The sequence below is a fragment of the Bacillus mojavensis genome (assembly GCF_012648005.1).
GTDB lineage: Bacteria > Bacillota > Bacilli > Bacillales > Bacillaceae > Bacillus > Bacillus mojavensis.
Map to the genome: position 1 here is coordinate 3,064,366 of NZ_CP051464.1, position 115,343 is coordinate 3,179,708.

117 protein-coding genes, 3 pseudogenes and 1 riboswitch (2 of these 121 only partly in view) are annotated in these 115,343 nt (G+C 46.1%); of the genes and pseudogenes, 36 read left to right on the forward strand and 84 right to left on the reverse strand.

Going from position 1 to position 115,343, the window contains the following annotated elements; all coding sequences use genetic code 11:
- The 3 genes from HC660_RS16075 to HC660_RS16085 all read left to right on the forward strand — a co-directional run.
- Positions 1-320 carry the 3' portion of a sporulation transcriptional activator AdeR gene (locus tag HC660_RS16075; protein WP_168749498.1) on the forward strand. It extends 904 nt beyond the left edge of the window, so only the last 320 of its 1,224 coding nucleotides appear in the window; its start codon lies beyond the left edge, outside the window; its stop codon occupies positions 318-320.
- 101 nt (positions 321-421) lie between these two features.
- Positions 422-1,558 carry an alanine dehydrogenase gene (ald, locus tag HC660_RS16080; RefSeq protein WP_168748649.1) on the forward strand — a complete coding sequence of 379 codons (1,137 nt, stop codon included), beginning with the start codon at positions 422-424 and terminating at the stop codon, positions 1,556-1,558.
- A 113-nt stretch (positions 1,559-1,671) separates the two neighbouring features.
- The gene (locus HC660_RS16085; RefSeq protein ID WP_010331713.1) at positions 1,672-2,349 is read left to right on the forward strand and encodes a YukJ family protein; all 678 of its coding nucleotides are present in this window, start codon (positions 1,672-1,674) and stop codon (positions 2,347-2,349) included.
- A gap of 51 nt (positions 2,350-2,400) precedes the next feature.
- Here the strand turns inward: HC660_RS16085 and HC660_RS16090 are convergent, their stop codons facing one another.
- The 8 genes from HC660_RS16090 to HC660_RS16125 all read right to left on the reverse strand — a co-directional run bounded on the left by HC660_RS16090 (position 2,401) and on the right by HC660_RS16125 (position 16,264).
- Positions 2,401-2,610 (reverse strand): MbtH family protein, encoded by a 210-nt coding sequence (locus HC660_RS16090; protein WP_044158967.1) that lies wholly within the window; start codon positions 2,608-2,610, stop codon positions 2,401-2,403.
- 13 nt (positions 2,611-2,623) lie between these two features.
- Positions 2,624-9,763: a non-ribosomal peptide synthetase gene (locus HC660_RS16095; RefSeq protein WP_168748650.1), complete on the reverse strand. Its 7,140-nt coding sequence runs from the start codon at positions 9,761-9,763 to the stop codon at positions 2,624-2,626.
- An 18-nt stretch (positions 9,764-9,781) separates the two neighbouring features.
- Positions 9,782-10,717, reverse strand: coding sequence for an isochorismatase (locus tag HC660_RS16100; RefSeq protein ID WP_168748651.1), 936 nt, complete (start codon positions 10,715-10,717; stop codon positions 9,782-9,784).
- Between the two features lie 25 nt (positions 10,718-10,742).
- Positions 10,743-12,362 (reverse strand): (2,3-dihydroxybenzoyl)adenylate synthase, encoded by a 1,620-nt coding sequence (locus HC660_RS16105; RefSeq protein ID WP_168748652.1) that lies wholly within the window; start codon positions 12,360-12,362, stop codon positions 10,743-10,745.
- A gap of 28 nt (positions 12,363-12,390) precedes the next feature.
- Positions 12,391-13,587: an isochorismate synthase DhbC gene (dhbC, locus tag HC660_RS16110; protein ID WP_168748653.1), complete on the reverse strand. Its 1,197-nt coding sequence runs from the start codon at positions 13,585-13,587 to the stop codon at positions 12,391-12,393.
- A gap of 25 nt (positions 13,588-13,612) precedes the next feature.
- Positions 13,613-14,398 carry a 2,3-dihydro-2,3-dihydroxybenzoate dehydrogenase gene (locus tag HC660_RS16115; protein ID WP_168748654.1) on the reverse strand — a complete coding sequence of 262 codons (786 nt, stop codon included), beginning with the start codon at positions 14,396-14,398 and terminating at the stop codon, positions 13,613-13,615.
- Between the two features lie 187 nt (positions 14,399-14,585).
- The gene (gene besA, locus HC660_RS16120; protein ID WP_168748655.1) at positions 14,586-15,455 is read right to left on the reverse strand and encodes a ferri-bacillibactin esterase BesA; all 870 of its coding nucleotides are present in this window, start codon (positions 15,453-15,455) and stop codon (positions 14,586-14,588) included.
- A gap of 212 nt (positions 15,456-15,667) precedes the next feature.
- Positions 15,668-16,264, reverse strand: a complete 597-nt coding sequence (locus HC660_RS16125; RefSeq protein ID WP_168748656.1) for a sulfite oxidase-like oxidoreductase — start codon at positions 16,262-16,264, stop codon at positions 15,668-15,670.
- 100 nt (positions 16,265-16,364) lie between these two features.
- Between HC660_RS16125 and HC660_RS16130 the strand changes: the two genes are divergently transcribed.
- Positions 16,365-16,967: a biotin transporter BioY gene (locus tag HC660_RS16130; protein WP_168748657.1), complete on the forward strand. Its 603-nt coding sequence runs from the start codon at positions 16,365-16,367 to the stop codon at positions 16,965-16,967.
- Between the two features lie 71 nt (positions 16,968-17,038).
- Here HC660_RS16130 and HC660_RS16135 read toward each other — a convergent pair whose 3' ends face one another.
- Together HC660_RS16135 and HC660_RS16140 are read right to left on the reverse strand one after the other, a co-directional pair.
- Positions 17,039-18,367 carry a Na+/H+ antiporter family protein gene (locus HC660_RS16135; protein WP_010331723.1) on the reverse strand — a complete coding sequence of 443 codons (1,329 nt, stop codon included), beginning with the start codon at positions 18,365-18,367 and terminating at the stop codon, positions 17,039-17,041.
- Between the two features lie 144 nt (positions 18,368-18,511).
- Positions 18,512-20,014 (reverse strand): leucyl aminopeptidase, encoded by a 1,503-nt coding sequence (locus tag HC660_RS16140; protein WP_168748658.1) that lies wholly within the window; start codon positions 20,012-20,014, stop codon positions 18,512-18,514.
- Between the two features lie 155 nt (positions 20,015-20,169).
- Here HC660_RS16140 and HC660_RS16145 point away from each other — a divergent pair, with 155 nt between their 5' ends.
- The gene (locus HC660_RS16145; protein WP_044158979.1) at positions 20,170-20,646 is read left to right on the forward strand and encodes a divergent PAP2 family protein; all 477 of its coding nucleotides are present in this window, start codon (positions 20,170-20,172) and stop codon (positions 20,644-20,646) included.
- A 33-nt stretch (positions 20,647-20,679) separates the two neighbouring features.
- Here HC660_RS16145 and HC660_RS16150 read toward each other — a convergent pair whose 3' ends face one another.
- The 4 genes from HC660_RS16150 to HC660_RS16165 form a co-directional block, all read right to left on the reverse strand.
- On the reverse strand, positions 20,680-21,339 hold the full coding sequence (locus tag HC660_RS16150) for a stationary phase survival protein SpsC (RefSeq protein WP_081720740.1): 660 nt from the start codon (positions 21,337-21,339) through the stop codon (positions 20,680-20,682).
- Between the two features lie 103 nt (positions 21,340-21,442).
- Positions 21,443-21,763, reverse strand: a complete 321-nt coding sequence (locus HC660_RS16155; RefSeq protein ID WP_010331727.1) for a YuiB family protein — start codon at positions 21,761-21,763, stop codon at positions 21,443-21,445.
- Positions 21,764-21,813: 50 nt separating this feature from the next.
- Entirely contained in the window at positions 21,814-21,957 is a 144-nt protein-coding gene (locus HC660_RS16160; RefSeq protein ID WP_024122716.1) for a YuiA family protein, read from the reverse strand.
- Positions 21,958-22,131: 174 nt separating this feature from the next.
- Positions 22,132-23,352, reverse strand: a complete 1,221-nt coding sequence (locus tag HC660_RS16165) for an NAD(P)/FAD-dependent oxidoreductase (RefSeq protein WP_029441137.1) — start codon at positions 23,350-23,352, stop codon at positions 22,132-22,134.
- Between the two features lie 330 nt (positions 23,353-23,682).
- Here HC660_RS16165 and yumC point away from each other — a divergent pair, with 330 nt between their 5' ends.
- Complete coding sequence (gene yumC / locus HC660_RS16170; RefSeq protein WP_010331730.1) at positions 23,683-24,681, forward strand: ferredoxin--NADP reductase 2; 999 nt, start codon at positions 23,683-23,685, stop codon at positions 24,679-24,681.
- Between the two features lie 40 nt (positions 24,682-24,721).
- Here yumC and HC660_RS16175 read toward each other — a convergent pair whose 3' ends face one another.
- Positions 24,722-24,862: a hypothetical protein gene (locus tag HC660_RS16175; protein ID WP_010331731.1), complete on the reverse strand. Its 141-nt coding sequence runs from the start codon at positions 24,860-24,862 to the stop codon at positions 24,722-24,724.
- A 277-nt stretch (positions 24,863-25,139) separates the two neighbouring features.
- Between HC660_RS16175 and guaC the strand changes: the two genes are divergently transcribed.
- On the forward strand, positions 25,140-26,120 hold the full coding sequence (gene guaC / locus HC660_RS16180; protein ID WP_168748659.1) for a GMP reductase: 981 nt from the start codon (positions 25,140-25,142) through the stop codon (positions 26,118-26,120).
- Between the two features lie 48 nt (positions 26,121-26,168).
- Here the strand turns inward: guaC and HC660_RS16185 are convergent, their stop codons facing one another.
- From HC660_RS16185 to HC660_RS16200, 4 genes are all read right to left on the reverse strand, one after another.
- Positions 26,169-26,531 (reverse strand): HesB/IscA family protein, encoded by a 363-nt coding sequence (locus HC660_RS16185; RefSeq protein WP_010331733.1) that lies wholly within the window; start codon positions 26,529-26,531, stop codon positions 26,169-26,171.
- A 78-nt stretch (positions 26,532-26,609) separates the two neighbouring features.
- Complete coding sequence (gene dapF, locus HC660_RS16190; protein ID WP_168748660.1) at positions 26,610-27,464, reverse strand: diaminopimelate epimerase; 855 nt, start codon at positions 27,462-27,464, stop codon at positions 26,610-26,612.
- A gap of 122 nt (positions 27,465-27,586) precedes the next feature.
- A complete protein-coding gene (locus HC660_RS16195) occupies positions 27,587-28,801 on the reverse strand; it encodes a NupC/NupG family nucleoside CNT transporter (RefSeq protein WP_010331735.1) in 1,215 nt (404 codons plus the stop codon).
- Positions 28,802-28,937: 136 nt separating this feature from the next.
- Entirely contained in the window at positions 28,938-29,174 is a 237-nt protein-coding gene (locus HC660_RS16200) for a YuzB family protein (RefSeq protein WP_010331736.1), read from the reverse strand.
- A gap of 263 nt (positions 29,175-29,437) precedes the next feature.
- On the opposite strand from HC660_RS16200, the gene HC660_RS16205 reads away from it, so the two are divergent.
- A complete protein-coding gene (locus HC660_RS16205; RefSeq protein WP_010331737.1) occupies positions 29,438-30,505 on the forward strand; it encodes an NAD(P)/FAD-dependent oxidoreductase in 1,068 nt (355 codons plus the stop codon).
- A gap of 20 nt (positions 30,506-30,525) precedes the next feature.
- On the opposite strand, the gene HC660_RS16210 is transcribed toward HC660_RS16205, so the two are convergent.
- Positions 30,526-30,852, reverse strand: a complete 327-nt coding sequence (locus HC660_RS16210; RefSeq protein WP_010331738.1) for a YuzD family protein — start codon at positions 30,850-30,852, stop codon at positions 30,526-30,528.
- Positions 30,853-30,953: 101 nt separating this feature from the next.
- Between HC660_RS16210 and HC660_RS16215 the strand changes: the two genes are divergently transcribed.
- The gene (locus HC660_RS16215; protein WP_173400510.1) at positions 30,954-31,289 is read left to right on the forward strand and encodes a NifU family protein; all 336 of its coding nucleotides are present in this window, start codon (positions 30,954-30,956) and stop codon (positions 31,287-31,289) included.
- 39 nt (positions 31,290-31,328) lie between these two features.
- Here the strand turns inward: HC660_RS16215 and HC660_RS16220 are convergent, their stop codons facing one another.
- The 5 genes from HC660_RS16220 to cotNH all read right to left on the reverse strand — a co-directional run bounded on the left by HC660_RS16220 (position 31,329) and on the right by cotNH (position 37,918).
- Positions 31,329-33,305 (reverse strand): S9 family peptidase, encoded by a 1,977-nt coding sequence (locus HC660_RS16220; RefSeq protein ID WP_168748661.1) that lies wholly within the window; start codon positions 33,303-33,305, stop codon positions 31,329-31,331.
- A gap of 110 nt (positions 33,306-33,415) precedes the next feature.
- Positions 33,416-34,345, reverse strand: a complete 930-nt coding sequence (thrB, locus tag HC660_RS16225) for a homoserine kinase (protein ID WP_168748662.1) — start codon at positions 34,343-34,345, stop codon at positions 33,416-33,418.
- Positions 34,342-35,400 carry a threonine synthase gene (gene thrC, locus HC660_RS16230; protein WP_106019930.1) on the reverse strand — a complete coding sequence of 353 codons (1,059 nt, stop codon included), beginning with the start codon at positions 35,398-35,400 and terminating at the stop codon, positions 34,342-34,344. The genes thrB and thrC overlap by 4 nt, the downstream gene beginning before the upstream one ends.
- Before the next feature lie 5 nt (positions 35,401-35,405).
- A complete protein-coding gene (locus tag HC660_RS16235; RefSeq protein WP_168748663.1) occupies positions 35,406-36,701 on the reverse strand; it encodes a homoserine dehydrogenase in 1,296 nt (431 codons plus the stop codon).
- 203 nt (positions 36,702-36,904) lie between these two features.
- Positions 36,905-37,918 (reverse strand): spore coat-associated protein CotNH, encoded by a 1,014-nt coding sequence (gene cotNH, locus HC660_RS16240; protein ID WP_168749500.1) that lies wholly within the window; start codon positions 37,916-37,918, stop codon positions 36,905-36,907.
- Between the two features lie 153 nt (positions 37,919-38,071).
- Here cotNH and HC660_RS16245 point away from each other — a divergent pair, with 153 nt between their 5' ends.
- Positions 38,072-38,572, forward strand: a complete 501-nt coding sequence (locus HC660_RS16245) for a phosphatidylglycerophosphatase A family protein (RefSeq protein WP_024122730.1) — start codon at positions 38,072-38,074, stop codon at positions 38,570-38,572.
- Positions 38,573-38,599: 27 nt separating this feature from the next.
- Here the strand turns inward: HC660_RS16245 and nucF are convergent, their stop codons facing one another.
- From nucF to HC660_RS16260, 3 genes are read right to left on the reverse strand one after another with little or no spacing between them, the layout of a single operon-like run.
- Complete coding sequence (nucF, locus tag HC660_RS16250) at positions 38,600-39,370, reverse strand: TIGR01457 family HAD-type hydrolase (protein ID WP_168748664.1); 771 nt, start codon at positions 39,368-39,370, stop codon at positions 38,600-38,602.
- A 28-nt stretch (positions 39,371-39,398) separates the two neighbouring features.
- Entirely contained in the window at positions 39,399-39,833 is a 435-nt protein-coding gene (locus tag HC660_RS16255; protein WP_010331745.1) for a DUF86 domain-containing protein, read from the reverse strand.
- A 24-nt stretch (positions 39,834-39,857) separates the two neighbouring features.
- Positions 39,858-40,133: a YutD family protein gene (locus HC660_RS16260; RefSeq protein WP_003228682.1), complete on the reverse strand. Its 276-nt coding sequence runs from the start codon at positions 40,131-40,133 to the stop codon at positions 39,858-39,860.
- 112 nt (positions 40,134-40,245) lie between these two features.
- Here HC660_RS16260 and HC660_RS16265 point away from each other — a divergent pair, with 112 nt between their 5' ends.
- On the forward strand, positions 40,246-40,875 hold the full coding sequence (locus HC660_RS16265; protein WP_168748665.1) for a YhcN/YlaJ family sporulation lipoprotein: 630 nt from the start codon (positions 40,246-40,248) through the stop codon (positions 40,873-40,875).
- Positions 40,876-40,890: 15 nt separating this feature from the next.
- On the opposite strand, the gene lipA is transcribed toward HC660_RS16265, so the two are convergent.
- Positions 40,891-41,787 carry a lipoyl synthase gene (gene lipA / locus HC660_RS16270; RefSeq protein WP_010331747.1) on the reverse strand — a complete coding sequence of 299 codons (897 nt, stop codon included), beginning with the start codon at positions 41,785-41,787 and terminating at the stop codon, positions 40,891-40,893.
- Between the two features lie 237 nt (positions 41,788-42,024).
- Here lipA and lytH point away from each other — a divergent pair, with 237 nt between their 5' ends.
- Positions 42,025-43,005: an L-Ala--D-Glu endopeptidase gene (lytH, locus tag HC660_RS16275; protein WP_168748666.1), complete on the forward strand. Its 981-nt coding sequence runs from the start codon at positions 42,025-42,027 to the stop codon at positions 43,003-43,005.
- A gap of 27 nt (positions 43,006-43,032) precedes the next feature.
- Here lytH and yunB read toward each other — a convergent pair whose 3' ends face one another.
- The 7 genes from yunB to HC660_RS16310 form a co-directional block, all read right to left on the reverse strand.
- The gene (gene yunB, locus HC660_RS16280; RefSeq protein WP_010331749.1) at positions 43,033-43,800 is read right to left on the reverse strand and encodes a sporulation protein YunB; all 768 of its coding nucleotides are present in this window, start codon (positions 43,798-43,800) and stop codon (positions 43,033-43,035) included.
- A gap of 71 nt (positions 43,801-43,871) precedes the next feature.
- Positions 43,872-44,177, reverse strand: coding sequence for a YunC family protein (locus HC660_RS16285; protein WP_010331750.1), 306 nt, complete (start codon positions 44,175-44,177; stop codon positions 43,872-43,874).
- Positions 44,178-44,242: 65 nt separating this feature from the next.
- Positions 44,243-45,634: a bifunctional metallophosphatase/5'-nucleotidase gene (locus HC660_RS16290; RefSeq protein WP_168748667.1), complete on the reverse strand. Its 1,392-nt coding sequence runs from the start codon at positions 45,632-45,634 to the stop codon at positions 44,243-44,245.
- A 19-nt stretch (positions 45,635-45,653) separates the two neighbouring features.
- Positions 45,654-46,475, reverse strand: coding sequence for a sulfite exporter TauE/SafE family protein (locus HC660_RS16295; RefSeq protein WP_168748668.1), 822 nt, complete (start codon positions 46,473-46,475; stop codon positions 45,654-45,656).
- Positions 46,476-46,492: 17 nt separating this feature from the next.
- On the reverse strand, positions 46,493-47,341 hold the full coding sequence (locus tag HC660_RS16300) for a DUF72 domain-containing protein (protein ID WP_010331753.1): 849 nt from the start codon (positions 47,339-47,341) through the stop codon (positions 46,493-46,495).
- Positions 47,342-47,378: 37 nt separating this feature from the next.
- A complete protein-coding gene (locus HC660_RS16305) occupies positions 47,379-47,726 on the reverse strand; it encodes a YunG family protein (RefSeq protein ID WP_010331754.1) in 348 nt (115 codons plus the stop codon).
- Between the two features lie 98 nt (positions 47,727-47,824).
- A complete protein-coding gene (locus HC660_RS16310; RefSeq protein ID WP_168748669.1) occupies positions 47,825-49,168 on the reverse strand; it encodes an allantoinase in 1,344 nt (447 codons plus the stop codon).
- A gap of 179 nt (positions 49,169-49,347) precedes the next feature.
- Between HC660_RS16310 and pucR the strand changes: the two genes are divergently transcribed.
- The 5 genes from pucR to uraH all read left to right on the forward strand — a co-directional run bounded on the left by pucR (position 49,348) and on the right by uraH (position 55,590).
- Complete coding sequence (pucR, locus tag HC660_RS16315; RefSeq protein ID WP_168748670.1) at positions 49,348-50,943, forward strand: purine catabolism transcriptional regulator PucR; 1,596 nt, start codon at positions 49,348-49,350, stop codon at positions 50,941-50,943.
- A 200-nt stretch (positions 50,944-51,143) separates the two neighbouring features.
- On the forward strand, positions 51,144-52,439 hold the full coding sequence (locus HC660_RS16320) for a nucleobase:cation symporter-2 family protein (protein ID WP_425321669.1): 1,296 nt from the start codon (positions 51,144-51,146) through the stop codon (positions 52,437-52,439).
- A 6-nt stretch (positions 52,440-52,445) separates the two neighbouring features.
- On the forward strand, positions 52,446-53,738 hold the full coding sequence (locus tag HC660_RS16325) for a nucleobase:cation symporter-2 family protein (protein WP_168748672.1): 1,293 nt from the start codon (positions 52,446-52,448) through the stop codon (positions 53,736-53,738).
- Positions 53,739-53,752: 14 nt separating this feature from the next.
- A complete protein-coding gene (gene pucL, locus HC660_RS16330; protein WP_168748673.1) occupies positions 53,753-55,237 on the forward strand; it encodes a factor-independent urate hydroxylase in 1,485 nt (494 codons plus the stop codon).
- Positions 55,237-55,590, forward strand: coding sequence for a hydroxyisourate hydrolase (uraH, locus tag HC660_RS16335; protein ID WP_168748674.1), 354 nt, complete (start codon positions 55,237-55,239; stop codon positions 55,588-55,590). The genes pucL and uraH overlap by 1 nt, the downstream gene beginning before the upstream one ends.
- Before the next feature lie 49 nt (positions 55,591-55,639).
- Here the strand turns inward: uraH and HC660_RS16340 are convergent.
- Positions 55,640-55,756: pseudogene (locus HC660_RS16340) on the reverse strand (phage terminase small subunit-related protein); the annotation flags it as partial.
- A 165-nt stretch (positions 55,757-55,921) separates the two neighbouring features.
- Between HC660_RS16340 and HC660_RS16345 the strand changes: the two are divergent.
- A complete protein-coding gene (locus HC660_RS16345; protein ID WP_072175780.1) occupies positions 55,922-55,999 on the forward strand; it encodes a YjcZ family sporulation protein in 78 nt (25 codons plus the stop codon).
- A gap of 94 nt (positions 56,000-56,093) precedes the next feature.
- Here HC660_RS16345 and HC660_RS21295 read toward each other — a convergent pair.
- The 8 genes and pseudogenes from HC660_RS21295 to allC form a co-directional block, all read right to left on the reverse strand.
- A pseudogene (locus HC660_RS21295) lies at positions 56,094-56,329 on the reverse strand (hypothetical protein).
- A 755-nt stretch (positions 56,330-57,084) separates the two neighbouring features.
- Positions 57,085-57,645, reverse strand: coding sequence for a xanthine dehydrogenase subunit E (gene pucE / locus HC660_RS16350; RefSeq protein ID WP_168748675.1), 561 nt, complete (start codon positions 57,643-57,645; stop codon positions 57,085-57,087).
- Positions 57,636-59,873, reverse strand: a complete 2,238-nt coding sequence (pucD, locus tag HC660_RS16355; protein ID WP_168748676.1) for a xanthine dehydrogenase subunit D — start codon at positions 59,871-59,873, stop codon at positions 57,636-57,638. The genes pucE and pucD overlap by 10 nt, the downstream gene beginning before the upstream one ends.
- Complete coding sequence (gene pucC / locus HC660_RS16360; RefSeq protein WP_168748677.1) at positions 59,874-60,707, reverse strand: xanthine dehydrogenase subunit C; 834 nt, start codon at positions 60,705-60,707, stop codon at positions 59,874-59,876. It lies immediately after the preceding gene.
- Positions 60,646-61,311: a xanthine dehydrogenase accessory protein PucB gene (gene pucB / locus HC660_RS16365; RefSeq protein WP_168748678.1), complete on the reverse strand. Its 666-nt coding sequence runs from the start codon at positions 61,309-61,311 to the stop codon at positions 60,646-60,648. The genes pucC and pucB overlap by 62 nt, the downstream gene beginning before the upstream one ends.
- Positions 61,308-62,294: an XdhC family protein gene (locus HC660_RS16370; RefSeq protein WP_425321670.1), complete on the reverse strand. Its 987-nt coding sequence runs from the start codon at positions 62,292-62,294 to the stop codon at positions 61,308-61,310. Before HC660_RS16370 ends, pucB begins: the two co-directional genes overlap by 4 nt.
- A gap of 231 nt (positions 62,295-62,525) precedes the next feature.
- On the reverse strand, positions 62,526-63,776 hold the full coding sequence (locus HC660_RS16375) for a pyridoxal-phosphate-dependent aminotransferase family protein (protein ID WP_168748680.1): 1,251 nt from the start codon (positions 63,774-63,776) through the stop codon (positions 62,526-62,528).
- A gap of 16 nt (positions 63,777-63,792) precedes the next feature.
- Complete coding sequence (allC, locus tag HC660_RS16380; RefSeq protein WP_168748681.1) at positions 63,793-65,031, reverse strand: allantoate deiminase; 1,239 nt, start codon at positions 65,029-65,031, stop codon at positions 63,793-63,795.
- Between the two features lie 452 nt (positions 65,032-65,483).
- On the opposite strand from allC, the gene HC660_RS16385 reads away from it, so the two are divergent.
- Positions 65,484-66,350, forward strand: coding sequence for an endonuclease I family protein (locus tag HC660_RS16385; protein WP_168748682.1), 867 nt, complete (start codon positions 65,484-65,486; stop codon positions 66,348-66,350).
- A gap of 33 nt (positions 66,351-66,383) precedes the next feature.
- Here the strand turns inward: HC660_RS16385 and HC660_RS16390 are convergent, their stop codons facing one another.
- Positions 66,384-67,487 (reverse strand): ABC transporter ATP-binding protein, encoded by a 1,104-nt coding sequence (locus tag HC660_RS16390; protein ID WP_168748683.1) that lies wholly within the window; start codon positions 67,485-67,487, stop codon positions 66,384-66,386.
- A 182-nt stretch (positions 67,488-67,669) separates the two neighbouring features.
- On the opposite strand from HC660_RS16390, the gene frlR reads away from it, so the two are divergent.
- On the forward strand, positions 67,670-68,398 hold the full coding sequence (gene frlR / locus HC660_RS16395; RefSeq protein WP_168748684.1) for a transcriptional regulator FrlR: 729 nt from the start codon (positions 67,670-67,672) through the stop codon (positions 68,396-68,398).
- 24 nt (positions 68,399-68,422) lie between these two features.
- On the opposite strand, the gene HC660_RS16400 is transcribed toward frlR, so the two are convergent.
- From HC660_RS16400 to HC660_RS16430, 7 genes are all read right to left on the reverse strand, one after another.
- A complete protein-coding gene (locus HC660_RS16400) occupies positions 68,423-69,277 on the reverse strand; it encodes a fructoselysine 6-kinase (RefSeq protein WP_168748685.1) in 855 nt (284 codons plus the stop codon).
- A 13-nt stretch (positions 69,278-69,290) separates the two neighbouring features.
- Positions 69,291-70,193 carry a carbohydrate ABC transporter permease gene (locus HC660_RS16405; RefSeq protein WP_168748686.1) on the reverse strand — a complete coding sequence of 301 codons (903 nt, stop codon included), beginning with the start codon at positions 70,191-70,193 and terminating at the stop codon, positions 69,291-69,293.
- A 3-nt stretch (positions 70,194-70,196) separates the two neighbouring features.
- Positions 70,197-71,075: a carbohydrate ABC transporter permease gene (locus HC660_RS16410; RefSeq protein WP_168748687.1), complete on the reverse strand. Its 879-nt coding sequence runs from the start codon at positions 71,073-71,075 to the stop codon at positions 70,197-70,199.
- 57 nt (positions 71,076-71,132) lie between these two features.
- Positions 71,133-72,401 (reverse strand): ABC transporter substrate-binding protein, encoded by a 1,269-nt coding sequence (locus tag HC660_RS16415; protein WP_168748688.1) that lies wholly within the window; start codon positions 72,399-72,401, stop codon positions 71,133-71,135.
- 80 nt (positions 72,402-72,481) lie between these two features.
- On the reverse strand, positions 72,482-73,468 hold the full coding sequence (frlB, locus tag HC660_RS16420; protein ID WP_168748689.1) for a fructosamine deglycase FrlB: 987 nt from the start codon (positions 73,466-73,468) through the stop codon (positions 72,482-72,484).
- Between the two features lie 214 nt (positions 73,469-73,682).
- Positions 73,683-74,057 (reverse strand): nucleotide excision repair endonuclease, encoded by a 375-nt coding sequence (locus tag HC660_RS16425; protein ID WP_041521064.1) that lies wholly within the window; start codon positions 74,055-74,057, stop codon positions 73,683-73,685.
- Between the two features lie 102 nt (positions 74,058-74,159).
- Entirely contained in the window at positions 74,160-75,278 is a 1,119-nt protein-coding gene (locus HC660_RS16430; RefSeq protein WP_168748690.1) for an NAD(P)/FAD-dependent oxidoreductase, read from the reverse strand.
- Between the two features lie 158 nt (positions 75,279-75,436).
- Between HC660_RS16430 and HC660_RS16435 the strand changes: the two genes are divergently transcribed.
- Both HC660_RS16435 and HC660_RS16440 read left to right on the forward strand, forming a co-directional pair.
- Positions 75,437-75,586, forward strand: coding sequence for a spore protein (locus HC660_RS16435; protein ID WP_168748691.1), 150 nt, complete (start codon positions 75,437-75,439; stop codon positions 75,584-75,586).
- Complete coding sequence (locus tag HC660_RS16440) at positions 75,586-75,861, forward strand: hypothetical protein (RefSeq protein ID WP_168748692.1); 276 nt, start codon at positions 75,586-75,588, stop codon at positions 75,859-75,861. The genes HC660_RS16435 and HC660_RS16440 overlap by 1 nt, the downstream gene beginning before the upstream one ends.
- 97 nt (positions 75,862-75,958) lie before the next feature.
- On the opposite strand, the gene sufB is transcribed toward HC660_RS16440, so the two are convergent.
- The 19 genes from sufB to HC660_RS16535 form a co-directional block, all read right to left on the reverse strand.
- On the reverse strand, positions 75,959-77,356 hold the full coding sequence (gene sufB, locus HC660_RS16445; protein WP_003228608.1) for a Fe-S cluster assembly protein SufB: 1,398 nt from the start codon (positions 77,354-77,356) through the stop codon (positions 75,959-75,961).
- Positions 77,357-77,376: 20 nt separating this feature from the next.
- Positions 77,377-77,820 carry a Fe-S cluster assembly sulfur transfer protein SufU gene (gene sufU, locus HC660_RS16450; protein WP_003222809.1) on the reverse strand — a complete coding sequence of 148 codons (444 nt, stop codon included), beginning with the start codon at positions 77,818-77,820 and terminating at the stop codon, positions 77,377-77,379.
- Complete coding sequence (sufS, locus tag HC660_RS16455; protein WP_168748693.1) at positions 77,810-79,030, reverse strand: cysteine desulfurase SufS; 1,221 nt, start codon at positions 79,028-79,030, stop codon at positions 77,810-77,812. The genes sufU and sufS overlap by 11 nt, the downstream gene beginning before the upstream one ends.
- Entirely contained in the window at positions 79,030-80,343 is a 1,314-nt protein-coding gene (sufD, locus tag HC660_RS16460) for a Fe-S cluster assembly protein SufD (RefSeq protein WP_010331787.1), read from the reverse strand. Before sufD ends, sufS begins: the two co-directional genes overlap by 1 nt.
- 17 nt (positions 80,344-80,360) lie before the next feature.
- Positions 80,361-81,146, reverse strand: coding sequence for a Fe-S cluster assembly ATPase SufC (gene sufC / locus HC660_RS16465; protein WP_168748694.1), 786 nt, complete (start codon positions 81,144-81,146; stop codon positions 80,361-80,363).
- 177 nt (positions 81,147-81,323) lie between these two features.
- Positions 81,324-81,476, reverse strand: a complete 153-nt coding sequence (locus HC660_RS16470; protein WP_010331789.1) for a YuzK family famiily protein — start codon at positions 81,474-81,476, stop codon at positions 81,324-81,326.
- A 192-nt stretch (positions 81,477-81,668) separates the two neighbouring features.
- Positions 81,669-82,046: a carboxymuconolactone decarboxylase family protein gene (locus tag HC660_RS16475; protein ID WP_003222796.1), complete on the reverse strand. Its 378-nt coding sequence runs from the start codon at positions 82,044-82,046 to the stop codon at positions 81,669-81,671.
- An 84-nt stretch (positions 82,047-82,130) separates the two neighbouring features.
- Complete coding sequence (gene metQ / locus HC660_RS16480) at positions 82,131-82,952, reverse strand: methionine ABC transporter substrate-binding lipoprotein MetQ (protein ID WP_010331791.1); 822 nt, start codon at positions 82,950-82,952, stop codon at positions 82,131-82,133.
- Between the two features lie 13 nt (positions 82,953-82,965).
- Positions 82,966-83,634 carry a methionine ABC transporter permease MetP gene (gene metP, locus HC660_RS16485; protein ID WP_010331792.1) on the reverse strand — a complete coding sequence of 223 codons (669 nt, stop codon included), beginning with the start codon at positions 83,632-83,634 and terminating at the stop codon, positions 82,966-82,968.
- Positions 83,627-84,652, reverse strand: coding sequence for a methionine ABC transporter ATP-binding protein MetN (gene metN, locus HC660_RS16490; protein ID WP_168748695.1), 1,026 nt, complete (start codon positions 84,650-84,652; stop codon positions 83,627-83,629). Before metN ends, metP begins: the two co-directional genes overlap by 8 nt.
- A gap of 105 nt (positions 84,653-84,757) precedes the next feature.
- Positions 84,758-84,864: riboswitch (SAM riboswitch) on the reverse strand.
- A gap of 114 nt (positions 84,865-84,978) precedes the next feature.
- Positions 84,979-85,323 (reverse strand): SCP2 sterol-binding domain-containing protein, encoded by a 345-nt coding sequence (locus HC660_RS16495; protein ID WP_010331795.1) that lies wholly within the window; start codon positions 85,321-85,323, stop codon positions 84,979-84,981.
- A 108-nt stretch (positions 85,324-85,431) separates the two neighbouring features.
- The gene (locus HC660_RS16500; protein WP_168748696.1) at positions 85,432-85,752 is read right to left on the reverse strand and encodes a thioredoxin family protein; all 321 of its coding nucleotides are present in this window, start codon (positions 85,750-85,752) and stop codon (positions 85,432-85,434) included.
- 11 nt (positions 85,753-85,763) lie between these two features.
- Positions 85,764-86,117 carry a toprim domain-containing protein gene (locus HC660_RS16505; protein ID WP_010331797.1) on the reverse strand — a complete coding sequence of 118 codons (354 nt, stop codon included), beginning with the start codon at positions 86,115-86,117 and terminating at the stop codon, positions 85,764-85,766.
- Between the two features lie 77 nt (positions 86,118-86,194).
- Positions 86,195-86,431: a YusG family protein gene (locus HC660_RS16510; RefSeq protein ID WP_010331799.1), complete on the reverse strand. Its 237-nt coding sequence runs from the start codon at positions 86,429-86,431 to the stop codon at positions 86,195-86,197.
- 55 nt (positions 86,432-86,486) lie between these two features.
- Positions 86,487-86,870, reverse strand: coding sequence for a glycine cleavage system protein GcvH (gcvH, locus tag HC660_RS16515; protein WP_010331800.1), 384 nt, complete (start codon positions 86,868-86,870; stop codon positions 86,487-86,489).
- Positions 86,871-86,936: 66 nt separating this feature from the next.
- Positions 86,937-87,293, reverse strand: a complete 357-nt coding sequence (locus HC660_RS16520) for an arsenate reductase family protein (RefSeq protein WP_101864083.1) — start codon at positions 87,291-87,293, stop codon at positions 86,937-86,939.
- A gap of 111 nt (positions 87,294-87,404) precedes the next feature.
- A complete protein-coding gene (fadE, locus tag HC660_RS16525) occupies positions 87,405-89,189 on the reverse strand; it encodes an acyl-CoA dehydrogenase FadE (protein ID WP_168748697.1) in 1,785 nt (594 codons plus the stop codon).
- Positions 89,190-89,203: 14 nt separating this feature from the next.
- Positions 89,204-90,379, reverse strand: coding sequence for an acetyl-CoA C-acetyltransferase (locus HC660_RS16530; RefSeq protein WP_168748698.1), 1,176 nt, complete (start codon positions 90,377-90,379; stop codon positions 89,204-89,206).
- Between the two features lie 10 nt (positions 90,380-90,389).
- The gene (locus tag HC660_RS16535; RefSeq protein WP_168748699.1) at positions 90,390-92,759 is read right to left on the reverse strand and encodes a 3-hydroxyacyl-CoA dehydrogenase/enoyl-CoA hydratase family protein; all 2,370 of its coding nucleotides are present in this window, start codon (positions 92,757-92,759) and stop codon (positions 90,390-90,392) included.
- 175 nt (positions 92,760-92,934) lie between these two features.
- On the opposite strand from HC660_RS16535, the gene HC660_RS16540 reads away from it, so the two are divergent.
- The gene (locus tag HC660_RS16540) at positions 92,935-93,078 is read left to right on the forward strand and encodes a YuzL family protein (protein ID WP_010331806.1); all 144 of its coding nucleotides are present in this window, start codon (positions 92,935-92,937) and stop codon (positions 93,076-93,078) included.
- A 28-nt stretch (positions 93,079-93,106) separates the two neighbouring features.
- On the opposite strand, the gene HC660_RS16545 is transcribed toward HC660_RS16540, so the two are convergent.
- The gene (locus tag HC660_RS16545) at positions 93,107-94,015 is read right to left on the reverse strand and encodes a proline dehydrogenase family protein (RefSeq protein WP_168748700.1); all 909 of its coding nucleotides are present in this window, start codon (positions 94,013-94,015) and stop codon (positions 93,107-93,109) included.
- Between the two features lie 98 nt (positions 94,016-94,113).
- On the opposite strand from HC660_RS16545, the gene HC660_RS16550 reads away from it, so the two are divergent.
- From HC660_RS16550 to mdtP, 4 genes are all read left to right on the forward strand, one after another.
- Entirely contained in the window at positions 94,114-94,359 is a 246-nt protein-coding gene (locus tag HC660_RS16550) for a hypothetical protein (protein WP_010331808.1), read from the forward strand.
- Between the two features lie 12 nt (positions 94,360-94,371).
- Positions 94,372-94,704, forward strand: a complete 333-nt coding sequence (locus tag HC660_RS16555) for a spore coat protein (RefSeq protein ID WP_010331809.1) — start codon at positions 94,372-94,374, stop codon at positions 94,702-94,704.
- A 171-nt stretch (positions 94,705-94,875) separates the two neighbouring features.
- A complete protein-coding gene (locus HC660_RS16560) occupies positions 94,876-95,322 on the forward strand; it encodes a MarR family transcriptional regulator (protein WP_010331810.1) in 447 nt (148 codons plus the stop codon).
- 16 nt (positions 95,323-95,338) lie between these two features.
- Positions 95,339-96,961, forward strand: a complete 1,623-nt coding sequence (gene mdtP / locus HC660_RS16565; RefSeq protein ID WP_211090766.1) for a multidrug efflux MFS transporter MdtP — start codon at positions 95,339-95,341, stop codon at positions 96,959-96,961.
- Positions 96,962-96,995: 34 nt separating this feature from the next.
- Here the strand turns inward: mdtP and HC660_RS16570 are convergent, their stop codons facing one another.
- Together HC660_RS16570 and HC660_RS16575 are read right to left on the reverse strand one after the other, a co-directional pair.
- Positions 96,996-97,379, reverse strand: coding sequence for a tautomerase family protein (locus HC660_RS16570; RefSeq protein WP_168748701.1), 384 nt, complete (start codon positions 97,377-97,379; stop codon positions 96,996-96,998).
- 20 nt (positions 97,380-97,399) lie between these two features.
- On the reverse strand, positions 97,400-98,140 hold the full coding sequence (locus HC660_RS16575; RefSeq protein WP_168748702.1) for an SDR family NAD(P)-dependent oxidoreductase: 741 nt from the start codon (positions 98,138-98,140) through the stop codon (positions 97,400-97,402).
- A gap of 142 nt (positions 98,141-98,282) precedes the next feature.
- Between HC660_RS16575 and HC660_RS16580 the strand changes: the two genes are divergently transcribed.
- Positions 98,283-99,149 (forward strand): LysR family transcriptional regulator, encoded by an 867-nt coding sequence (locus HC660_RS16580; RefSeq protein WP_168748703.1) that lies wholly within the window; start codon positions 98,283-98,285, stop codon positions 99,147-99,149.
- Between the two features lie 45 nt (positions 99,150-99,194).
- Here HC660_RS16580 and HC660_RS16585 read toward each other — a convergent pair.
- The 4 genes and pseudogenes from HC660_RS16585 to HC660_RS16600 all read right to left on the reverse strand — a co-directional run bounded on the left by HC660_RS16585 (position 99,195) and on the right by HC660_RS16600 (position 102,885).
- Positions 99,195-99,483, reverse strand: a pseudogene (locus tag HC660_RS16585) (YusU family protein).
- A 27-nt stretch (positions 99,484-99,510) separates the two neighbouring features.
- On the reverse strand, positions 99,511-100,338 hold the full coding sequence (locus HC660_RS16590; protein WP_081638363.1) for an ABC transporter ATP-binding protein: 828 nt from the start codon (positions 100,336-100,338) through the stop codon (positions 99,511-99,513).
- A 215-nt stretch (positions 100,339-100,553) separates the two neighbouring features.
- Positions 100,554-100,991 (reverse strand): YusW family protein, encoded by a 438-nt coding sequence (locus tag HC660_RS16595; protein WP_010331818.1) that lies wholly within the window; start codon positions 100,989-100,991, stop codon positions 100,554-100,556.
- A 109-nt stretch (positions 100,992-101,100) separates the two neighbouring features.
- Positions 101,101-102,885 (reverse strand): M3 family oligoendopeptidase, encoded by a 1,785-nt coding sequence (locus HC660_RS16600; RefSeq protein ID WP_168748705.1) that lies wholly within the window; start codon positions 102,883-102,885, stop codon positions 101,101-101,103.
- 135 nt (positions 102,886-103,020) lie between these two features.
- Here HC660_RS16600 and HC660_RS16605 point away from each other — a divergent pair, with 135 nt between their 5' ends.
- Both HC660_RS16605 and mrgA read left to right on the forward strand, forming a co-directional pair.
- A complete protein-coding gene (locus tag HC660_RS16605) occupies positions 103,021-103,875 on the forward strand; it encodes an oxidoreductase (RefSeq protein WP_168748706.1) in 855 nt (284 codons plus the stop codon).
- A 77-nt stretch (positions 103,876-103,952) separates the two neighbouring features.
- Entirely contained in the window at positions 103,953-104,414 is a 462-nt protein-coding gene (gene mrgA, locus HC660_RS16610; protein ID WP_168748707.1) for a metalloregulation DNA-binding stress protein MgrA, read from the forward strand.
- A gap of 40 nt (positions 104,415-104,454) precedes the next feature.
- Here mrgA and HC660_RS16615 read toward each other — a convergent pair whose 3' ends face one another.
- Positions 104,455-105,831, reverse strand: coding sequence for a serine protease Do-like protein HtrB (locus tag HC660_RS16615; RefSeq protein WP_168748708.1), 1,377 nt, complete (start codon positions 105,829-105,831; stop codon positions 104,455-104,457).
- Between the two features lie 276 nt (positions 105,832-106,107).
- On the opposite strand from HC660_RS16615, the gene cssR reads away from it, so the two are divergent.
- Positions 106,108-106,785, forward strand: coding sequence for a two-component system response regulator CssR (gene cssR, locus HC660_RS16620; RefSeq protein ID WP_168748709.1), 678 nt, complete (start codon positions 106,108-106,110; stop codon positions 106,783-106,785).
- Positions 106,782-108,137, forward strand: coding sequence for a two-component system sensor histidine kinase CssS (cssS, locus tag HC660_RS16625; RefSeq protein WP_010331824.1), 1,356 nt, complete (start codon positions 106,782-106,784; stop codon positions 108,135-108,137). Before cssR ends, cssS begins: the two co-directional genes overlap by 4 nt.
- A 27-nt stretch (positions 108,138-108,164) precedes the next feature.
- On the opposite strand, the gene spxO is transcribed toward cssS, so the two are convergent.
- Positions 108,165-108,329 (reverse strand): anti-adapter protein SpxO, encoded by a 165-nt coding sequence (gene spxO / locus HC660_RS16630; protein ID WP_003221681.1) that lies wholly within the window; start codon positions 108,327-108,329, stop codon positions 108,165-108,167.
- A 168-nt stretch (positions 108,330-108,497) separates the two neighbouring features.
- Between spxO and HC660_RS16635 the strand changes: the two genes are divergently transcribed.
- Entirely contained in the window at positions 108,498-109,373 is an 876-nt protein-coding gene (locus HC660_RS16635) for a TetR/AcrR family transcriptional regulator (protein ID WP_168748710.1), read from the forward strand.
- A gap of 37 nt (positions 109,374-109,410) precedes the next feature.
- Here the strand turns inward: HC660_RS16635 and fumC are convergent, their stop codons facing one another.
- Together fumC and HC660_RS16645 are read right to left on the reverse strand one after the other, a co-directional pair.
- The gene (gene fumC / locus HC660_RS16640; protein ID WP_168748711.1) at positions 109,411-110,799 is read right to left on the reverse strand and encodes a class II fumarate hydratase; all 1,389 of its coding nucleotides are present in this window, start codon (positions 110,797-110,799) and stop codon (positions 109,411-109,413) included.
- Between the two features lie 66 nt (positions 110,800-110,865).
- Positions 110,866-111,051 carry a YvzF family protein gene (locus HC660_RS16645; RefSeq protein WP_010331829.1) on the reverse strand — a complete coding sequence of 62 codons (186 nt, stop codon included), beginning with the start codon at positions 111,049-111,051 and terminating at the stop codon, positions 110,866-110,868.
- 117 nt (positions 111,052-111,168) lie between these two features.
- Here HC660_RS16645 and gerAA point away from each other — a divergent pair, with 117 nt between their 5' ends.
- Genes gerAA through gerAC form a run of 3 tightly spaced genes read left to right on the forward strand, consistent with a single transcriptional unit; the run spans position 111,169 to position 114,801 of the window.
- Positions 111,169-112,617 (forward strand): spore germination receptor protein GerAA, encoded by a 1,449-nt coding sequence (gerAA, locus tag HC660_RS16650; protein WP_168748712.1) that lies wholly within the window; start codon positions 111,169-111,171, stop codon positions 112,615-112,617.
- On the forward strand, positions 112,586-113,683 hold the full coding sequence (gene gerAB / locus HC660_RS16655; protein ID WP_168748713.1) for a spore germination receptor protein GerAB: 1,098 nt from the start codon (positions 112,586-112,588) through the stop codon (positions 113,681-113,683). The genes gerAA and gerAB overlap by 32 nt, the downstream gene beginning before the upstream one ends.
- Complete coding sequence (gene gerAC, locus HC660_RS16660; RefSeq protein WP_168748714.1) at positions 113,680-114,801, forward strand: spore germination receptor protein GerAC; 1,122 nt, start codon at positions 113,680-113,682, stop codon at positions 114,799-114,801. Before gerAB ends, gerAC begins: the two co-directional genes overlap by 4 nt.
- A gap of 6 nt (positions 114,802-114,807) precedes the next feature.
- Here gerAC and liaR read toward each other — a convergent pair whose 3' ends face one another.
- Positions 114,808-115,343 carry the 3' portion of a two-component system response regulator LiaR gene (gene liaR / locus HC660_RS16665; RefSeq protein ID WP_168748715.1) on the reverse strand. 100 nt of this gene lie beyond the right edge of the window, so only the last 536 of its 636 coding nucleotides appear in the window; its start codon lies off the right edge, out of view; its stop codon occupies positions 114,808-114,810.

A 115,343-nucleotide genomic window follows, 5' to 3' on the forward strand; every position in this document is an offset into this window, starting at 1 on the left:
TCAGTTTTTCAGAATTAGGCATTTATCAATACTTGGACGTGTTAGATGAGAAACGGAAGCAAACGGGATATTTCAACTACTCCCTTTCAAAACTCGAGCAGTACGACCGGGATCACCAGTCCAATATGGTCGAAACGCTCGAACGTTTTATTGAAGCCGACAGCAATGTGAATACCGCCTCTAAGATCTTGAATATTCACGTTAATACATTGAATTACCGGCTGAAGCGAATCAGCCAGATCGCTGAGATCGATTTAAAAAATGTGAATCAAAAGTTTACTATATATTTGGATATCAAACTTCGAAACATGGGTTTGTGAAATTTCACAAACCCATGTTTTTTTATTTTCTGTTTCAAACAAAGAATTTTCCAAAAAATCAAGCTACACTAAACATATCACATATACGGGAGGAAATAGATATGATCATTGGGGTTCCTAAAGAGATAAAAAACAATGAAAACCGTGTCGCTTTGACGCCTGGGGGCGTTTCTCAGCTCGTTTCAAACGGTCACCGCGTGCTGGTTGAATCAGGCGCAGGCCTTGGAAGCGGCTTTGAAAATGAAGCCTATGAGTCAGCAGGAGCGGAAATCATTGCTGATCCGAAACAGGTCTGGGACGCTGAAATGGTCATGAAGGTCAAAGAACCGCTTCCGGAAGAATATGCAAACTTCCGAAAAGGGCTTGTACTGTTTACTTACCTCCACTTAGCGGCTGAACCGGAGCTTGCACAGGCACTGAAGGATAAAGGCGTCACAGCGATCGCGTATGAAACGGTAAGTGAGGGACGGGCATTGCCTCTGCTTACACCGATGTCCGAGGTTGCAGGCAGAATGGCAGCGCAGATCGGAGCCCAGTTCCTAGAGAAACCTAAAGGCGGAAAAGGAATCCTCCTTGCCGGAGTGCCTGGCGTTGCCCGAGGAAAAGTAACCATTATCGGTGGGGGCGTAGTCGGAACCAATGCGGCAAAAATGGCTGTCGGCCTAGGTGCAGATGTGACGATCATCGACTTAAACGCGGATCGCCTGCGTCAGCTTGATGATATATTCGGCCATCAAATTAAAACGTTAATTTCTAACCCTGTCAATATCGCCGATTCGGTAGCCGAAGCGGACCTTCTCATTTGCGCCGTATTAATCCCTGGTGCTAAAGCGCCGACGCTTGTCACAGAGGAAATGGTGAAACAAATGAAGCCTGGTTCAGTGATTGTGGATGTTGCAATTGACCAAGGCGGCATCGTCGAAACTGTCGACCACATTACGACACACGATCAGCCGACATATGAAAAACACGGCGTCGTTCACTATGCTGTTGCGAACATGCCGGGCGCTGTGCCTCGCACTTCAACAATTGCGTTAACGAACGTTACGGTTCCATATGCACTGCAAATCGCAAACAAAGGGGCAGCAAAAGCACTTGAAGACAATGCGGCACTAAGAGCGGGATTAAACACAGCAAACGGCCACGTGACCTATGAGGCTGTTGCCAAAGATTTAGGATACGAATATGTCCCTGCCGAGAAAGCCTTACAGGATGAATCATCTGTGGCCGGCGCTTAATTCATATTGAGCTTGCAGAAAAATTTCTGCAGGCTTTTTTTATCTTTTAAAAAGGAAAAAGGAAATGATGTCTCGAATTAAAACGAAGAACTTGATCATAAAGGAGGATTCATATGGCTGTTCAGCAATATGGCGTGTTAAAAGGCGTTGTCTTAGATATGAAGCGGGAAACAGATGATGACAGTCCTCATTTCCAAGTCAAGATGCTCGGTGAAGAGAATACGTATTACAGGTGCGCCATCAATGTCATGTCCAGTTCCGAGGAATCTGAAGTATTGTATTTGGCAGACGATCAGTTTGATTCGAGCTCCATTACCATCCTTCCGAACATGCCGTATGGATATACGAAGATCAATGACGAAAACCGTGAAGTAGCACTGGATTATGTGCGGGGCAATCTTTTTGATTCACGGGAAATGAAGCCTTTGCCTCATGAAATCACGGGGCCTGATAATGATTTAAATGACTTTATTGAAACGTATATGAAGAAAGCGAAAGAAGAGAAAGCGCCGGTTTATATATTCGGGTCAAAATTTGGACCTGAACAGGCGGCAGATAAAATATTCGGCTTTACCCCGACAAACGGTATGCACAACATCCACATGAATCAAGGCAATGCGCTGGATACCCGCTGGAAAAAAGACAACGGCTCTTGGCATGACGGAGGCATTCTGATTCAATTTGCCGATCAGTGGGCCGCTGTGTTTTTAGCGTTTTTATCCCAGTCATGGTGTACGGATGAAAACGGGAACCCTGTCAGAGATTGCGATCATACCCAAACATCTGCGTAAGATAGAAAAAGAGACTGCCTGCTGCAGTCTCTTTTTTTACCGTCAATGCATTTAGACATTTTCGACAGGCTTTAGGCTGTTCGGCCTCATATCGCTCCAATGCGATTGGATGTAGTCCAGACAAGCCTCACGCCCTTTTTGTTCATGAACGACTGTCCAGCCGCTCGGCACATCGATAAAGCCGGGCCACAAGGAATATTGGCCCTCTTCATTGATGAGAACAAGGTATATGCCATCCGCATTTTCAAAAGGATTTGCCATTGCTTTTCCTCCTTCATTGATTCATTTCTTCCAATTTAGCTGCCAGAACCCGGCCAATGACTGCGAGCGGTTCCGGCTGACAGAGATCTTTATGGCGGCAGTCAATGTCGATTTGTTCAATTTGTCCATCAATATAAGGCTTCCACGAATCAGGTTCAATCGGGTCAAACCATTCAGGAATGATAGTTGATCTGAAAAACAGAACATTTCCGCGGAAGGTTTTCGGTGCATATGAACCTAAAATGCCAACAGAATTAACGTACGTATTCTTTAGGTTTAAAATGACCGATTCATCCAGACTGGCTAGTGCGCTGCCATCTCTCCGCAGAATTTCAATAGCTGTTTTAAAATCAAGCGGTTTGTCCCCTAAGCTGTCTGGGTCGTACCCGCCTAACGCGAGAAGGGCAATAAGCGCTTCTTCATCATCCGGTGCCTCTTTTATAGGAAGGAAGTGGTTTGGATAGGCGTCCAGCATAACCAATAGAGAAACGTCTTCCCCTTGCTTTTGCAGCTGTGTTGCCATTGCTTGAACGACATTTCCGCCTAAGGACCAGCCAAGCAAATGGTACGGCCCTTTCGGCTGGATCGTCCGAATCTGTTCTATATAGTCGGCAGCCATGTCATCGAGCGTTTTCGGAAGCGCCTCCTGCTGTCCAATTCCCCGCGCTTGCAGTCCATAGATGGGGTAATCCGTTCCTAATGATGTCATCAATCCTGCATAACACCAGCTAAGTCCCCCCGCCGGATGTACGCAAAACAACGGAAGCCGGTCTCCGCTTGTTCGGAGCGGCAGCAAAACATCAAGAGCGCTTTGGCTTGAACCCATCTCCAGTCTTTCGGCAAGCCCTGCCACAGTCGGCGCTTCAAATAGATTGCCAATGCTGAGTTCAACCCCGAGTGCTTCACGTATGCGGCTCATCAGCTGAACTGCGAGCAGGGAATGTCCGCCCAAATCGAAGAAACGGTCATCAATACCGACACGCGGCAAATGAAGCACTTCCATAAACAAGTCACAAAGGATTTCTTCCTGCGGGGTTCTCGGCCCGCGACCTGTCACCGCAGCAGCAAAATCTGGAGCAGGCAGCGCTTTACGGTCAAGCTTTCCATTCGGCGTCAGCGGCAATTCTTTCATCGTCACAAAGGCTGAAGGCACCATGTAATCCGGCAGTCTCTCGGCAGCATACCTCCGCAGTTCCGCCGTATCAAACGTTTCTTCCGAGGAAGGTATGACATAAGCTGCCAAACGTTTATCTCCCGGCTGATCCTCACGAACGATCACTGCCGCATCTTCCAGCTGTGGATGCTGAACAAGCGCGGCTTCAATTTCTCCCAATTCAATTCGGAAGCCCCGAATTTTCACTTGATGATCGGCACGGCCGACATAATCGAGAGAACCGTCAGCACGCCTGCGGGCTACATCTCCCGTGCGGTACATCCGTGTGCCCGGTGGTCCGAATGGGTCAGCGATGAAGCGTTCCGCCGTTAAACCGGGCCGTCCTAAATAGCCTCGGGCCAATCCGGCTCCTGACACATACAGTTCTCCAGCCACACCCGGCGGAACGGGCTGTAAACGCTCATCCAGCACATACACGCCTAGATCGGGAATTCCGCAGCCGATCAGGCTGTTTGCTCTTATAGCTGCAATATTCCGGTCTAATTCGATATAGCTGACATGCACTGTTGTTTCGGTAATACCATACATATTGATCAGTTTTGGCGCCTGTTCAGGATGGCGATGGTACCAATCCTCTAATCGGCTGAGTTCAAGCGCTTCTCCGCCAAAAACAACATATCTAAGGCTGAGCGCCTGTCCGAGATCAGGCTGCTCCCTTTCCGCCTGCATAAACTGATAGAACGCTGATGGTGTCTGGTTCAAAATGGTCACACCCTCTTTTACCAGCAGACGCAGAAACGCTTCCGGAGATCTGCTGATATCATGAGGCACGATAACAAGCCGCCCGCCGTGCAGCAAAGGTCCCCAAATCTCCCAAACAGAAAAGTCAAACGCGTAGGAATGGAACATTGTCCACACATCGTCTGAACCGAAACGGAACCAGTGATCGGTCGCTCCAAACAACCTCGTCACATTTTGGTGAGGAATCATGACGCCTTTTGGAACGCCTGTTGAACCGGATGTATAAATAACATAAGCCGTGTTGAAAGGTGACAGCGGGCGAATCCTGTCCGTATGATCAGGATTCAAAGGACTATATGTTTTTAGTTTCTCGCATAATTCCGGATCATCCAGCACAATTTTCGGCACATTTTCTGCAGGCGGGATTTGATTTTCCACCTGTGAGCTCGTGATGATAATCGCAGGCCGGGCATCGTTCAGCATAAAAGCGATTCGGTCGGCCGGATAGTCCGGATCAAGCGGCAGGTATGCAGCTCCCGCTTTCAGTACCGCTAACAGTCCAATAGTCATATCCAAAGAGCGAGGCAATGCTAATGCCACAAATTGCTCCGTTCCGACGCCTTTGCTAATCAGCAGCCGGGCAAGCCGGTTCGCCCTTTCATTCAGCTCCGTATAGCTCATCGCCTTATCTTTATACACGACAGCAATGGAATCAGGGCTCAACGCAGCTTGTTTCTCAAACAGCTCCGGGAGACACGCTTGCGGAATCTTTTCAGAAACACTTTGCCAATCCGTCGCCGTGATGCTGCGCTCCTCTGGTGCTAGAATATCCAGGCTTCCGATTTTCTGGTCAGGAGCAGCCTCGGCAGCCTCAAGCAGCCGCAGAAGGCGATCAGCGAGAGCTTGAACAGTTTCACGTTTAAAAAGATCGGTGCTGTACTCAAGCAATCCTTCCAGTCCATTTGGTGTCCCGTCATCAAGACGGCTTTCACTGATTTCTAACGTTACATCAAATTTGGCAGATCCTACGCTATGAATGTGCAGGCTGCTTTCTGTACCAGGCAGGTTCAGTTCTGCGTCAGGCGTATTCTGGAACGCGAGCATGACTTGGAATAATGGGTGCGTCGCCCGGGAGCGAACAGGATTGAGCACCTCTACAAGTCTCTCAAACGGCAGATCCTGATTTTCATAGGCTGCCAGATTCACTTCCCGCACTCTGTCCAGAAGCTCACGGAAACTCGGATCACCAGTCGTGTCTGTTCTGAGCACCAATGTATTGATAAACAGTCCCACAAGATCACCAAGCGCATCGTCATTCCGCCCCGCGATCGGGCTTCCAATCGGAATATCCGTTCCAGCTCCGAGCCTCGTCAGCAAGGCGGCAAGCCCTGATTGAAGCACCATAAACAGACTTACTCTATTGGCACGCGCCAGTTCCAGCAAGCGGCTGTGAAGCTCTGAGTCTATACGGAAATGGATTGTATCTCCCTGATGACTCGGCTCAGCCGGACGTGAATAATCAGTTGGCAGTTCGAGCTGATCGGGCAGGTCTTCCAGTCTCTCTTTCCAGAAAGCTAGCTGACCGGCAATCAAACTGTCTGGATCATGCTCGCTTCCGAGCAGACTTTGCTGCCAGAGCGCATAATCCGCATACTGCACAGCAAGCGGTGTCCATTCGGGGGCTCTCCCGTGACAACGGGCGGTATAAGCAGCAGCCAGATCACGAGTCAGAGGGGTCAATGACCATCCGTCTCCGACAATATGGTGCACGAGCAGCAGCAGCACGTACTCATCGGGACCGATAACAAAGAGCTCGGCACGGAAAGCAGGCTCAGCTGCAAGGTCAAAGCTGTAGCGAGCAGCAGCGGCAAGCCTCTTAGAAAGCTCCTCCTTCTTTATTTCTGTAACATATAAATCAGGACGGGCTTGATCGGCGTCTAAAATATGCTGATAAGATGTCCCCTGTGATTCAGGGAAAATGGTCCGAAGGCTTTCATGGCGGCTGATGAGGTCATACAGTGCCGCTTGCAGCGCTCCTTGGTTCAGTTCACCTGAAAGACGGACGGCAACCGGGATATTATAAGTAGGACTTGGCCCTTCCAGACAATGGAGGAACCATAGCCGGCGCTGTGCAAAAGAAAGCGGAATGTTCTCGGGACGTTCAGCTCTTTGCAAAGCGGGACGGACACTCTGCGCCTGGTCAAGATGTGCAGCAAGTCCGGCAACTGTCGGTTCGTCAAAGAGCTTGGCGATGCCCAGCTCAGCTCCCATCGTCTCACGAATTCGGCTCATCAAACGGGCGGCAAGGAGAGAATGGCCGCCCAGCTCGAAGAAACTGTCATCAATACCTACGCGTGCAAGACCCAGAACCTCTGCAAACAGATCACACAGTATCTCTTCTTGAGGCGTTCGAGGTCCCCGGTCAGTGACAGATGCGCTAAAATCGGGTGCCGGCAATGCTTTCCGGTCTAGCTTGCCATTAGGTGTTAATGGCAGTTCATCGATCTCCACAAATGCCGCAGGCACCATATAATCAGGCAGACTGGCACCAACATAACGGCGAAGCTCAGCAATATCTAGAGCTGAAGAAACAACCAGATATGCCACTAATCGTCTATCTCCCGGCTGATCCTCTCGAACGACAACCGCAGCCTGTTCAATTTGCGGATGTTTAGCAAGCACGGCATCAATTTCTCCAAGCTCAATGCGGAAACCGCGAATCTTGATTTGATGATCGGCCCGCCCAATGTAATCCAGAGACCCATCTGCACGCCAGCGGGCCTGATCTCCGGTCCGGTACATCCGTGTGCCCGGCGGTCCGTACGGATCAGCAACAAAGCGCTCCGCCGTTAAATCAGGGCGTCCTAAATATCCGCGGGCCAAGCCGGTTCCGGCAATATAGAGCTCCCCAACAATGCCTGGCGGAACGGGCTGCAAACTATTATCGAGCACATATACCTGCGTATTCCAAATCGGCTTTCCGATCGGAGGCACACCCTGCACACCTTTTTCGAGAGAAGCTGCCGCAGACCAAATGGTTGTTTCAGTAGGGCCGTATAAATTAGTTACTGGACAATCAAGTGCCTGCAGGGCCTGCAAAAGTCCGCTCGGCAGGGCCTCTCCCCCGACAAGCACCCTGAGCTCCCGAAGTTTCTCAGGTTCGTTTGTGACCAACGCATGCCACAGGGTCGGCGTGGCCTGCATAATCGTTATATCAAAATATTCAATCATTTTAGCTAATGCCTGCGGCTCGCGGATTGTTTCTTTTTGAGCAACAACAATACTCGCTCCGCTGATAAGCGGGAGGAACAATTCCAAAGCAGAAATATCAAAAGCGACGGTCGTCACAGCCAGCAGCCTGTCTTGTTCATTGAGAGAAAATGTCTCCTGCATAGACAGCAGAAAATTACTTAAACTTTTCAGCGTGACAACAACACCCTTTGGCCTTCCTGTTGATCCTGATGTATAGATGATATACGCCGGATAAACAAGAGATACATGTACATTTGGATTGTCGGCAGAATAACGCTTCACAATTTCTTTTGTCACAGGCTGATCCAGCACAAGCTGCGGTGCCGTTATATCATCAGGCAAAGTGGCTGCAATTTCCTCAGTCGTTATCATGCATGATGGCTTCGCATCCTTCAGCATGTATGAAATTCTGTCGGCTGGAAACTCCGGATCAAGCGGAAGATAAGCAGCGCCAGTCTTTAGTACGGCAAGCATTGCAGCTACCATCTCGGAAGACCGCGGCAGAGCCAAGGCGACAAACTGCTCCGGGCCAAGACCTTTTTCTATCAAAAGATGCGCAAGGCGGTTTGCTTGTTCATTCAGCTCTTGATAGCTTAATTGAATGTGATCGCAAATCAGGGCGATACGTTCAGGCGAACGTTTTGCCTGCTCCTCAAACATATCCGGAAGGCTGAGCAGCTGCTCGGGTTTTGCTGTCTCATTCCATTCGCTTATGACCCGTGCTTTTTCTGCCGGCAAAAGAAATTCCATTTGCCCAATCAGCATGTCCTCACCGGCTGATGCCGTTTGTAAAAGCTGTAAGATCCGCTGCTGATGCACCTTTATTTCTGACTCGCTGTACACTTCAGGATTGGCATCCACATCAATTCGCAGCCCGCTTCCGTCTGTTCTGTCATAGACATTTATCGACAAATCATCAACAGGACCGGCTGAAAGATTGTGCGTGGTCCCACGGGCTCCGGCAAAGTCGAGACCGTAATCAAAAGGCATCACATTAATTTGTGGGCCAAATAATCTATGATTTTCTCCTATTAGTTTCAGATCCCGCCGCAGTTCCTCATGGCGGTATTTATGATGCTGCCGGATACTGCGGATTTCCCGGGAAATCTGCAGCACAAGCTCAGAAAAGCTCATCGAAGGACTCACAGACAGCCTCAGCGGGAGAAGATTCATCACCATAGCCGGAACATTCAAGGATGCCGATCCCATCCGTCCCATCATGGGCAGTCCGAGCACAACATCCTCAGAGCCGGTCATGCGGTGTACATAAGCAGCTGATACCGCAATCACGACTTCATGCCAGCTTCCGGCATAATAGCGCGCCGCTTCTTTCAATGCGTTTACATCAGATGGCGGCAAATAAGCAGTCTGGCGCAGAAAGCTTTTTGAGGTTCTCGGCGCCCGTTCTGCCAAACTGACAACTTCAGGCCTGTCCGCAAAACGATTCAGCCAGAATTGACGATCCTCTTCATATGTATCAGACGAGCGGTACTCTGCGTCCTCCGCCAAAATATCCTGCAAAGAGCCGAAGGAACGATCATCGGCGGACCGCCCTCCTGCAAGTGCCGTATAGGCCTGTGCAACCCGCTGGGCGATCAGAGAAAATCCAAAGCCGTCGATCGCAATATGGTGAATGCGCTGATACCAAAAGAAACGCTGAGGCCCGGCTTTAAACAAAGCTTCGCGGAACAACGGGTCATGCTGTAAATCGACCGGCTTTGCCAAGTCAGCTTTCATCCAGTTTAAAGCGGTCTTTTCCGGATTAGGTTCAGAGCTGACGTCAATGACTTGGAGCTGTACATCCGGTGATGGATTCATCATCTGCCAAGGCCCGTCCATATCTTCACCAAAGCGGACATGAAGTGATTCCGCTTCTTTTATGACGTGCCGTAAAGCTTCTTCAAAAAGAGAAATATCGATTGGGCCGTTGATTTCTATATATTCGGCTGTATTGTAGATTGGATTGTCCGGATCAAGCTGCTGAGCAAACCAAATACCGCTTTGCGCTCCGGTTAAAGAATATTGAAGATCTTTTGTATCAGGCATCCGTCTTTTTACCTCCTTTTATAAATAGTCCGCGTTTGGCAACACTCTCTCAATGCGGATTGAAAGCAATTTCTGCCATTCTTCTATCGTCGGCCGTTCAGCCAGTTCGACGAATGTCACCTCGGCTCCTTCACGGCGCCATTGTTCCACTAATGTCATGATCCTTACAGAATCAAGTCCCCTATTCAGTAAGTCCTCATTATCTGCAATGTCATCAGGAGATTCTTGGAGAAGCTCAGCAATTTGTGTGCGGATACTCTCGCAGGTAAATATATGTTTTTCAGCTTTTTCTGATGGCTTTTGAGCCGCAGAAGGCGTATGTTTCAGCTGATCAAGCAAGCTGTCGGTCATCAGCGTAAACGCACAGCGCCCAGCCGCATAATCAAGCGCCATTTTATGCTTGTCCCGAGAAAAGTCAGCAACTGCATCAGCAACAAAAAATGCTTCTATATCCTCCATAAACGCTTCACATGCTGTAACGAGACAGCCAATATGAGCATAAATCCCGGAGATGATCAGCTGATCACGCCCCTGTTCACGCATGATCTCAAGCAGATTCGTTCTCTTAAATGCGCTGTATCTCCATTTTGTCAATACGAGATCATTGTCTACCGGTGCAAGCTCGGCCACAATTTTTTCCTCATAAGGGCCGCTGCTTAATCCAGGTCCCCAAAAATCAGTCAGCAATGCCCGGTCCTCCGGGTTTTGACTGCCGGGCTGCGCTGTGTAGACAACAGGTATCCCGAGCTGAACACATTGATCCTTCAGTTTGCGTATATTTGCTGAAAGCTCTATTACCGGAGACGCTCCAGCTGTAAACGCGTCGACAAAATAGTTCTGCATATCGTGTATTAAGAAGACTGCCCGATTTGGATCAGGCACCCATGATACTTTGTTTGTTGGCATATCAGACGCTGTCGGCATTTGATACGGCTGAATGGCAGGAATAGCCATTTGAACACTCCCTTTCAAATCGTTTCTATTTTTTTGAACCTGCAAGAAGTTTTTCGGCGATCGCTTCGCGAAGCGCCTTTTTGCTTACCTTTCCTACCCCTGTCTGCGGGAAGGACTCAACAAATTCGATCCGGTCTGGAATTTTATACGCTGCAAGCCCGCGTTCTCTTAGAAAAGCTTTGAGCTCTGCGGCTTTCGGCGCTTGATCCCGGGGAATAATGAACACACAAGATCTTTCACCAAGAAATTGGTCTGGCATTGAGACCATTGCCGCATCATGCACAGCCGGATGTGCCAGAAGATGATTTTCAACCTCTTCAGCCGCCACTTTTTCCCCGCCGCGGTTGATTTGATCCTTTGCCCGTCCTTCCACGACAACATAACCGTCGGATGTCAGTCTCACTAGATCGCCAGTGCGGTAAAACCCGTCCTCGGTAAACGAAGCCGCATTGTGCTCATCAGCCTTATAGTATCCCCGGATCGTATACGGTCCCCGTGTCAGCAGGTGCCCCGTTTCACCAGGTTTCACGTCATGGTCCTGATCATCCCACACACGTATTTCATCGTAAGAAGACATCGGCTTACCTTGGGTATTGACAATAACTTCCTCGGGGTCATCAAGCCTTGTATAATTAACGAGCCCTTCTGCCATTCCGAAGACCTGCTGCAAGGTGCAGCCGAATACAGATTTCACTTTGCGCGCGGCTTCAGCGCTGAATTTCGCGCCGCCTACCTGCAGCACTTGAAGGCTTGATAAATCGTCATCTCGTGAGGCAGCAGCGTCCATCCATACCATTGCAAGCGGCGGGACAAGAGCTGTGATTGTCACCTGTTCCCGTTCAATCAAAGGGAACGAGTCGTCCGGACTCGGAGAAGGAGATAAAACCACTTTTCCTCCAGCGTATAATACGCCTAGCACCCCGGGTGAGCTCAGCGGGTAATTGTGCGCCATCGGCAATGCGGCCAAGTACACAGTGCTGTGATCAAGCCAGCAAACCTCCGCGCTCATCCGCAGGCTGTATATGTAGTCATCGTGGGTTCGCGGTATCAGTTTCGATAAGCCGGTGCTTCCGCCAGAAAGCTGTAGGAACGCCACATCCGAAGATTTTACTTCAGGCAGCTCGCCAGGTTCTGTATGCAGTGCCTCAAGCGGCTGGAATTCCTCCGCCTCACCTGCGACAATGACGTGTTTCAAGGACGGCAGCTTGCTTCGAACCTGTCTGGCAAGTGTACGGTAGTCAAATCCCGAATGGGAATCGGGGATAATATAAGCCTCCGCTTCAGCAAACTCGCAAAAATATGTAATCTCACTGCTTCGATGAGAAGGCAGTGCAAAGACCGGGAGCGCTCCCAGCCGAAAAAGTGCAAAGATGACTTCAAAAAACTCCGCGATATTCGGCAGCTGCACGACTACACGATCCATTGGTTTAATACCGAGCTTTTGCAATCCGGCTGCCAGACGGTCAGCCCTTGTGTCAAGCTCTTGATAGCTCCAATGGGTGTCCCCGCATGTAATCGCGATTCGATCGCCATGTTTGGCAGCCCGGTCTCTTAACATGTCTCCAAAAGTCTCACCGGCCCAGCAACCGTTCTCCCGGTACTTTTCCGCAAACTCCTTAGGCCACGGCGTAAATCCATTCAGCATGCTGTTTCCCTCCTGCAATTATTTCTGATCATATGTGATTGACACCCATTGCGCGAAGCATCGTCCGAAACTTTGCGGATGTCTCCTGAAGCTCGTCCTCTGCTTTTGATCCGGCTACAACACCGGCCCCTGCAAAAAGACGAAGTGAGCGTTCTTCAGCCTCTGCACACCGAATCGTAACGATCCATTCGCCATCGCCTGCATCGTCACACCAGCCTACCATGCCGGTGAAGAAACCGCGGTCAAAAGGTTCAATTTCACGGATGGCTTCTCTTGCAAGGTCAGTCGGTGTTCCGCAGACTGCCGGCGTAGGATGAAGCGCGGCGGCTAGTTCCAGCGAGGTTACAGTCGGATCAGAAAGCTCTCCTTTAATGACACTGGACAAATGCCACATCGTCTCCGTTTGGATCAGCGAAGGCTTTTCCGGAACGTCCAGCGACCGGCAAAAAGGCCGCAGCCCGGCGGCAACCGCATCAGCCACAACAGCATGCTCATGAAGATCCTTTGCGGAAGAAAGCAATTCATCGGCCCGGCGCTGGTCCTCAACAGGATCATCACTGCGAGGTCTAGATCCCGCTAACGGATTGGATACCACCTGAGTTCCCATTCTTGAAACGAGAAGCTCGGGACTTGCTCCGAGTAATGTCCGATGGGAAGATGAGTCATCTGGGCCTGATACCTCGGCTGCAAAAGTATAACCATGTGTATTATGCCGCGCCAGATGGTGAAGCAGTTCACCCGTTTGTATCGCTTCAGGTGATGTCAGATGCAGCGATCTGGACAGGACGATTTTGCTGAGTGTGCCGTCAGCAATGCTTGCCAATCCTTGTTCTACACCTTTTTTATAGTCCTCCGGTGCAGGAACAGGCTGTATGTGATATGTATGTACCGGCTGCTGTTCAATCTTGGCATCACCGAATTGAAGCGGTCCCGACCACCGTACCTCCTCCGGAACGACGAGCCGGGGCGGTTTTAAATAATCAAATGGAACAGCTCCCACAACAACCGGACGGCTTTGCCCCAATTGCTTTGCTTTGTTTAGCGCCTCAGCAATGCGGCCGGGTAAGGTTTCTAATTGGTTTTGTCCGTCTGCATCCGGCACGGCTTCACTTATTCCTTTTCCAAGCAGCACACGATGAGGGGAAGCCAAGAAAAAAGCGCCCGGCTGATACTCATGAAGCAAATGCTCCGCCTTCGTTTCAGATATAACGTTTTGTTCCAACATCTTCATAAACCTCCTTTGAGTTAACTTATACGCCTAAGGTCGCGCCGCCATCTACACATAAATTATGCATCGTAATATGGCCTGCCTGCTCAGAAACCAAAAAGAGCACGGCATCCGCAATATCCGAAGGCTGGGCCAGTTTTTTGAGCGGAATTCCCGTTTTAAATGTATCAAGCGATCCTTTGATGACTTGCTCTGCTCCATTTTCATCAGCCCATAAAGACCACTGCATGTCTGTTTCCGTTGATCCGGGAGAAACAATATTGCAGCGGATGTTATATTCTGCAAGCTCAAGGCCAAGGCACTTTGTAAACATCACAGCCGCAGCCTTTGATGAGGCGTATGCCGCCATAGATGTCCTTGGCACACCGGCTGCATTTGATCCTACTGTTACAATCGAACCGGATCTGCGGTTCATCATATATTTGCTGACTGAGCGCGACGCGTTAAAAACACCAGTCGAATTCACTGAGAAAGTGGCCTCCCATTCCTCATCACTGAGAGAATGAATCAGTCCTGGCCGAAGCACACCCGCTACGTTCACCAATATGTCAATCGGGCCCATGTCATGTTCGATTCGAGCCGTGATATCGTCAATCGCCGCACTGTCTCTCACATCCGCCGGAAAGGCTTCGGCACGGCATCCCTCCGCTTTGAGGCTGTTCACGACTTTTTCAAGCTTTTCTGGATTGTAATCAACCGCAGCAATGTGTGCCCCTTGACCGGCAAGCGTCCGCGCTACAGCTTCACCTATTCCTTGGGCGGCCCCTGTAATCAATGCGATCTTGCCTTCTATACCTCTTACCTTCATTTCATCATTTCCTTTCTTCGCTTTTAACGCCAAAAAGGGCATGTTGCGAAAAAGACTGCTTCACCTTACTATTAACCGCAATCTATTGATAATGATTATCATTATCAATTATAAAAATAATCATATCCAAATGTCATCCGACAGTCAAATATAATTTTTGTGACAAATATGGGAGCTGAGGCAATTCTCAGCTCATTGAAATGTGCGGGCCGTCAGGGTGAAGCGCGAAACGCAAAGCCCTGCTGACCAAAACAGGAAGAACCGAAATATGTCCTTCTCCTGAAAACTCGCAAAATTCTGTCCGTACGCCTTTTTCAGCCAAAGCGGACAGCCGCTCGTAAAGCTCCTTTGCGTTATCGTTCATTCGGCATTTATGATGCTTTTCCAATTCTCCTGCCGCTAGCAGAATATTGACAGGCTGCTCGTTTTTCTTTAAACAGGAAGCGAAACGCTCAGCTTCCTTTTCAATAAATGGTTTGTTCCAATGAATGGACGGACTGCCTGCGATATACGTTTGGAATGCATCCGGTTTCGTTAAGAGCACCTGCAAAACAAAGAGCCCGCCAAGAGAGTGGCCAAAGATTGTTTGTCTGTTTCTGTCAATCTCATAATCTTGTTCAATCTCTGGTTTGAGGTCCTCTTCAATAAATCTTAAAAAGTCCCCCGCTCCTCCATGCTCCGGCCATTCTTTGCCGTCAGGCCTTACCGGCAGCTCCGTGTAAGACGTAGGCATTGTAAAATCCCGGTGGCGCGCAGAAGAAAACGGTTCTGTTGTGTCATAGCCAATACCGACAATCACAGCGGGAATTACCCCTGTTTTCTCAGGACGGCGCCCCTGTACCCGAACAGCTTCCGACATTGTACCGAAGATAGAATTGGCGTCGAGCAGATAAATAACCGGATAACCGGAAGGCGGCGGCTCCGTGCTCGGTTTTGAGATAAAGATTTGATAGCCGCGGCTGCCATTGCGTGAAGACATTTTACGCACTTCCGTTCCCGGAATGGTAAATGCGTTGTAGGTCCCGCCTTTAGCCCCATCTGTATTTTTCTCAATCATGCAGTACGACATTCCTCTCTTTAAAACTGGCTGCATTTATGATAATGATTTTCACTATCAACTAGACAACTCAAATAATAGGTTTTCTGGCAAACAAAGTCAACTTTTTCCTTAATAAAAAAAGCACCTTATTTAAATAAGGTACCTGATAACTAGTAATATGGAAATAAAAACCTGTAAGAAATGCTGATTATCCTACATTCACTAGAACCTTAATCCCATGTAAATCTCTGATTCTGCCAAGGGTCGCCTCTCATATGATAGCCGTTCTGCTCCCAAAAACCGGGATGATTTTCTTTCGTAAATTGGATGCCGCGCAGCCACTTAGCGCTTTTCCAAAAATACAAATGAGGAAACACTCCCCGCAGCGGGAAGCCGTGTTCAGGCGTTAAAGGTTCGCCGTTATGCGCATAAGCGAGCAGTGATGTCTCAGCCAAAAAGTCATCGAGCGGCAGATTTGTCGTCCAGCCCTCTTCCGCGTGTAAAATGACATAGCCCGCCTCTTCTTTTACTCCGGCTTTCTCCGCGATATCCCGTGCCCGCACACCCTGCCAAACGTTATCAAGCCGTGACCAGCCTGTTACGCAATGGATGTCATTTTCCGATTCGCACTGAGGAAAGGCTTTTATATCTTCAAAGCTTAAAAGCATCGGATGATCAACCAATCCGTATACTTGCAAATTCCACTTCGTCAAATCCTCATAATACGGAACGTTTCCCGTATGAAGCACAGGAAACGAAGTCGTCACATTTTGATTGGGCGGCACTCTTCCTGACTGATCGGCCTGTTTTATTCTTCCGAAATACACGTAAACCCTCCTTTTGTTAACCTAAATGATATTCATGTTGACAATCGTTCGGATCTTTATTACTCTATGATTGTGTATGTAAACCTAAGGGGGAACAACGATGAAACAACATAAACTTCGTGCGGGTGATATGGCGCTGATCGGCATGTTCGCCGCACTTATGGCTGTCGGCGCCAACATTACATCAGTCGCGCCCTTTTTGCAAGTTGCCGGCATTCCGCTGTCGATGCAGCCGTTTTTCTGCCTCTTGGCGGCTCTGCTTCTCGGCAGCAAACGCGCTGCTATCGCAATGCTTGTATATGCGCTTGTCGGATTGGCCGGGGCACCAGTGTTCGCTCAGTTTTCCGCGGGCTTCGCACCATTTGCAGGTAAAAGCGGCGGCTTCATTATCTCATACATTCCGGCAGCATTTGCAGCTGGATGGTTAGTAGAACGCAAAATCCAGCCAAGTAAGATCCGTTTTCTGATTGCTTCTCTTACCGGAACGGCCATTATGTATATCATCGGCACCACCTATATGTATCTTGCGCTGAAGCTGTGGATTCATACACCGGTGAGCTACAGCACGGTTTGGGGCTTTATGACTTGGTTTATGGTAAAAGACACGGTACTGGCTGTGCTGCTGACGTTTATCGCACCTGCGATCTACCGCTCTATACATAAAGCAACCGGCTTTAACAGACATCAAATATCGTCCACTTAAAAACCGTTCCAATGAGCGGTTTTTTAAAATGATAAACGAAAAAGGCTCTCCCGTTAAGGAGAGCCTTTTTTCTATAAGACAAGCGCCGCAATCCAGCCAAAAATAACAAGCGGAATGTTATAAAAGATAAATGTCGGCACACAAGTGTCCCAAATGTGGTGATGCTGTCCGTCCGCACTCAGACCTGAAGTCGGCCCAAGTGTACTGTCGCTGGCAGGTGAACCGGCATCACCAAGCGCGGCAGCCGCTCCGATAATCGCAATCGTTGCCATCGGGCTGAATCCGAGCTGCATACATAGAGGCACAAAGATCGTTGTGATCACCGGAATCGTTGCAAAAGATGAGCCGATTCCCATAGTAATCAGCAATCCGACAATCAGCATCAGCAATGCGCCCATTGACTGGCTGTGCCCAATAATACCAGCTGATGTTTTGACCAATGACTCGACATCTCCGGTTTTTGTCAAGACATTTGAGAATCCGGCTGCAACAAGCATAACAAATCCGATAAAGGCCATTAATACCATACCGTCAGTAATCAATGAATCCGCCTCGTCACGTTTCATTACACCGCTGACAAACAGGATAATCAGGCCGGCCAGCGCCCCCATAATCATCCCTTCTACTCCCAAGGTCTGCGATAAATAAAGCTGGACGCCGAGTGACACTACAATGGCGAGAACCGCGATTCCCAGACTTTTTTTCGTATATGGAGATGGTTTCACACCTGAGATTTCTTTTGTTTCATACACTTTTGGTTTGCGATAAACGATTACTGACAAAATCAAACCGACAACCATGCCTGCAACCGGTATGATCAGCGCGTACGGAATATCGCCAAGCGGAACGTTTAAACCCGCATCAGCCATGTTGTCCTTCAGCATGCCTTGGAAAATCTGGCCGAAGCCGACAGGCAGCAAAATATAAGGAGCCGTTAAGCCGAACGTAATCACACATGCAATCAGCCTGCGGTCCATTTCAAGCTCATTAAAAATTTTCAAAAGCGGCGGTATCAGCACAGGAATAAATGCGATGTGAACCGGTACCACGTTTTGCGAAAAACAAGCTACGATTAAAATAATCAGTACAATGAGCACTTTAGACAGTGCCTTTTTTCGTGTATCTTCTTTATTTCCAATTAATTTCACAGAAGCTTCCACCATAGCATCCGGAAGACCTGTTTTCGTTAAAGCCGCAGCAAACGCACCTAGCATAGCGTAGCTGACTGCAACGGTGGCATTTCCGCCGAGCCCCTCTGTAAAGGCTTTAACCGTTTCACCAAGGCCGAGTCCTCCTGTTAAGCCGCCGGCCAAGGCACCTATGATTAAAGCAATAACTATATTGACACGCAGAAGGCTTAAGACAAGCATAAGCAGTACTGCGATGACGACTGCATTCATGATACCCCTCCAAAAATCCTTTAGTTTGCTAATGTAGTAGATAAATAAAGTACGAACGTATCGTATCATATCATAACACTTTAGTCAACTAAAGATTTTGGAGGAGAAAAACCCTGCCGCGAAATCGCAGCAGGGCTGTATTTGTTATGCTTTTGTGTGTTCTTCCGCTGTAAATCTTTCTGCCAGCGTAGCCAGTGTCCTTGCCATGACGCCGGTTGCACCGGACGGACCGAAGCAGCTTGTTTTACTTGAAGTTGCTGTGCCTGCAATATCAAGATGAACCCAAGGTGTCGTTTCAGCAAACTCACCAAGAAACGTTCCTGCCATAATCGCATGGCCTTCCCGTCCCGGTGAATTGTTTAAATCCGCCATTTGGCTGTTTTTCACACGTTTTTTATCCTTTTCTGTAATCGGTAGCTGCCAGATGGCCTCACCGCACTCTTCCGCAGCTTCAGCCACCTGCTGATAAAAGTTCTCGTTATTTGTCATGGCGCCAGTTGTTTCTGTGCCCAATGCCACAACAACGCCGCCAGTGAGTGTTGCCACATCAACAAGAACAGACGCGCCATGCTGTTTCGCATATGTAAGGCCGTCTGCAAGCACAAGCCTTCCTTCTGCATCCGTATTAAGGATTTCAATCGTTTTTCCGCTTAATGACACGATGACATCGTCAGGCTTCATCGCCCCGCCTGAAATCATGTTGTCGGTTGACGGAATGACAGCCAGCACATTTTGCTCTGGACGAAGTTCGCCGATCGTTTCCATAGCACCAAGGACCGCTGCCGCTCCTCCCATATCGGATTTCATGCCGACAATTCCTGTTTTGGTTTTAATAGAGTAACCGCCTGTGTCAAAGGTAATTCCTTTTCCGACAAGTCCGATAACATTTTCCCATTCCTTTTTGCCCTGATACTTCAAGACAATCATTTTGGGCGGTTCGGCAGAGCCTTGGTTTACCGCAAGGATTCCGCCCATACCGAGCTCTTCCATATCCGATTTCTCCAATATTTCACACTCAAAATCATATTTCGCCGCAAGCTCGGACGCATATGAAGCCAGGTCAGTTGCTGTCAGCATATTTCCCGGCATATTCACAAGCGTTCTTGCCGAATTTGTGCCCTGCCCGTATGCCTGGCCGACAAGAAGCCCGGCCTGCACTTCTTGTGTATCTTCATCTGTGACGGCATAGATGGATTCAAGCTGTTTATCCGGCTCATTTGATTTGTGCTTATAATCCTGCACCTCATAAGAAGCAAGCAGGCAGCTCTCAGCTAATGCGTGAGCGGCATCCGCTGCGGGCACTTCTTCACAAATAAATGTGTCAAGCAGTACGGCAGCCTCTTGTTTCCTGTCTTTATGAATGGCTTGAAAAACATGGGCAAAGCTTTCCTTCGCCTCTTCAAATGAATAATTCGCCTCCCTTCCCAAACCGACAAAATAAATACGTTTCATACCAGCGGAGGACGGAGGGAATACTTTTGATACTTGATTCCGTTTGGCAGAGACATCACCGTCTTTCAGAAGCTGAGTCAGATGGCCTTCCAGTTTTTCATCAATTTCCTTTGCTTTGCCTGTCAGCTGGCTTTTTTGAAAAAGTCCGACCACTAGGGTTTCAGTATGCTCTAATTGTTGAACCGCATAAAACATAAGGCTTACACTCCTAACGTAATGGGTATTTGTAATGAACAATGGTATAATAGGAAATACATTCTTTCCTTACATTTATTTTATCAAACAACAGACGAAGACCTGCTTTTTTCTTTTGTAACACGAAAGATTTTCATATAGAAAGGATGTCGCCTATGGAACTTTTTATGAATTTTCCTTTATTATCAAGCCTTGCTGCCATCATCTTTGCACAAGTCATTAAAGTGCCGATACAATTTATCGTATCCAGAAAACTGGACTGGTCGCTGGTGACAAGTACAGGCGGCATGCCGAGTTCCCATTCCGCGGCTGTGACGGCGCTTTCTACAGGAGTAGCCTTAGAGCATGGATTAGGTTCCTCTCTCTTTGCGGTTTCAGCTATTTTTGCCGTCATTACCATGTTTGACGCAACCGGCGTCAGACGTCATGCCGGCGAGCAGGCAACAGTCATTAATAAGCTTGTGATTGATTTTAACCGTTTTGTGAATGAAGCAAAAGATTTCCCGAAAGCTGAAGAGAAAGAAAAACAAAAAAAGCTGAAAGAGCTTCTCGGCCATCAGCCAATCGAGGTCTTTTTTGGCGGATTGACAGGAATATTATTAACACTGGCACTGGCATATTTTTTTCTGTAAAAAAAACAACGCTTCAGCCGCAGCTGAAGCGTTTTATTCTTTCACAGTTTTGTATTGATTTCTGAACACCTGCAATGATTTTGTTTCATTAAGCTTTACCAGTTCATCCTCAGTGACTTTTCCGGTGCCCTTCTTAATTACATACACATCTAGGGTTTTTTTGCCCCATTCATTGTAGACATCATGAACGGTTTCAAAGTACAAATCAATGCGGTTTCCCTTGATGGCCGATCCTGTGTCCGCAACGACGCCCAAACCGTAGTTCGGGATGAATAAAATGGTGCCGATCGGAAAAACGGATGGATCGGCGGCAACCGTAGAGTATAAATCTCTTTTCACTTTAACACCTGAATATGTAAGCCCGTATAATGGATCTCCAGGCTTTTTACCCGTCGATTCGACTCCCGCTGTGTAGCCTGTAGCCGTTACTTTCCGTGCCGGATACTCGTCCCAGTCAAAGGCTTCTTCCAATGGTTTGTCTTTTGCTTTGTCTGCAGCGGACATCGTTTTTTCGTGTTTCTGCTGCAATGCTTTTAATGTCAGTCCAGTATTCTTCGAGTGCTTCTCATTATTTTCTTGCACCCATTTTGATAAGTCCTTCGCCTCTACTCCTGATACGGCTAAATATGTCGTGGCAAACGCGAGCAGAAATAAACAGGTCATCAGCAAACGTCTGATCATTTTCAACATTATTCACCTCTCCTCCGAATCATTGTTCCCACATAGCGGGAACAATATTCAAAATGGTGAATGTGCTGAAGGCACAAAAAAAGCTTTCTTTAGAAAGAAAGCGGCATTAAAACATCTGATATCCTCTTTTTCTGAGCATGTTGATCGCTATACCTGATACAATGGCGCCGGCCAGACCGCTGGCTAAAATCAATACATCTGCAGCAGCTAACGATACGACTCTCTGAAACAGGCCGGCAAAAGATTCGCCTGGTGATTGAATATAGCTGATCAGCTTTTCCTTACTGATAATGAAAAGGCATACAATCGGATAAATCACAGCCATAATCCAGGACATTCTCAGCAGCATGTTTAATAAGAAACCGATTCCAAAAAACAAAACAAAAAATAAAACAATTGAGATGATAACGACTGGCAGACTAATCAAAACCCCACCCCCTGCGTTACTTTTAGTGTACCGCGGGGGCTTTTAAAAAGTCAACGGCTGGAAAATGAATGACTGTCTTTACCTGTCCCCTGACATGAAGGACAAGTTTCTGAACCGCCGAGGATTAATTGAAAATACCCTTTCCCTGAGCAAAACGGGCATGCCTGTGAAGCGGTTGTCGTTGCGGTTTTCATCTTATCATCACCTTTTTCTTAATTTTCAGATAATAATACCATATCAAGCTGTCAATGATAAAGTCAGATCATATGACAAATCTTTTGATGTAAGCGGAAACATTTTTATTTTGCTCTTGTTCTCTTTTTATTTTGGCGTTTTTTAATAAAACAAAACCCGCGGAGCGCGGGTTTTTAGAAAAACTTAAATTTGCCTTTTTTCAGTGTGAGTCCGAGTCCGCCGATTAAAAACAGCGAACGGTTATCGATGACTTTTTTCATAAAAGAAGCCGGGGTGCCTTTCAGTTTTCTTCCGTACACGACTCCGACCGCATTATGCTCGCCGAGAGAAGCCACCGTTCCTTTTATGTCAGGTTTGAATTCTTCAAGCTCGCCGCCCTTAATGAGTTTTGCAATGTTTTTAGCGACCGTAGTTCCCTGCTGCATCGCGATTTGGGCGGTCGGCGGATAAGGACGGTCAGTGTCTTCATTGATAAACAGCGAGCTGTCGCCGAGAATAAACACGTTGTCATGTCCGGGCGCGCGAAGATCAGGATTGACTTTCACCCGGCCGCGCATATTTTCAAAGCCGGCTTCTTCAACAATCGGATGTCCGCGGACACCTGCTGCCCACACCACTGTTTGCGATTTAATTTGCTCTGGTTCCTCATCTTTTTTGCCGACTGTGACTCCTTCTGCAGTACACTCTTGAACCGCCGTGCCGATTTTAAACTCAACGCCATTCTCCTCAAGATAGTGAACAGCATAATCGACAAGCTCGGGATCAAAGCCCGGCAATACGGTCGGCGCTGCTTCTACACAGATAATGCGTACAAGACTTCTGTCAACGTCATACTCCTTGCAGAGCTCCGGCACACGGGCAGCCAGTTCGCCAAGGAATTCAATACCCGTAAATCCGGCTCCTCCGACAACGATTGTTAACCTGTCCGGCCGTTTTTCAGCTTCAATGTTGTAAGTCGCAAATTGCAGCTCAATATGTTCCCGAAGCACACGAGATGTATTGATATTGGCGATCGGAAACGCAAATTCTTTTAAGCCTTTAATGCCGAACGTTTCAGGTACCGCTCCGAGGCCGATAACTAAATAATCGTACTGCAGCTCTCCATTGGCAAGCACCACTTTCTTCTCGTCTATTTTGATTGCCTTCACGGTATCCTGTACAAAATTGACACGTGACTGGTTAATTACATCTTTTATCTGATAACGGCAGCGGTCATGATGGAGCGTGCCGGCGCTCGCTTCGTGCATCCATGTTGTTTCATAATGATAATTGTGTTTATTCACAAGCGTAATATCAGCATCATTCGGACCGACATGCTTCGTCAGCCTTGTCACTGTCATCAATCCGCCATAACCTGCACCTAAAATCACGATTTTGGGCTTATTCAATGCCATCACATCCACCTTCTCTTTTTTTTGCTGTTAGACGCATATAAAAATCATCATTTGTGTTATCTTCAGCTTATTGGCAGGATTTTATGAAATATATTGAAAAGTTTTTTTGTGAAGTCCACACCCATAGCACTACTATCATGTTTATCCGGCTGGTTCATGAAACATTCAGAAAAAAGATGAATTCATTTTTTTCTTATCGTATCGGCCTGCGGGCATATGATCAAGAATGAATGCGCATACAATGTACCGCGAATTTTTCTGCTGACTCGTCAATTTTAAGAGCAATATGGTATAATTAATAACAATTTTCATTTAGGAGGCAATTTTCGTATGCGAGAGGATACAAAGGTTTATGATATTACCATTATAGGCGGGGGACCGGTCGGCTTATTCACCGCTTTTTACGGAGGCATGAGACAGGCAAGCGTCAAAATTATCGAAAGCCTGCCTCAGCTTGGCGGACAGCTTAGCGCCCTGTACCCTGAGAAATATATATATGACGTAGCAGGATTCCCGAAAATCCGCGCCCAAGAGCTAGTGAACAACTTAAAAGAGCAAATGGCGAAATTCGACCAAACCATTTGTTTAGAGCAGGCGGTTGAATCTGTTGAAAAACAAGCAGACGGCGTGTTTAAGCTTGTGACAAACGAAGAAACCCATTACTCTAAAACGGTCATCATCACTGCAGGAAATGGCGCATTCAAACCAAGAAAGCTCGAGCTTGAAACAGCTGAACAATACGAAGGCAAAAACCTTCACTACTTCGTTGATGATTTACAAAAATTCGCCGGCCGACGCGTTGCGATTCTGGGCGGAGGAGATTCAGCGGTTGACTGGGCACTTATGCTTGAGCCAATTGCAAAAGAAGTTTCCATCGTTCACCGCCGCGATAAATTCCGCGCGCATGAGCACAGTGTGGAAAACCTTCACGCATCTAAGGTGAATGTCCTGACACCATTTGTTCCGGCGGAGCTCATCGGAGAAGACAAAATCGAGCAGCTTGTGCTTGAGGAAGTGAAAGGCGAGCGCAAAGAGATTTTAGAAATCGACGACTTAATCGTCAACTACGGCTTCGTCTCATCTCTTGGACCGATCAAAAACTGGGGACTTGAAATTGAGAAAAACTCCATTGTTGTCAAATCTACAATGGAAACAAACATCGAAGGCTTCTTCGCAGCAGGTGACATTTGCACATACGAAGGAAAAGTCAATCTGATCGCAAGCGGCTTCGGCGAAGCACCGACAGCTGTTAACAACGCGAAAGCTTATATGGATCCAAAAGCTCGCGTACAGCCGCTGCACTCTACAAGTCTTTTTGAAAATAAGTAATAAAAAAAGGAGTTTGTGTCAAGGTGACACAGCTCCTTTTTTATTTGAAGATATTGATATAATTCATCGCAGTTCCAATAACCAGCGCAATCACAAGAGCTGCTACAATCCAGATCGTAGTCATGATAATGCGGTCTTGGATCTTTTGGGACTTCGGTGGTTTTTCTTCACTTTGAGTCATCTCCATTCGCTCCTTTCACATGTCCATGTCATAAAGAAAGCCTGGTGCTGAAGGACCAAGCTTTGCTGAACGTATATAATTTCGTTTTTATCCGCATTCTAAGTCCATTCAATTAAAACTATCATACCCAAACTCACAGTGCATGACAAGCTTCGGCACTTGCACTCACCTGTAAGCGAATAAAACGTTTGACATCCTAAATAAAACAGAGTACATTATACAAGGCGAACATTTGATATATTTTTATTATAAATATTCGTATTTAGGAGTGGATTCTATGGAAAACGTGTTTGATTACGAAGATATTCAGCTAATTCCTGCAAAATGCATTGTGAACAGCCGTTCTGAGTGTGACACATCCGTACGGTTAGGCGGACGTACATTTAAATTGCCCGTCGTTCCTGCCAATATGCAGACGATCATAGATGAGAAACTTGCGGTTTCATTAGCCGAAAACGGCTACTTTTATGTGATGCACCGCTTTGAACCTGAAAAACGGATTGATTTTATAAAGGACATGAACGCACGCGGATTATTCTCTTCTATCAGCGTCGGGGTCAAAGATGAGGAATATGAATTTGTCCGTCACCTGGCAGAAGAAAATCTGGCACCTGACTACGTGACCATCGACATCGCTCACGGACATTCCAATGCCGTCATTGAGATGATTCAGCACCTCAAAAAGCATCTTCCGGACAGCTTTGTCATCGCGGGTAATGTCGGAACACCGGAAGCGGTTAGAGAGCTCGAAAATGCCGGAGCGGATGCCACAAAAGTCGGTATTGGACCGGGAAAAGTATGTATAACGAAAATTAAAACCGGCTTCGGCACAGGCGGATGGCAATTAGCCGCGCTGCGCTGGTGCGCAAAAGCCGCCAGCAAACCGATTATTGCTGATGGCGGAATCCGCACCCATGGCGACATCGCAAAATCAATCCGATTCGGCGCCACCATGGTCATGATCGGCTCACTATTTGCCGGACACGAGGAATCACCGGGACAAACCATTGAAAAAGACGGAAAGCTCTACAAAGAATACTTTGGCTCAGCCTCTGAATATCAAAAAGGCGAAAAGAAAAATGTCGAAGGCAAAAAAATGCACGTGGAGCATAAAGGCGCAATCATGGATACGCTGACTGAAATGGAACAGGATCTTCAATCTTCTATTTCTTATGCTGGCGGAACTAAGCTGGAGGCTATCCGCAATGTGGATTATGTCATTGTGAAGAATTCGATTTTTAATGGAGATAAGTATTAAAAAAAGCCAAGTCAGCGGTTCGCCGCTTGACTTGGCTTTTTTCTATCATTAGCACTCTTCTGGTTTACCTGCATTCGTCGCTGTTCTGAAAGAAGAACCGCAGCCGCATGAGGCGATGGCGTTTGGATTATCGATGGTAAAGCCGCCGCCAAGCATGGATTGCTTAAAGTCTATAATAGTGCCGTTCATGATATCAAGGCTTTCTTTGTCAACGAGAACAGTAATGCCGTGCTCCTCAAACATACTGTCTGCTTCGCTTTTTTCATGCTCAAAGCCCATTCCGTATGAAAGGCCGCTGCAGCCGCCGCCTTTAACGCCAACGCGCAGAAACGCGTTTTCTTCTTCATGCTCTTTCATCATATCTTTTATATGCAAAGCTGCTGCTTCTGTAATTGTTACAGGGTTGCTCATTATGGTGAACCTCCTTTTAAAAACCGGATGTTGTCTTATATTATAAACTTGATGGGCCCATTTCTCAAACTAGCTGTTTTATAAAAAATAGACGCCCTCACAAACAGTCTCCGCCGGACCTGTCATCATCACATGGCCATTCTCTTTCCAGTTAATGACCAGATCTCCGCCCGCCAAATGAACCGTAATGTCTTCATTTTGTTTTGATACACCGTTTAAAACAGATGCGACAGCTGCTGCACATGCGCCTGTACCGCATGCCTGTGTGATGCCTGATCCCCGTTCCCACACGCGGAAGTGCAGTTCATGTTCATTCACGGTTTCCACAAACTCGACATTCACACCTTCCGGAAATCTAGGATCTTTCTCAATCACCGGCCCCAGTGTCGTCAGCGGTGCCTGTTCAATATCGGCAATCGGAAAAACGATATGCGGATTGCCCATTGAAACTCCGGTGCCTTTTAGTTCAGCTTCGCCAAATGTCATTGCTTCATTAATGGTTTGCTCCTCACCGCCGCCCAGCATCGGAAGCTCGGCTTTTGTCAGACGAGGTTCACCCATATCGACAGTGACAACATTCACCTTTCCGTTTTCAACTTGAACCTCCGCTTTCACAAGTCCGGAGAGGGTTTCAATCAGAAATGATGTTTCCTCAACCAGCTTATGCTCATACGCGTATTTTGCAACGCAGCGCAGGCCGTTGCCGCAGTTTTTCCCTTCAGACCCGTCATTATTAAAAATCCGCATTTTGACAGGCGCTTGATCTGAAGGGCATATGAGGATCATTCCGTCGGAGCCGATCCCTGTATAAACGGAAGACACCTGAATCGCTATTTCAGACAGTTGTTCTTCCGGCAGTTGTTCTTCAAATTGATTCACGTATATATAGCTGTTTCCAAGACCGTGCATTTTGGTAAATCGAAATGAGTTCATAGATGCCTCCAACTTTTTCTCTTTTTCTTAGTATAAAAGCTATTATAAACGGACACAATACAATTATCCCCCGTTTTTCATACATAAAAGCTCCTTGCAATGACGCAAGGAGCTTTTATCTTTTATATGAACATGCCGGCAATAGCCGCGCTCAGCAGATTGGCTAATGTTCCCGCTAGAACCGCCTTTAACCCAAGGCGTGCGATATCTGAGCGGCGGCTTGGCGCTAAACCGCCAAGCGTACCGAGCATAATCGCAATCGAGGAGAAATTTGCGAATCCGCATAACGCAAAGCTGATAATCGTAGCGGTTTTTTTAGAAAACTCGCCGATGTGCGGACCGAAGTTAGAATAAGCAACAAACTCATTCAGCACTAATTTCTGGCCGATAAAGCTTCCAGCATGCAACGCTTCATGCCATGGCACACCAATCAAAAAGGCGATTGGAGAAAACACATAGCCGAGAAGAGATTCTAATGTGACATCTTTTAAACCGAACAAGCCGAAAACACCGCCGAGAATACCGTTGACCACGGCGATTAATGCCACGAAGGCAAGCAGCATCGCACCAACGTTCAGCGCAATTTGCAGACCTGTTGACGCACCCTTTGCAGCTGCGTCAATTACATTGGCCGCTCCTTCGCCTTCATCCATTTTGAAATCGCCTTTTACTGTTTGCGGCGTTTCCGTTTCAGGAATGATTAATTTCCCGAAAACCAGACCCGCGGGAGCAGCCATGAAACTCGCCGCAAGCAAGTATTCAATCGGAATACCGAGAAGGGCGTAGCCAAACAAAGTTGAACCCGCAACAGCCGATAGACCGCTCGTCATAATTGTAAACAGTTCAGAGCGCGTCAGCCCTGCAATGAGGGGCCTGATCACCAAAGGAGATTCCGATTGCCCTACAAAAATATTAGCAGCAGCCGCAAGAGATTCCGTCTTGCTTGTCCCAAGAAGCTTCGACAACCCGCCGCCAATCACACGGAAAATGAGCTGCATGATTTTTAAATGATATAAAACTGCGATCAGTGCTGAGAAAAAGATGATGACAGGCAGTACACTTAAAGCAAACGCCGGGCTGTCGCCGACTTTTAAAAGCGGCCCAAATATGAAACTGATGCCTTCATTCGCATAATCAATCAAAAGCTGTACACGGCTTGAAAACCATAAAAAAACAGCGCGTCCCGCTTCCCATTTCAACACGATGTATCCAAACGCCACCTGTATACATAAACCAACGATGACGGTTCTTATTCTAATATTGCTTTTCTTTTCTGAAAATAAAAACGCGATGGCGATTATTCCAACTGCGCCAAGCAGTCCCCACAGAACATTCATGAATACACCTACACCTCTTAAAATTTATTTAAAACAAATCTTTTATACGATAACAATAATATTTTTTGATGTCTACACATTTTTTCAGTCCTTTTGTACAGCAAAATAAAAAAGGGCCTGTCTCAGGCCCTTTTCTTCAAAACATTGGGTTTTCTTCAATAAATGTATATATATTCTCAACAAGCTCAGCAGGTGTTTCACCCGTAACGACTTCTCCGTTTACTAAAGCGAATAGTGATTCCATACATTTCCCGCAATAGCTTAAACAGCCGTATTCAAGAACATCCAGATTCGGATCTTTCTCTAAAATCGCTCGGGCTTCCTGAGAGCCGTGAGCCAGATTGCTGACACAAAATTCAATCATTGGATTCATGCGGTTTCACCTCACATATGAACATTATCGCGAATTTTTCACTATTCGTCAAAGACAACGAACAATTCAAAATTTATTATCGTAACATATCATTCCTTCAATAACGTTTTACTAATTTGCGTTTTAAGGCTAATTTGTAGGTTATTTTGAAACTAATATTGTGATTTTAGATCAAATTCGATATAATTCTAGATGTTATTTTACAAAGTTCGTATTTTCCATCAATGTATCTATCATACTCTTCGGGTTAAAGGGGAATTCAAATGAAAAAATTGGTCTTGATCGGCGGAGGTTACGGAAACATGCGTGTTCTTCATCGCTTATTGCCCAACCAGCTGCCTCATGATGTTTCAATCACGTTAATTGACAGAAATCCTTATCACTGCTTAAAAACAGAATATTATGCCCTTGCCGCAGGCACAATTTCTGACCACCATATCAGAGTGACGTTCCCAGAGCACCCTCGCCTGGATGTCGAGTACGGCGATATTTCATCAATTGATATTGCACAAAAACAAGTGCTGTTCCATGACCGCGAACCGATTTCTTACGATGACGCAGTGATCGGGCTCGGCTGCGAGGATAAATATCATAACGTGCCGGGAGCGCCTGAATTCACCTACAGCATTCAAACCATCGATCAGTCCCGCGAAACCTATCAAAAGCTGAACAACTTAAGCGCCGAAGCGACTGTTGCCATTGTCGGAGCAGGCCTAAGCGGCGTTGAACTTGCAAGTGAGTTAAGAGAAAGCCGTGACGATCTGAACATTATTTTGTTTGACCGCGGAGATCTCATTTTATCAAGCTTTCCCGAGCGTTTGAGCAAATATGTGCAAAAATGGTTCGAAGAGCACGGTGTCCGCATTATTAACAGGGCAAATATCACAAGAGTAGAAGAAGGCGTTGTATATAACCACGATGACGCAATTTCCGCAGACGCCATCGTATGGACAGCCGGCATACAGCCGAATAAAGTCGTCAGAGACTTGGATGTGGAAAAGGACGCACAAGGCCGTGTCGTGTTAACGCCTCATCACAATGTCCCGGGTGATGAACATCTGTATGTTGTCGGAGATTGTGCCAGCCTTCCTCACGCACCGAGTGCCCAGCTGGCAGAAGCTCAAGCAGAACAGATTGTCCAAATATTGCAAAAACGCTGGAATGGTGAAGCCCTTCCTGAATCAATGCCTCAATTTAAGCTGAAAGGCGTTTTAGGTTCACTCGGGAAAAAAGCCGGCTTCGGACTTGTTGCTGACCGTCCGCTGATCGGCCGTGTTCCGCGTTTGCTGAAATCCGGCTTGCTGTGGATGTACAAACACCATAACGGATAATAGCAGAACCGCTGATGAAGTCAGCGGTTTTCTGTATAACCGTATCTCTCCATTTCCTCATATACATCCTTCAATTTCGGATTGCCTTCTCCGACAATTTTATTTTCTACGAGGACGAGCGGATAAAAATATTCGTCATTTCTGATTTTTTCCGCAAGCTGTTTTACGTTTTCGACATCTGGCGGCTCGTAAATGTCGATGTATTGCATTTCAAAAGGCTGATTCGGATATTTTCTTTTCAGCGCAGCCTCAAGCCATTCATATGTATCTTTAGCTGTCGGCATATTGACACAGCTTGCACAAACGGTTTCTGCCCCGTATACGCTGAGCATGACTGTTTTTGTCATTGATAAGTGCCCCCATTTCTCTGTGTTACATTCTTTCTATTAAGTATACAGAGACAAAAGACGTTTTTATAGAAAAAAACCGTTTTTGTGTTCAAGTCTGAATGTGCTATAATAATGGGAGCAATTCTGCAAACCAAACAATAGATTTTTATTGTTACACTGAATATAATGGTTTTATGACGATGAAAGGAGCGAATGTCATGACTGAAGTTGAAATGAAAGAACAGGTGCAGGAAGTACTGGACAAACTTCGTCCGTTTTTACTTCGTGACGGCGGTGACTGTGAGCTTGTAGACGTTGATGAAGGTATTGTTAAGCTTCGTCTTCTAGGCGCGTGCGGCAGCTGCCCAAGTTCAACAATTACGCTAAAAGCCGGAATTGAACGCGCTCTTCTTGAAGAAGTGCCGGGTGTAATTGAAGTAGAACAAGTCTTTTAATAAAGCAGCCAGGCTGATATTTGATCAGCCTGGCTTTTTTTATGAGAGATATTGGTCAAACCATGAGCTTATATAGGTCAGGCGCTTGATCCGCTGTCCCGGGTGTCCGCTGCGTGACAGATTATGCGTCGCTTTCGGAAAACGAACCAGCACAGTTTCCTTGTCCATTTTTTTCAAGGCAATAAAAAGCTGTTCAGCCTGTTCAATCGGACACCGGTCATCACGTTCGCCATGGAGAATTAAAAGAGGCGTCTCCACGTTTGCCGCATATTTTAAAGGGGAACGGTCCCACAGCTTTTCTGTATCGGTAAACATGTCATGCTCAAGCTGCCAGTCCGTGAAAAAATAGCCGATATCACTAACGCCGTGAAAGCTGAGCCAATTTGAAATCGAACGCTGGGTGACAGCTGCTTTAAAACGATTTGTCTGCCCCACGATCCAGTTGGTCATAAAGCCTCCGTAGCTTCCGCCTGTGACGCCTATCCGCTCGGCATCAATCTGCGGGTCTCTTTTAATCGCCTCATCTACTGCCTGCATCACATCCAGATAGTCTTTTCCGCCATAATCCCCTCTGACTGCATTCACAAATTCCTGTCCGTAGCCATGACTTCCTCTTGGATTTACATAAACCACTGCATATCCATTCGCCGCCAGCACCTGTAATTCGTGAAAATATGTATGCCCGTACATCATATGCGGACCGCCATGTATATTGAGAATAAGCGGATATTGTTTGCCCTCTGCAGCCTGAGCAGGTTTCATCAGCCAGCCGTTCACCGTCATCCCGTCTTCTGTCACATATTGAATGTCTTCAGGTAACGAAATGAGGTGCTCGTCAACAAACTTGTCATTCGCATCAGTCAGCCGTTTTTCTTCCTGTCCAAGCGGGATGCTGTATAGCTCACTAGGTCTGTCGGGCTTTGCCACACTGGCAATAAAGCTTTGTTCGTCAGGATGCATGGAAAAGCTGTTGATATATTCTTTTTCCAACCGAATCGGGTATACGAGTCCTTCTATAGAAACATAATAGATTCCCGTGCTGCCTTGTTCTGTACCGATGACATAAAACCCTTGGCTGTCTTTCGTCCAAACCGGACGCTGTTCAGCACCTCCGATCAATGAATCCCCAATCAGCGCATCGGCTAAGTGAACGTCCAGCATATCAGTGAGACACGACAGGCGGTCTTGTTCTAGATCATAAAGCCACGCCTTTTCGAGCGTTGCATTCCGATATTCCTGTTCATGTCCAAGCAAAGCAAGATACCTTCCGTCCGGTGAAAATGAGCTTGGTCCGAATGAGCCGCGATGAGAGGTAATCAGCTTGAGATCTTCAGTCTCCAGCGACAACATGCAAACATCATGAGGTTTTCTGGCATCATCCGTTTCAGTCATATTAGCCGAAAAAACGAGAGATTTGCCGTCAGGAGAAAAAGCCGGGTCGAAGTGGTCAGCTTTTTCGTTAGTCAGCTGTTTGACCTCACCAGACTTCACGCTGACAAGCACAAGCTGTGCATACGCGCCTCTCGTCAGCCCTTTTCCGTCCCGTTTATAGGCTAAACCATGCACTTCAACCGGTTCAAAGCTGTCGGGTTCCGTTTTCTCTTGATCATAAACACTTTCACCATCTCCAAGGCTGACCGTGACAAGCACTGACTCGCCATCAGGAGACCATACTGGCTGAGAGACGCCATACGGAATATCAGTCAGTTTTTTTGCCTCACCGCCTTCAGCGCTCATTATATAAAGCTGAGACACATCGCCATCACGGTCAGAAACAAATGCAATCTGGCGTCCGTCTGGAGACCATCTAGGATCAGCGCTCCGCTTTTCTCCGTATGTCCAAGGGGCGGACGTCCCGCTATCCGCATCATATACCCATATATTTGAAGTGTATGAATCTTTCTCTTTGTTTGCTTGTGACTTCACATATGCCACACGCTTGCCGTCCGGGGCGTATTGAGGGTCCGTCACCGAGACAATGGCTGTCATATCTTCGGCAGTCATCAGTTTTTTCATATCATTCTCCTCCTTTTTACATGTATTTCGTTTTTCTAAATAAAAATCCCTTTTATATCATGAAGAAAAAAAGCGTTCCTCTGCTGACGCTGAGGAACGCTTAGAATGCTCTATACACTTTTCATTTGATAGAAAGGATTTCGCTCTATTATACTTCCCTCTTTCGGAACGGTCAAAGCGTCGACTTCACAATGCGGGAAGTGAAGTGCGAGCTGCTCTTTCAGCGCATCCCCTTTTCCTTTTTCGGTCATGACGAGAATCGTCGGGCCCGCTCCGCTGAGAGCAGTTCCATAAGCGCCTTTCATCTCGGCAACATGCTCCACTTTAGACAACTCTGGGACTAGCATCGCCCGATACGGCTGATGGAACATATCTTTTCTCATGATTTTTCCGACGAGCGGCCAATCCTTTGACATGATCGCCGCGATGAGAATGTTGCTGACAGCACTGGCTTTTACAGCGTCCGCATAGAGAAACTCTGTCGGAAGCACGTCTCGCGCGTCTCTTGTCAGCACCTCGTAAAAAGGAATGACAACCACAACATCAATGTCGGCATCCGGCACGCGGATCATTTGTGTCTCGTCGTCTTCATGCAGCCCGATCACAAGCCCGCCGACGAGAGAAGCGCCTGCATTGTCCGGATGTCCTTCTTCAAGGCTGGCTAAATGCAGCTTGTCCGCTTCGGAGAGCTTTAACCCGCATAATTCGTCAGCCAGTTCTATAGCCGCCACTATGGCCGCAGCGCTGCTGCCAAGACCGCGTGCAAGCGGGATGTCGCTCCACACTTTCACATGTACAGGTGGCATTTCTTTTCCGTACATATCTGCCGTCCGTTTAGCCACTTGATAGATCATATTATCTGTACCCGCCGGTATTCCGGCGACTGTTTCTGTTTCAGCTTCAAAAGACCATTGATCGCTTTCATAGACGGTCAGCTTTAAATATCTGCTGAGCGCCATTCCGACTGAATCAAAGCCGGGGCCTAGGTTAGCTGTGCTTCCGGGAACAGTGACAGAGAACAGCATGTCGGCATCATTCATACACGAGCCGCTCCTTTTAAGTATTCGAGGATGCTGTCTTCATCAGTCGGCAGGGTGACCGGCTTCATTTCAGAAATGTCGACCGCTGTGTTCGGGTCTTTCAGCCCGTTTCCTGTTAACACAGCCACAACCTTGCTGCCTTTCGGAATTTCTCCGGATTTTACTTGTTTCAGCACACCTGCAATAGATGCGCAGGAGCCCGGTTCTGCAAACACGCCTTCTTCACGGGCAATCAGCTGATACGCATGAAGAATTTCATCGTCAGTGACTTCGTCAATTTTTCCATTGGACTCCTCAGCCGCTTTTACAGCTTTATCCCAGCTTGCTGGGTTTCCGATACGAATCGCTGTTGCCACGGTTTCCGGATTTTCAATGACTTCGTTGCGGACGATCGCAGCTGCCCCTTCCGCTTCAAAACCGCGCATTTTCGGAAGGCCAGTGCCGTTTTTCTCATGATATTCTTTGAAGCCCTTCCAGTACGCTGTGATGTTTCCCGCGTTTCCGACCGGAATCGCCAAAACGTCCGGGGCTTCGCCCAGCTGTTCGCACACTTCGAAGGCAGCTGTTTTTTGGCCTTCGATACGGTAAGGGTTGACCGAGTTGACAAGCGCGATCGGTGATTTTTCACAAATTGAGCGGACAATTTTAAGCGCATCGTCAAAGTTGCCATCGATCGCAATGATTTCAGCTCCGTACATGACTGCCTGAGCAAGCTTGCCAAACGCGATTTTTCCGTTCGGGATGATGACAATACATTTCATATTGGCGCGGGCTGCATAAGCAGCCGCAGCCGCTGATGTATTTCCGGTTGACGCACACATAATCGTGTCGTTGCCTTCTTCTTTCGCCTTTGCCACCGCCATAACCATCCCGCGGTCTTTAAAAGATCCAGTAGGGTTTACGCCTTCTGTTTTGACATGAAGCTCAATCCCGAGCTGTTCAGAAAGCTTCGGCAAATGAATGAGCGGCGTATTGCCTTCATGTAACGTAAGCGCCGGTGTTTGATCCGTTACAGGTAAAAACTCTTTATATTGATGGATAAGTCCTTTCCACATTAGCTTCAACCGTTCCCTTCTACACGATATGTGCTTTTTACTTCTTGAACGACTTCTAAATCATTTAAGTTTTGCAGGATATCACTGAAATCAGCTTCTGATGTATGATGTGTGACGATGACGATTTCTGCTAGCTCATCATGCCCCTTAATCGGCAGCTGAAGGATTTTTTCAAAACTGACGCCCCGTTCTGAGAACACAGACGTGATTTTCGAGAATGAGCCTACCTCATCCTTCACATGAATTCTCAAAAATTGCTGTGCGTAAATGTCGGACGGCGACTTCATGTTTTTCTCGTATTGTGGCGCAACAAAGCTGTTGCCGGTTACGCCGAGACGCATGTTTTTCATGACAGCGACCAGGTCAGACACAACTGATGTGGCTGTCGGCATGCTTCCCGCTCCCGGGCCATAGAACATCGTCTCTCCGACAGCTTCGCCATATACGTAGACGGCGTTAAATTCATTATGCACGGCAGAAAGCGGATGGTGGTCTGGAAGCAGTGTCGGCTGAACGCTGACTTCAATTTTGCTGCCGTCACGCTGGGCAATCCCGATCAGCTTCATTGTGTAGCCGAGGCGTTTGCTGAAGCTGATATCCTCGTCTGTAATCTGGGAGATCCCCTTCACTTTGACATCTTCCAGATCGACGTTCATTGAGAAGCCGAGACGCGCCAATATTGCCATTTTCCGCGCGGCGTCAAGCCCTTCAACATCTGAAGTCGGGTCAGCTTCGGCAAACCCCAGATCCTGCGCTTCCTTAAGCACATCCTCGTAAGGGCTTTTCTCCTTAATCATTTTTGTTAAGATAAAGTTCGTTGTTCCGTTTACGATTCCCATCATTTTAGTAATCCTGTCTGATGAGAGGCCTTCCTCTAATGTGCGAAGAATTGGAATTCCGCCGGCAACGCTGGCTTCGAAGTAAATGTCACAGCCATTTTCCTTTGCTTCTGCGAGCAGTTCAGAACCGTACACGGCCATTAAATCTTTGTTTGCCGTGACAACGTGTTTTTTCGATCTCAAAGCGTCGAGCAAATATTGCTTTGTCTGCTCAACACCGCCGATCACCTCGATGATGACATCTACATCAGAGTCGTCGATCACATCATATACTTCTGTCGTGAGCACTTCCTTCGGCAAATCTACTTCTCTTTTTTTCTCTAAATCTTTTACAAGCACTTTTTTTATCGTAATGGGACAGCCAACCTGATGCATCAGCTTATCCTGATGGTCTTGAATAATTTTAACGACACCGCTTCCGACGGTACCTAAGCCCAAAAGCCCTACACGAATTGCTTTCAAAAAAACTCCACCCTTCTTTAGATTGTCCTCTCAAGAGAGACAATTGTTAACTCAACACAGACATATAAGTTACAAATATTATATAAGCCCACTCCTGTTTTGACAAGACAACAATCTGTTGAATTTTGTGAATGTAAACGCTTAATCAATTGATATGACAAGATTCTTTATTTTCTAATTATTTTTGTCAGATTTTCTCCTTCTTACAAGCCGCCCTTTCCGAGCCAGCTGACAGGGGGAACAAACAAGTTCTGCGCTCTCATGTTCATAAACTCCTGGGCGGCATTCAGAAATTGTTCATAGCCCGAATCACTGAGAATGTAGTCGAGCTGCTCTTCATAATAGTGCTTTTCCGACTCTGAAGAAATATAGTAGCCTTCCACGATTTCATAATAATGAAGGGGAAAAAGGAGACGGCTGTACAAAAGACGCTTCGAAAATGAAGACAGCGGTGTGATTTGCTCGTATTCCTGCAAAAAGCGAAAGCCCTGCCGGTTAAAATCATCACGGTGATGCAAAAATGAGTGTCTCATATATTCGGCTAAATCGCGTGCAGCGTGGTCAAATACCCAGTCAGCTGGAATCCTGATAAGGGATTCAGGAGACCACGTATTTCTTTCCATCCGCTGATGGCATATCGTTCCTGAATCAGTTGCTTGCGGTTTGTCATCGAGCTCAGTATCAACTAAATATTGAATCGCGTTTTCTGACAGCCCTAAATAGTATGGAAACGATTCAATCATTTTTTTATCAAAAGGCTCGTGCGGAGGGGTATGAACCTTTCGCTGCCAAAACGCTTCAAGCTGATCAATGCGTTTCCCCCACAGGTCTTTCCACTGCCCGATTCTCCCTGCCTCCTTCACTTCATACGGGTATCCTCTGCCCTTTCGATGAAACTCCGCCAGTTCTGTCCCTATGGAAAATGCACGATTTGAAAAAGGAGGAGCCGCCTTCAGCAGGGCGTACGTTTTTCCCTCATGTTCAAAGGTCAGTTCACCTTCTTTTGTAAAGATAAAAACGGAAACGTATGGGTCACTTTGTTCTTGTAAATACTGACTCATGTAATAAAGCTCCGCCAGCTCCGCATCTGAAAAATGGGAAACGGGAACAATCAAAAAGAAGGAATTCGGTGTTTGAAAGCATTGATACGTATGCTGATACATGGAAAGCTGCCTGATATGAATGCCGTATTTTTCTTTTATTGTGCCTTTCACAATGATCACCTGCCTGTTGAATTAGGGCTCATCACATCGTAGTCATACACAGCCGGAATTATGAATACATATTTTAATCCGACGAAGGAGCAAGAAAAAGTCGTAAACATCTCTTACGTTTTGTATAAACTAGTAAAAAAAGATTGGGTGAAGTTGATGTCAGATAAAGAACAAATCAGTCAGATGGAAGCTAAAGCAAGAGAACGGATGAAGGAGCGCGGCGTTGAGGTATCCGATATTGCCGAGCTTGTCTTTTTTCTGCAGAAAAAATATCATCCGGATTTAACCATGGATGAATGCACGTTGAATGTGAATCGGGTCCTCGCAAAACGCGAGGTGCAAAACGCGATTTTAACGGGCATTGAATTGGACGTTCTTGCTGAGCAGAAAAAACTGTCTGAACCGCTGCAAACGATGCTGGAGATAGATGAAAGCCTATATGGAGTAGATGAAGTTCTGGCATTTTCCATCGTGAATATTTACGGGTCCATCGGGTTTACAAACTATGGCTACATCGACAAAGAAAAACCCGGTATCCTCGGCCGTTTGAATGATAAATCAACCGGCGAATGCCATACATTTCTTGATGACATTGTCGGCGCCATTTCCGCTGCGGCCTCCAGCAGGCTCGCACACCGCGCACGGCATACAGAATAAAGGGCACCCTTTTGGGGCGCCCTTTTGTTATATATGTTGAATCCACTCAGTCAGAGAATCAATAGCGTGAGTCGGTTTTTCCATATCGTCTGTCATATGCTCTCTTTTCGTTACGCCTGTGTGGACAAGCAGTGTATCCATCCCTGCATTCATGCCTGCCATAATATCAGTCGCGTAGTTGTCGCCGACCATAAGTGTTTCGGATACATCAGTGCCGAGAACACGCATCGCCTGCTCCATGATAATGGATTCCGGCTTGCCGATAAACACCGGCTGCACGCCTGTGGATACGGTTAACACAGAGGTCAGTGAACCATTGCCCGGCAGGAGACCTCTTTCAGTCGGTATGGCAATGTCACCGTTTGTGGAAATAAAGCGGGCGCCATTTCTGATTGCGAGGCAGCCAATGGCAAGTTTTTCATATGTAATCCCGCGGTCAATTCCGACAACAACAAAGTCCGCATCTTCCTCTGCAAAGGTCAGGCCGTTTTCTTCAATCGCCTGGCGAATGCCTTCTTCCCCGATCACATACACAGACGCGTCTTTTTTCTGCTGGGCGATATGCTGGGCAGTCGCCATGCTTGTCGTAAAGACCTGCTCCTCTGTTGCCGGAATGTCAAAAGAGACTAGCTTGTCCGCCACCTGCTTCGGTGTACGGGAAGAGTTGTTTGTCACAAAAAGATAAGGAATGCCGCGGTCTTTCAGCGTTCTGACAAATTCACACGCTTCCTCAATTTTTTCTGTGCCGTTGTACATCGTTCCGTCTAAATCAATTAAATACCCTTTATATGTTTTCATCTTTAACACTCCTGTGGCTTTCCTGTCGTTATTTAAACGCGGAAACAGGGCCCAGCTCTGTTTCCAAGTAGATTCTGATTCGTTTCGGAAAGGCTTGAAGGACCGCTAGATGCGCGGTGATCAGCTTGTAAAGCTCTGCGCTGTCAGCGAGCTGGTATTGCTGAACCAATGTTTTTCGGTACGCAATCAATTGCTTCAGCTGTGCTCCCTCTTCTTCCGTTACGACTTTTTCATCAACCAGTATGTCCATGATATCATCATAGCTGCCCGGGTCCCGCATAATAAAACCGTCGATCATGTCATTTCCTGTATCTAGAATGCATTCGATTAACAGGTGGCCGATGCGTTCAAGCGCGAGCCCCTCGATCTCGGATTTCCAGTCTGTTTGCGAATGAAACAGCGCCAGCTGACGCTCGAAGAACCCGAGTGTATGCTCTATCTTGTTTCTGTCAACAAAATACATGACAGCATCCCCTTTGTGAAATAGTTATTTTCTGATCCGTTTTAAGACAAAATACGCACAGCCGAAATTACAGTATTCGTAAATGTATTCGTCCAATGTGCTAATTTTCGTTTCAAAGGTCGCCTTTTGATTCTGGTCATCAAAGAAGCCCTTGAGCCTGAGCTGGCCGTATCCCCAGTCTCCCACAATGTAATCGTATTTATTTAAAATATCGGAATAACGAGCTTTAAAAGCCTCTTCGTTGAAGCCGTCTTTGAAATTGTGCACCAACTCAAATTCGGCATTTTGAATAAGAATCATGATCTCACCTCTTTTTCACTCATTCCTATCATAATTCATTGCCCCTTCCCCATCAATTGCTAAAGAATAATTCGTGTGATTTGGCTACCCTACACATAAGGAGGGATTACAAATGAAACGAACTGCTGTCAGCCTCTGCCTGATGACCGGGCTTTTATCCGGATGCGGAGGCGCAGGATTCAATAACGCTGAGCAGAATGTCCAGCATCAAAATGAAACCAAGCCCATTCATGTATCTGACCGCGATGAGGCTTTTAATAGGCATGATAAGAATGAACAATTTGGTTATGTTCGTTATCAAAAAGAACAAATTGACGGCGAACAGCAGGAGACACCGGCGCCAGACCGTGAAGAAACCGCTCACATCATATCAAGCTTAACGGTTCAGCTCCCTCATATTCAAGATGCCGCAGTGCTCGTAACTGACCAAGAAGCGCTTGTCGTGTACAAAACCGATTCAAGAAACCGTGAACTGACAGCTGATCAAGTGAAAAAAACGGCGGTTTCTGTGATTCCGCGTTACTATCATGTGTACATTTCCGACAATCCGAATCACATGCAGGCCATCAAAAATTACAGCAATCTGAACTCCGGTTCAAGAGATGTCAGAGACATCATGTCAGGGACGATACAAGAAATGAAAAACTCCCCGCAAGGAAGCCCTGTGTCGGAAAACGAAAATGCCAATGGAGAAACACGCCAGGACAAGGAAACGAATAGGAATGACAAAAACGCCAGATGATCTGGCGTTTTGGCATTATGCTTGCGCTTGGCGTTTTTTTGATGCTTCGTTAACCTGTTCATCCGCATGGTAGGAGGAACGGACAAGCGGACCGGCTTCACAGTGACTGAAGCCTTTTTGCATCGCGATTTCCTTCAATTCTGCAAATTCATCAGGATGATAATATTTTTGGACTTTTAAGTGCTTCTTCGACGGCTGCAGGTATTGGCCGATTGCCATAATATCAACATTGTTTGCCAAGAGGTCGTCCATCACTTCGATAATTTCTTCTTTCGTTTCACCGAGTCCGATCATGATGCTTGATTTTGTGGGAATGTCTGGCTGCATTTCTTTCGCGCGGCGCAAAAATTCCAATGAACGGTCGTATGTCGCACGCGCGCGGACTCTTGGCGTCAGGCGGCGAACCGTTTCGATATTGTGATTCAGGATGTCAGGGCGCGTATCCATTAACGTTTTTAAGTTATCATAGTTTCCGCCCATATCTGACGGAAGCACCTCAATAGTCGTAAATGGGCTTTTTCTGCGGATTGCACGGACAGTTTCCGCGAAGATACCCGCACCGCCGTCTTTTTGGTCATCACGCGCAACAGCTGTGATAACCGCGTGTTTCAGATTCATCAGAGCGACGGAATCTGCTACGCGTTCCGGCTCTTGCAGGTCAAGCTCAGTCGGAAGGCCCGTTTTGACAGCGCAGAAACGGCACGCTCTCGTACAAACAGATCCTAAAATCATAAATGTCGCTGTACGTCTCACTGCCCAGCATTCATGAATATTCGGACATTTTGCTTCTTCACATACGGTGTGCAGATTGTTTTCCCGCATGAGTTTTTTGAGCCCTGTATAATTTTCATTTGTATTTAATTTGATTTTGAGCCATTCGGGCTTTCTGAGGTGTTCGTCTTTCTTTGCCAATTCCCATCATCTCCAATATCCAATATACTCAATTTCTGACACGAAACATTCTGAAAACGAGATAGGTGCAGTTCTTTCATTTCTGCAACAAAAATAATGTTTTTCTAACTAAAGAAAGTCTTTTCTTTAGACACTTTAACATAGGAAAAATTTCTCGACAAGGGAAGATGATTACTGACATTTTCTCGCCGGGTTGCCGCAAACTATGTGTATTCAATATTGAAAGGAGATTATTTTGTGAAAGTTGTGTTATCTGTCCTTCTTCTCCTTTTGTTTGCATTTGAACCTTTTGCGTCTGGAAAAGAGCTTTCAGATCCGGTGCTTTCTAAACGGATGGAATTATATCATAAAGTCGAAGCTGTGACGCAGATTCCTTGGTATGCGCTAGCCGCTGTTGATCAATACGAGGAGAATGTGCGGAGCAACAGAAAGGATCTGCCTGACAAAACGGGAATCATCAGCATCTATGTACCGGATGAAATCTGGAGCGGACCAGAAAACCCGAATCCGAAAGACGATGCACCGTTAAGCATAAAAGTGTTTGACGGAATCGGAATGGACGGTGACGGCGATGGGAAAGCCGAAGTCAGCAATGACGAAGACATTTTGTATACATTCGCACAATATCTGCTGTCGTACGGCACAGATGAGGAAAATATCCGCATCGGGCTCTGGAATTACTACCGCCGTGATCAAACAGTGGGAATCATATCCGAGTTCATGAAGCTGTTTAAGGCATACGGTCATATTGATTTGGGCGAGCATGCGTTTCCGCTTCCAATCAGAACGGATTACAGCTATCGCAGCACGTGGGGGGACGCCCGCGGCTTTGGAGGAAGGCGGATTCATGAAGGAACGGATATCTTTGCCCATTATGGCCTTCCTGTAAAATCCACCTGTTACGGCGTCATTGAAATGAAAGGCTGGAACCGCTTTGGAGGATGGAGAATCGGCATCAGAGATATTAACAATACGTATCATTATTTCGCCCACCTCAATGGGTTTGCGAAAGGCATTAAACCAGGGCAGATCGTTGAGCCCGGCCAAGTGATCGGGTCAGTCGGCAGCTCAGGATACGGCCCGCCCGGCACAGCCGGAAAATTTCCGCCGCACCTGCACTATGGCATGTATAAGGATAATGGAAAAACGGAATGGTCGTTTGATCCTTATCCTCATTTGAGAGCGTGGGAGCGCTATGAGTACAAGAAAAAGAAATGACGAAAGCCGCCTCATGAAAAGGCGGCTTTATTTTTTGTTTTTTTCATTTTTTGAATCATGGCTTTCTTCTTCTTTGCTGCTTGGAAGCTGGACAGAAGGCGTAACACCTGAACCGCCGCTTCCGTTATAAAATTGCGGGACTTCGCCCTGCACTGCTTTAATTGATACAGGAACATTATTGGTGACCACGGCCGTTTTGCTTGCGAACGGGATGATGACCTTCACTTTAATTTCTACAAAGATGCTGATATCAATCAGTGCGTTATTAATGCCGTATGGCTTTATTTTTGTTTTGACGTCCGTAAAGGCGTCACCGATCAAATTGAACCGGACCGGAATTTTCGGGCCTAGGTTTCCAAGAAGGCTGTTTCCTGTCACCTGTCCCAATGGGATGTTGATCATAATATTTTCACTTGCACCGCTGTGTCCCGTGTGGGTTTCCATCTCTTTCAGATGAGACTGAAGCTGCTTTGTCACCTTTGTTTTCACACTGTTTATAACCTGTGTATTAAAATCGATTGTCGTTAAATTTCCGTTTTCATCAGAATTCATTTGAAACATATCTTTCATATTTTCGCTGTCAGACATATAATCCTCAATGGAATCCTGAATCACCTCAGTTGCCACACGCTTCGTTTCCATTTCACCGATGCTCATTAATACCGGTTTAATAGAGCCGTTGATCATCCAAAGGCTGACTGTTGTCGATATGATAAAAAATACGAGTGACAGCAACAGCACGTACCGGAAAGGCAAAGGTCCTCTCTTGCGAAGAGGGCCGCGATATCTTGGCAAGAAAATCCCCCCTTACATATCACAATGTATGCTTGTAAGGGGGGACATAGTAATAGCCGGGCCAATTTATTTTATTTCACCATTTTTAAAAGCGCTTCTCTGCCGCTCATGCCGGCATGAATGCCAAGATCCTCTGCGGCATAGGTGACGGATTCTAAAGGGGCGTCTAACAGCTGGTCAATTGTTCGTACACCAACCGCCCGTCCCGCCACAATTCCACGCTCCTTTAATTTTTCATTCAGCAGCGCCACATCAAGCGCGCCGCACATAATATATCCGTGATCATTGGAGACTGCCATGAAATTTGTTTTTGGAAGTTTTACTGTCACAGCTGTAAAAGGCTGTCCTTCTATCATAATCGGTGTCAGATTTACCACGTCAATCAACTCCCTTCATTTATCACTTTATGATGAAGGGCACGGCTTGTTGTGGGCTGACTTCCTTATTGTGCAAGCTTCCAGGCAAGCAGATCCCGCAAAAATTCCGGCATAAAATATTCTTTTTCTGCGGCGTCGCGGATGATCGGAAACATCCTGCCGAGCGTAAACATGTCGAGAACCGCAACGGAGTATTGTTTATGTTTTTCAATCTCTTCCCCGTTCAGCGTGATCCGTGTGACATGCGTGATTCCGTCATCCAAGCGTTTCGTTTCGACATCGACACCCGCGTACACCATTTTCCCCATCACTTCTCCCCGGAAGCCCAATCCTTTAATTCGAAGCTGCTCCACCTGTTCTGAAGCAGCATGGAGAATCGTTTCTTTCAGTTCCTCTCCCGTCAGGCGGACAGTAACCGGGTTGATGGGGTGAGGACAGATGCGGTGCAGGTCAAGCTTCGTCACCGGGCCGGCTTTAAGCGGTCCGAGGATGACGCCGGAATTCACCATGCTGATGTCGGCTCCGCACCATTCCTTTAACGCATATGCCAAAAGTAAAGGCAACTCGGATTCTTCAAACCACTTGACTTCAGCATCTTGCGCAAGCTCCGCAACGGCAACGGACAGCTTTTCCTCGGCTTCACGTTCTTTTTCCTCAAGAAATGCTTTGGTTTCCGCCGATTCCCCTGTCCATTCCGCCACATTTTGAACAGACGCTGTTTTGCTGATGATTTTTCGCTTTTCGCTGTCAAACGTGATGTCTACACAGCCGACATAGTTTCCGTATTTCTCAGCGCTGGCAAGCAATACACCGTTGACCATCTGTCCATTTTCAAGCAGATGGTGAGTATGAGACTCGAGGATTACGTCTATCTCCGGAACTGCTTCAGCAACCGCTTGATCGTCAAGAATTCCCAAATGCGACAGGAGAACGATGATATCAGCCTGCCCTTTCACTTCCTGTATGGTTTCTTTTATACTTTCGAGCGCATCAGTAACAGTCCATTCCAGCTTGTCATAGACGGGATAATACGGCACCGTTACGCCTAACAAAGCGATGGTCATGCCGTTTCTCAATGTTTTGATATGGTAAGGAACCGCCCAGGACGGGCGGTTTCCGTTTTTGTCATACAGATTAGAGACGATAACGGGAAACTCAGCATGATCATATAAAGAAGCAAGCTCTTCATGAGGAAGCGTAATTCCCTCGTTATTGCCGATAGCCGCTCCATCAATTTGAAGACGGTTTAAGAGGTCTACATTCGCTTTTCCGAATGTTGCCTCAGTCACAAAATGAAAACGATCAATATGATCACCAATATCAAAAACGAGCGTCGTCTCTTCGCTGTGCAGCTGATGTTCTTTTCTTTTATGCTCAATATAATCTGTTATTTTTGGCCAATTTTCAAAATGGCTGTGCAAATCATTTGTGTGATATAAGCGGAGCTTCTCTTTCATACCATTCTCTCCTAATCGTTCAGCTGAAAATGCCTTCATAAATGAGCTGGCAGCCGATCAAAATTAATACGATCCGCATGATCATGACGATCGTTTTCGTCTGCATTTTTCGGTTGATGGCGGCTCCAAGCTTTCCGCCGAACCAAGCGCCGGGCACAAGCGCGAGGGCGTACAGCCAATTCACATGCCCGGACATAATATGTGATACAGATCCTGTCATAGAAGACAGGAAAATAATGAACATGGACGTTGCCACCGCAACCTTTGGCGGGAACAGGAATAACAGCATCATGGCCGGAACCATCAGCGAGCCGCCGCCTATTCCAAAGAGCCCGCCTAAAAAGCCGACAACAAAGGCGATGGCAATCCCGACAGACGCCTGATACGAGTAAGTATAGGGCTCTCCGGCATCATCCTGAAAAGTCCGTATTATTCCTCTGTGCTCTTTGTTTACCGGCCGCGCCTTCGCTTTCAGCATTAAGGATAATGAAATAAGAATCATAAATATGCCAAACCAAATAGAAAACGAGCTGGAATTAAAAAGCTTTGATACATAGGCCCCGATTATGCTGCCGGGACCTGAACCGATAAAGAAAATGAGCCCGCTTTTATAATCAACCGTTTTATATTTAATATAAGCCAAAGTTGAGGAAAGACCCGTAAAAATAATGACCAGAAGCGAAGTACCGATGGCGACCTGCGGCGTCACATCCTGAAAATACGGCGTCACCGCGCTTAAAAACATCATGGCCGGAACGATGACAATCCCGCCGCCGAGTCCAATCAAACTTCCTACCGTACCCGCAATAAATCCCAGTACGACCAAAATCACAAACGACATCAATCAAAACCTCTTTTCTAAAATAAACCGAGCTGTCTCGGAGAAAGTCCGGAGTACTCGATATCAAGCAGTTCAAGCATTTGCTTGCCGTTATCCGCGGCGTCTCCGCCGGAATTGTTGTTGAAGAGGACAAATACATCTTTACATTGCTGCTGCAATGCGTTCAGATGCTTTTTCCAGTCTTCCAGCTCCTGTTTGTTATAGCGGTATAAATATCTGACCTCACGCCAGTTCTTCCCGCCATCGGGCTTCATCCAGCCCTGCTTGTTGCGTCCGTGAAACCTGACGAGCGTTTTGTTTTCATCGGTCGCCCGCAAAACAGTCGGAACGCTTCCCTCGCCGATTTGCGGTTCGTCACAGACACTGTGAATCCAGCCTTCCGCTTTCATAAAGGAAAGCGTCTGCTCATAAAATGGCGGTGAAAACCAGGAGCGGTTTCTGAACTCAAGCGCGCAAGGAATATCACCCATTTGATTTTTGCACCATCTTAAATAAGCGACATTTTCTTTCTTGCAGTCAAACCACGGCGGAAATTGAAACAGCACCATGGCGAGCTTATTGCTATGTAAATATGGCGTTAAGGACAGCTTAAAAGCATCAAACATCTCCTCTTTCGAGTCAAACGGAATGTCGCCGCGCTGATGCCCCGTCATGCCCTGGTACGCTTTAATGATAAATTGGAAGGTTTCCGGTGTTTCCTTCACCCACTTTTCATTGTTGCGCGCCGGCTGAATCGCGTAAAAGCTCGCGTCTACTTCCACGATCGGAAAATGGGAGGAATAGGCCTGCAATTTTTTCTGGCTGGGCGTTTTCGGCGGATAAATGCTGTCATGATCCCCCCATCCCGTCAGTCCGATATAAATCACAATCATTCACCTCTCTTCCAGTTTATCACACGCGTTTTCAGGTTTCCTCGGAAATGCTGTTCATATTGCGGAAAAACGCTGAGCGCAGATGCTGATATTGTTCCTCATTGGTATCCAAAAACGCCTCCTCTCTTGAGGAAGGGATATTTTGGTACACAATAGGCTCCTGAAACTGTTCACTCGTAAAGTCATACACAGCCCCATTTATGCTGTTATAAAAGTGCCAGCTCTCACCGACCTTTGTTTTGAAAATATCGCCCCCGAATTGCTCCTGTACCACCAATGCCGTCACGCCGCATTGGCCGCATGCCGGGCATTCTTTCGTCCATTTGGAACTCGTATGCAGCGACCATGATTGGTTTAGTATGTGTTTGACGTGTTCCATCATCGCAGCCCCCTTTTTAAAAAGATACCACGATGCTTGATTTTTAAAAACCAAAGTCACTGACATAAAAAAACCCCGCAGATTTCAATCTGCCGGGTTTACGAAGGAACGACCAGCGCTCCCTCAATTCCGCTGTCTGCTTTCTCCCCATCACTGTACACGCACCGTCCTCTGCTGTAGGTGGATGAGATGCGGCAGGGGAAGGTATGTCCTTCATAAATGCTCTGCTTATGCTTTGCAAACATCGTCTCTGTTGTGACTGTGTACGGCTCCATGCTGACGAGAACGACATCCGCGTCCCGTCCCTCTTCAAGCCGCCCTTTTTGCTGAAGGCCGAATCGCTTCGCGGGTGCCCCCGCTGTCCATTCAGCAATGGTTTCAAATGGAATGTCCCGCTCAAGGGCCAGTTCAAGCATGGCCAATAAAGTAAACTGCCCGCCGCTGATTCCGCCCCATGACAAAAACATATTATCCTCCCGCTTCAGAGAAGGACGGCAAGGGGAGTGGTCCGAGGACACCATGTCAATATCCCCTGCGATCAGCGTATCAATTAACGCCTCTTTTGATGGCTGCGATCTGAGCGGAGGGGCGCATTTTGCGACAGAGCCCTTTTCCCGTAAATCGTCATGGCTGAACAAAACATAATGCGGGCATGTTTCGACCGAAACATCAAGCCCTTCCCGTTTCGCCTCTCTGATCAGCCGGACCGCTTTCGCCGTGCTGATATGGACAAAATGAACTGGACAGCCTGTCACCTTCGCATACTGAATCGTGCGATACACTGCTTCAGCTTCGGCTTCCTCCGGGCGGGAGGCCGCGTATGCATCTGCATTCACTTTCCCTTTATTCGCCCATTCCATCTGCAAAAAGCTTGTGATCGCATCGCTTTCTGCGTGAAGAGCAAGGATTTTTCCTGCGGCCGCGATTTCTTTCATGCCTTTAAGCAAGGTCCGTTCATCAACAGAGCGAAACTCCTCTGTGCCTGATTTTGATAAAAATGCTTTAAATCCTATCGCACCCGCTTCAGCCATTGGATGTATGTCATCAATATGACCGGGCACAAGGCCGCCCCATAACGCAAAATCCACCGCCGATTTTCGCCTGCCGATTTCAGCTTTTGCGAGAAGGTTTTCAGCCGTCACCGTGGATGGAATGCAGTTCAGCGGCATATCAAAATAAGTGGTGCAGCCGCCTGCAGCCATCATCCGTGAGCCCGTTTCAAACCCTTCCCAATCCTCTCTGCCGGGTTCGTTGAAATGAACATGACAATCGACCGCACCCGGAAAAACATATTGACCGCTAGCCTCCACAACCGGTGCCCCCTCTGCTTCAATTGCAGAACCGATCTTGGCAATGATCCCGTTTTTCATTGCAATATCAGCTTCTTTAACACCATCCGGCGTGACTGCCTTCGCTCCTTTTATCACCAAATCGTAAGCCATACTGATCCCTCCCCTGTATGATGATGAATTTTTATGTCAGTTTATGTAACACATTCAGTCTATTTTCAACATTTTACTGTTACTATGATCGTATTACATCAGCAAAACAGCTAGAATTAATAATGAAATTTATTCATCTTAACCAATGATTATTTTTTGCAAGAAAAGGAGATTGAGCTATGAATATTTTTGATGTGATGAAAATACCGGCTTACGAAAATGCAGTCTTAATTGCGGGAAAAGCGGGAGGAGAAAGAGAGGTTCAGCATGTCAACATGATGGATGCTCCTGATATCGCGGATTTTTTGCATAAAGACGAGCTGCTCGTCACCACCGCATATCACCTGAAGGACAATCCTCACCAGTTATCAGAGCTGATTCGGCAAATGGCAAAACGCGGCTGTGCCGGTCTCGGCATTAAAACAAAACGCTACCTGGAGGATATCCCGAAAGAAATCATCGACCTGGCCGATTCACACGCATTTCCGATTATCGAGCTCCCTGAGCATATACGCCTCGGAGACATTGTCAATGCCACGCTGAGCCACATTCTTGACATGCGTTCAAACGAGCTTCAGCAAGCCATTTACGCACATAAAAAGTTCACAAACCACATTATGAGCGGCAAGGGGCTGCAATCTCTGCTCAAAAAGGTATCAGACCTCCTTCATCTTCCCGTGCTGCTCCTTGACCAGCATGCCAAAATGCTTTCTGCCTCTCATCAGATTTCAGTTGAAACCGAAAAGCTCAAAAGCACGCTGCACACCGTGTCCGGACCGTTTTTCACTTGTTTCTCTTCGATCTCGAATCAGAAAACATATTCTGTCCTTCCTATCTATAATCACGAAAAAAGCTGCGGCTACCTGCTGATACCGGAAATGATCCAAGCCGCTGATAAAGGATTGATTCTCACCATTGAACAGGCTGCAAACGTGATTTCCTTTGAGCTGCTGAAGGAAAACGCGCTGAAGCAATACAGCCGGCGGGCGCGGAATGAATTTTTCAGTAATTTTATCGAGCGGTCGTTCTCTTCAGACGACGAAATCAAAAACCGGGCAAAAGAATTTAAGCTCAGCTGGGATCAAAAATATATGTGCATCGCCGGAAAGCTCGACCGGAATGACAGGTCGATCAGCTTTACTGAAAATCAGCTGGCCTCTGACAGTGTATTTGAATTTCTCGAAGGCGAATTGTCTGCCTTCCCATTTCCGCCTCACCTCTTTATTAAAGGAAATGTCGGCATTCTGCTGATCGAAGCGACAGACAGCTGGAGTGAAATGCACGCCTCGGTGATCAGCTTTTTAGAACAGTTTCAGGCACAGGTTAAAAACCAATTTAAACGGACATTGTCCTTTGGCATCAGCAACATTTGCCAAAAGCTGATCGATGTTCCGGACGCTTTCACAGAAGCGTCTGACGCTCTCCAATCAGGACATTTATCAAGAAGCACGGAGTTTATCCAAGTGTACCACGCGAAAGATGTACCTGAGCTTCTCCGCCTGCTCCCGGTTGAGGATTTGAAGAAATTTTACAATTCCACTCTTCAAAGCCTGGCTGAAAAGCAGCAGGAGGATCAAAGCCTGCTTCACACACTGTCTGTCTATCTAGAGACACACTGCCAGATTTCCGAGACGGCAAAACGCTTGTACGTGCATCGCAATACGGTCATCTACCGCCTCGAAAAGTGTGAAGAATTACTGGGCAAAAGCTTAAAAGATCCCGAAACGACCATGCGGTTGCGGCTTGCCTTGCGGATGCAGCGGCTGATCAGCTAGCATTTGTCACATTATCTTACAAAAGAAATGGCTTTTCGTTACTTTCAGCAATAACGCTCCTATTTTTCAGCTACTGTACCCAATGACATCTGGCAAACGGCACGCTATCATGTTACTAAAGTTCACATGTAAAAGGAGGAGCTATAGTGAAACAAAAACCGTTTGCGGTGTTCACTCTTGGCCTGCAGCATGTGCTGGCCATGTACGCAGGTGCAATTTTGGTGCCTCTGCTTGTCGGCAGAGCGCTGAATGTAACGTCGGAACAGCTGTCCTACCTATTGGCGATTGACCTGTTAACATGCGGAGCCGCGACGCTTTTGCAGACCTGGCGAGGAGCGTACATCGGCATCGGCCTTCCCGTCATGCTCGGCAGCTCGTTTGTGGCCGTCACCCCGATGATTGCAATTGGTGCAAATTACGGCATTTCAGCGATTTACGGTTCAATCATTGCAGCCGGTGTCTTGATCTTCTTGTGTGCCCGTTTCTTCGGCAAGCTGACCGTGTTATTCCCTCCTGTCGTAACAGGAACTGTTGTGACCTTGATTGGTCTTTCTCTTGTTCCGACAGGTGTGAAAAATATGGCTGGTGGAGAAAAAGTAAACGGCAGCGCCAATCCCGAATACGGTTCGCTCGAAAACCTTCTTCTTTCTGTCGGCGTCCTTATCCTGATCTTAGTCCTCAACCGCTTTCTCAAAGGGTTTGCCCGAACGCTTTCCGTTCTGATCGGGATTGCTGCGGGCACTGCGGCGGCTGCCGTCATGGGCAAGGTCAGCTTTTCATCTGTATCTGAAGCCCCATTCTTCCAAATCCCGAAGCCGTTTTACTTCGGCGCTCCATCTTTTGAAATCGGTCCAATCATCACGATGCTGATCGTCGGAATTGTCATTATTGTTGAATCAACCGGCGTTTTTTACGCCATCGGAAAGATATGCGGCCGGCCTCTAACTGAAAAAGACCTGGTCAAAGGCTACCGGGCAGAGGGAATCGCCATTATGATAGGCGGGCTGTTCAACGCCTTTCCCTATAATACATTTGCACAAAACGCCGGATTATTGCAGCTGACAAAGGTGAAAACGAGAAATGTCGTCGTCACCGCGGGCTGTATCCTTCTATTCCTTGGTCTGATTCCTAAGTTTGCCGCTCTTGCTTCCTCCGTTCCCGCGGCTGTACTCGGCGGCGCGACTGTTGTCATGTTCGGCATGGTTATCGCCTCCGGAGTAAAAATGCTCAGTACAGTGGATCTGAAAAACCAATATCATCTGCTGACCATCGCCTGCTCAATCGCACTCGGTATCGGCGCCAGCACAGTACCGGCGATTTTCACAGAGTTTCCCGCTCCGATCCGCATTCTGGTCAGTGACGGCATGATCACAGGAAGCCTGACTGCAATCTTTTTAAACCTATTCTTCAGTTTGCGCGCCAAACAGGAAAAAATCGTTCAGAAGGAAGAACTGCCCGTATTAGAAAACAAACTTGTTTTAGAAAAAGAGGTGTAAATAGAGATGAAGGAACAGCAAAATTCCTTTCAGCTTTTGATGCTTGGGCTTCAGCATATGCTGGCGATGTATGCGGGAGCCATTCTCGTCCCTCTGATCGTCGGAGCTGCGATCGGGCTGAATGCGGGCCAGCTGACATATTTAATTGCCATTGATTTGTTTATGTGCGGGGCAGCCACTCTTTTACAGCTCTGGAAAAACCGCTATTTCGGCATCGGCCTCCCCGTTGTCCTCGGCTGTACGTTTACTGCAGTCGGCCCGATGATTTCCATTGGCAGCATATACGGTGTTTCAGCGATTTACGGTGCGATTATCGCAGCCGGGCTGATAGTCGTTTTAGCCGCGGGATTCTTTGGAAAGCTTGTCCGTTTTTTCCCGCCGGTCGTAACCGGCTCAGTCGTTATGATTATCGGCATCAGCCTGATTCCGACGGCGATGAATAACCTGGCCGGCGGTGAAGGCAGCAAAGACTTCGGCTCACTAGGCAACGTGCTGCTTGGCTTTGCCGTTACAGCCTTTATTTTAGTGCTGTTTTATTTCTTTAAAGGGTTCATCCGCTCCATTGCGATTTTACTCGGCCTTGCAGCTGGAACGGCAGCCGCTTTCTTTATGGGAAAAGTCGATCTTTCTGAGGTTGCGGAGGCGTCCTGGGTTCATGTTCCTTCTATATTTTATTTCGGCACACCAACCTTTGAGCTGCCTGCCATTCTCACCATGCTATTGGTTGCGATTGTCAGCCTTGTTGAATCAACGGGTGTTTACTTTGCTCTTTCCGATATGACAAACCGGAAACTAACAGAGAAAGATCTTGGGAAAGGCTACCGTGCGGAAGGACTTGCAATTGTGCTGGGCGGCTTGTTTAACGCGTTTCCGTATACGGCTTTCTCGCAAAACGTCGGCATCGTTCAGCTTTCAAAAATTAAAAGCATCCATGTCATTGCCATCACTGGATTTATGCTGATGGCAATCGGGCTGATGCCAAAAGCCGCGGCATTGACGACCGTGATCCCGAATGCAGTTCTCGGCGGCGCGATGATCGTTATGTTTGGCATGGTCATTTCTTACGGTATTAAAATGCTTTCTGGCGTCGATTTTGAAACACAGGGCAATCTGCTGATCATTGCTTCTTCTGTCAGCTTAGGGCTTGGCGCCACCACGGTGCCCGCCTTGTTTTCCTCTCTCCCGGGAGCAGCTTCCGTGTTGACCGGAAGCGGCATTGTCATTGGCAGCTTAACCGCGATTGCATTGAACACTTTTTTTCAATGCAAACAGCCCCATGGCGCGGAAATCAATACGTAAAGGGGAGATGGCTCATGTTCACAATTGACGACCTGAATCAAATGGATAGACAAACACTGACTGACACACTCGGATCTATTTTTGAGCACTCTGCTTGGGTTGCGGAGGAAGCCGCGGCACTGCGCCCCTTCTCCTCTCTTTCTGATTTGCATCAAAAAATGTCCCGCTTTGTAAAAGCTGCCGACCGCAAGACACAGCTTGAGCTCATCTGCAAACACCCTCGTCTCGGCACCAAGAAAACAATGAGCGCTTCCTCAGTAAAAGAGCAGCAACACGCAGGGCTCAGTAAGCTTGAACAGCAGGAATACGAGGAGTTTCTCAAACTAAATGAAGACTACTCTCAAAACTTCGGTTTTCCTTTTATTTTAGCGGTAAAGGAAAAAACGAAACAGGAGATCCGCGAAGCTCTGCTGACAAGACTGAAGAACAAACCGGAAACAGAATTCCAGCAGGCTCTTGAGGAAATATACCGCATCGCCCGCTTTCGTTTAGAGGACATCATAACAGAAAAAGGAGAGATTCAAATGAAAAGAACCATGTCTTACGGCAAAGGAAATGTGTTTGCATACCGAACGTTTTTAAAACCGCTCACAGGCATAAAGAAAATCCCTGAGTCTTCTTTTACAGGGAGAACCAATACAGTTGTTGGCATTGATGTGACATGCGAAATTGGCGGAGATGCCTTTTTGCCGTCATTTACAGACGGAGATAATACGCTTATCGTGGCTACGGATTCGATGAAAAACTTTATTCAGCGCCACCTCGCTTCCTATGAGGGAACAACCACCGAGGGCTTCTTGCATTATGTGGCTCACAGATTTTTAGACACCTATTCTCATATGGATACGATCACTCTGACAGGTGAAGACATTCCGTTTGAAGCGATGCCTGCATACGAGGATGAAGAGCTCGGTATAAGCCAGCTTGTCTTCAGAAGATCGCGCAATGAACGCGCCCGGTCGGTGCTCAAAGCAGAACGAACTGGGGATACGATAACGATGAAGGAGCAATACAGCGAAATCACGGATCTCCAGCTTGTCAAAGTGAGCGGAAACTCCTTCGTCGGCTTTATCAGAGACGAATATACGACTCTTCCTGAAGATGGCAATCGTCCGCTCTTTGTCTATTTAAACATCAGCTGGCGTTATGAACATGAGGAGGATGCATACGCCGCCGATCCAGCCCGTTACGTGGCGGCTGAACAAATCCGTGACTTAGCGAGCACTGTATTTCACGAGCTCGAAACTCCTTCCATTCAAAACTTAATCTATCATATCGGATGCCGAATATTAATGAGGTTCCCTCAGCTCACGAATGTCAGCTTCCAATCTCAAAATCACACATGGGATACAGTCGTCGAAGAGATTCCGGGCACAAAAGGAAAAGTCTACACAGAACCGCGCCCGCCATTCGGTTTCCAGCGTTTCACCGTGACGAGAGAAGACGCCGAGAAAGTAAAACGGAATGCTGGGGAAGCATTAGGGAGCCTGAATGCCTGATGGGGAGGCTGACAACACATATCTTGGATTTAACCTGCGGCAAACCCGCGGCAAACGTCAAAATCGAATTGAAGCGGTTGTACGAAGACAAAAGTCTTATTCTTATCAAAGGGGCTTTTACGAATAAAGACGGCCGAGTCGATGCTCCGCTCCTTGCGGGAGAAGAGCTGAAGTCGGGGGAGTATGTGATGGAGTTCCATGCAGGGGATTACTTTGCGGGAAAGAAAACGAACACGGCTGAGCCGTTTTTAACGATTGTAACAGTTCGTTTCCATCTTTCTGATCCGGAAGCTGATTATCATATCCCGCTTTTACTGTCGCCGTTTGGTTATCAGGTGTATAGAGGGAGTTAAGAAGGAGGAAGCCCGCTGATGAGGCGGGCTTCGCATATGTTTAGGGGTTTACTGGATCACTGCATAAATAAAAGACCTTCTCTATTGTCTTTAACTTCTTGCTTCCGCCGCTCTCTTCCCACAAACGAAAAGCTTCGTCTCTGCGTGGATCCCGTGGTCTTGGCATTACATCTCACCCGCCCCGGACCTCGTATTTGAGTTTGTTATTAATTTTTCGTTCTCTATTTCTACTTAGACTAAAAAATCATTTAAAATCAATTAAACTAGCATCACTATCAAGTTATCTCCACCAGCATATCATGTACTATCCTCTTTTAAGGGAGGTGAAGTTATGAGGTCATTCCCTTTGATCGTGGTGCTATTCATCCTATTAATTATCGTTGGTACTTCTTTCTTCGGTGGCTATTAAGAACTCACCTTACCCCATATCCGTCAGACGCCATAAGAAACCTTTATGGCGTTTGTTTTGCTATAGCGTTTTGAGCAGGGAGATATAATACTTGCTACAAATCCTCATCTTTCTGAAGCTCTATGAGCTTTTTTAAAGCTTCTACAGTATTCACCTTATTATGGCCACTTTGAAAATCCTTGACCTACTGGGCGATACCTGCTCGAATGATTTTCCTGTATTTCTCTTTTGATTGACTGATGTTCTCTGACAACTCGGCACTATGCAGGAGAAGGAGATTTTCTTTTTCATCATAGAAAGGAAACTTATGTCTCTTTTTTCTATTACCATACTCTCTGTCCCCATTACAATATGAGATGAGAGCGTGATGTTTTCCCACAACGCGGCCGTTCCCCAAAAAGAATTATTTGATTTTTTCAATCGATTTAACAGGTACTTCCGGTGGATTGAGTATTAAGTCAATCCGTTGAACAGTGACAAAGACGACAGAAAAAATCAAGGAACAAAGAAAGGCTAGTAAAAGTATTTTCCACCAATTGAAGTTATTCATCATCTCTCCCTCTTTTCTAGATTGATAATATTATCTATTTCCAGTTTTAAACACAACTAGGTAAAAAGCACAAGGGGCAAAGGGAACATTTTGTTAAAATCCTTGAAGTGTATAGGTCAAAAAGATAAACACTACAATTATTGTTACGACAACAACTGCTTCTTTAAAATCATTTTTGTCTTCTTTTTAATTTCTTCATCTATACTTTTGTTGAACTTCTTTCTTCTTATCATTCGTATTCATGATTAACCCCCTCTGAATCCATTTTTATTTAGATTCATTATTCCATCCCCCTTTTAATTCATTGCAATTTTAACGCGCAACAATTAAGTACAACAGTGTAAAAAGCCTTGGCTATATCCGAACTAAGGCTCACTCACTTTGTAGATCTTTGACGTCTCAGGAAAAAACAGCCCTTAGATTATTCCAAGGACTGTTGCAATGGCATTGATAGCATGCTTCTTTAACATATAAAATTTATTCGATATTATGCCAAGCTCCATCTAGATAGCAGTATTCGTTCTTTGCTTAGCTTTCAGCTCATTATATCCGGTGCTTTGCTGTAGCTGCGGGAAAAGTCCAATGACTCCCTTTTCCCGCAGCTCAATTCTTTTCTAATCCTACAAGCCGACCGCATAATCCCTCCATAACCGGTACACCGGCACAAATTGCCCGCCAGCCCTTCTTCAATATCTTCGTCAGTAGGTTGCGGTTTTTCCTGAAACAGAGCTTTAAGTGCAATCGTCATCCCGGGTGTGCAATATCCGCATTGGAAGCCTCCTTCCTCCAGGAAAGCGGTTTGGCAGATATCCAGTTCTTCTTTTTGAAGCCCCTCAATGGTTGTGATCGAATGGCCGGCCGCTTGATAGGCCATGGTCATACACGCATTGGCGAGCGTGCTGTCTAGCAGGACAGAACATGCTCCGCAACGGCCGATTCCGCAGGAAATCTTTGTTCCAGTCAGCTGGAATTCCGTCCGCAGAAGGTCACTCAAGCGAGCTGTAGGAACCGCATCAACCTCCTGGGCTATTCCATTCACAGTCATTCGGAACCGCTGCCTTCTTTCAGAGAAAGATCCTGCTTCTTTTACGTCCATTGTTTTATCCCCTTTCTGTCTATCGCATCAAGCAGCTCTTCACGCGAAATCGGCAGCTTGTTCACCCAGCAGCCGACTGCATCATGGACGGCCTTTACAATCGCCGGGGTGATGGCGATCGTCCCTATTTCTCCGACACCCCGCGGGCCATATGGGTCACCATCCATCAGCTCTTCTATCGCGGTCAGTTTCATTGCCGGAACATCTTTGATTCCCGGAATGACATACTGATCCAAATTCTCCGCTGCGTAACGGCCGTCCGTCATTTTTGCTTCCTCCATCAGCGTATAGCCGAGCGCCATAGCAGCGCCGCCTTCGATTTGCCCCAAATAACCCTGCGGACTGACAACCGGACCTGCCGCAATGGCGTGCTCACAATCTATCACTCTGACATCGCCTGTTAATAGATCAACCTCCACCTCAACGGCAGCCGCTCCAAATGAGTAGAGAAAATGGCCGCCGACCACAGGATCAGGCGTTGTCGGAAAATCGAATGCTGTTTCCTCTGTCAAAGGGCCTTTTTCAGCCAGCTCTCTATACGTCACCACAAGCTCTTTTGTGTATAGATCACGTAAGCCTGCGGAGCCGAGCGTAAGGTTTTCCGCTGAACAACCGCTCCATTCTGCGGCCCGTTTTTTCAGCTGAGCTAGAAACGGTTTCTTCAAACGCTGGATCGCGTGCCACACCATGCTCGTGCCGCGGGATGCTGTGGAGGAGCCTGACTTTGGCACTTTTGCGGTATCTCCGATGATAATGGAAATTTCCTCAGCCGCGCAGCCCAGCTCTTCGGTGACAATATGTTCAATCGCGGCGAGTATGCCCTGCCCGCACTCTTCAAATCCAAATGAAGCCGTGATTTTGCCGCCACTTGAAAGGGAAAGACGCCCTCCTGCGGCATCCATCCGGCCATAGCCAAGCCCGCCGCCATGCATGGTGATCGCAGCTCCAACACCCCTTCGTTTATAACGAGACGTCTGATGTTTTCTTTTGAGAATAGGAGATGCAGAAATGACGTTCAATACCTGCGCCGCTCCGTCAGTGGGCGCAATCCGGTGCTCAAGCGGCCCCGGGTCATGCGGTTTTCTGATATTTTTTCTTCGCAGCTCCAGCGGGTCGATGCGGAGCATGCTGCTGAGGCGATCAAGATGGGTTTCAAGCGCAAATGTGATTTGATTGCCGCCAAAGCCCCGGAATTCTCCCGCCACCCCATTGTTCGTAAACACAGAGATCCCTTCAGTGCGGATATTAGGGATGCGGTACGGACCCGCGGCATGCTCAGCAGAAAAGTCCAGGACTGCCGGTCCCAGCGTGGCGTAAGCGCCTGTATCGGCAATGATTTTCACATCATGAGCCAGAAGCTTTCCTGTTTGATCAGCCCCTGTTTTGATCGTGATTTTCATCGGGTGGCGTTTGATTCCTGAGCGTACAGATTCCTGCCTCGTCTGATGAATTTTGACCGGGCGTCCGCTTTTACGGGCCAAAAGCGCGGCATACGGCTGAATATTCAGCTCATCCTTTCCGCCAAATGAGCCGCCCATCGGACTCGACACAACCCGAATCTTCTCTTCAGGAATACCAAAAATGCGGGCAAGCTGAAAACGGTCCTTGTAGCCGTGCTGAGTGCCAGCATACATTGTAAAACCCCCGTCACGTTCCGGAACAGCTACGCCCCCCTCCGTTTCCATATACGTATGCATCTGCCGCGGCAGTTCGTAGGTTTCTTCAAGAATCGTGTGACACGATTGGAACCCCGCTTCCACATCGCCGTGCGAGAAAAACGCGCGATGAAGGATGTTCCCGTCCGGGTGCAGCATATGCGCATCTGGTTCGAGCGCTTTTTCCGGAGAATCAATGACCATCAGCTTCCTGTACACCACGTGAATCAGCTCCAGCGCGGCTTCAGCAATGTCTTCCGTTTTTGCTGCGACGGCCGCCACTGCATCTCCGACATAACGTACTCTATCCTCGCATAGAACCGGCTGGTCAGGAATGACGATCCCAAAACGGTTTAAACCTGGAACGTCCTTATGGGTGACGACCGCTCGCACACCTTCCATTTCTTCAGCCTTTTTTGTGCAAATCGACACGATTTCCGCATGAGGATAAGCGCTTCTCAGGATTTTGCCATACAGCATCCCCGGAAAGGTGAGATCAGTCATATACTTCAATTCACCCGTGACCTTTCCCCTTCCATCCGGCCTTATTCTTGACGGTTTGCTTATGCCCATTTATCCCCCTCCCTCAATCAAAAGCTCGGACATGATGACGTTGGCAGCCGCCTTTTTTCTGTATGCCGCTGACACGAAAGCATCGGCTGAAAACGGCAGCTCCTTGATAAGTGTTTCGTACAGTTCGTGTGCCTCCCATTCAGGCTCCATCCATTTCCCTTCGCTCTCTATTAATCTTTTCGGCCTGATATCAGCATGGCCCGCTGCGAGGCGAATGTCACTGTCTTTCAGTAAACGTCCTGCCGTCACAGCAACCGCTCCGGTAAATGCCTGCCGCCTTCCCAGCTTGCGGAAAAACACACGATCTCCCTCTGGACGCGGGATGATCACACGGGTCACGATTCCATGTGGATACGCTTCACTGGAGATCCATTCAGCAAGCGGCAGCCTGACAAGCTCCTTCTGATAAACGATGAGCTCCGCATCAAGCACGAGCAGGAGCGGAATCAAATCCCCTATTTTACTCGCTATGTTACCGCCAATTGTGGCCCGGCTTCGGATCCCCGGCGCTGCAACAGCAGAAACTGCATCACATAAGCAAGCCAGCGCCCGCTTGATGAGGCTGTTTTTTCTGCATTCATTCAGCGTGGTAAGCGCCCCGATCGACACGTGGGTGTCATCAGCGGTAATGCCTTTCATTTCTTCGATGGCTTCAAGACTGATGAGATGCGTTTTTGGAAGAATTCCTTTGTCCCATTGGAGCTGGAGCAGCGTGCTGCCCGATGCTGCACACACATCTGGCGCAAACTGCTCCAATAGAGAAAATGCCTCATCAAGCGCTGCCGGCCTCCATAATTGAATGTTCATCCGCGCCTGCGTCACTTGTACGTTCATGAATTCGCCTCCTAACAGTGTCATATTCCTCCGGCGTATCAATATCTTCCAGTTCCTCGCACTCTTTCACTACCACTACTGTTCCGATGCCAAGCTGTCCGTTTTTGAGCAGCCTGCGAGCACCCTCATCTCCCTTTAACTCCTTTACATATGGAAAACAGGCGGATGAGAAATAAATAGGCGGACTGAGCGTACGCAAAGACGCTGACACGGCAAACAATTCGTGAGCCCTTGATATCAGGGCATTTACATGGTCGACGGAAAGCTGCGGCTGGTCACCCAACAAAATGACGACTCCGTCTGCCCCCATGCTTTCCGCTTTTCTCACCCCGCTGCTGACAGAATGCCCTTGGCCCTTTTCCGCTTCTTTACAGACATGCAGGCTCCAGCGATCCAGAAACGGCGGTGAATAATATTGCTCCCCGATCCACTCAAGTGAAGCATGTTCTGTTCTCTCGACAATCAGCACATGGTCAAGACGGGATAATAGAGCTGCTTTTAATGAAGCCGATCCGATCGTTTCTCCTTTTAGCGGCAATGCCAGCTTGTTTGTGCCCATTCTCTCACTTTTTCCGGCCGCCAAAAATACACCGATAATGCTCATATAACCGCCAGCCGTTTTCGTGTTTGAAGGATTTCCGCAACGATGCTGACGGCAATTTCCTCTGGGCCTTCCGCGCCGATTTTCAACCCGACCGGACTGTAAAAATGAGCGGGCGGCTGTTTTCCATTCAGCAGCCGTTTCGTGCGGTTTTCAGAACCTAGAAGCCCGATATAATGAAGGTCTCGAGATAATAAGGATTTAACGATGACTTGATCGTGCTGAAAATGGTGAGTCGCCACAACAGCGAAATCCTGAGGCGAAAATTCAAATTCACTCAGCATCTGCTCCGGAAAGACAGTGATCAGCTGATCTGCTTTTGGAAAATGAGAGGCTGTGCAATACGCGGGCCGCCAATCTGTCACAATGACAGAAAATCCGCTCTCAGCCGCCAAATTGGCGAGCGGTCTCATATCTGGGCCCGCCCCAAACAGAATGAGACGCGGCTTTGGCTCAATACGCTGAATAAAAATGTTTGATGATCGATCAAAATGCGGCAAATGAAACGTTGAAGCAGTGCGTTGAATGTCTTGAAGCGGCGCATCCGGCCAGTGCCCAAAATGCCCGGTCTCTGACAAAAACAGATAACGCCCTGACGGTGAGAATTCAATCTGTGTAACAGCTGTTACGGCTTTTCCTGCATAAAGGCAGTCTCTTACTCTTTCATAGTGCCGCTTTTTTTCCTGAGAGATTCGTTCCGCATAGATATGAATAACGCCATTGCAGCCGACTCCCATGCCCCATGAAAGATCGTCTTCAGCCCGCATGTCATAGGATATAAGCGCTGTAGGCAGCTGATCGCCGAGCTCACCGATTCTTTGGGATAAATCCTCTTCCAGACACCCGCCGCTGAGCAAGCCAATTCTTTCTCCATTTTTCTTAAAGAGCATAGTGGCGCCCGCTTTTCGATATGCGGAGCCTTCAACTTGAACAATGGTCGCCAGCACAGCCTCATCCTGATCTTCCAGAAGCGCATCTAAAATCATGTGAAAATACTCCAATGCCGCATCCTCCTCTCAAAAAATGCCGTAAGAAATAAAACGTCATTTAATAGGGCCGTGTATAAAGAATAGATGAAAAAAGATAAAATGACTCATGCCCCGTCAGAAAATGCAACACAGAGAAAACGGATTTGTAAAAAGAGTCAAACAGAGAAAATCAGATTGGAGAAAGAGCGAAAAGTAAAAAAAGCGTGCGGAATTCCGCACGCTTTTTCTTTAAATCGCCGTCTGGCTTTTAGCATTTTCATATACATCAAGCGCAGCCTGAAGTGCTTTTCCTGCTTCAATCACAGCGCCGTGTCTGAGAAGCACAGCTTCTAATCCGGCAAGCACAAACAGTACGTTTTCCCGTCTGCAGCTGTAGCCCATCGTACCAATTCTCCAAATCTTCCCGGCTAAAGGGCCGAATGAGCTGGCGATTTCGATTCCGAACTGTGCCAAAAGCATATGGCGGACTGACTCTCCATCTACGCCGTCCGGGATTTGCACACAGGTGACAACAGGCATTTTGCAGCTCTCATCCCCAAACAGCTTCAGCCCCATCGCTTTAATCCCGGCTATTAACGCGGCCTCATGGTGCTGATGCCGCTCGAAACGTGCTTTAAGGCCTTCATCAAGCACCAGTCTCACGCCCTCACGCAAGGCATAAAGCATCGTTGTCGCTTCTGTATGATGATTGAGCCGCCGTTCGCTCCAATAATCCTCGAGCTGGCTCAAATCAAAATAATTGCTTGTGATCGGGCGATTTCCGGAAAGCTTCGCCTTGTCTGCCTGGGTCGCAATTCCGCGTTCCACCTTTTTGCGCGCCGCAATAATATCTGCCACCCGTTCATTATATGTAATCGGTGCCATGCCAGACGGAACAGACAGACACTTTTGCGTACCGCCGATAGCTGCGTCAATGTTCCATTCATCCACTTTCACCTCGCAGCCCCCAATTGTCGCTACCGCATCGACAATAAACAGTACATCCCGAGCACGGCACGCTTCTCCAATTGCTTTCAGCGGATGGATTCGGCCAGTTGATGTTTCCCCGTGCACCATCGCCACAATTTTCGGCTTCACCTTTTTCATTTCCCGTATAATTTCGTCAGGGTCAAAAACCGTTCCCCACTCACACTCAATCGTATGAACATTCGCCTCGTACCGCTCAGCGATTTCAGTCAGCAAAAAGCCGAAGCGGCCGTATATCGGAATTAGCACGTCATCTCCCGGTTCAATGACACTCGCTAACACCGCTTCGATTCCCGCCCGTGATGTGCCGTCAATCGGATACGCCCAACGGTTTTTCGTTTGAAACAATTCTCGGAGCATCTCCATCGTTTCATTCATGATATCGGTAAACGCCGGGTCAAATTGGCCGACAACCGGCGTGCTCATCACTCTTAATACACGCGGATCGACCTCTACAGGTCCCGGTGTCATAATCGTTCTTAACGGTGTACATAATTCTTTTCTGCCTGACACAGCCATTCCTCCTTCATCAGTAAGCCAGTTTATATAATAAATGAGTCAATGTGCGGACGCCGATCTCAAGCTGACGTGCAGAAGTAAATTCCTCCGGGGAATGGCTGATGCCGCCTCTGCTCGGCACAAACAGCATACAAGCGGGACAGCTCCTTCCGATCATTTGCGCATCATGCCCTGCCCCGCTCACCATTTCTTCACAGCTGATACCGTTTTCTGCCGCTGTCTCAAGAGCCTTGGCAGAAAGCGTTTCGTCCATCGGCACAGGCTCTATTCGCATATATTCATCAATCATGGCGTGAATCCCTTTTTCGTCACAAATACCGTTGATGACAGCTGTCATTTCTTCATGAAAATGCTCCAGCACACGCTGATGCTGATGTCGAATATCGATTGAAAACTGCACCCGTCCAGGTATGACATTAGCCATATTGGGCTCCACCGTCATTTTTCCGCATGTCAGGCGAAGCTCATCCGGCTGTTCTTCAGCACGAAGCAGCAGTTCATGAATCATTCGGCTGCTGGCTGCGAGCGGGTCCTTGCGCCATTTCATGGAGGTGGTCCCTGCGTGGTTGCATTCTCCCTCAAGCGTAATCAAATATCTTCTCTGCCCGACTATACTTGTCACCACACCGAGATCTCGTCCTGACATTTCAAGCGTCTGTCCTTGTTCAATGTGAATTTCTATAAAAGCGTTGATATCTGTCCTGTGCGCTGACGGATACACGCCTCTGCCAAAACCGTTGTCATGCATCGCCTCTTGTAATGAAACACCTGATCCGTCCCTCGGTACTTCCGCATGCTTCAATGACAAAGCACCCATCATATTCCCTGATCCCCAGTATGTCATCGGAAAACGGCTGCCCTCTTCCTCACATAAAGACACAGCCTCAAGCGTTTTTTTCGGCGCTCCGTATGTTTCTTTAAGCTGCTTTAAAGCAAGCATTGCCGCAAGCACGCCATATGCGCCGTCATACTTTCCCCCATTGATCACAGTATCGATATGTGAGCCGGCTAAAATCACATCATCCGGAGACTGGGTGCCCTGAAGCCTTCCAAAGACATTGCCGACATCGTCAAATCTGGCGTCAAGCCCAAAAGCCGACATCTCCGCTTTCACGGCGAGCTGCGCGTCCATCCACTCTTTGGTGTACAAAAGTCTCGTTACCCCGCCATCAGCAGACACGCCGAATTGGGCAAGCCAATCAATGTAATCAGCAATGCCGCTTTTTACTGAAAGCCTCTGCTTTTCCATGTGCTTCCTCCTCTGGCCGTTATGGTGACTTCATTATAGAGGGAGGAAGACATTAGTTCATCAGCACATAAACCAAAAAAATGTTTGTTTTTTAGTCATCATAACCAGTCTGCCATTCCATTTTAGAAAAAGCAGCCAGTAAGGAAGAGAGTCAATAAGCAGCAATGAATTAAAAAAACAGTAAGAGGAAAAAAAGGGGATGAACTAGCGAGATTCACGGGAAGAAAATATTTCAGTGAAGCAAGCAATGTGCAGACCTCAGCGTTTTTACAAGCGAATGAAGCAGCACTCAATCAAGGAAAAACGCAGACTAAAGATCCTGAAACACTAGAGTTCCGCCTCCTCCAAAGGTACTAATTTACAATTTTAATGAAAAATATACAAAATGACACTTCTAACCTTTCATTCAATTTTAGATAATAGACATGATCTGATCTAAAGGAGGGCAAGTGATGACAAAAAAAGCAAGGTTTCTGCCGCTCGTCTGTGTATTACTGATTTCCGGATGGTTTGCGCCCTCTGCTTCAGCAAGCGCGCAAACCGGATTGAACCTGAATGACCGTGCAGCTATTTCTCCCGCAGCCTCCGGAGGCATTCTCTCATTGGTCTCTCCCGTTGCACCATACACCGACACAGACACCTATTATGAAGGTGCTGAAGGAAAAAGCGGAGAGGCGTTAAAAAGCGCGCTGCACCGCATCATCAGCGGACATACGATGCTATCTTACAGCGAGGTATGGAACGCGCTGAAAGAAACGGATGCAGATCCGGCAAATCCGAATAACGTCATCCTGCTCTATACGAATGAATCGCGTTCGAAAAACCTAAACGGCGGCAATGTCGGGGACTGGAACCGGGAGCATGTCTGGGCGAAATCCCATGGCGATTTTGGTACAAGCAAGGGGCCCGGCACTGACATTCATCACTTGCGACCAGCAGACGTCCAAGTAAACAGCGCCAGAGGCAACTTGGACTTTGACAACGGCGGCAACGAGTATGCGAAAGCACCCGGAAATTATTATGACGGAGATTCTTGGGAGCCCCGCGATGATGTGAAAGGCGATGTCGCCCGCATGCTGTTTTACATGGCTGTCCGTTACGAAGGAGATGACGGCTACCCTGACCTTGAGCTCAATGATAGGACAGGAAACGGCTCTGCTCCTTATCATGGAAAACAATCCGCCTTGCTTGAATGGAATAGGCAGGACCCTGTTGATGCCCGCGAAAGAAAAAGAAATGAAATCATTTATGAAAAATATCAGCACAACCGAAATCCATTTATCGATCACCCTGAATGGGCAGACGACATTTGGCCGTAAGAAAAAGGTGCTCCCCGAAGGGAGCACCTTTTTCTAATACACAGCCTGTTCCGTTTCAGCATCGAAAAAGACGGCGTGATCCATTTTCACCGCCAGCTGAATCGAATCGCCCGCGGCGATTCGATTGCTGCCGCCCAGCCTTACCGTAAGCCGCTCGTTCCCGGTGCTGACATGCACAATCAGCTCAGATCCCAAATTTTCATTCACTTCCACCGTCGCCTTCAACACGGAATCAAACAGCTGATCATATCCAGTCATTTGTGCGATGTGCTCCGGCCGTACCCCGACAGTCATCTGTTTTCCGGCATAGCCTTTTTCCTTCAGCCGTTTCGCCTTTTCTTCAGGTATATGAAGCCGGATCGAAGAGTTTGTGAAAAACAGCTCGCCATGCTGCTCTTCAATCATGCCTTTGAAAAAATTCATTCCAGGAGAGCCAATAAACCCGGCCACAAACAGATTTGCCGGATAATGATAGATATCATGAGGCTTGGCCACTTGCTGAATTTCGCCTTCATTCATGACGACAATCCGATCACCCATCGTCATCGCTTCAGTCTGATCATGGGTGACATAGATAATGGTTGCTTCTAGCCGCTGGTGAAGCTTGCTGATTTCTGTCCGCATCGTCACTCTCAGCTTCGCATCCAGATTAGAAAGCGGCTCGTCCATTAAAAAGACCTTCGGTTCCCGCACGATAGACCTGCCGAGAGCCACCCTTTGCCGCTGGCCGCCGGAAAGTGCCTTCGGTTTTCTCTTCAGCAAATGCTCAATCTCCAAAATGTTTGCAGCTGCATGCACCCGCTCGGCAATTTCTTGTTTCGGCATTTTTCTGAGCTTTAATCCAAACGCCATGTTATCGAAAACTGTCATATGCGGATACAGCGCGTAGTTTTGGAACACCATCGCGATATCACGCTCCTTCGGCGGAAGGTCATTGACCCGTTCCCCATCGATAAAGAGGCTTCCTTCAGAAATGCTTTCCAGCCCAGCCACCATCCGCAGGGTTGTCGATTTGCCGCAGCCTGACGGCCCCACCAGCACCAAAAGCTCTTTATCTTTTACATCTAAATCAAAGTCCTTCACCGTTAATTGTGAATGATATGACTTTTTGACATGTTCAAATGTTAATGAAGCCATCAGAAAACGCCCCCTATCTTTTTTCTCCGTTATTTCGTCACTGGAAACAACTCGTTCTTTCTGTTATTTTTAGAGTAATCAATTCCCATATTTGCTATATTTCTAAAATAAAAAACGCAAATTTGTATTATAACGTCATAATACATTATAATATAAATAATAGCTTAAAAGGAGGCTACCCCTTGTTAAACAACGGAAGTTCAACACCTTTATACATTCAGCTAAAACAAATCATAACAGATGACATTAAAAAGGGCTTGTATTCCCCGGCTGCCAAGCTGCCCACAGAAAACGAGCTTTGCAGCAAGTATAATGTCAGCCGCATTACCGTCAGAAAAGCCATTCTCGATCTGGTCGAAGAAGGCTATCTGATCAGGCAGCAGGGAAAAGGAACGTTCGTTAAAAGCCCTAAATTGAAGAGAGAGCTGATTGCAGTAAACGGCTACTCTGAATTTATGGAATCAACCGGAAAAAAGCCGAAGCACCAGGTTCTGTCCCATGAAATCATTCCAGCATCGAAACCGATTGCCGAAAAGCTTCAAATTAATACCGAGAGCCCTGTCGTTGAATTAAAACGGATTTTATATAATGATGATCAGCCGCTCACCTTTGAAATCACGCATTATCCGCTGGAGCTGTTTCCTGCCATCAATACGTTTATTGCGGACGGCGTATCTATGCATGATATTTTGAAGCAGCAATACCAAGTTGTTCCCACTCACAATACGAAACTATTAAACGTTGTATATGCCCAGCAGGAGGAAAGCAAATACTTGGATTGCGATATTGGAGATGCACTGTTTGAAATCGATAAAACCGCATTTACCTCAAACGATCAGCCGATCTACTGCTCACTGTTTTTAATGCACACAAACCGTGTCACATTTACAATCAACAGCCCCTACACATAACAGGCATAAAAAACGAGACACTGCTTATAGTATTCTCGTTTTTTCACTGCTTCCCCCTTCCTCCAAGCGGTAGGGATAGCCGTAGCCGAATGCCCCGTACACTCCGCATGTATTCGCAGCTGTTTCCGCTCCTTGGCGCAAAGCGTCCGCCATATCCTGATTCTCACAGAAGGCAGTCAAAAATCCCGCGATAAATGAATCTCCCGCTCCGAGTGTATCAATTATATCAGCTTCCACAATCGGCTGATGATAGATTCGGTCTCCCGCAGACAGGATCGCCCCTTGCCCGCCGCGGGTCATACAAACGATTTTTGCTCCGTACTCATGTGCCTTTTCGGCAAGCTGGCCGCACTCCGTCTCACTCAGATCGCTACCTGAAAAGAACGCGTACGTCACATAAGGACAGACCTTTTTCAAATACTCATCCTCTCGATTTGTTGAAAAATCAAAAGAGACCGGAATCAGACTGCACAGCTGCGGCAAATCGTTCTCAAGCCTGCTGTACACACTGGTATGCAGCAGATCATGCCCACTGATAAAAGATAAGTCCTTTTCCTGAAACACAAGACGGAGACGCGACTGGATGCCCCCCTTATTCGATCGGACAAAGATCCGGTCCCCCTGTTCATCAAGGGTAACGATTGCCATTCCGTTTTCCCCATGCGCCTGGCGAATAAAATCCGCGTTAACCTTCTCCAATTTCAGCACATTCAGCAGATGAGCCGCGGCTTCGTCATTGCCGACGATTCCGATATAAGAAGCCTCATGTCCAAGCCGTTTTGCAAGCACTGCAACATTTAAAGCGTTTCCTCCCGGGTAGAATGTTTCTTGATCCTGATAGTAGTCTACAACATTGTCTCCAACAGCAATTAATTTCATTGTGCTTCCTCCTTTATCCTTTTACGCTTCCGCTTGCAATCCCGCGGACAAAATATTTCTGCATAAATAAAAATAGAATAATAATCGGCGCAGCAGAAATCGTTAATCCCGCCAGCAAGACGCCCCAATCCGTCTGCAGTGCATCTCGGAACTGCATCAGCCCCGCCGGAATGGTCCGCAAATTCTCGTCATCTATGAAAATAATCGCAAACATAAACTCATTCCACGTATGGTAAGCCGTCAAAATGCCCGACGTCACTAAAATAGGCACACTCATTGGTAAGAAAATTCTGAAAAATACTCCAAAACTCGTACACCCATCTAAATAAGCCGCCTCTTCCAATTCTTTAGAAATAGAAAGAAAATAAGAGCGGATCAAAATGATGGTAAACGGAATCCGATAAGCCGCATAAGGCAATATCAAAGCCCAATACGTATTGTAAAGCCCCAGCGACTGAATAATGGAATAAAGCGGCACAAGACTGACCTGAGGTGTCAGCATCAAACCGCCAAGACAAAGCACCAAAAAGAACCCTTTTCCTTTAAACTCGAACCTCGAAAGCCCGTACGCTCCCCATGCGCTGATAAAGACAGTGATTATACATGTCAGCGCCGTCACGATCACACTGTTCATAAAATAAGAAGAAATTCCCTGATTCCAGGCGGACACAAAATTCTCCGGATGCCACGAAGACGGCAGCGACCAGCTGTTCTCAAAAATATCATCCGAGCTTTTAAAGGCGCTCATGACCATCCATAAAAGCGGATAAGCAATCGCGATAAGATAGAGAAACAGAAAAACCCACACAGACGTTTCTCCGATATACCATTTTCGCCTCGGCTTTCTCTTCACCTCGATGTGCCGGTCAGGCACAGGCTCTAATCTGAACGAATCTGTCTTCTTTTGAGGCAGCATCTGTTAATCCTCCTTTCCGGTTTTAAAGAACTTCATTTGCATGAGCGACAAAGCAAGCGTAATGATTAACACAACAGTGGCAATCGCTGAAGCATAGCCCATCATATCCTTTGTAAAGGCACTTTTATATAAGAATGTGCTTAATACCTCAGAAGCGTTTCCCGGTCCGCCGCCTGTCAAAATGTACGGCTCGTTAAACACTGTAAAAGCGCCTGTCAGCGTCATCACCACCGCAACAAAAGACATCTCTTTCGTCTGGGGAATGGTAATGTGAAAAAACTGCTGAATTTTTCCCGCGCCGTCAAGACGCGCCGCTTCATACAGTTCATCCGGTATTTTTTGAATCGACACAATGTACAGCATTGCGATATAACCGACAGACTGCCACTGAGATACAAAGATGACAGAAAGCATAGCCGTGCTGTCATCCCCGAGCCATGCCCTTGTCAGCTGATCAAGACCAACCGCCTGAAGCAGCTGATTCAAAAGCCCCGTCTCAGGGTTGTAAATAAAATCAAACAAAAGCGCGATAACCGTCATCGAGATGACAACCGGCAAAAAGAAAACGGTACGAAAAAAAGGCGACCATTTTCTGACCAGCTTATCCTCAAGCACCGCCGCCAAAATTAAACCGCCAAACACCTGGCATACAATTGAGATCACTGCGTAGAGCACGTTATTCGTGAGGGCTTGATAAAAGACAGGATCACGAAATAATTCAACATAGTTCTTCAATCCGATAAACGTTTTTTCCGGAGAAAAAGAGCTCCATTGAAACAGACTGAGAAAGACATTCTCAAAAATCGGGATATAAACGAAAAGTAAAAAAACAAGAGCCGGCAGCAAAAACAAATAGGGGATTATTCTATTTTGATTGACCAAGGATAACTCATCTCCTTTATAAAAAGAAAAGGTGCGTCGCTTCACCTTTTCTTTGATTTATTCAGCTGACGCCCGCACTTGCTTGGCTGCTTTTTGAACGGCTTTCATGACCTGCTTCGGTGTCATGTCGCCCCCAAGCATTTGCTGGACGCTTGTTAAGTACACATCTGCGATTTCAACATCAACATCCATGTCAAACCACGGAACCATTGATTTGGCATCTACGATATGCTGAACGGCTTCACGCTGTATGGCTGTAGAATTTTCTTCGGTTGCCGTCCCTTGCACCGCACTGTATTTGCCGACGTCTTTGACGAGCTTTTCACCCATTTTTTTCGACGTCAAAAATTGCAAAAATTCCACTGCTTCCTTTGGATGTTTTGTTTTCGAGGAAATCATAAATCCTTCAGGCGCCCCCGTTAACGCTTCTGAAGATCCTTTTTGCCCGCTGATTTCAGGGAATGAGAACATCCCTAGATTCACTGGCTCGACCAGTTTGATTTCAGCAGTTTCCGCATATATCATCGCCGACTTTCCGCTTTTAAATTGCTGTCTCACATATTCATGGTCGACGGAGTTTACATGTTTATTGAAGTAAGGCATCAGTTCCTGCAGCTTTTCAAGTGCTTTCACATAGCCTTCATCGGTAAATTCACCCGTTTTGGCGTTATAGTCCTTTTCTCTTGTTTTTTCATCGACCATCCGCTGATTCAGCGTGCCGATATAATGTGAGATTGTCCAAGTCGCTTTTGTTCCGAAACTGATCGGTGTATAGCCATTTTCTTTCAGCTTCTTCGAGACATCGATGAGTTCATCCCAAGTCGCCGGGGGCTCTAGATTGAGCTTTTTAAATATGTCTTTATTATAGAAAAATGATTTAGCGTCCATTTGCCACGGCACGCCATATTGTTTGTTTTCATACGTAAATGGTGTAACTTGCGATTGAACGAGCTGTGATGACCAATCTGTATCATCTTTGTAGTAGGACGAGAGATCAAGTGCTTTCTTTCCTCTGATAAATTTAAAAGCAAACTCGTCACTCCATGAGAAGTAAATATCAGGAGGGCTGCTGGTTCCCAGCATAACTTTAATTTTATCTTTATAGGAGTCATTCAAAACCGCTTCAGTTTGAATGTCGATATCCGGATGCTCTTTTTCAAATTCCTTTACAACCTCTTCAAAATACCTTTTTTCCGGCTCCTTCGGCCATCTGTGGAAAAATTTCAATGTCACCTTTCCATCCGCTGAACTGCCCTGGCTCGAACAGCCCGCAATGGTGAGCATACTGACAGCTGCAATGATCAAAAATAAAAACATTTTCTTCAAAGGGTTGGCCTCCTCTGGACATTAGACTATAATGTTATATAACATTATAGTCTAATGCATAATGGTTCCTCTTTTTCAGATCAATACTCAACTTTCCACATGTATCTTCTATGAGATAAAGGATGATTTCTCGCTTCTGCCAAAGCATCCGCATAGCTTCTCAGCACACGGTTAAGAACGAGCGGAGCAAGATAGCCTTTTACTGAATCGTCAATTGCAGTGAAGTCGTAAGATGCGGCATCGAGCACAGTCAGCTTTTTGCCATATTTTTTCGAGAAGGTAAGCGCCCGCTCTTCAAGAGGCCTTGTTTCATCTAAACCGAGCAGGATGATAAACGGCACGGATTCATCAATAATTTCGAACGGTCCGTGAAAATATTCTCCGGCATGAATGGCGTGGGAATGAATCCATTGCATTTCCATGAGAATGCAGATGCTGTAGGAGTAAGCGACACCGTAGTTTGCACCGCTTGCCATTGTATAAATGATGCTTTCTTTTTCATGTGTTTTTGCAAATTGCTGTGCGTTGTCAGCTTCCTGCTTAAGGGCTTCATCATACACAGCCTGCAATTGACCTAAACCTTCAATTGCTTGTTCAAATGTCGTATTGTTTTCTAATACCTGCAAAGCGCCGAAAACGATTTGATATAGAACACCATAGTTCGTATTGATCGCCTGCGCCTCATCACCCCAGTCATACTGGGCGACATATTGCGCTTCCTGTGCTAAAGGAGACTCCGGCTTATACGTCATTGCAATCGTAAGCGCGCCTTTGCTTCTCGCAAATGCAGCGGCTTTTACCGTTTCCGGGGTATTTCCCGAATGCGAGCACAAAATGACAAGAGACTTTTCACCAAGCTGCACAGGGTTTCGCTGAATAAATTCATTAGAGCTGTAAAGGTCAGAGCTGATTGATTTTGACTCCCTGTCAAACACATATTTACTCGGATACATAATGGCCGAAGACCCTCCGCATGCGACAAAGAATACATGGTCGATGGTTTTTCCTTTCAAATCCTGCAAGAAAGCTTGAACCTCACGATTAACTTTTGCTGTGACCTGACTCAAATCCTTCACTCCTCATTTTTATTATATAACGTTATATAACATTATATATTGTTATATTAAAGTCCAGAGATAGGAATGTCAATATTATTTTCTGAAATTTCTCATTAATTTACTCGAATAATAGACAAAGATCTATCTGCGGAAAAATGCCCAAATGAAAAGCCAGAACTTAATATAAGCTCTGGCCTCGCTGTTCAATCCGCAGACTGACTTCTTATTTAAAAAATACCTTGTCTATATTATACTTCGAGTGCTGTGTATTGATGATATAGGTTTCATAAATTTCTCTTTCCATTGGATCTTCAACTACACATACTTCAATTTTATAAACTTCGTCCCTGTGATGTTTAATCGGTGAGACAGTGTCTTCAAAATGTTTCTTAATTCTCTGTCTTAACTTTCTGGCTTTACCGACAAATAGCAGTTCGTCATGAATGTTATAAAACATGAAGATGCCGCCTTTATCCCTTGGTATCTGGTGAAAGTCGATGAATCCGTAAATCGCCTTTATTTTCGGCTCGTTATCATTAGCTGACTGCTGTCGTTCAGTGATGGTGACATTCGGTGCGGGTATATCAATTTTTATCAAAATCAGTTCACGTCCTCTTTTTCATTAAAGATAAATGCTAACACAGACAGGAAAGAAAAGCTAGAACAGCTTTATTATATTTGTTTGTCATGCCTTTCATTATTATGCAAGCGCTCCGGCAAGATCATAAGGGCTAAGGTCTATTTCTGTCTGCTTTCCGAGAACTAGCTTTGCGAGCTCTGAACCGAGAAACGGTCCCATCGTTAGCCCCGACGCGCCTAAACCATTAGCGGCGTAAAGTCCCTGAACATTCGGCACGGCACCCACCACTGGCAGAAACCCCGGTGTAAACGGTCTGAATCCCACTCTTGTTTCAATGACTGTGCTGTCAGCAAGCCCAGGGGCTGCGGCAAGTGCTTTGCTCAAGACTTCATGCTGTCCCCCTGCTGTCACACGCAGGTCTTTAAGATCGGCCTCATTTTCATGGGTGGCGCCTGCTACAATTCTGCCGTCATCAAAGGACAAAATATACTGGTCATTCGGCGGCATCACCACCGGCCATGATCCAGTATCTGCACTAGGAATTTCAAAATGCATAATTTGCGCCTTCTGAAAGGATACTTGAAAATGAATGCCCAGAGGCTTCATCAACTCATTGGCCCATGCCCCTCCAGTCACGATCACACTATCAGCCTCAAACTGCTGTTTGTCTGTTTGGACACCGGTGACTCTTCCGCTTTCAAAACACAAGGACGCATTTCCTTTTTCAATGACCGCACCATGTTTCTCTGCAGCATTCAAAAGCGACCGGCAAAGCGCCCTCCCGTTCACACGGGCGGCACCGCTGATATGAACCGATTCATAGCCATCAGCTAAAATGGGAAACAGCTTTTTCGTTTCACTCGCGGACAAACGGGTGATGTCACCGATCTCCGGCGCATGCTCGCGCCTCTTATACGCCCGCTCCTCCATCTTATCGAGCTTCGCTGCATCAGTGTGAATGCTGATCGCGCCGACACGCTTGTATCCGGTGTCTGTTTCACCGTCCTCTTCCAGTTGCTTGATTAAATCATTATAGTATCGCGCTCCGCCCTTAGCGAGCTGATACCAATCCTGATTGCGGCGCTGCGAAAGCCAAGGGCAGACAATCCCTGCCGCCGCGTCCGTCGCTTGTCCCGGCTCATTCCGGTCAATCACCGTAACCCGGGCTCCTGCTTTTGCAAGATGATAAGCCGTCGATGCACCTAGTATGCCTGCGCCGACGATGATGTAAGACTTCATATGCAAACACCTTTTCTTTTATAATATCTATTCATTTTACCAAATAGAGTGCTTTCCTTCGACCTTTAGCCCCAATATGGAAAAACCGCGAAGTTCGTCCAATCTCTTCACTCTCCTATCGAATATCCTGTCACTATCAATAGAGAAAGGATGATACCATGAGCGAAAATCGTCATGAAAATGAAGAAAACACAGACCGCAATACAGCAGTTGCAAAAGTCCAAAACAGCGGCAATTCAAATGTTGTGGTCAACGTGAATACTGATCAGGACCAGGCACAGGCGCAGTCACAAGACGGGGAAGAGTAATGAACGAAAATATTATTCCTATCAACAGACATGCTGCGGAAATGCCCAAAAATGGCTCTGTTATTGAAAACAGCGGCAATTCGGAAGTCCATATTGATATTCACATTGACACAATGCCGATTGCCTTTGCCGTTTTATGCTCTGCATTAGCCGCAAAGCAGATGACAAAAGATGAATTCGACACAGCCTATGCTCAATTATTAGAGATGAACAGCAATTATACCAACAGAACATCTGTGATGAAAGTTGTTAACCCCGAGACAACAGAAAGCTGAGAAAGAACAATACCGTGCGAGCCCCCTCGGCCCACGGTTTTCTTCTGCATATAAAAAGGACGCGTCTGAAAACCAGTCGCGTCCTTTTTTATTAACATTAACCGATTGAACCTTCCATTTCGAATTTAATCAAACGGTTCATTTCAACTGCGTATTCCATTGGAAGCTCTTTTGTGAATGGCTCGATGAAGCCCATTACGATCATTTCAGTCGCTTCTTCTTCGGAAATACCGCGGCTCATCAAGTAGAAGAGCTGCTCTTCAGATACTTTAGACACTTTCGCTTCGTGCTCTAATGAAATGTTATCATTTAAAATTTCATTGTAAGGAATTGTGTCTGAAGTAGATTTGTTATCCATAATGAGCGTATCGCACTCGATGTTGGAACGGGCGCCTTCCGCTTTACGTCCGAAGTGGACGATTCCGCGGTACGTTACTTTTCCGCCCTGTTTTGAAATCGATTTTGATACGATTGTGGATGATGTGTTTGGTGCAAGGTGAATCATTTTCGCACCCGCATCCTGATGCTGGCCTTTACCTGCAAGAGCGATAGAAAGCGTCATACCGCGCGCGCCTTCGCCTTTTAGGATACAAGCAGGATATTTCATTGTCAGTTTAGAACCGATGTTGCCGTCGATCCATTCCATCGTTGCGTTTTCTTCACATACTGTACGCTTCGTTACTAGGTTGTAAACGTTGTTCGCCCAGTTTTGGATCGTTGTATAACGGCAGTAGCCGCCTTTTTTCACGATAATCTCAACAACCGCACTGTGAAGTGAGTTTGTTGTGTAAACAGGCGCAGTACATCCCTCAACGTAATGCACGCTTGCTTCTTCGTCAACGATGATCAGCGTACGTTCGAACTGACCCATGTTTTCAGAGTTGATACGGAAGTAAGCTTGAAGCGGTGTTTCAACCTTTACGCCTTTTGGCACGTAGATGAAAGATCCGCCGGACCAAACAGCTGAGTTCAGCGCCGCGAACTTGTTATCAGTCGGCGGAATCACTTTTGCCCAGTGCTCACGGAAAATGTCTTCATTTTCTTTCAGCGCGCTGTCTGTGTCTTTAAAGACGATGCCTTGCGCTTCAAGATCTTCCTTCATGTTGTGGTATACAACCTCAGATTCGTACTGAGCAGAAACACCCGCAAGGTATTTTTGTTCAGCTTCAGGAATCCCGAGCTTGTCGAATGTTTGCTTAATTTCTTCAGGAACTTCATCCCAAGAACGCTCTGAACGCTCAGACGGTTTTACGTAGTACGTAATTTCGTCAAAGTTCAGTGAGTTTAGATCTCCGCCCCATTGTGGCATTGGCATGTTGTAGAAATGTTCAAGTGATTTCAAGCGGAAATCAAGCATCCATTGAGGCTCTTCTTTCATGCGAGAAATTTCTTCTACGATTTCTTTTGTCAATCCGCGCTCTGAACGGAAAATGGAAACGTCCTTGTCGTGAAAACCATATTTGTATTCACCAATATCAGGCATTTTTTTAGCCATCCATTTTCACTCCAATCCTTTTAATTGCCGCCCTCTTCTTTAGCGACTCCTTTTTCAAGTGCCTTCCATGACAGGGTTGCACATTTAATACGGGCCGGGAATTTTGAAACGCCTTGAAGGGCTTCAATATCACCCAAATCTATAGAATCATCGTATTCTTTCCCTTGCATCATATCTGAGAAAATCTTAGACATGGAAAGGGCTGTTTCAATATCTTTCCCTTTAATCGCCTGAGTCATCATCGAAGCGGATGCCATTGAAATGGAACAGCCTTCCCCTTCAAATTTCGCATCTTCCACGATGTCTCCGTCAAGCTTCATTGTCAGTCTGATACGGTCGCCGCATGTCGGATTGTTCATATCCACGACGATGCTGTCATTCAAAACCCCTTTGTTGCGCGGGTTTTTGTAATGATCCATAATCACTTGTCTGTACAATGTATCTAAGTTTGCATTAAAAGACATTTGTAAAATACTCCTTTGTCTTTTGAAGAGCTTCCACAAGCTTATCAATCTCTTCCTCTGTATTATACAGATAAAAGCTTGCTCTCGCAGTAGCAGTTACATCCAGCCATTTCATCAGCGGCTGGGCGCAATGGTGACCGGCTCTGACAGCAATCCCTTCCGCATCAAGTACGGTTGCCACATCGTGCGGATGAACATCATCAAGATTAAATGTGATCAGCCCGGCACGCTCTTCCGGTCCGTAAACCGTCACGCCGTCAAGCTGACGGAAGCGTTCAAGCGCATAAGCTGCAAGCTTGTGCTCGTGGCGGGAAATCTCATCAAGGCCGATTTCTTCAAGAAAATCAATGGCGGCACCAAGACCGATTGCTCCAGCAATAATCGGAGTACCCGCTTCGAATTTCCACGGAAGCTCTTTCCAAGTTGATTCATAAAGCCCGACAAAGTCGATCATTTCACCGCCGAATTCGGCAGGCTCCATGTTTTCCAGCAGGGCTCTCTTTCCGTACAGCACACCTACTCCGGTAGGGCCGCACATTTTGTGGGAAGAAAGTGCAAAGAAGTCGCAATCGAGATCCTGCACGTCAATTTTCATGTGAGGCGCGCTTTGTGCACCGTCCACCACAATGACAGCCCCATTGTCATGAGCGATTTTCGCCATTTCTTTTATCGGGTTGACCGTGCCGAGAACGTTAGACACATGAGAGACCGCAACAATCTTTGTATTGCTTGTGACCGTTGCTCTGACATCATCTAATGAAATCGTGCCGTCTTCCTGCAGCGGAATATATTTTAATGTGGCGCCAGTCGCTTTGACAGCCTGCTGCCACGGAATGATATTCGCATGATGCTCCATATAGGTGATGACCACTTCATCACCCGGCTTGAGGTTGGCGCGTGCATAGCTTATCGCCACCATGTTCAGTGATGTGGTCGTGCCTTTTGTGAAAATAATCTCAGCCATTGACTTCGCGTTAATAAACTTGCGGACTTTTTCACGCGCTCCTTCATAACCGTCTGTCGCTCTGGTTCCAAGCGTATGGACGCCCCGGTGAACATTGGAATTGTATTGGTTATAATACTTATCCAGTGTTTCAATGACAGCACGCGGCTTCTGGGAAGTCGCCGCGCTGTCGAGATAAACGAGATCATGTCCGTTCACTTGCTGATGAAGGATCGGGAACTGTTCACGAATATCTGTGATATTCATTACTTCACTTTCCTTTCGATAACAGAAACCAATTGTTTCTTAACGCCTTCAATCGGAAGTTCGTTAACTACCGGCGCAAGGAATCCGTAGATGACTAAGCGTTCTGCTTCTTCTTTCGAAATACCGCGGCTCATCAGGTAGTAAAGCTGAATAGGATCCACACGGCCGACAGATGCCGCATGTCCTGCCGTTACATCGTCTTCGTCAATTAAAAGAATAGGGTTTGCGTCTCCGCGCGCTTTTTCGCTGAGCATCAGCACACGGGATTCCTGTTCCGCATTCGCTTTAGAAGCGCCATGTTCGATTTTGCCGATTCCGTTAAAGATAGAAGAAGCGGAATCCTTCATCACACCGTGCTTCAAGATATATCCTTCAGAAGCTTTACCGAAATGAATGATTTGTGTCGTAAAGTTTTCTGTTTGCTCTCCTCTTCCGACAACAACCGTTTTCGTGTCGCCGTAAGTGCCGTCACCGTAAAGATTTGTTGTGTTTTCGGAAATGGTGTCGCCATCGTTCATGAGGCCGAGAGCCCACTCGATTTTGCTGTCGCGTCCGCGCGCAGCACCGCGGCGGTTGACATAAGTTGTCACGCCGGAAGACAGGGTATCCACCGCACCGTATGTCACACTGGCATTATCACCTGTGATAACCTCACTGATAATATTGAATACAGCATCTTTCGGGTTGACCGTGCTGATGTAGTTTTCTACATACGTTACTGAGCTATGGTCTTCCGCCACAATCAATACGTGGTTGAATAGAGCTGTATCGTTGCTCTCGTGGACATAAACAGCCTGAACCGGCGTCTCCACCTGAACATTTTTCGGAACATATAAGAATGCCCCTCCGTTCACAAGAGCTGCGTGAAGTGCGGTTAATTTATGCTCATCAACCTTCACGCCGTCTTTCATAAAGTATTTCTCCACTAAGTCGCTGTGCTCGCGTGCAGCAGTCAAAATATCAGTAAAGATGACGCCTTTGTCTTTCAATTCCTGAGAAAGAGAAAGGAATGCAGGCGTCTGATCACGCTGAACATATAACGTTTTATCTTCGTTTTCAACATCGATCAGCGCTTTTGCTTCATCAGTCAAATCCTCTAATGAAGAAAGCGGCTCATTATCAACTGTATGCTTCGCGAAGTTCGTGAAGTTCCAGTTTGTAATTTTTGTTTTGTCAGGCTTCGGCATCGGCAGATCCTCAGCTTGTTCAAGAGCCTGTAAGCGCAGGTTTTTCAGCCAGGCAGGTTCTTGATGCTTTTCGGAAAAGCTTTTGAGATACTCCTGATCTACGGATAGTTTTGTATCTAGTGTCATATTAATCCCCCTAACGCTTACGCTTCTTGGCCTACAGTTTCGTCTTCAATGCCAAGTTCTTTTTTGATCCAGTCATAACCTTCTGCTTCAAGACGCTGTGCAAGCTCTGCACCGCCGGATTTCACAACGCGGCCTTGCATCATAACGTGAACAACATCAGGAGTGATGTAGTTTAACAGGCGCTGATAGTGAGTGATCATCAGGCAGCCGAAGCTTTCGTTGCGCATTTTGTTGATCCCTTTTGATACAACTTTCAGAGCGTCAATATCAAGACCTGAGTCGATTTCATCAAGGATGGCGATTTTCGGTTCAATCATCATTAATTGAAGAATTTCGTTGCGTTTTTTCTCCCCGCCTGAGAAACCTTCGTTGAGGTAGCGCTGAGCCATTTCAGGGTCCATTTCTAAGAATTCCATGTTTTCGTCCATTTTGCGGATGAATTTCATAAGAGAAATTTCATCGCCTTCTTCTCTGCGCGCGTTGATCGCAGAACGAAGGAAGTCGGCATTTGTCACACCGCTGATTTCACTAGGGTACTGCATCGCAAGGAACAAACCTGCCTGCGCACGCTCGTCCACTTCCATCTCCAGTACATCTTTGCCGTCAAGCGTGATGCTGCCTTTTGTTACTTCATATTTAGGATGCCCCATAATGGCAGCTGATAGAGTTGATTTACCAGTACCGTTCGGTCCCATTACCGCGTGGAACTCTCCGCCTTTTATTTCAAGGTTTACACCTTTTAAGATCTCTTTCCCTTCGATTTCAACGTGAAGATCTTTGATCGTTAATGTTGAAGCAGCCATATCTATACCTCCAAAAATATATAATCATTATTCTCATTTTATTCTCATTCTAATTTTATAACAAATGAAAAGTAAATACAACTTTTTATCGTGCCTTGCACATTTCTCAAGTTTAACAAAGTTCAGCACTTTATTAAAGCAATTGAAAAAGAAAAAGAGTGGATTCCCACCCTTTTTTTAAAGACCGATTTTCTCATTAAGCTCAGCAGAATACCGCTTGCATTTTTTATATTCAAGCTCTCTCTGCCGCTCAACTTCCATTCTTGTATCCAGCCGGCGTCCGTATTCCTCGTATCCGATTCCATGAGACAGCTGCATCGCTTTTTCCATTTCTGACGTATAATCGAGGTCCAGTCTGTCCTGGCTGCTGCAAATAATGAATCAATCCCTTCATTTATTTACTGCTATTGTATCAGCTCCAAGACCGATGCTGCAAAATGGATATGGCTTGATATAACATCGGATGAGACGAAAGGACCCTTTGAGTTAAAATGAGAATCGTTTTTCGGAATATTCCTTCTTCTAATGCGTAGTGTTTCCAAATTCCTCTATGCACTGCTGGACAACTGTCACACCTTGGCTTAGAGCAGCTCCGCCTCCGAACGCCGCTGCCACACTGACTGCTTCGAGAATGTTTTCTTCTGTCGCTCCCTCATCAAGACAGCCTTTTGTGTGATAGATCATGCAATATTCATCCTGAGCATTGATGGCAATTCCGAGGGCGATCAGCTGTTTTTCTCTTTCAGTCAGAGAATTGCCGGCAAAGCATTGTTCAGTAAACTCGTTAAACTTTCTTCCCATTAGCGGCATCTTTTGTTCAAATGTGCCTAAACCTAATTTATACTGTTTTAGCGCGTCCTGCATGCTTCCTCTGTCTTGATTCAAAGAAAATCCCTCCATCTGTTTAACATTCCTTTTTATTATGAACAGCTTTTAGGAAAATACCCGAAAAAAACCCCGGATTTCTCATCCGGGGTTTCAATCTTATTCAGAGACTGGGAGAACAGCTCCGTCATATTTCTTCTCGATGAAGTCTTTAATCTTTTTAGAGTGAAGAACTTCCATCAGCGCTTTGATTTTTGCAGAATCCTCTTCGCCATCTCTCACTGCAATGATATTAGCGTAAGGGTTATCTTTTGTTGATTCCACTTCAATCGCGTCTTTTTTGGGATTTAATTTATTTTGGATCGCGTAGTTCACATTGATGAAGGCCGCGTCTCCTTCTTTGTTTTCATATGCTTTTGCCGTTAATTCAGGCGCTACTTTTTTAAACTGTAGGTGTTTCGGGTTTTTCTTAATGTCTTTCAGTGTTGCATCGACTGTTTCCACTTTGGAGTCAAGTGTAATTAATCCTGCATTCTCAAGCATTGCAAGCATACGGCCTTGTTCAGCAACGTTATTTGTCAGGATAATTGTCGCACCGTCGGGAAGCTCTTTTAATGATTTATATTTTTTAGAATAAATACCGAATGGCTCTAAGTGAATCGCACCGGCATTCACAAGTTTATAATCTTTGTTTTCTTTCATTTCTTGCTCAAGGTAAGGAATGTGCTGGAAGAAGTTTGCATCCACTTCTTTATCAGCTAAGGCTTTGTTGTACATTTTGTAATCACTAAGCACTTTCACTTTCAGTGTGTAGCCTTTTTCTTTTAACAATGGTTCAGCTTCTTTTAAAATTTCTGCATGCGGTGTTTTTGTAGCTGCAACAACAATTTCTTTCTTGCCGGATTCAGCGTTATTAGAACCGCAGGCAGCCATAACTCCTGCAAATACAAGTAGTAATGCACCCAAAAATAGCTTTTTCAAAGTAAATCCTCCCTTATCGTTTATCTATTATATTTGTTATGACATCACCGATCATTTGAATAATGAAAACGATGATTAAAATAAATACAGTAGCAACGAAGGTAACATCAGTATTATTAGACTGATATCCTTCTACATATGCAAGGTTTCCAAGTCCTCCTGAACCGATGGCGCCCGCAATGGCTGTTGAGCCGATCAAAGCAATGGCCGTAACCGTGATCCCAGAAATAAGGGCCGGCATGGATTCCGGGAGCAGCACTTTGAAAATAATGGTTGATGTTTTGGCTCCCATTGATTTCGCAGCTTCGATGACGCCCTTATCCACCTCACGCAGCGCAATTTCAGCGAGCCGCGCGTAAAACGGGGCTGAGCCGATGACTAACGCCGGCAGTGCCGCGTTCGGCCCTAAGATGGTGCCGACTAAAAACTTCGTAAAACCTAGTAATAAAATAATTAAAATGAGGAACGGAATAGACCTGAATACATTGACAATAGCCGCAATTACAGTGTTGACTGCTTTGTTCTGCCAGAGGCTCCCTTTGCTTGTAAGAAAGAGCAGCAGGCCGAGGATCACCCCGATGACAAAGGCAAAAACCAAGGAGATCAGCGTCATATAAAGCGTTTCGTATGTCGCGTTCCATAATTCAGTTACATCAACGTTCGGGAAGTATTTTTCAAACATTCGTGATCACCTCTGCTTTCACCTGTTTGTCATTAATAAACCGGATCACGTTTTGCACTTCTTCCTCGTCACCGTCAATATGGATAAACAATGAACCGTATGCCCCGTCCTTCGTCTGCGAGATTTTCCCCTGCAGAATATTGACGCTGACATTGAAGTTTCTGATCATCTCTGTAATCAGAGGCTGTTCAGCTGAATCACCGACAAATGTGAGCTGAACCGTTGTTCCTGACGCTTTTTCGTCAAGAAGATGCTGAAGTGTTTCTTTTGTTTCTTCAGGCTCAGTCACCTGCTGAACAAACCGTTTAGTCATGTCTTCCTTCGGATTCTTGAAGACATCGAGAACTTCTCCTTCTTCAACAACCTTTCCGTTTTCCATAACAGCGACTCTGTTGCAGATTTTGCGGATGACGTGCATTTCGTGTGTGATCAGCACAATCGTCAAACCGAGTCTCTCATTAATATCGGACAAAAGATCCAAGATTGAATCGGTTGTTTGCGGATCTAAAGCTGATGTCGCTTCATCACAAAGGAGAACCTTCGGATTGTTTGCGAGCGCTCTGGCGATTCCGACCCTCTGCTTTTGTCCGCCGCTCAGCTGAGACGGGTAAGATTTCTCTTTTCCTTCTAAACCTACCAGTTTAATCAGTTCATTGGCACGCTTAATCCGCTCGCTTTTTTTCACCCCGGCAATTTCTAAAGGAAACATGATGTTATCTCTGACAGTTCGCGACCAGAGCAAATTGAAGTGCTGGAAAATCATACTGATGTCATGGCGCGCTTTTCTTAAATTGCGTCCGTTTACTTCATTAATCTTCGTTCCCGCCACTTCCACGATTCCTGAGCTTGGTTTCTCAAGTCCGTTCAGCAGACGGATTAAGGAACTTTTACCAGCTCCGCTATATCCTATAATTCCAAAAATCTCACCTTTTTTAATGGAAAGCGAGACATTTTGGACAGCATTGACATCTCCATGTTTCGACTTATACACTTTTGAAACATCCTGAAGATTGATCAAAGCGATCACCTGCCTTAACACTATTCTAAGAAATCTTCCGGTTTTTTCTGCAAAAGAAAAGCCTTTCTGCACACTTGAGCAGAAAGGCTTATATAAAACGCCTTTCTCTCATCTTTCAAAGCTTAACGCTTCGTGTGAATTGGCACCATTTCAACAATGTTGATGGTTGCCGGGCTTCATAGGGCACTTCCCTCCACCTCTCTTGATAAGAGAAATATATAGTCTTTTTCGTCCGGAAATTCTTAATGTAGAATAGCATGGCGAATCATAAAATGTCAATAAAATAAATGATGTAAACTTTTACTATTGTAATAATTTGCTATTTTTTAATTCTTTAGAATCCTCTGAAAAAAACCGTTTGTCAGCCAAAGAATGGCTTCCAGCTTTAACAGCGCTCTGAATGAACCCTTTACCTTTAGGCTTCCGCTCTGGATCAGGTGCTGAAGGGAAATGTCTCCATGCAAAAGATGAATGATTTCTGTTTGGTTTCCATAAAAGGTCAGGTTGGACGTTTGGGGCGGAGAAATTTTTGTCATTTCTCCCTGTTCGTTTATTGAGACGGTTAAGGCTTCTGTTTCTCCTTGGAAGGTAATGAGCAATGTCGAAGCGTTCAAAAGGGGTTTTAAAAACAGATGCTGTAAATCATCTTCTAAAACTTCCGCTTTCTCCATTTGTACAACCTCCTAGTTTGTTGGTCATACATACACATTTCTCTCTTCAGCGCAAGAACCCCTTTATAAAACGAACGACAAATTCATTGGAATGCGCCGAGAAAAATGTCATAAATGAGATGCAGAAGATGATTTTTGTTTGATCAGCTCATATAAATAAGAAACGGAATGAAACGCATACCCTCTTTCAATTACTTTTCCGTCCTTAAACAGCAGAAAACAAGGGACGCTTTCAATTTGATATGCTTTAGCAAACGCCGGAGAATAGTTGAGATTATTTTTATAGAAGGCGACAGACGGGAGCATGTCTTCGACGACCGTCAGCATTTTGCTTGCCAGCTGGCAGGTACCGCAAAACGGAGTATATAGATATAGGAGATACACATCATCAGTAATGTGTTCAAGCTCTTGTTCTTGGAGTTCTTTCACGCTATAACACCTCAGGTCTTTCTTTCAAGAAAATTCGTATGGACATTCAGATTCGCGCTCAGTAATACAGATGCTATATGGTGTCTGGGCGCCGCCTCCACTTCCTTATAGGCTCTGTCGATATATAAATGGTAGGCTTCATTAAATTCCCTTTTCAGCTGTTTTCTCAATTTCTCGCCTGATTCATCGGCATCAACCAAAATATAGACGTCCTTCTCGTAAAGCTCGTCTGCCAATTCCTCCAGCTTCAGCTGGCTGATTGTTCCGTTTGTGCAGATAATGCGCACTGGCTCATTCAGGACGCTTTCGATCTTTTCTTTATCTGATTTCCCTTCAACAATCATGACTTTTTCCAGTTCGTCCATGTTCATCTGCTTCACCTGCCGCGTCGAATTTGAAACGTTCAGATTGTAAAAGAAGGCAGTGAAATTCACCGCCAACATCAACACCAGCCGCTTTCGTAGTCACAATCAACATATTTCTGATCGTCTCCTGAAACCACGTCGGCTGTTTTATAAAATTTTTCATTTTCATAGGTAAAGCCGGACTTTAGCTCATATTCATTCATGCCTGTCATTTGGCCGATCATCTCATCTTCATGATATAACGAGAGCCGGCCATTTTGAAAGCGGCCTGTCACATCATTGGTGACATCGAGCTTTTGTTTGCTGAAAGCCATATTGGACACCTCCCATAGCGTTAGCGTATCCAATTGCCTGCTCAGCTATCCAGTTTTAGTCTTGTTGTGTCATCTCTTCGTATTGCTCTGCTGTCATTAGTTTTTCAATTTCAGACGCGTCAGACGGTTCAACGACGATCATCCATGCTTTTTCATACGGAGATTCGTTGACGAATTCCGGGCTGTCATCAAGATCCTCGTTTACTTCCACTACAGTTCCGTTAATCGGTGCGTAAAGCTCAGATACCGTTTTTACGGATTCTACACTTCCGAAAGGCTCGTCCGCTTTGATTTCAGCGCCGACTTCAGGAAGCTCAACAAACACGATGTCACCGAGCTCGGACTGGGCAAAATGGGTAATGCCGATTTTGGCTTTTTCTCCTTCAACTTTTACCCACTCGTGTTCTTCTGAGTAACGCAAATCTTTAGGTATGCTCAATTGAATCCCTCCATTTTTTACAGGACTATAATAAGAAGATACCACACTTTTCAAAAAAAATTTACATTATGACCAGTTTTCTTCAAATTGATCTTCTTTAAAGCCAACTGTCACTTTTTCGCCGTCTGTTGTGAGTGGGCGCTTAATCAGCATTCCGTCTGAAGCCAGCAGTTCAAGCTGTTCGTCCTCTGACATGTGATACAGCTTTTCCTTCAGATTCAGTTCACGGTATTTCATGCCGCTTGTGTTGAAGAATTTCTTTACATCCAGCCCGCTTTTTTCATAAAGCGATTTTAGCTCCTCTTTGCTTGGAGGCTGCTCTGCAATATGTATTTCGTTGATTTCTTTTCCATGCTCTTCAAGCCATTTTTTCGCTTTGCGGCACGTTCCGCATTTAGGGTACCAGTAAAAAGTTAACGACATCTTCTTCCCCCTCAATAAAATAATCGAGGTTATTTTAACACAGTTTGTTTTAAAAACCTAAAACAGTGCTTCATAAAAAAAGAGCTCCGGATGTGCGGAGCTCCTTGGGACTCAGACAATATATTTTTCAGCCTCGAACACACCCGCTGCCGCTTCACGTTTTTTCCAAATGACATTTTTAGGCGTCACGCGTGTCAGCTTGCGGAGGGCCGAGAGCATCATACGGAGAGAATCTCCTTCTTCGATTGCAAGTAAAGATTCTTTCGCATGGGCTTCAATTTCATTGAAGGCTTCTTGAACGAAAATTTCTGTGTACAGCAGCTTTTGCGCTGCTTTATCGCTTCCTTGCGCGGCAATCGCCTTTTCCGTTCTGAGCACCGCTGATTCCATTGCATATACATTACTGACAATATCAGCAACGTTTACGAGGATTTCTTGTTCCCGATCGATCGCTTTTCCGTATTTTTGCGCAGCTAGACCCGCGGCGAACAGGGCGATTTTTTTGGCTTGCTTGACGATATATTTCTCTTGCTCTAATACGCCAGTGCCGGGCTCCTCAGGCATGAGCATCATGAGTTCTTCTTGAAGCGCCTGTGCTTTTTCAAAAAGAGGCAGCTCGCCTTTCATTGCTTTCTTCAGGAAGGTGCTTGGCACGATTAACCGGTTAATTTCATTGGTTCCTTCGAAAATCCGGTTGATCCTGGAATCCCGATAGGCTCTTTCCACTTCATACTCCTGCATAAATCCGTAGCCGCCGTGAATTTGCACACCTTCATCAACAATATAATCAAGCGTTTCAGAGCCAAACACTTTGTTGAGAGAGCATTCAATGGCGTATTCGGCAATGGACTTTGCTATTTGCCTTCCATCCTTTTGGTCTTCAGCTGTGAACTGGCTCATATTGTCTTCAAACAGCCCGACGGTTCTGTACACGGAGCTTTCCATTGCGTACAGCCTTGATGCCATCGTCGCAATTTTTTCCTGTGTCAGCGAAAAGCCTGCGATCGGCGTTTTAAATTGGCGGCGCTGATTTGCGTAAGCGGCGGACAGCTCGATCACCCGTTTTGACGCGCCGATCGTTCCTACTGCCAGCTTGTAGCGGCCGATATTTAAAATATTAAAGGCGATAACATGCCCTTTGCCGATTTCTCCAAGAAGGTTTTCCTTCGGCACCTCAGCCTGATCTAAAATGAGAGTTCTCGTCGATGAACCTTTAATTCCCATTTTCTTTTCTTCAGGTCCGGTTGATACGCCAGGAAAATCTTTTTCTACAATAAAAGCAGAGAACTTTTCGCCATCCACTTTTGCGTAAACGACAAAGACATCGGCAAAGGCTGAGTTGGTAATCCACTGTTTTTCCCCGGTTAATACGTAATGTGTTCCTGCTTCATTCAGCACCGCGGTCGTTTTTGCGCCTAACGCATCAGATCCGGAACCTGGCTCAGTCAGTGCGTACGCAGCGATTTTTTCCCCTGAAGCCAAATCAGGGAGATATTTTTTCTTTTGTTCTTCCGTTCCAAAGAAGACGATCGGCAAGGAACCGATACCGACATGCGCACCGTAAGAAAGTGAAAAGCTTCCCGCCCGCGAAAATTTTTCAGTGATCAGCGCCGAGCTGATTTTATCAAGGCCCAGCCCGCCGTATTCCTCAGGAACATCGGCACCGAGAAGGCCGAGTTCTCCCGCTTTCTTCAAAAGCCGGACAGAATGTTCAAATTGATGGTTCTCAATGTCATCTATATGCGGCAGAACGTCCTGCTCAATGTAATCCTCCGTTGTTTTCGCAATCATTTTATGCTCGTCGGTGAAATCCTCCGGTGTATACATCTGATCATATGTGACTTCCTCTATTAAGAAGCCGCCGCCTTTTTGTACTTCAGCCGTTTTTCTCGTCATTTGTTTTTCCCCCTTTAGCATAGTTCAAATACGCCGGCTGCTCCCATCCCGCCGCCGATACACATTGTGACGACTCCAAATTGCTCGTTTCTCCGTTTCATTTCGTGAATCAGTGAGAGTGTAAGCTTTGTGCCCGTACATCCAAGCGGGTGCCCGAGTGCGATAGCGCCTCCATTGACATTCACTTTCTCCTCATCAATCCCCAGCTCCCTGATGACTTGGATGGCTTGTGATGCAAACGCTTCGTTCAATTCAAACAGCCCAATGTCCTGCAGTTGAAGCCCGGCAAGCTTCAGTGCACGCGGAATGGCTTCGACGGGTCCGATGCCCATGACTTCCGGCGGCACCCCGCCAACGGCAAAGGAACGGAATTTGACAAGCGGCGCCAAACCAAGCGCATCCGCTTTTTCGCGATCCATCAGCATGACAGCCGCCGCCCCGTCACTAGTTTGCGAGGAATTTCCGGCAGTGACTGTTCCGTCAACGGAAAAGGCCGGGCGCAATGTGGCTAAAATATCTGCGGTCGTTTGCGGGCGTATACCTTCATCCTGAGAAAAAACTGTATGTTTTTCCTGAGGCTTATGGTTTTCGCCGATTTCTGTCACTCTGACTTCGACTGGGACAATTTCATCTTTAAATTTCCCCTCTGCAAGAGCTTTGGCAGCTTTCTGGTGACTGCGCACTGCAAAAGCATCCTGATCTTCACGGGAAACGCCGTATTTTTTCGCAACCTGTTCTGCTGTGTGTCCCATGCTCATGTAATACTCCGGCGCTTTTTCGGCCAATATGAGGTTCGGACGGGTCACATGCCCCATCATCGGAACCTGTGACATGGATTCTGCTCCGCCTGCAATGGCTGTATCGTAAGCGCCAAGCATAATTTTTTCTGCCGCATATGCGATGGACTGAAGACCTGAGGAACAGTAGCGGTTGACTGTAATCGCCGGCACCGTATATGGCAGACCCGCAAGCGCGCCGATATTTCTCGCCATATTGAGCCCCTGTTCCGCTTCAGGTGTCGCACAGCCTATAATTAAATCGTCAATATTGCCCTCGTAGCCGCCTGCTCGTTTCAGCGTTTCTTTCACGCAAATGGCTCCCAAATCATCCGGGCGAACGGTGGCCAATGATCCTTTTTTCGCTTTCCCAACCGGTGTTCTTGCTCCTGCCACAATGACTGCCTCTTTCATAAACTCCCTCCTAGTTCCGTAAAGGTTTGCCTTTCACCAGCATATGCTGCATTCTCGCCTGAGATTTCGCCTCGCCTGCCAGACTTAAAAACGCTTCTCTCTCAATTTCTAATAAATACTCTTCATCCACCTCTGTACCGAACGGCACTTTTCCGCCGGCAATCACAAAAGCGAGTTTTTTTGCAATTTTCATATCATGCTCAGATAGGTAGCCGGACAGCCTCATTTGCTCTGCACCGAGCAGAAGCGCGGCATAGCCTGTTTCCCCCGCCACCTTGACCTTTTCTTTTACAGGCGGCCGCCAGCCGGTATCGTATAAAGAGGCGGCTAGCTGCTTTGCATCGTACAGGAGGTGATCCTGGTTAGTGCTGATACGGTCAGCCTCTTTTAAAATATTCAGTTCCCGTGCCTCTTGGGCGGAAGTTGACACCTTAGCCATTGCAATCGTTTCAAAAGTTTTTATGGCCGCATTCATCGGATCAAGACCGCGGCGAAGATGATTGATGTACAGTTCTTTATTGCCCCCTCCTCCAGGGATGAGGCCGACTCCTGATTCCACAAGTCCCATATAGGCTTCGCTTGCCGCTTGTATCCGTGCAGCAGGGAGACACACTTCCGTCCCTCCGCCGAGCGTCATGCCGAATGGAGCGGCAACAACAGGTTTCGTGCTGTATTTGATGTTCATCATTGTCTCTTGAAAACGCCGTATCACCAAATCAACTTCCATAAAGTTGTCATCCTGCACTTCCATTAAGATCATGGCAAGATTGGCGCCCACGCAGAAATTTTTTCCTTGATTGCCGATGACAAGCCCTTTGTAATTCCGCTCTGTTTCTTCCAATGCTTTGTTGATCATTTGAATGATGTCGAGCCCGATGGCATTGCTTTTCGAGTGAAATTCCAGAAGCGCTACATCGTCACCAAGATCGATCAAGCTCGCTCCGCTGTTTTTCGCAATGACGCCGTTTGTTTCTTTAACTGACTGTAAATGGATGCGTTTCTTGTTTTCTTTTACGGCTCTGTATTCGCCGCTTTCGTAATAAAGCACTGTTCCGTTTTCTCTGATGTAGAAAGTTTCATTCCCTTTGTCCAGCATATCTTTTATCCAGCCAGGAATCTCCCCTCCATGCTGTTCAAGCTTTTCCGCCGACTGTCTGAGACCGATTGCGTCCCAGATTTCGAATGGCCCCAGTTCCCAGCCGAATCCCCATTTCATAGCTTGGTCAATTGCATGAATATCGTCGGCGATTTCTCCGAGCAGCTGGGCTGAGTAAAGCAGCGTTTGCGACGTAATATTCCACAGCAGCCGGCCAGCCCTGTCTTCCGAATAAATAAGCGCTTTCATTTTGGCTTTTGTCCCTTTAGCCTGTTTTGCCGCTTCAAGAGCCGGCGTTTTCATCTTTGTCCGTTCTCCGTAAGTAAGCGTCATCGGATCAAGCTCATAAATCGTTTTTCCTTCTTTTTTATAAAAGCCTTGACCGGATTTGCTTCCGATCCAGCCTTTTTGCAGCATGTCATTCATGAAGTCAGGCAGGCGAAATACTTCTTTTTCGTCTCCCTCTGCTTTGTCATACACGTTTCGGGCGACGTGGGCAAAAGTATCGAGGCCGACAACATCCAGCGTTCTGAAGGTTGCGCTTTTCGGTCTTCCGATCAGCGGGCCTGTGATGGAATCGACTTCTCCGACCTGATAGCCGCCTTCCAGCATTTCTTGAACCGTAATGAGAAGTCCGTACGTCCCGATTCGGTTTGCGATAAAATTTGGTGTGTCCTTAGCTGTGACCACACCTTTGCCGAGGACATTTTCACCGAAGGATGTCATAAACGCCAGGATGTCAGGATCAGTTTCCTTAATCGGAATGATCTCCAGCAGCTTTAAATATCGCGCCGGGTTAAAAAAATGCGTTCCGAGAAAATGAGCTTTAAAATCATCAGACCTGCCTTCAGCCATCGCCTGCACTGAGATGCCGGACGTGTTGCTCGAGACGATGCTGCCCGGTTTCCGATGCTCATCCACGAGAGAGAAAATCTTCTTTTTGACCTCAAGATTTTCGACAACGACCTCAATAATCCAATCAGCTTCCTTCAGCTTCTCGACATCATCTTCTAGATTGCCGGGAGTAATATAAGCGGTGTTTTGTGCTGACGTAAGAGGGGCGGGCTTTTGTTTCAGCAGCTTTTTCACCGCAGATCTGCTCAGCCTGCTGCGCACCTCTGGACTTTCCTTGGTCAGCCCCTTTTTCTCCTCTTCCTTCGTTAAATCGTTCGGCACAATATCAAGCAGCAGGACCGGAATTCCGATGTTAGCCAAATGCGCAGCAATACCGGAACCCATAACCCCCGATCCTAAAACGGCTGCTTTTTGAATGTGTTTGTGCATGAGACATCCCCCTTGAGCGTTGAATGAATAATCATTCATTTTTTGGTCAAAAAAAATGGAAACCCGTTTCTTCTTTCATCATAAAAGATTTTTGTTTCGACTTCAATAGCTAATTTGTTATTTTTTTGTATGAAGCAGATAGAAGACGGGAAACTTAAACCCGGAGGTGAAGGGAATGGTGAGAGAAAAAAAGAACCCGTCTTCAGCAGCAGTAAGCGCGGCGAGCGTAAAAGGAGATGCCGGTCCGACACAGCATTACGGCGGCGGAAAACGGACAAGCCAAAATCAGCAGTATAAGAAACATAACATGGAACAATAACAATGCAGCCCGCGTCCCGCGGCTGCTTTCACTTTTTGAAAATCCCTTTTAACACAAAAGCCGCATTAGCGGGTCTTTCGGCGATTCTTCTCATAAAGTAACTAAACCAATCGGTTCCATACGGGACATACACACGCATCTTGTACCCTTCCTTCACGAGTTCCTTCTGCCGCTCCGGCCTGATGCCATAAAGCATTTGAAACTCAAATTGGGACAACGGGATATCATGATCGGCAACGAGTTTCTTCGTAAACGCAATGATGTCATCATCGTGTGTAGCGACGGCAGTATAGTTCCCGCTCAGCAGCTGCAGTTTAATCAAGCTCTGGAAGTGAAGGTCTGTTCCTTTTTTATCAGGGAACGCAACAGCCGCAGATTCCTTGTAAGCGCCTTTGACGAGTCTGAGATTCGGCTTCAGATCATGCAGCTTACGGATATCTTCTGCCGCCCGGTAAAGATACGCCTGTATCACCGTACCCAGCATGTCAAATTCCTGCTTGCACTGCCTGTAGATGGCAAGTGTCTGTTCATAATGTGGGTAGTCCTCCATATCGATCGTCACAGCCACGCCATTTTCCTTCGCAGAAGATAAAATGTCACGCAAATGTGAAACCGCCAGCTCTTCTGAAATATCGAGCCCTAATGACGTCAGCTTAAGGGAAAGCTCGGAATCTAACCGGTGTTCGGCAATCGCTTGAATGGCCTTCTTGCATTCTGCCGCGACTCGACTTGCTTCTTTATGTGTAGCCGCATACTCGCCTAAATAATCAATGGTTGTGCACAAACCGGATTGATTCAGCTTTTTAATGGTCCGAACAGCCGATTCAATCGTGTCCCCCGCGACAAATCTCCGCGCCCCCAGCCGTGATCCGTATGCTTTGGCAAGTTTGGTGAGCGTTTTATTTTGAGATAAGAATAAAAACATATGTCTCAACATCCAATTCCTCCTGACGATACAGCCTTCTTCAAAACACCTGTATATAACTCCCATACTGAAGGAAACATAAAACGAATAGAACGCAAAGGAGGATTACAATGAACAATCAGCAGCAATCTCAAATGCCGCCCTCTGTCATTTCAACAAAGGATCATTTGTATCTGAATGACATGCTGAACTGGAATCTGCTCGCGATGAAAAAAGCGCATTTTATGGCGCAGCAGTGCCAGGATCAAACATTAAAACAAGAACTAGACCGCGTCGGACATATGCATCACGATCACTATCAAAGAATCTTAAAGCACCTGCAGCCAGGCCAGCAGCAGTCCGGCTACATCCAATAAGGAGGCGCCAAAATGAATCAGCAAAATCAGAAAATCAGCAACCCGCAAACACCAGTGCCGACTACATCAGAAATGAATGACCGAGATTTCGTCAATGAGCTTTTGACAACAGAAAAATACATGACCACTGCGTATTGCACTGCTCTGCACGAGTTCAGCCATGAATCTCTCTATCAGGATATTCAAACCATTTTTGATGAGTCACAAAAAGCGCAAAGAAAACTGTATGATCTCATGTTCCAATATGGGTGGTATGCTGTTGAAGCAGAGGACGCCCAAAAGCTGCAGCAATCCTATCAAAAGTTCCAGCAGACCATTCAGCAGCAGTCTCCTTATCAGCAATAAAGTTTATCAATCAGATCAGCAAAAGGGTACGATGTGCTTTACTGGCATCTATCCTTTTTTTGTGAGTAAAATCAGTTGACTTTTTATTAATACTTATTTATATTTAATAAGCATTAACTATTTTAATGCATTAAATATAAACAATAGTTATATTAAAGAGGAGAAATGAAGATGAAGAGTGCGGATCAGTTAATGTCTGATATTCAATTATCGCTTCAGACGCTCTTTCAAAAGATACAGCCTGAAATGTTGGATAGCATGGAGAAACAAGGGGTTACCCCCGCGCAGCTGTTTGTGCTCGCGAGCTTAAAAAAGAATGGCAGCCTTAAAATTTCTGAAATTGCCGAACGGATGGAGGTCAAGCCTAGCGCGGTTACGTTAATGGCAGACCGCCTTGAACAAAAAAATCTGATCGTCAGAAAACACAATACACAAGACAGGCGAGTCATTAATATCAGCCTTACCGATGAAGGAGACAGAAAGTTCGAGGACGTTTTGGCGGGCAGAAAAGCCATAATGGCACGATACCTTTCCTACCTGACAGATGAAGAAATGATGCAGGCAGCACATATTACGAAAAAGCTGGCACAAGCTGCTGCCGAAACCAATGAAAAGTAAATTAGGAAAAGAGGAAATGGATGAAATGAGTAATGAAGGAAAACAATCAAAACGGACTTTATTAATAACCGGCTTAATCATTGCCATGTTTTTCTCAGCCCTTGACGGCACCATTGTCGGAACTGCCATGCCGAAAATCGTCGGAGATCTTGGCGGTCTAAGCATGATGACCTGGCTGACTACAGCGTATTTGTTAACATCAACAACGGTCGTGCCAATCGCCGGTAAATTAGCCGACTTATTGGGGCGCCGGATCGTCTATGTATCAGGTTTGCTTATTTTTATGGCTGCTTCAGCTCTATGCGGAATGGCCAACAATATGACAGAATTAATTATTTTCCGCGGTTTGCAGGGAATTGGCGGAGGTATTATGATGCCGATGGCCATGATTGTCATTGGTGACTTATTTACAGGAAAACAGCGTGCCAAATTCCAAGGGGTCTTTGGTGCCATTTACGGACTTGCTTCTGTTATCGGTCCGCAAATCGGCGGCTGGATCGTTGATTCATTAAACTGGAAATGGGTTTTCTATATTAACCTTCCTGTTGGAATTATTGCCGTTATTTTTATCGCCAGAGGATTGCAGGGCCGTAAGCAGACTGGTCCGATCAACTTTGATATCGCCGGGATTTTCACAATGATTGTCGGGGTTGTCAGCCTTCTTCTTGCCCTAAGCTTCGGCGGAAAAGATTACGCATGGGGCTCATGGCAGATTCTCGGCTTGTTCGCTCTCGCATTGATCGGCATTGTGAGCTTTATTATTGTTGAGTCGAAAGCGAAAGAACCGATCCTTCCTATGTATCTATTTAAAAATAGAACATTTACGTTTTTGAACCTGATCGGCTTTTTTATGAGTATCGGAATGTTTGGCGCAATTACGTTTGTTCCTTTCTTTATGCAGGGAATTGTCGGTGTAAGCGCGTCTGAATCAGGGACGATTATGACACCAATGATGATCTCAATGATTATCACAAGCATTATCGGCGGCCAGCTTGTTTACAAAATAGGAATTAAACCGCAAATCATAACAGGCATGCTGATTATGGCTGGCGGATTCCTTCTGTTAACCACATTGGACCTAGATACGAGCAAACTTATCGCAACATCCTATATGGCCATTATAGGTCTTGGAATGGGTCTTGTTATGCCGATTCTGACGCTGGCTTTACAGGAAAGCTTTTCGAAAGAGGAGCTTGGGGTCGTCACCTCTTCCAGCCAATTCTTCCGTTCTATCGGGGGCACATTCGGCATTACCATGCTGGGCGCTATAATGAACGCCCGATCCGGAAGCTTGCTGACTGATAAACTGGTTCCATATTTAGACTCGCTTCCGGCACAGGCAAACGCCTTTGCTTCTCAATTAAAGGGCATGATTGACACAAATCCGCAAGGGCTGCTGCAATCACTGTTCAGCCCGGACGCAATCAAACAAATTCCTGCGGCTTTCTCATCCCATGTCGTGCCGATTTTAAAAACATCATTAATGGATTCACTCCACAGTGTTTTTTATGCAGGCCTCATCTTTATCGCTGTCGGAGCTGTATTTACCTTATTCATAAGACCTATTAAGCTTTCGAATAAGAACACGGATGAACAAAAGGAAAAAGCGGCTCAAGCCGTTGAATCCCCTTCTCATTAATAGAGCAACCCGCGGACATAACCGCGGGGCTTTTTTATTCGATCATCTGAGCCCTTCCATCCCCAAAGGACCAATCTTCATCCTGATTTCCAGCCAGCATGATAAACACATCTTCTTTTCTTACACCGAGCTCCGAATGAATCCGGCTTGCCACTGAATGGTAAAACGATTTCTTCTGCTCTGTTGTTCTTGAATCCTTCAATGTAAAATGGATGTAAATCAGTTCATCTGTGCGCTCTACCTGTAAATAACACAGATCATAAAAAAATTCGCTTTTTTGGTATTGCCGGATCACTTGAAAGTAATCATCTGCCGGCACATTGATTTCTTCGATCATAGACTGGTGAATGGCTCTGCTTAGTGTTTGAAGCCATTCTTTGCTTCTCCCCGCTCGTAAATGAATCTGTACAAATGGCATCTCTCAAGCCGCTCCTTTCTTTACATCGTCTGGCCGCTGTCAATCGTGATGATTTGTCCTGTCAGGGATTCCTGTTCAAGCACGGAACAAATCAGCTGTGCCACATCACCCGCTTCAGCAATTCGCTGCAACAGCAAAGTGCCGCTCATGTTTTTCATTTTTTCTTCACGTCCTGCCCACCATCTTGTCGCAACAGCTCCGGGTGCGACACCGCACACTCTGATTTCTGGCGCCAAAGCGTGTGCCAATGATTTTGTCAGGCCGTGCACCGCTGCTTTTGACACAGCGTATGGCATAGAAGAGCCCGCCCCGGTTGCCCCCGCGATACTGCCAATATTAACGATTGCCCCAGCCTTGCTTTTTTTCATGAAAGGAGCCGCTGCTCTCGCGCAAAAAAACATTCCTTTGACATTGACCGCATATAACTTGTCCCATACGTCCTCTGTCGCGGCATCAAGATCATCCATTGGAATATGCTGTGTAATGCTTGCATTGTTGATTAAAACGTCAATCGTGCCGTATTGCTTTCCTATTGATTGAACCATGTCCTGCACGTCACTGTTTTTGGACACATCGGCTTGGATAGCAACGGCCTGCCCGCCCTCTCTTTTGATGATGTCTGCTGTTTCCTCAGCCTCAGCACGAGAGCGTGAATAATTCACTGCAACAATCGCTCCCCGTTTCGCTAATTCAATGCATGCTGCTCTTCCTATTCCCGTGCCGCCCCCAGTGACGAGAGCTATTTTGTTCTTAAGATCCATTGCCGCCACTCCTTGTTGTTTGTATATATTTTGAAATCTAAACTGCTGATCCTATTGTAATGCAGGTTTGGTGTTCCGTATAATGATTGTTAAAGATACTTGCTATCATTTAGATTGATAGCAAAAGAGCGGGGGATTCAACATGGAAAGCGGAGATCTACGTGTGTTTCAAATGGTAGCCCGTGAAGGCTCAATTACGAAAGCCGCACTGCAGCTTGGCTACGTGCAATCAAATGTGACGGCCAGAATTCAGCAATTGGAAGCTGAGCTCGGCACTACCCTTTTTTTGCGCCATAATCGAGGCATGACACTCTCTTCCAGCGGAAAGCTTCTGTTGGATTATACGAATAAAATTATCGGGCTGCTGGATGAGGCGTCCAAAGCGCTCTCTTCCTCAACTGAGCCGAGCGGACAGCTGATGATCGGTTCCACTCAGACAGCCGCCGCCGTCAGGCTTCCCAAACTGCTTGCTTCGTATTATGAAGAGTATCCAAACGTACAGTTGTCTTTAATAACAGGGCATACAAAATTTTTAATTGATAAAGTTCTTCGGTATGAACTCGATGGCGCGTTTATCGGCTGTGAATGCAATCATCCTGAGCTCCAGTCCTTTCCCGCATTTGAGGAGGAGCCCGTAGTCGTGTCCGCTGCATCTGTGTCCTGTGCAGAAGAAGCGATCACAAAGCCGATTCTCGTTTACAGCACAGGCTGTTCGTACCGAGATACCCTTGAAAAATGGCTGCACTCTGCCGGCGTCACACAGCCGGTTATTATGGAGTTCGGCACACTTGAAGCGATTATTGGCGGGGTGACAGCGGGCCTTGGCATCTCCTTGCTTCCGCGGACTGTTGTACAAAAACACGAGTCTGAAGGTTCGGTCCGATTGTACACGCTCCCTGAACCTCTCAGACAGATGAAAACGGAGTTTATTCTCCGTAAGGATTCGTTTATCAGCAGCGCGCTGCGCACCTTTATGGCTTCCTTCGCACCAAATGAAACCGCAACATAACAAAAAGCAGTCTGCCGTTTATGAGCGGCAGACTGCTTTTTTAGCCTATTCTTTGTTTCGGTGCTCTTCATTTAACTGTTTGATATGCTGTATGATGTCTTTAATGCCCTGCTTTGCGTCAGGATATGTCGTATTCCAATGCTTGGCGAGCGGAGGCATGCTTTTGGCGATATGCGTGTACACAATCCACTGCTTCACTTCTTCTTTTAATTCATGATTTGACTCCCCAAGGAGAAGCTCGGTATATTTTTCAAGCAATCCATCCAGCTGTTCTTGCAGTTTTTGTTCCATTCATACATCTTCCTTTCGAGAAAACAGCAAGGAGCTTTCTCATTAATGAAAGCTCCTTTAGCCGTGTTATTTATCCATGTGATGTAAAAGCCGCTTCCCGGACAATGCATCTGCCCCGGCCATGAGGAATGCAAAGAGGCGTTCCGAACAGCGGGTCCTGTGTGACCTGACAGTTCATAGAAAACACATTTTGCACCAGATCACAAGTAATGACCTCTTCTGGACGGCCTTCAGCGTAAATCTGTTTATCTTTAATAGCCACAAGGTGATGTGCGTAGCGGCACGCTAAATTCAGATCATGGAGCACCATGACGATCGTCCGCTGTTCCTTCTCATTCAGCTCAAACAGCAAATCAAGAATTTCAATTTGATGCGTCATATCCAAATACGTTGTCGGTTCATCCAGAAGGATAATATCCGTTTCCTGGGCAAGTGTCATCGCTATCCAAGCCCGCTGGCGCTGCCCGCCTGATAAGGAATCGACGGCGCGGTCAGCCATATCCTCCAGCTTTGTGGCTTTTAGCGCTCTCTCTACAGCTGCCTCATCCTCTTTTGACCACTGTTTCAGCCAGTTTTGATAAGGATACCTTCCCTGCTTTACAAGCTGATGCACCGTCAGTCCCTCCGGAGCAGAAGGCCCCTGCGGCAGGATGGCAAGCTCCTTTGCGACTTCCTTTGTCGGAAGCTTGGCGATCGCTCTTCCTTCCAATAGCACTGAACCGCCTCTCGGCTTCATCAGCCGCGCCAACGAACGTAAAAGTGTCGATTTTCCGCAGCCATTGCTGCCGATAAATACGGTAATTTCACCTTTTGGAATCGTTAAATTCAGTTCATCAATAATAACGGCATCCCCGTACCCTAAGCTCAGCGTTTCTGTAGAAATTGCACTCATACCCATAACCGCTCCTTTTTGCTGGCTTTTTAGCAGCACTATGTATTGCACGTTTTATATAGACATGCATGTAAGTAAATTGTCATCAATGCAAGTGATACAATATTCAGTCTCTGATATGGTCATATATCCATCATTGTAGCAGAAAACAGTGACTTTGAAAATCATTTTCAATTAGTTTTCTGGTCAAAAATGGCGGTTATGGGTTTTTCAGCACATGATTATTTTTTAATTTCTCTGACAGTGCCGTTCTTAAGCTTCACTTTTAAGTCGAAATGATCATAGTGGCTGTCAAGGTTAAAAGCCGCCAGCACACTGTGAATCACTTCTTTCTCAGCCATTTGATCTGTCACGGACAGCTCGCTTAGAATCATTTTCATCTCATCCAGCGCTTCTTCTCCCTCTTGATTGATGCCAGAGAGCTTATCTTGTATTTCTGCCGTTTCATGAGTTCCGTTTTTTTCGTATATCCCTTCATAGCGGTTATGCTCACCGTCACCGTAGCTGACGCGAAGCGAAAAATTGCTGTAAGGAACGGATTTCATATGAGTAACTGCCGTATTTTCTCCTTCTGCTAGCTGCTGTTCTTCATTGAGACGGCAGCCCGCAATCAGAACAACTGCGAGACAAACGGCCCCGGCCGCTCTGATCAAATGCATAATGGTTCCCCCCTGTAGAATTCCATTTCTTTTAGGTATGTCCAAGGAATGGAATCCTCATTCAGAGAAGAGAACAGAAAAAGCCGGGCTTCAGCGCCCGGCTTTCCTTTTATGATTCAGTCATTTGCAAAAAGGCTTCGGCGTCCTGCACGGCCAGCTTGATGGCATTTTCCCAAAAGTCTCTCTTCGTGATGTCTGCGCCTAAATGCTTCATCGCTAAATCTTCTACGGTCATGGATGCCGTATCACGCAATAGCGCTATATATTTCTCTTCAAACGTGTTTTTTTCTTCAAGCGCCAGAGCGTAAATGCCGAGAGAAAACAGATAGCCGAACGTATAAGGGTAATTGTAAAACGGCACTCTCGTAATATGAAAGTGGAGCTTTGACGCCCAGAATAGCGGATGATACTCGTCTAAAGCGCCGCAGAACGCTTCTTTTTGCGCCTCTTCCATCAGCTCATTTAAACGGTCCGCCGGCACAATTCCCCGCTTTCGTTCTTCGTAAAACCTCGTTTCAAATAAAAATCTCGCGTGGATATTCATAAAGAAAGCAACGCTTCTTTGCACTTTATCCTCCAAAAGCACAAGCTTTTCTTCCTTTGTTTCCGCCTGATTGACAGTCGCGTCTGCCACAATCATTTCCGCAAAAGTTGACGCAGTTTCCGCTACATTCATAGCATAGGATCGATTTAACGGCCTTACATTGAGCATCGCTTCCTGATGAAAGGCATGCCCGAGTTCATGGGCAAGCGTTGAGACGTTCGAGGCACTGCCGGAAAACGTCATGAAGATACGGGATTCCCCGCTGTCAGGAAAGCTTGTGCAAAAGCCGCCGACTCTTTTCCCGCTTCTGTCCTCGGCTTCAATCCAGCGGTCACGGAACGCCTTTTCTGTAAAGGCGGACAACTTTCGTCCAAACGTGGAAAATTGGCTGATGATTAAGTTTGCGGCTTCATCGTATGAGTATTCCTTACCGGCAGACCCAATCGGTGCCTCAACGTCGTACCAATTGAGCTTTTCGAGACCAAGCATGGATGCTTTCCGGTTGAGAAACTGAACGAACGGCTGCTTATTTTCAATAATGACCTGCCACATCGTATCCAGCGTTTCTTTTTTCATCCGGTTGATTTGCAGCGGCTCCTTCAGAACATCCTGCCATCCCCGCGCTTTGTAGGTTTCCAGCCGGAATCCCGCCAAATGATTCAGCGTGCTGCTGAAAATATCCTGTTCCTGCTCCCATGCATGATTGATGCGTTCAAAAACGGTTTTCCTGACAGTACGGTCCTGATGTGACATCATGTTTTCCGCCTGTCCGACAGATAATTGTTTTTCCTCAAACGGAATGGTCATTTTTCCGACAACGATATGATATAAATCATCCCAGGCATGATAACCGTCAACTGCAAGGCTTCCAATCAGTTTTTCTTTGTCTGGGCTGAGCTTTTCGGCAACCCGTTCTCTTCTTTCATTTAATATGTATGATACCTCTCGCAGCCCGGTTTTTTTGAGCAATTCTTCCCACACGCCTTGATCAATCTCCACAAGTTTATGATCCAATGTGACAAGGGAGGACTGAAAATCTGCGACTAACTGATGCATGAATGATTTATGCTCATTCGCCTTCTGATCGCTAATGTTCTGTGCCTGAAGACACGAGACAAAAGCACCGGCCTGCTGCAGCTTGACCGAATTTTGTTCAAATGCATCGAGCAATGCGGTCAGCCTTCCAGCATCAGCCGGCGTTTCTGGCGGCTCAAAAGCATCCGTCATGTCTTGAAATGCACGCAGGCTTTGTGACAGCTTTTCAATATATCTCTTGAATTCTTCTGACTGGCTCCCGCCTTTAAAAAACGAATCCAGATCCCATGTTTTGTCTACCCCTTGCAATCCCATGACTCAAAACCCCTTTCCTCATTTGATTTTATTATAGAACAATTCTGAATTATTGTATAAAAATTTCTTTTATAGGCGTCATTCTCTGTGCATCATTGTACAATAGCTGTAGCGCCAAACAGGTGGATATGGAAAATGAATAAAAAAATAGCTATCGTAACAGGAGCGTCAAGCGGTTTTGGTCTGTTGGCGGCAGTCAAACTGGCTCAGTCATTTTTCGTCATTGCCACAGCAAGGCAGCCCGAGAAAGCGGAACAGCTGCGCGGTTTAGCAGCAAAACATCATGTAGCTGACTCCATTCACATCACCGCTCTCGATGTCACTGATGAACACTCGATCGAAGCGTTTGGAAAAACCATAAGTGCGTATGCCCCAATTGATGTACTCGTTAATAACGCGGGTACAGCTTACGGGGGATTTATCGAGGATGTCCCGATGGAGCATTTCAGAAAGCAATTTGAAACGAATGTTTTCGGATTGATCAATGTCACAAAAACCGTCCTGCCTTACATAAGAAAGCATAGCGGGGCAAAGATTATAAACGTAAGCAGTATCAGCGGTTTGACCGGATTTCCGGCACTGTCGCCTTACGCCGCTTCCAAGTATGCATTAGAAGGATTTTCTGAAAGTCTGCGCTTGGAGCTGCTTCCTTTCGGCATTGAAACCGCTCTGATCGAGCCAGGCTCATACAAGACATCGATCTGGACAACATCTTTATCGAATCACATGACTGTGCCGGCTGACGATTCAGCCTATCATCAATACTATAAAAAGATCCTTTCTTATGTTGAAAAAAATGCCGCTGAAAGTGGAGACCCCCAAGAGGTTGCCGACCTCATTTATCAATTAGCGATGAAACAGCGCGTAAAGAAATTGCGTTATCCGATCGGAAAAGGCGTCAAGCTCACCCTGCTATTCCGTGCACTTTTTCCTTGGTCCGCTTGGGAATCTATCTTGAAGAAAAAACTATTCACCCGAACTAAATTATAATTATTATAATTTAGTATTGATTTTTAATTAATATGTGATATAATTAAATTAACAGATCGCAAGGAGGACGTAATATTATGAAAACCGAAAACGCAAAAACAAACCTGACATTAGTTGAGAATTCAATGAACACCCAATTATCAAACTGGTTTCTTCTATACTCCAAGCTGCACCGTTTTCATTGGTATGTAAAAGGGCCTCACTTCTTTACATTGCATGAAAAATTTGAAGAACTGTATGACCACGCGGCGGAAACTGTAGATACGATTGCTGAGCGCCTGCTGGCTATCGGAGGACAGCCTGTTGCCACTTTGAAAGAATACACTGAGCAAGCATCCATCACAGACGACGGAAACGAAACGTCAGCTTCAGAAATGGTCCAAGCTTTGGTGAACGACTATAAACAAATCAGCAGCGAGTCTAAATTCGTCATCGGCCTTGCGGAAGAAAATCAAGACAATGCGACAGCAGACTTGTTTGTCGGACTTATAGAAGAAGTCGAAAAACAAGTGTGGATGCTTTCCTCTTATCTAGGCTAAAAAAAAGCTGAACCCTCTTCGGGTTCAGCTTTTTTGCCAGTTAGCTACTGAGGCTCTCTGTCTTCTTGGTCAATGTCACATTCAGGTTTTTCGTTTTTCCGTTGCGTATCACTTGAATTGTTGTTTTATCTCCGACTTTTAAATCTTTATAAAGAATTTGACGGATATCCGCACTGCTTTGGATATCTTTGCCGTTTAATTTGACAATCACATCCTCAGGTTTCATTCCTGCTTTAGCCGCCGGTGAATTTGCTTGAACTTCTTTGACGTAGACACCTTTGCTCAATTGATCCCCAAACAGGCCGAGTGTATTTTCCTGGTACGTTTCAGGAACTTGTGACATATCAATCATCTGCACGCCTAAGAATGGACGGTCCACTTTTCCGTTTTCAAGAAGCTGGTCAACAATTGGCTCTACATCGTTGCTTGGAATCGCAAAACCGAGTGACTCAACCCCGCTTTCATTCACTTTCAGACTGTTGATACCGATCACTTGGCCGTTTGAATTGATTAACGGGCCGCCGCTGTTTCCCGGATTGATTGCGGCGTCTGTTTGCAGCACATTCATTTCAACGGTACCTTGAGTCGTATCGACATCAATCGTCCGGTTAAGTCCGCTAATGATCCCTTGTGTCACTGTTCCAGAGAACTGCTGGCCGAGCGGATTACCGATGGCGATGACTTTTTCACCTGTGCGCAGCTGCGAAGAATCACCGAAGCTCGCCACTTTTTTGACGTTCTTGCTGTTGATTTCCAAAACAGCCAAATCCGTAATTGCATCGCTTCCCACAAGCTTTGCTGTCTCCGTTTTACCATTGTACAGGGTAACAGTCAGCTTATTCGCTCCTTCCACTACGTGGTTGTTTGTAATGATATATGCTTTGTTATTGTCTTTTTTGAAAATAACCCCTGACCCTGTTCCGCTTTCACTTTCTGAACCGGAGCTGCCTTCTGTGCCGAATGTGTTATTATGAGAGGTTTGGATATTTGAGATTCCGACAATCGTCGGCTCTAAGTCCTCTACCATATCAGCCACGTTGGTCGCGTTTGTCACAGGTGTCGTTGTAAAATTGTCGGATTGCACCTGTTTATTTGCGGAAGCCGTCTCGGTCGTCTGATTATGGTCAGACGGCAAATAAGGCGCGATGCCGAGCATCAGTCCGCCGCCGATGATCCCGCCTAAAATCGGGCTCAGCCATGCCGCTCTCCGCTTCTTCTCTTTTTTTACAGCTGTTTCTTTCTTTTCCATTTCTAAAGCGGAAGCCGTTTCTTTTCGTCCCGCTTCATAAGAATGAGGCTGATCAAGCAATTTTTGTTCAGGATGCTCAATCAGCTTCCGGTTAGCTGTATTCATGTTTTCTGTATGTGAAGGTTCCGTTTGTTGTTCCCCGTTTTGGTCATCACGTCGGTAATCCATATGCATACACTCCTTATTCGGTTTTTCGTTTATCGTTACATATTCATCGCATGTACAAGTTCAATTGTCCCAATAATGAGGAGAAAAGCAAAGCACCAAAATAGAATATGTTTGATCATCCTGCATCTTCCCCGCTCTTTTCTTTTCCTTTCTTCCCTTATACACATCATAAACAAACATTGTGGGATAAAAATGAAAAGAATATGTGAAATTATGAAAATTGCCTGCCGTATGTTAAAACTAGTTTATAATGACGTTGAAAGGATGTGAAGAGCCTTGTCATATACCATTTATCTAGTTGAGGATGAGGATAATCTGAATGAATTGCTGACGAAGTATTTAGAGAATGAGGGCTGGAACATTACATCTTTTACGAAAGGCGAAGACGCCAGAAAAAAAATGACGCCGTCTCCCCACCTGTGGATTCTCGATATCATGCTGCCGGATACTGACGGCTATACATTAATAAAAGAAATTAAAGAGAAGGACCCTGACGTGCCGGTCATTTTTATTTCCGCACGAGACGCCGATATTGACAGAGTGCTTGGGTTAGAGCTTGGAAGCAATGACTATATTTCAAAACCATTTCTCCCGCGGGAACTGATTATACGTGTGCAAAAGCTGTTGCAGCTTGTCTATAAGGAAGCGCCGTCCGCACAAAAGAACGAAACTGTCGTCTCCTCCTATCGGGTCGCAGAAGACGCCCGAGAGGTTTATGATGAAAACGGCAATTTGATTAATTTAACGTCGAAGGAATTTGATCTCCTCCTCTTATTTATCCATCATAAAGGACATCCATACTCCCGTGAGGATATTCTCGTCAAGGTATGGGGACATGATTACTTTGGAACTGACCGCGTTGTTGACGATCTTGTCCGGAGGCTGCGTAAAAAGATGCCTGAACTCAAAGTGGAGACCATTTACGGGTTTGGCTACAGGATGATGACATCATGAAAAACAAGCCTCTCTCGTTTCAAATATGGGTTGTCATCTCCGGCATCCTGTTAGCCATATCGATTTTATTGCTTGTTTTATTTTCAAACACGCTGCGTGATTTTTTCACCAATGAAACGTACACCACCATTGAAAATGAACAGCATGTGCTGACCGAGTACCGCCTGCCTGGTTCAATCGAAAGGCGCTATTACAGCGAGGAAGCCACGGCACCGACGACCGTGCGCTCTGTTCAGCACGTGCTTCTGCCCGAAAATGAAGCGGCTTCTTCAGACAAGGATTTACGAATCCTGTCGTCTGATTTTATCCATAAGGTATACCAGCTGGCTGATAAACAGGAAGCCAAAAAGAAACGATACAGCGCTGAAATTAATGGCGAAAAAGTGTTTTTTGTCATTAAGAAGGGACTTTCCGTAAACGGGCAATCCGCCATGATGCTGTCCTATGCACTTGATTCATATCGGGACGATCTGGCCTTCACTCTGTTCAAACAGCTGCTGTTTATTATAGCGGTTGTCATTTTATTGAGCTGGATTCCGGCGATTTGGCTTGCGAAATATTTATCAAGGCCTCTCGTTTCGTTTGAAAAGCACGTCAAACGAATTTCAGAACAGGATTGGGATGATCCTGTCATAGTGGATCGGAAAGATGAAATCGGCAAATTGGGGCATACCATCGAAGAGATGCGCCAAAAGCTTGTGCAAAAGGATGAAACAGAAAGAACCCTTTTACAAAATATTTCACACGATTTAAAAACGCCTGTTATGGTGATCAGGGGATACACCCAGTCCATTAAAGACGGGATTTTTCCTAAAGGAGATCTTGAAAATACAGTAGATGTCATTGAAGGCGAAGCCCTTAAGCTGGAGAAAAAAATAAAAGATTTATTATATTTAACAAAGCTCGATTATTTATCTAAGCAAAAAGTACAACATGAAACATTCAGTATTATGGAAGTGACAGAAGAAGTCATTGAAAGACTGAAATGGGCGCGAAAAGAATTATCATGGGGAATTGATGTAGATGAAGACATTCTTATGCCGGGTGATCCCGAGCAATGGAACAAGCTTCTAGAGAACATACTGGAAAATCAAATCCGTTACGCCGCAACAAAGATTGAAATCATCATGAAACAGGATGATCAGAATATCTTTATCACCATTAAAAATGACGGACCGCATATTGAAGATGAGATGCTTTCCAGCCTCTATGAGCCTTTTAATAAAGGGAAGAAAGGCGAATTCGGCATTGGTCTCAGCATCGTAAAACGTATTTTAACTCTTCATAAGGCGTCTATCTCAATTGAAAATGACAAAACGGGTGTAACATACCGCATAGCAGTGCCAAAATAGACTGTAGATATTTTTGCAGTCTATTTTTTATGTGAAAGAATAGCCGTTAAAATCTCTGTAATTTGTTTTGAGCGGCTGTTTGCATTGATGAACCCATTTTTTCTCTGACAACGTCTGCTTCGGATATTTGACTTTTTCCACTTTAATTCCTCTGTTTCGCAAGCGGCTGATCATTTCGTCCAATTCTCTCATTTCAGATTCACCCTTTCGCTTGAGCTTTGACCGTTCGGTCATCTCAATCTATAATATAAATAATACATGATAAAAAAACAAGTTACAATAAGGTTAAATTTAAAACGTACGGTATGACTATATGGTCATATCCTATGTAGGCCTCAAGCTCCGAAAGGGTGGAACCATTTGAAGGAAAAAGAGAAGCTGATTATTGAAACAGCCATTAAACTGTTTGCCCAAAAAGGATATAACGCAACATCAGTTCAAGAAATTGCCAAAGCATGCAAGATTTCAAAAGGCGCTTTTTATATTTATTTTCCTTCTAAAGAAGCGCTGCTTTTATCTATGCTGAATTTCTATTATGATAAAACATTTACCCGTATTTTAAATATTAAAACGAAAGGCGACAGCCCTAGAACAGCTTACCGCAAGCAGCTTACCGTGTTCTATGAAAACATCCTTGAACACAAAGACTTTATTACAATGCAAATGAAGGAAGGTTCTCTGCCTTACACGGATGAAGTAGAGCAATGCGCAAAAAAAATCCGCCAGACTTCCCTTCAATTTCACATTGACAGTCTGTTAAACATATACGGAGAAAAAGCTGAACCATATACAGCGGAGCTTTGTTTTCTAATAGAAGGAATCAGCCAGATTTACCTGGAATGCATGATTTTGCTCGGTTATACTGTGAAGCCGGATCAATTAGCAGATATCGTTATTAACCGCATTGATGATATGGTTAAAGGCATGTCTGAACGAAACGATGAGCCTTTCATCACATTAGAAGAAGCAAGCTCTTTATTCGGGCCCCTGTCTCACGGACGGCCTGACCCGCTGACTGAATCGATTGTGAAAAGCCTTCGTGAGAAAATAAAAAGCTTGAACACAAACTCCTCCCTTGAATTATCGGAGAGCTTGGACATACTTGAAGCAGAAATGAAGAAAAAAACACCGAAGCTGGTGATCATAAAAGGAATGATCCATAACCTGATGGAGTCGGAAGCTCTCGCAGAAGATGCCGAGCAGCTTACATTTCTCTTGAAACATCAATATATTTAGAAGAACGGCTGCTTCACAAGCAGCCGTTTTTTCTCTATTACGCCTTTGGTTTTACCATATCTTCCGGTTTCACCATTTCGTTAAATTGTTCTTCTGTCAGCAATTCAAGCTTCAAAGCCGCTTCTTTCAGCGTCAATCCCTCTTTATGGGCAAGCTTGGCAATTTTTGCGGCGTTTTCATATCCGATATGCGGATTCAGCGCCGTAACCAGCATTAAGGAATTCGACAAGTTTTCCTGAATCGTTTCTTTATTTGGCTCGATACCGACGGCACACTTATCATGGAAGGAGTTCATTCCGTCACTCAGCAGCTGCACGGATTGCAGGAAGTTGTAAATGATCACAGGTTTAAATACGTTTAGTTCAAAGTTCCCCTGACTTGCGGCAAAGCCGATTGTCGCATCGTTCCCCATAATTTGCGCTGCGATCATCGTCAGTGCTTCACTTTGTGTCGGGTTCACTTTTCCAGGCATAATGGAGCTGCCAGGCTCATTTTCAGGAATGACAATCTCCCCGATGCCGCAGCGAGGTCCGCTCGCAAGCCATCTGACATCGTTTGCGATTTTCATTAAATCAGCGGCAAGAGCTTTTAAGGCGCCGTGTGCATATGTGATTTCGTCATGGCTTGTCAGCGCGTGGAATTTATTCGACGAGCTGTTAAACGTTTGACCTGTCAGTTTCGTGATCTCCTCTGAAACAAGCTCTCCAAATTCAGGGTGAGCATTGATTCCTGTTCCGACAGCTGTACCTCCGATTGCAAGCGCACGCATTTTGTCTGTCGCTTCTAAAATCATTTCCTTCGAGCGATCGAGCATGTGCACCCATCCGCTGATTTCCTGTCCAAGCGTCAGAGGTGTGGCATCCTGAAGATGCGTACGTCCGATTTTTACAATATCATTGTATGCTTTCGCTTTTTCGTCTAACGTATTGCGAAGCTGATCAAGCGCAGGCACAAGCTGTTCATAGACAGATAAAACGGCAGCAACGTGCATCGCTGTCGGGAATGTATCGTTTGAGCTTTGGCTGCGGTTAACGTCATCATTTGGATGAATTGTTTGATCAGAGTTCTTTTCTTTTAATAACGCGGTCGCGCGATTGGCCACCACTTCGTTCATGTTCATGTTGCTTTGTGTTCCGCTTCCGGTCTGCCATACAACAAGCGGGAAGTTATCATCATATTTGCCTTTGAGCACATCATCACAAACTGTTGCAATAGCTTCCGCTTTTTCCGCATCTAGGTTGCCTAATCGTTTATTAGCGATCGCCGTGCTGCGTTTCAATATTGCAAACGCCTTCACAACACGCATCGGCATTTTTTCAGAACCAATCTTGAAGTTCTCCTTGCTTCGCTGTGTTTGGGCGCCCCAAAATTTATCAGCAGGAACTTTTACTTCTCCCATGGTGTCTCGTTCAATTCTGTAGTCCATTTATGTATCCCTCCATAACGGTTGCTTCAATAGATCATAATTCGCCAGTGACATTAAAAATCCTTTTTATTTTTCGATCTTGGCAGATTTTAATTTTAATTCAAGATATACGCGGGAATCCTTTGAATATTTGTACTTCGGATTCGTTCGTCCGTACTCCCTTGATGTATAAGAGACATCGTAATGCTTTTCAAATGATTTAATGAGCTGTTCTATTTCTTCTTGTTTTCCTGCAAGTCTTACCTGTGCCACTTCGTATCCTCCGCTTTCATAAAAAAACTTACACCATGAAATACTCTAACACAGTATATCATTTTTTTAACAGGAAAAGATAACCTCTACTAAGGTTTTGGATAAGAGGTGACCTCGTTGGAACAAACAGAGTTTAAGGAATATATACACGATAATTTAGCATTGGTGCTTCCAAAATTAAAAGAAAACGATGATCTGGTAAAAAACAAAAAAATGCTCTCCAACGGTCTTGTTTTTTACTATCTCTATTTTAGTGAACTGAATGATCAGAAGAAGGTTGAAGAATCGATTAAAACCTTAATCAAAGATGAAGATACCCTCACGCTTGACCAAGTTAAAAAACGCCTTGACCAGCTTGACGCAAGACCTGTTGAAACCGCAAAAAAAACGGTCGAATCCATTCTCAGCGGCAAGTGTGCTGTGTTTATCAACGGATTGGACAAAGTCTATATTCTATCTACAGTAAAGAAAAAAACAAGGAGCCTGGCAGAGCCGACAACTGAAAAAGTGGTTCGCGGACCAAAAGTTGCATTTGTAGAGGATATCGATACAAATCTCGCTTTGATCAGACAAAGAACCTCTCATCCGAAGTTAATCACCAAAAAAATCATGATCGGCAAAGACAAGCTGAAGCAGGCAGCCATTATGTACATTGAGGGCAAAGCAAAAAAGTTCGTCATAAAAGAAGTAAAAGCGCGGCTTAAAAATGTCCAACTTGAGGATATTCAGGACAGCGGAACGCTTGAGGAGCTCATTGAAGATAATAAATTTTCGCCGTTTCCGCAGGTTCAAAATACGGAAAGACCGGATAAGGTATCGTCGGCCCTGTTTAACGGCCGTGTGGCCATTTTGGTCGACAGTTCACCATTTGTGCTGCTGGTCCCTGTTTCTCTCGGTGTCCTGATGCAGTCCCCGGATGACTACTATGAACGCTGGATTTCAGCATCTCTAATCCGGACACTGCGTTTTGCTTCTATCTTCATCACCTTGTTTTTGTCATCTATTTATATTGCACTCGTTTCCTTCCATCAAGGGCTGCTGCCGACCGCGCTCGCCGTCACGATTTCGGCAAACAGGGAAAACGTGCCGTTTCCGCCGATATTTGAAGCCTTGCTGATGGAAGTGACGATCGAGCTGCTCAGAGAAGCCGGGCTGCGTCTTCCCAACCCGCTTGGCCAGACGATCGGCCTCGTCGGGGGCGTAGTCATCGGACAAGCGGCGGTAGAGGCGAATCTCGTCAGTTCGATTATGGTCATCGTTGTCAGCGTCATTGCCCTTGCATCCTTTACCGTTCCCCAGTACGGAATGGGTTTGTCTTTCCGGGTGCTGCGTTTTATTTCGATGTTTTCCGCCGCTATTCTTGGGCTGTACGGGATTATTTTATTTATGCTTGTTATTTATACGCATCTAACGAGACAAACGAGCTTTGGATCTCCGTATTTTTCGCCAAACGGATTCTTCAGCCTGAAAAATACGGATGATTCCATTATCCGTCTCCCAATTAAAAACAAACCAAAAGAGGCGAATAATCCAAATGAGCCAAAAACAGACTCCACTGAAACTTAATACCTTCCAAGGTATTGCTATTGTTGCAAATACGATGCTTGGTGCCGGTCTTTTAACATTGCCGCGAGCGCTCACCACTAAGGCTAATACTCCTGACGGCTGGATCTCGCTGATATTAGAAGGTGTCATTTTTATCTTTTTCATTTATTTAAACACGCTCATTCAGAAAAAACATCAATACTCTTCTCTATTTGAGTATTTGCAGGAAGGGCTTGGGAAATGGATCGGCAGCATCTTCGGCCTTTTGATCTGCTGCTATTTTATCGGAGTGGCCAGCTTTGAAACCAGGGCGATGGCTGAAATGGTAAAGTTTTTCCTGCTGGAGAGAACGCCGATTCAGGTCATTATCTTAACGTTTATCTGCTGCGGCATCTATTTAATTGTTGGAGGGTTAAGTGATGTGTCTCGGCTGTTTCCCTTTTACTTAATAGTAACGATTATTATTTTACTGGTTGTGTTTGGGATCAGTTTTAAAATTTTTGACATCAATAATTTGCGCCCTGTTTTAGGCGAAGGTCTTGGACCCATTGCGAACTCCCTGACTGTTGTCTCCATATCTTTCTTAGGAATGGAAATAATGCTGTTTCTCCCTGAACATATGAAGAAAAAGAAATACACATTTAGATACGCGGCTTTCGGTTTTCTGATTCCGATTATTTTATATATCCTGACGTATGTCATTGTTGTCGGGGCTTTGACCGCTCCTGAGGTAAAAACGCTGATCTGGCCGACCATTTCTCTCTTTCAGTCTTTTGAGCTCAAGGGCATATTCATTGAACGGTTTGAATCGTTTTTACTGGTCGTCTGGATCATTCAATTTTTCACAACGTTTGTCATTTACGGATATTTTGCCGCTAACGGACTGAAGAAGACGTTTGGATTATCGACTAAAAAAAGCATGGTTCTCATTGGCGCGGCTGTCTATTATTTTTCTCTATGGCCGGATGACTCTAATCAGGTCATGATGTATAGCGATTATCTCGGATACATTTTCGTCTGCCTGTTTTTACTTCCCTTCATTCTCTTTTTCATTGTAGCTGTCAAAAGGAGGATTACAGCAAAATGAAAATCCGCATTTTAAGTATGTTCATATGCATCCTGTTGCTGTCCGGATGCTGGGATAGCCAGAATATTGAGGAATTAAGCCTGATCATCGGTGTTGGCTTGGACAAGCCGGATGATAAAAATTTAGAACTTACACAGCAGATTCTTGTGCCGAAAAAAATCAGCTCCAAGGAAGGCTCTTCATCTGACCCAACACAGCTTTCTATCACAAAGGGTGAAACGGTCCATCAAATGATGAGAACATCTGCATTAAAACATAACCCTACGTTTTCACAGCATTTGCGTCTCATTCTGCTTTCCAAGAGCGTGATTGCGGATCATATTGGAATGGACGCGATCATTAACCAGTTTGTCAGAGACAATGGAACAAGGAGGAGTTCGTACGTCTTTGTCACCGATGGCAGGACTAAGGATATATTTAAAATGAATGATCAAGGAGAGCCCGCATCCAATGTGATTTATGATCTGACAGAGAATAATGCGGTGACGATTAGAATGATGGAGCCTGTTACATTGGGAGAGATCTCAGAACACTTGACCTCTGATGATTCGTTCCTTATCCCTCATGTCGGTGAGGAAAACGGCAAACTCGCGATAAACGGAGCTTCTATCATCAAAGATAAATTATGGAACCGGGATCTAACACCGATTGAGGTTCAAAATATCAACTTATTTACAGGCACTGTCGAAGGAGGCGTCATTGACTTGAAGCGCGATGGCTATCTTTTTTCTTATGAGGTGTATTCGAGCAATCGGAAGATCAAGACGGCCTACAAGGACGGAAAGTTCAAATTCACTGTCACACGCAATATTGAAGGTCGTTTATCAGAGGACTGGAATCCGAATGAAGATTCATTTAAGGATTCATATATCAAAGATATTGAAAAGACAGTCGAAAAACGATTACACGAAACAGTAACAGCATTTATTACAGGCAAGCTGCAGAAAGATATCAAAGCAGATGTAACCGGGCTGCGAAACGAAGTCAGAATTCATTATCCTCAAAAGTGGAAAAAGATCTCAAGAAAATGGGATGATGATTATTTCAGCAATGCGGAAATAGACTACCGGGTCAATGTGGTTGTCAGAGACTTCGGGACGAAAGGCGCAAACAAATAGCGGACTCTATTTCACGAGGTGATTTCGGTGTGCGTACACAGCTGCCTGCGTCCGGTCGCTGACATCCAGCTTTGATAAAATATTGGTGATGTGGGTTTTGACTGTTTTGATCGTGATAAACAGCTCCTCACCTATCTCTTTATTTGTTTTTCCTTCTGCAATCAGACAGAGAATCTCAAGCTCCCGTTTCGTGAGGGATTCATGCGGGAGCGCGTTTTCACCTGAGTGGCGCAGCCGGGATAATACTTTCCCCGCCACTTTTGATTCTAGCTTTGGCTCTCCCTTGCTTGCGGCACGGATCGCATCAGCGATTTCGGCCGCTTTTGATGTTTTTAGTAGGTAGCTGAGCGCTCCCGCTTCAATAACCGGATACACTTTATCATCATCAATGAAGCTTGTGAGCACAATAATTTTCGGATCGGAAAGCTTCTGGCAAATTTGCTTTGTCGCTTCAATGCCGTCCATGCCTTCCATGACAAGATCCATTAAAATCACATCAGGCTGTAATTCAACAGCAAGCTGTACACCCTCGCTGCCATCAG

Bases quoted from the DNA above. Each gene is read 5' to 3' on its own strand.
- HC660_RS16160 (WP_024122716.1), bottom strand. From the start codon at position 21,957: ATGAAAACCGCAACGACAACCGCTTCACAGGCATGCCCGTTTTGCTCA.
- fumC (WP_168748711.1), bottom strand. From the start codon at position 110,799: ATGGACTACAGAATTGAACGAGACACCATGGGAGAAGTAAAAGTTCCT.
- HC660_RS16185 (WP_010331733.1), bottom strand. From the start codon at position 26,531: ATGAGCAACCCTGTAACAATTACAGAAGCAGCAGCTTTGCATATAAAA.
- HC660_RS16345 (WP_072175780.1), top strand. From the start codon at position 55,922: ATGAGGTCATTCCCTTTGATCGTGGTGCTATTCATCCTATTAATTATC.
- HC660_RS16475 (WP_003222796.1), bottom strand. From the start codon at position 82,046: ATGGAGGGATTTTCTTTGAATCAAGACAGAGGAAGCATGCAGGACGCG.
- ald (WP_168748649.1), top strand. From the start codon at position 422: ATGATCATTGGGGTTCCTAAAGAGATAAAAAACAATGAAAACCGTGTC.
- HC660_RS16385 (WP_168748682.1), top strand. From the start codon at position 65,484: ATGACAAAAAAAGCAAGGTTTCTGCCGCTCGTCTGTGTATTACTGATT.
- HC660_RS16200 (WP_010331736.1), bottom strand. From the start codon at position 29,174: ATGAATCCAATGATTGAATTTTGTGTCAGCAATCTGGCTCACGGCTCT.
- sufB (WP_003228608.1), bottom strand. From the start codon at position 77,356: ATGGCTAAAAAAATGCCTGATATTGGTGAATACAAATATGGTTTTCAC.
- pucE (WP_168748675.1), bottom strand. From the start codon at position 57,645: ATGGACGTAAAAGAAGCAGGATCTTTCTCTGAAAGAAGGCAGCGGTTC.
- HC660_RS16505 (WP_010331797.1), bottom strand. From the start codon at position 86,117: ATGGACGAACTGGAAAAAGTCATGATTGTTGAAGGGAAATCAGATAAA.
- sufC (WP_168748694.1), bottom strand. From the start codon at position 81,146: ATGGCTGCTTCAACATTAACGATCAAAGATCTTCACGTTGAAATCGAA.
- HC660_RS16215 (WP_173400510.1), top strand. From the start codon at position 30,954: ATGTGCTATAATAATGGGAGCAATTCTGCAAACCAAACAATAGATTTT.
- guaC (WP_168748659.1), top strand. From the start codon at position 25,140: ATGGAAAACGTGTTTGATTACGAAGATATTCAGCTAATTCCTGCAAAA.
- sufD (WP_010331787.1), bottom strand. From the start codon at position 80,343: ATGACACTAGATACAAAACTATCCGTAGATCAGGAGTATCTCAAAAGC.
- metP (WP_010331792.1), bottom strand. From the start codon at position 83,634: ATGTTTGAAAAATACTTCCCGAACGTTGATGTAACTGAATTATGGAAC.
- HC660_RS16615 (WP_168748708.1), bottom strand. From the start codon at position 105,831: ATGGATTACCGACGTGATGACCAAAACGGGGAACAACAAACGGAACCT.
- HC660_RS16590 (WP_081638363.1), bottom strand. From the start codon at position 100,338: ATGGGTATGAGTGCAATTTCTACAGAAACGCTGAGCTTAGGGTACGGG.
- HC660_RS16105 (WP_168748652.1), bottom strand. From the start codon at position 12,362: ATGCTGAATGGATTTACGCCGTGGCCTAAGGAGTTTGCGGAAAAGTAC.
- mrgA (WP_168748707.1), top strand. From the start codon at position 103,953: ATGAAAACCGAAAACGCAAAAACAAACCTGACATTAGTTGAGAATTCA.
- HC660_RS16440 (WP_168748692.1), top strand. From the start codon at position 75,586: ATGAACGAAAATATTATTCCTATCAACAGACATGCTGCGGAAATGCCC.
- uraH (WP_168748674.1), top strand. From the start codon at position 55,237: ATGGGGAGGCTGACAACACATATCTTGGATTTAACCTGCGGCAAACCC.
- HC660_RS16510 (WP_010331799.1), bottom strand. From the start codon at position 86,431: ATGGCTTTCAGCAAACAAAAGCTCGATGTCACCAATGATGTGACAGGC.
- HC660_RS16550 (WP_010331808.1), top strand. From the start codon at position 94,114: ATGAACAATCAGCAGCAATCTCAAATGCCGCCCTCTGTCATTTCAACA.
- HC660_RS16595 (WP_010331818.1), bottom strand. From the start codon at position 100,991: ATGCATTTGATCAGAGCGGCCGGGGCCGTTTGTCTCGCAGTTGTTCTG.
- HC660_RS16390 (WP_168748683.1), bottom strand. From the start codon at position 67,487: ATGGCTTCATTAACATTTGAACATGTCAAAAAGTCATATCATTCACAA.
- HC660_RS16245 (WP_024122730.1), top strand. From the start codon at position 38,072: ATGTCAGATAAAGAACAAATCAGTCAGATGGAAGCTAAAGCAAGAGAA.
- HC660_RS16220 (WP_168748661.1), bottom strand. From the start codon at position 33,305: ATGAAAAAACTGATGACTGCCGAAGATATGACAGCCATTGTCTCGGTG.
- HC660_RS16545 (WP_168748700.1), bottom strand. From the start codon at position 94,015: ATGTTGAGACATATGTTTTTATTCTTATCTCAAAATAAAACGCTCACC.
- HC660_RS16145 (WP_044158979.1), top strand. From the start codon at position 20,170: ATGGAACTTTTTATGAATTTTCCTTTATTATCAAGCCTTGCTGCCATC.
- HC660_RS16470 (WP_010331789.1), bottom strand. From the start codon at position 81,476: ATGGAAAAAGCGATGCAGCTGTCTCATGGAATCGGATACGAGGAATAC.
- fadE (WP_168748697.1), bottom strand. From the start codon at position 89,189: ATGACGAGAAAAACGGCTGAAGTACAAAAAGGCGGCGGCTTCTTAATA.
- sufU (WP_003222809.1), bottom strand. From the start codon at position 77,820: ATGTCTTTTAATGCAAACTTAGATACATTGTACAGACAAGTGATTATG.
- HC660_RS16140 (WP_168748658.1), bottom strand. From the start codon at position 20,014: ATGTTTTATGCGGTTCAACAATTAGAGCATACTGAAACCCTAGTGGTC.
- HC660_RS16575 (WP_168748702.1), bottom strand. From the start codon at position 98,140: ATGGATCTTAAGAACAAAATAGCTCTCGTCACTGGGGGCGGCACGGGA.
- gerAB (WP_168748713.1), top strand. From the start codon at position 112,586: ATGAGCCAAAAACAGACTCCACTGAAACTTAATACCTTCCAAGGTATT.
- thrC (WP_106019930.1), bottom strand. From the start codon at position 35,400: ATGTGGAAAGGACTTATCCATCAATATAAAGAGTTTTTACCTGTAACG.
- pucC (WP_168748677.1), bottom strand. From the start codon at position 60,707: ATGAACGTACAAGTGACGCAGGCGCGGATGAACATTCAATTATGGAGG.
- HC660_RS16260 (WP_003228682.1), bottom strand. From the start codon at position 40,133: ATGATTCTTATTCAAAATGCCGAATTTGAGTTGGTGCACAATTTCAAA.
- cssS (WP_010331824.1), top strand. From the start codon at position 106,782: ATGAAAAACAAGCCTCTCTCGTTTCAAATATGGGTTGTCATCTCCGGC.
- HC660_RS16205 (WP_010331737.1), top strand. From the start codon at position 29,438: ATGAAAAAATTGGTCTTGATCGGCGGAGGTTACGGAAACATGCGTGTT.
- HC660_RS16605 (WP_168748706.1), top strand. From the start codon at position 103,021: ATGAATAAAAAAATAGCTATCGTAACAGGAGCGTCAAGCGGTTTTGGT.
- HC660_RS16175 (WP_010331731.1), bottom strand. From the start codon at position 24,862: ATGACTCAAAGTGAAGAAAAACCACCGAAGTCCCAAAAGATCCAAGAC.
- HC660_RS16210 (WP_010331738.1), bottom strand. From the start codon at position 30,852: ATGACAAAAACAGTCATGCTCAGCGTATACGGGGCAGAAACCGTTTGT.
- HC660_RS16530 (WP_168748698.1), bottom strand. From the start codon at position 90,379: ATGAAAGAGGCAGTCATTGTGGCAGGAGCAAGAACACCGGTTGGGAAA.
- nucF (WP_168748664.1), bottom strand. From the start codon at position 39,370: ATGAAAACATATAAAGGGTATTTAATTGATTTAGACGGAACGATGTAC.
- dhbC (WP_168748653.1), bottom strand. From the start codon at position 13,587: ATGTTGGAACAAAACGTTATATCTGAAACGAAGGCGGAGCATTTGCTT.
- HC660_RS16085 (WP_010331713.1), top strand. From the start codon at position 1,672: ATGGCTGTTCAGCAATATGGCGTGTTAAAAGGCGTTGTCTTAGATATG.
- gerAC (WP_168748714.1), top strand. From the start codon at position 113,680: ATGAAAATCCGCATTTTAAGTATGTTCATATGCATCCTGTTGCTGTCC.
- HC660_RS16495 (WP_010331795.1), bottom strand. From the start codon at position 85,323: ATGGAGAAAGCGGAAGTTTTAGAAGATGATTTACAGCATCTGTTTTTA.
- HC660_RS16265 (WP_168748665.1), top strand. From the start codon at position 40,246: ATGAAACGAACTGCTGTCAGCCTCTGCCTGATGACCGGGCTTTTATCC.
- spxO (WP_003221681.1), bottom strand. From the start codon at position 108,329: ATGAGAGAATTGGACGAAATGATCAGCCGCTTGCGAAACAGAGGAATT.
- mdtP (WP_211090766.1), top strand. From the start codon at position 95,339: ATGGATGAAATGAGTAATGAAGGAAAACAATCAAAACGGACTTTATTA.
- thrB (WP_168748662.1), bottom strand. From the start codon at position 34,345: ATGAATGATGCCGACATGCTGTTCTCTGTCACTGTTCCCGGAAGCACA.
- HC660_RS16535 (WP_168748699.1), bottom strand. From the start codon at position 92,759: ATGCACAAACACATTCAAAAAGCAGCCGTTTTAGGATCGGGGGTTATG.
- HC660_RS16555 (WP_010331809.1), top strand. From the start codon at position 94,372: ATGAATCAGCAAAATCAGAAAATCAGCAACCCGCAAACACCAGTGCCG.
- HC660_RS16255 (WP_010331745.1), bottom strand. From the start codon at position 39,833: ATGTATTTTGTTGACAGAAACAAGATAGAGCATACACTCGGGTTCTTC.
- HC660_RS16095 (WP_168748650.1), bottom strand. From the start codon at position 9,763: ATGCCTGATACAAAAGATCTTCAATATTCTTTAACCGGAGCGCAAAGC.
- HC660_RS16600 (WP_168748705.1), bottom strand. From the start codon at position 102,885: ATGGGATTGCAAGGGGTAGACAAAACATGGGATCTGGATTCGTTTTTT.
- HC660_RS16090 (WP_044158967.1), bottom strand. From the start codon at position 2,610: ATGGCAAATCCTTTTGAAAATGCGGATGGCATATACCTTGTTCTCATC.
- HC660_RS16435 (WP_168748691.1), top strand. From the start codon at position 75,437: ATGAGCGAAAATCGTCATGAAAATGAAGAAAACACAGACCGCAATACA.
- allC (WP_168748681.1), bottom strand. From the start codon at position 65,031: ATGGAAAAGCAGAGGCTTTCAGTAAAAAGCGGCATTGCTGATTACATT.
- dapF (WP_168748660.1), bottom strand. From the start codon at position 27,464: ATGAACTCATTTCGATTTACCAAAATGCACGGTCTTGGAAACAGCTAT.
- HC660_RS16520 (WP_101864083.1), bottom strand. From the start codon at position 87,293: ATGTCGTTAACTTTTTACTGGTACCCTAAATGCGGAACGTGCCGCAAA.
- pucB (WP_168748678.1), bottom strand. From the start codon at position 61,311: ATGAGCATTATCGGTGTATTTTTGGCGGCCGGAAAAAGTGAGAGAATG.
- yumC (WP_010331730.1), top strand. From the start codon at position 23,683: ATGCGAGAGGATACAAAGGTTTATGATATTACCATTATAGGCGGGGGA.
- HC660_RS16325 (WP_168748672.1), top strand. From the start codon at position 52,446: ATGAAGGAACAGCAAAATTCCTTTCAGCTTTTGATGCTTGGGCTTCAG.
- HC660_RS16570 (WP_168748701.1), bottom strand. From the start codon at position 97,379: ATGCCATTTGTACAGATTCATTTACGAGCGGGGAGAAGCAAAGAATGG.
- HC660_RS16405 (WP_168748686.1), bottom strand. From the start codon at position 70,193: ATGCTGCCTCAAAAGAAGACAGATTCGTTCAGATTAGAGCCTGTGCCT.
- HC660_RS16560 (WP_010331810.1), top strand. From the start codon at position 94,876: ATGAAGAGTGCGGATCAGTTAATGTCTGATATTCAATTATCGCTTCAG.
- HC660_RS16310 (WP_168748669.1), bottom strand. From the start codon at position 49,168: ATGGCTTACGATTTGGTGATAAAAGGAGCGAAGGCAGTCACGCCGGAT.
- HC660_RS16130 (WP_168748657.1), top strand. From the start codon at position 16,365: ATGAAACAACATAAACTTCGTGCGGGTGATATGGCGCTGATCGGCATG.
- pucD (WP_168748676.1), bottom strand. From the start codon at position 59,873: ATGGGCATAAGCAAACCGTCAAGAATAAGGCCGGATGGAAGGGGAAAG.
- HC660_RS16430 (WP_168748690.1), bottom strand. From the start codon at position 75,278: ATGAAGTCTTACATCATCGTCGGCGCAGGCATACTAGGTGCATCGACG.
- HC660_RS16540 (WP_010331806.1), top strand. From the start codon at position 92,935: ATGGTGAGAGAAAAAAAGAACCCGTCTTCAGCAGCAGTAAGCGCGGCG.
- HC660_RS16580 (WP_168748703.1), top strand. From the start codon at position 98,283: ATGGAAAGCGGAGATCTACGTGTGTTTCAAATGGTAGCCCGTGAAGGC.
- HC660_RS16320 (WP_425321669.1), top strand. From the start codon at position 51,144: ATGTACGCAGGTGCAATTTTGGTGCCTCTGCTTGTCGGCAGAGCGCTG.
- pucR (WP_168748670.1), top strand. From the start codon at position 49,348: ATGAATATTTTTGATGTGATGAAAATACCGGCTTACGAAAATGCAGTC.
- HC660_RS16115 (WP_168748654.1), bottom strand. From the start codon at position 14,398: ATGAAGGTAAGAGGTATAGAAGGCAAGATCGCATTGATTACAGGGGCC.
- HC660_RS16295 (WP_168748668.1), bottom strand. From the start codon at position 46,475: ATGTCGTTTGTGATTTTGGTCGTACTGGGATTTATTGCGGGTACGGTA.
- HC660_RS16100 (WP_168748651.1), bottom strand. From the start codon at position 10,717: ATGGCTATTCCTGCCATTCAGCCGTATCAAATGCCGACAGCGTCTGAT.
- HC660_RS16165 (WP_029441137.1), bottom strand. From the start codon at position 23,352: ATGGCATTGAATAAGCCCAAAATCGTGATTTTAGGTGCAGGTTATGGC.
- sufS (WP_168748693.1), bottom strand. From the start codon at position 79,030: ATGAATATCACAGATATTCGTGAACAGTTCCCGATCCTTCATCAGCAA.
- HC660_RS16370 (WP_425321670.1), bottom strand. From the start codon at position 62,294: ATGATTTTAGATGCGCTTCTGGAAGATCAGGATGAGGCTGTGCTGGCG.
- HC660_RS16290 (WP_168748667.1), bottom strand. From the start codon at position 45,634: ATGAAAGAGAAGCTCCGCTTATATCACACAAATGATTTGCACAGCCAT.
- HC660_RS16305 (WP_010331754.1), bottom strand. From the start codon at position 47,726: ATGGAACACGTCAAACACATACTAAACCAATCATGGTCGCTGCATACG.
- pucL (WP_168748673.1), top strand. From the start codon at position 53,753: ATGTTCACAATTGACGACCTGAATCAAATGGATAGACAAACACTGACT.
- besA (WP_168748655.1), bottom strand. From the start codon at position 15,455: ATGATTGAGAAAAATACAGATGGGGCTAAAGGCGGGACCTACAACGCA.
- HC660_RS16400 (WP_168748685.1), bottom strand. From the start codon at position 69,277: ATGAAATTAATTGCTGTTGGAGACAATGTTGTAGACTACTATCAGGAT.
- HC660_RS16195 (WP_010331735.1), bottom strand. From the start codon at position 28,801: ATGAATGTTCTGTGGGGACTGCTTGGCGCAGTTGGAATAATCGCCATC.
- HC660_RS16135 (WP_010331723.1), bottom strand. From the start codon at position 18,367: ATGAATGCAGTCGTCATCGCAGTACTGCTTATGCTTGTCTTAAGCCTT.